The organism is Streptomyces sp. NPDC002306 (assembly GCF_053593435.1).
Window position 1 is genome coordinate 222,606 of the sequence record NZ_JBSFCK010000008.1, and the last position, 112,004, is coordinate 334,609.

Sequence of the window (112,004 nt, forward strand, 5' to 3'; positions counted from 1 at the left end):
ATTGTCCTGGTCATGCTGAAAATGGCTACGATCGTGGCCCTCGTCATGGCCCTCGTCGAGGCGCTCGCGTGGCGCGAGGCCATGTGTCCGCCGGTTCGGATGGTGTGAGCGGTGCAGGTGCTACAAGTGCAGCTGGAGGTCCGGCCCGACCCCGCCGAGGTCGGGCGCGCCCGCAGGTGGGCCCGTTCGCGGCTCGCCGGGTCCGGCATAGAGGCCGACGAACCGCTCGCCGAGACCCTCGTGCTCCTCGTCTCCGAGCTGGTCACCAACGCGGTGGTGCACACCGGCTGTCCGGCCGTGCTGCGCCTGTCGCTGGCCGCCGTGGCGGCTGAGGTGGCCACCGTCCGCCTGGAGGTGGCCGACGCCAGCGACCGGGCCCCGGTGCCGCGGTGCGCGGACGGCGACGCGACCGGCGGCCGGGGTCTGGCCCTCGTCGACGGGCTCGCCGACCGCTGGGGCTGGAGCCCCGAGGGCGCGGGCAAGCGCATCTGGTGCGAACTGGACCGGTGTGAGCGCCCCGAGGCGACCGCGTCGGGCCGCGACGGTACGGCGTCGGCGTACGAGGGACTGGTGTACGGGGCGTACGAAGCCGTGTGACCGCTCCTGTGACGCGTGCGGTGGACGGGCGCACGCGTGCCGGAACGTCGGCACCCCTGGTGCACGGGTGAGGAAAGCGCTGTCGTCCGGTGAGGGCCGGGACGTCGTGCGCCCGGACGTGCTTCCGTGCGCGCCCGTGGCACATCAGGGCATAAGTAATAAATCTCCGATCGGGTGTTGACGCGGCGTGTCCGTTTGATCACGCTTGTGGCAGCGATTCGCCGCGAGGGGACGGCGAGGGTCCCGGTGACGGGGGCCCTCGGCGAGTGTGGGTCGTGAATTCGGCGTCGTTCCTCTCGGGGGCCGAGGGGGACCGGGGCGGGTGCGCCGGAGTCGGATGGCGGCGCGCGGTGCCGTGCTCGGGGCGGGCAGCTGCGCGCCGCCAGCCGAACTCGTCCAGCGGACCCGGCCGGCCTACAGGATCGCCACCGGCGCCACCGGGGCCCCCGTCGCGCCGGTGAAGGGCTCGGGCGTCGCCGACAGCAGGAACGCGTAGCGCTTTTCTTCTCCACAGGCTGTGGACAACTTTTCGAGATTCCAGTTCTGGCCCTGGAGCATGCCCATCTCGACCAGGTCGAGCGCGTGCACGGGCAGCCACAGATCCTCGATCTCGGGCGGGAATATCTCGAAGGTGAGGGTGTCGTTCGCGACCGCCGCGACATCGCGCGCGTGGAACCACTCCGGCGTACGGACGGACAGCCCGGGCGACGGATGGGCGTACGCGTGCCGGTCGCCCGCGAGACACGCCTGGATCTGTCCGGTCCGCACGAGCACCACGTCACCGGCGCGCACGCGCGTGCCGGCCAGGTCCTCCGCGGCCTCCAGGTCCTCCGGGGTGACGGCGTGCCCGCCGTCGAGCCGGTCGACGCCCCGCGCCCGGGCCACGTCGAGCAGCACCCCGCGCGAGACCAGGTGGCGGGCCTTGTCGATGCCGCCGAACGCGGCGCCGCCGTGCGCGGTGACGGTGTCGGCGGGACGGCCGTTGTAGAGCCTGCCGGAGTGCGAGACGTGCGGCAGCGCGTCCCAGTGGGTGGCGGCCTGGAGGCCCATGGTCACGGCGTCGTCGCTGCACGCCACCGTCCCCGGCCCGAAGATCTCCTGGTTGATCTGCACCATCACGTGCAGCGGGTCGACGCGCCCCGGGATCATCCCGGTCTGCACGCCGTCCTGCCGGAGAGGGAGGGCGAGGGGGACGCGCCGGCCGGTACGCACGCACGCGGCGGCCTCCCGGACGACCTCGTCGGTGATCAGGTTGAGGGTGCCGATCTCGTCATCGGCTCCCCAGCGTCCCCAGTTGTTGACGCGCTTGGCGATCTCGTGGAACTCGTCCGGCAGCGACATGGGTCCTCCCCGGGGCTTGTCTCCAGGTATCCGGCGGGACATAAAATCTAACGGTCCGTCAGATAACGCGGGAAGGGGCCGGGCGTGGGGAACTTCTTGGCAGGCAAGGTCGTCGCCGTGACGGGTGCCGGACGCGGGATCGGCCGGGCGGTGGCGCTGGCGGCGGCGGCCGAGGGCGCGCGGGTCGTCGTCAACGACCATGGTGTCTCCGTCGACGGCGCCTCACCCACCAGCGAGGTCGCCGAGGCGGTGGTCAAGGAGATCGAGGCCGCCGGCGCGGAGGCGGTCGCGGTGGCCGACGACATCTCCACCATGGCGGGCGGGCAGCGCCTGGTGGACACGGCCGTGTCGGCGTACGGCCGGCTGGACGGCGTGGTCTGCGTGGCCGGCATCCTGCGCGAGCGGATGCTGTTCAACATGTCCGAGCAGGAGTGGGACCCGGTGGTGGCCACCCATCTCAAGGGCACGTTCACGGTGTTCCGGGCGGCCGCCGCGGTGATGCGCGCACAGCGCTCCGGCACCCTGATCGGCTTCACCAGCGGCAATCACCAGGGCTCCGTCTCGCAGGCCAACTACAGCGCCGCGAAGGGCGGTGTCATCTCGCTGGTGCGCAGCGCCGCGCTGGGCCTGCACAAGTACGGGGTGACCGCCAACGCGGTGGCCCCGGTGGCCCGTACGAGGATGTCGGCGAACGTCCCGACGGAGCTGACGGAGATCGGCGAACCGGAGGACGTGGCCGCGCTCGTGGTCTATCTGCTGTCCGACCGGGCGAAGGAACAGCGGATCACCGGCCAGGTGTACACGATCGCCGGACCCAAGATCGCGGTCTGGGCCCAGCCGAGGGAACTGCGGGCCGCGTACGCCGACGGCTCCTGGACCCCGGAGCGGATCGCGGACTTCCTGCCGGGGACGGTGGGCACCGATCCGATGCCGCTGCTGGAGCGGCTGGAGGCGATGGAACGGGCGGCGCGGGACGGCGCCCGGCCGAACGCCTGACGCGGCCCGCCCCCGAGCCCCGCCCGGACCCTGCCCGCGTCCCGCCCGGAGTCCGCCCAGGTCCCGTCCGCGCCCTGTCCCCACCCCTTCCGATCCCCTTCCGATCCCCCTCCGATCTCCCTCCGATCTCCTTCCGATTTCTGTCCGAGTCCCTTCCGAGTCGCTTCCGATTCCCTTCCGAGGAGGTCACCGTGGAGTTCGGGTTCACGCCGCAGGACGAGGCGTTCCGCGCGGAGGCGCGCGGCTGGCTCGCCGCGCACGCCGCCGACGCCCAGGACCGCCGCACCTGGGAGCGCGCCCTCGGCAAGGCGGGCTGGATCGGCCTCGGCTGGCACGAGGACGGTTACGGCAACCGCACCGCCACCCTGACCCAACAGGTCGCCTGGGCCGAGGAGTACGCCCGCTCGGCCGCACCCCCGCGCTCCGGGCACATCGGCGAGAACCTCCTCGCCCCCACCCTCCTCGCCCACGGCACCGACGAGCAGCGGTCGCGCTTCCTGCCCCCGATCGCCGCCGGCGACGAACTCTGGTGCCAGGGCTACAGCGAACCCGGTGCCGGCTCCGACCTGGCCGCCGTGCGCACCACGGCCGAGCGCGAGCCGACGGGGACGTACTACCGGGTCACGGGCCAGAAGATCTGGACGTCGCTCGCGCACGAGGCGGACTGGTGCTTCGTGCTGGCCCGTACCGAGCCCGGCTCGCGCCGCCACCACGGCCTGAGCTTCCTGCTCGTGCCCATGGACCAGCCTGGCCGCGTCGAGGTCCGCCCGATCCGCCAGCTGACCGGCACGAGCGAGTTCAACGAGGTGTTCTTCGACGGGGCACACGCGCGCGTGGAGCACGTCGTCGGCGGCGCGGGCCGGGGCTGGCGGGTCGCCATGAGCCTGCTCGGCTTCGAGCGGGGCGTGTCGACGCTCGCCCAGCAGATCGGCTTCGCGGCGGAGCTGGAGCGCGTGCTGCGCACGGCCGTGGAGACGGGCGCGGTGACCGATCCCGTCGTACGGGACCGGCTGGTGCGCCAGTGGGCCGAGCTGCGCACCATGCGCTGGAACGCCCTGCGCACGCTGGGACGTTCGGGCGACGCGGGGGCGCCGAGCGTGGCCAAGCTGCTGTGGGCGGGCTGGCACCAGCGGCTCGGGGAGCTGGCGATGCTGGTGCGCGGCCCGGCGGCGGCCGTCGGCCCGGCCGACTGGTCGCCCGCGCGTCCGTACGAACTCGACGCCCTCCAGCATCTGTTCCTGTTCTCCCGGGCCGACACGATCTACGGCGGCTCGGACCAGATCCAGCGCACGATCATCGCCGAGCGCGTGCTCGGCCTGCCCAGGGAGCCCAAGGGAGCCGCGTGATGCGAGGCGTGATCTTCGACGGGAATCAGGTCCGGGTCGTGGACGACCTGGCGGTACGGGATCCGGGCCCCGGTGAGGTGCTGGTGGCCGTCTCCGCGGCGGGCCTGTGCCACAGCGACCTGTCCGTGGTGGACGGGACCATCCCGTTCCCCGTGCCGGTGGTGCTGGGGCACGAGGGCGCGGGCGTCGTGGAGGCGGTGGGCGCGGGCGTCACCCATGTCGTGCCCGGCGACCACGTGGCCCTCTCGACGCTCGCGAACTGCGGTACGTGCGCGGAGTGCGACCGGGGCCGGCCGACGATGTGCCGGCAGGCGATCGGCCGGCCCGGGCGGCCGTTCTCCGAGGACGGCCGCCCGGTGTACCAGTTCGCCGCCAACTCGGCGTTCGCCGAACGGACCGTGGTGAAGGCCGTGCAGGCCGTGCGTATCCCGAAGGACATCCCGATGCCGTCCGCCGCGCTGATCGGGTGCGGGGTGCTGACCGGACTGGGCGCGGTCCTCAACCGCGCGCGGGTGGACCGCGGGGACAGCGTGCTGGTGATCGGCACGGGCGGGATCGGTCTCAACGTCATCCAGGGCGCCCGGATCGCGGGCGCGCTGCGGATCGTGGCGGTGGACGCGAACCCCGGCAAGGAGTCCGTGGCCCGGCAGTTCGGCGCGACCGACTTCCTGACCTCCACGAAGGGCGTGAAGGACGTGCTGCCGACCGGCGCGGACCACGCCTTCGAGTGCGTCGGCCGGGTCGAGCTGATCCGGGAGGCGATCGACCTGCTGGACCGGCACGGCCAGGCGGTCCTGCTCGGCGTGCCCCCGGCGACGGCGGAGGTGTCCTTCCGGGTGTCCACCCTCTTCCTGGACAAGGCGATCCTCGGCTGCCGCTACGGCTCCTCCCGCCCCCAGCGCGACATCGCGCTCTACGCCGAGCTGTACCGGCAGGGCCGCCTGCTGCTGGACGAACTGGTGACGGCGACCTACCCGGTCGAGGACTTCGAGAAGGCACGCGCGGACGCCGCGGCGGGACGAGTGGCACGGGCCGTGCTGACCTTCTGACCCACATGCGCCCGCCGGGCCGGGTCGGGCACCGCCGCTGACCGGGCCCGGGGGCGGGACGAGCCGCGGCGCGCGTCGGTCAGCGCCGGGCGCCGCCGACGCCGTGGCGTGCGCCGGCACCGGCCGGGCGGTTCCCGACCCGGAACGTGCGCCGGTACGCCGTGGGGGTGACCCCGAGCGCCGCCTGGAGGTGCTGCCGCATCGACTGGGCCGTGCCGAAGCCCGCGTCCCGGGCCACCTGGTCGACCGAGAGGTCGGTGGACTCCAGCAGGTGCCGGGCCCGTTCGACGCGCTGCTGGGTGAGCCACTGGCCCGGGCTGACGCCGACCTCCTCGCGGAAACGCCGGGTGAAGGTGCGTACCGACAGGGACTCCTGGGCGGCCATGTCGCGCAGCTGGAGCGGCTCGTGGAGCCGGCCGAGGGCCCAGGCGCGGGCCGCGGTCGTGCCGGCCACCTGCGGGTCGGGCACGGGCCGGTCGATGTACTGGGCCTGCCCGCCGTCCCGGTGCGGGGGGACGACGGTGCGGCGGGCCACCTCGTTGGCGACCGCGGTGCCGTGGTCGCGGCGGACCATGTGCAGGCACAGGTCGATCCCGGCCGCGACGCCCGCCGAGGTCAGCACGTCGCCGTTGTCGATGAACAGCACGCCCGCGTCGACCCTGATCCGGGGGAAGAGGCGCTGGAAGTGCTCGGCGTCGGCCCAGTGCGTGGTCGCCGGGCGGCCGTCGAGGTGGCCGGCCGCGGCCAGCACGTACACGCCGGTACAGATGGAGGCGAGCCGGGTGCCGGGCCGGATGTGCGCGAGCGCGGCGGCCAGTTCGTCGGTCAGGACGCCCCTCTCGAAGACCGGACCGAGCTCGTACGACGCCGGGACGACGACCGTGTCGGCGGTGGCCAGGGCCTCCGGGCCGTGGGCGATCTGGACGGCGAAGTCGGCGTCGGTCCGCACCGGGCCCGGCGGCCGGACGGAGCAGGTGACGACCTCGTACAGATGGCGTCCCTCGGCGTCCTTCGGGCGGCCGAAGATCCGGTGCGGGATGCCCAGTTCGAAGGGCAGGATCCCGTCGAGGGCCAGCACGACGACACGGTGGGGGCGGAACGCGCTCTCACGGGTCATGGCCCGATCCTAACGAATACTGTCCTTCGGGCCACTCGTTCCGGATCCTCGGGTATCGGAAGCTCTATGTCGTGACCCAGACAACCGAAGCCGCAGCCGTAGGGGCGCAGGCCCCGTCCGCCCGCGGGCCCCGTATCCACCGCGCGTGGTTCGTCGCCGCGGTCGCCTTCGTCACGATCATCGGCGCGGCGGCCTTCCGCTCCCTGCCCGGACTGCTCATCGACCCGCTGCATCAGGAGTTCGGCTGGTCGCGCGGCACGGTCGGCGCCGCCGTCTCCGTCAACCTCGCCCTGTACGGGCTCACCGCGCCCTTCGCCGCCGCGCTGATGGACCGCTTCGGCATCCGGCGGGTGGTCGCGGTCGCCCTGACGGTGATAGCGATCGGCTCCGGACTCACGGTGTGGATGACCGCGGCCTGGCAACTGCTGCTGTGCTGGGGCCTGCTGGTGGGCCTCGGGTCGGGTTCGATGGCGCTGGCGTTCGCGGCGACGGTCACCAACCGCTGGTTCACCACGCGCAAGGGTCTGGTGACCGGCATCCTCACCGCGGCCTCGGCCTCCGGCCAGCTGATCTTCCTGCCGCTGCTGTCCTGGATCGTGGAGCGGCACGACTGGCGTCCGGCGGCCGTCACGGTGGCCCTCGCGGCGCTCGCGGTCGTCCCCTTCGTCTGGCTGCTGCTGCGGGACCATCCGGCGGACGTGGGCCAGAAGCCGTACGGGTCGACGGAGTTCGTGCCGAAGCCCGAGCCGGTGCCCGGTGCCGCCCGCCGGGCCGTGACCGTCCTGTTCTCGGCGGTCCGTACCGGCCCCTTCTGGCTGCTGGCCGGCACCTTCGCGATCTGCGGCGCCTCGACCAACGGCCTGATCCAGACCCACTTCGTGCCCGCCGCGCACGACCACGGCATGCCCATCACGGCGGCGGCCTCGCTGCTGGCGGTCATCGGCGTGTTCGACGTGGTCGGCACGGTCGCCTCGGGCTGGTTCACCGACCGCTTCGAACCGCGCCGCCTGCTGGCCGTGTACTACGCGCTGCGGGGCGTCTCGCTGCTCTTCCTGCCGATGCTGCTGGCGTCCAGCGTGCACCCCCCGATGATCTTCTTCATCGTCTTCTACGGCCTCGACTGGGTCGCCACCGTGCCGCCCACCCTGGCGCTGTGCCGGGAGCGGTACGGCGACGACAGCGCCATCGTCTTCGGCTGGGTCCTCGCCTCCCACCAGGTCGGCGCCGCGCTCGTCGCCTTCCTGGGCGGGGCCGTCCGGGACGCCTTCGGCTCGTACGACATGGTCTGGTACGGGTCGGGCGCGCTGTGCGCGGCGGCGGCGCTGATGGCGCTGGTGATCAGGCGGCGGCCGGTGACGGCGACGATCGCGCCGGTGCTGCCTGCCTGACCGTCAGCGGTCCTCGCGCAGCCGCGCGAAGCGCCCCCGGTGGAAGAGGAGCGGGGCGCCGTCGCCCTCGTCGGTGCCGAGGGCGTCCACCCGTCCCACCACGATGAGGTGGTCGCCGCCGGTGTGCACGGCGTGGACGGTGCAGTCGATCCAGGCGAGGGCCCCGGTCAGGCGTGGCGCCCCGGAGACCGGGGCCGGTTCGTGCCCGACCCCCGCGAACTTGTCCGCGCCGCTGACCGCGAAGGCGCGGCACAGCTCGCCCTGGCGTTCGGCCAGGACGTTGACGCAGAAGACGCCGGCCCGTGCGATGCGCGGCCAGGTCGTGGACGTACGGCCGACCATGAACGCGACGAGGGGCGGGTCCAGGGAGAGCGAGGAGAAGGACTGGCAGGCGAAGCCGGCGGGGGCGGGTTCGCCGTCGGCGGGCGGTGCCGTCACGACGGTGACGCCGGTGGCGAAGGTCCCCAGCACCCGCCGGAACTCGCCCTGGTCCAGCGGCGCCCGCTCGTCCTCGCCGACGCACCGCAGTTCGGGGCGCGGCAGCGCCTCGACGGGCACCGGCGACGGCGCTCCGGCCGATCTGAGGTAACGGACGGCGGCCGCCGCCATCCCTGCGTGTCCCATCACGTTCCCCATTGAAGCTGACGGGTCGTCAGATAGGAAGGGGTGGACGCGTCGGACGCGGGGCCGTCCGGGCGTCAGCGGCCCCTGAACTCGGGCGCGCGCCGCTCGACGAAGCTCCGCACGCCCTCCCGCGCGTCCGCCGTCCCCATGTTGATCTCCTGTGCGGCGGCCTCCGCGGCGAAGGCGGTGGCGCGGTCGGAGTCGAGCGAGGCGTCGACGAGCTGCTTGGTGAGGGCGAGGGCGCGGGTCGGTCCGGCGGCGAGGCGCTCCGCCCACGCGCGGGCGGTCCGGTCCAACTCGGCGTCCGGGACGACCCGGTTGACCAGGCCCAGGCGCTCGGCGTCCGACGCGGCGAGGGCGTCGCCGAAGAACATCAGCTCCTTGGCCCGCCGGGGGCCGACCAGCCGGGGCAGCAGATAGGCCCCGCCGCCGTCGGGGACCAGCCCGCGCCGCACGAACACCTCGATGAACCGGGCGGACTCCGCGGCCAGCACGAGGTCGCAGGCGAGGGCGAGATGGGCACCGAGGCCGGCCGCGATGCCGTTCACGGCGGCGATCACCGGTTTCTCGCAGTCGAGTACGGCGGCGATCAGCCGCTGGGCGCCGAGGCGCAGCGTGCGGGCGACGTCGCCGGCGACCCGCTCCCCGGCCGGCGGACCGGCCCGCAGGTCCGCGCCCGAGCAGAAGCCGCGGCCCGTCCCCGCGATGACCACCGCCCGCACGTCCGGGTCGCCGGAGGCCTCGTAGAGCAGCCGGATGACGCGTTCGCGCTGGTCAGGGGTGAGGGCGTTGAGGGCTTCGGGGCGGTTGAGGGTGATGCGGGAGACCTGGTGGTCGGTGGTGTGCAGGACCCAGGACTCCGCCGACTCGGCCGTGTCCATCTCAGCGACACACCGCCAACGCGTCCAGTGCCACGGCGCCTTGCCCTCTGGGCAGCACCATCAGCGGATTGATGTCGAGTTCGGCGAGCTCGTCCCCGAGTTCCAGGGCCAGGCGCTGCACCCGCAGGACGACCTCGACGAGGGCGTCGACATCGGCCGGCGGCCGGCCGCGCACCCCGTCGAGCAGGGCCCGGCCGCGGAGTTCGGTGAGCATGGTCCTGGCCTGGTCCTCGCCGAAGGGCGGCACACGCACCGCCGCGTCCCGCAGCACCTCGACGAGGACACCGCCGAGGCCGACGGTCACGGTCGGCCCGAACAGGTCGTCGTGGGTGACCCCGACGACCATCTCGACGCCCCGCTCGACCATCTGGCACACCAGGACGCCGTCCAGCGAGACGTCCTCGTAGCGGGCGATCTCCGTCAGCTCGCGGTAGGCGTCACGGACCTGGCTGGCCGAGGTCAGGCCGATCTTCACCAGGCCCAGTTCGGTCTTGTGGGCGATCTGCGCGCCGGACGCCTTCATCACCACGGGGTAGCCGACGAGCCCCGCCGCGCGCACCGCCGCCGCCGCGCTGGTCACCAGCTGCTCGCGCGGCACGCGGATGCCGTAGGCGCGCAGCAGTTGTTTCGCCGCGTGCTCGCTCAGCTGCCGGCCCGGCCGCATCAGGGCCTGTGCCTTGCGGAAGGAGGGGGAGGTGGCGCGGGGGGCCTCGTCGAAGGGGGAGCGGTAGCCGCCGACGAAGCGGTGGTGGTCGAGGTGGGCGCGGACGGCCGCGAGGCAGTTGCCGACGGTGCGGAAGGTGGCCACGCGGGAGGAGCCGAGCAGCACCTCGCGGTAGGCCGGCTCGGTGCCCACCGGCGACCCCCACACCACGCACACCAGCTTGTCCGTCCGCTCGGCCGCGTCCACCAGGTCCCGGACGAGCCGGTCGCTCAGGGGCGGGAAGGGGCCGGTGATCGGGCAGATCAGGACGCCGACCTCCGGGTCGTCGAGCAGCGCGTCGATGATCTTCCGGCCGCGCTCGTCGCCGACCGGGTGGCCGCCGTTGTCCACCGGGTTGGCCACGCTCAGGTACTCGGGTATCCACTGGTGCAGTTCGGCCTGTTTGGCGTCCGAGAGCACGGGCAGCCGCAGGCCCGCCCCGGCCGCCAGGTCGGCCACGTGCGCGCCCGTGCCGCCCGAGATCGAACAGATGACGACCCCGTCGGCGAGCGGGGCGCGGGCGCGGGCCAGCAGGGCCGCGGTGTCCTGGAGCTGGTCCAGGCCGTCCACCCGGATCACGCCGAACTGCCGCATCGCGGCGTCCACCACCGCGTCCGCGCCGGTCAGCTTGCCGGTGTGGGAGGCGGCGGTGCGGGCGCCGGTCTCGGTGCGGCCCACCTTGACCGCGACGACCGGTACGCCGCGCCGGGCGGCCCGGTCGGCGGCCAGCAGGAAGGAGCGGCCGTCCTTCAGCCCCTCGACGTAGCAGGCGATGGCGCCGACCTCGGGCAGCTCGGCGAAGTAGGAGAGGAAGTCGGCGGTCTCCAGGTCGGCCTCGTTCCCGGTGGGCGCCCAGTGGGAGAGCCGGATGCCGAGCTCCTGGAGGGCGAAGACCGGACGGCCCTGGTGGCCGGACTGGGTGATGAGGGCGATCGCCGGTCCGTCGAGGTCGTCGCGGAACCGCTCGAAGGCGTTGAGGTTGGTGTTCGGCCCGAGCAGCCGTATCCCGGAGCGGGCGACGGCGGCCGACAGCCGGGCCTGGGCGAGCGCGCCGCGCGCACCGGTCTCCGCGAACCCGGAGGCGAACGCCACCGCGAACCGCGCCTTGGCCTCGCCGAGTTCCTCGATCACGGGCAGCGGATCGGCGACCAGCAGGACGGCGAGGTCGACCTGCTCGGGCAGGTCGGCGACGGACGGCAGGCAGGGGATGCCGAAGACCGAGGCGCGGGTCGGGTGGACGGGGCGGAACCGGGCTCCCACCCGCTCCGCCCAGCCGAGCAGTTGCCGGGTGATACCGGTCTGGGGCCGCCCCTCGGCGTCCGAGGCGCCGATCACGGCGACGGACTCGGGCCGGAAGAGCCGGTCCAGGTCGGGGACTTCGGCGTACAGCGGACGGCCGCTGACGTCGAGGTCGTCCACGTCGGCCGGACGGCCGTGGACGGCCGGCGCCGGGGGCTCGCCGCAGGCGAGGACGCGGGCCCGGCGGGAGTCGGTGGTGAGGGTGCCGTGGGTTGATCCAAGCATCGGTCCGCCCGCTCCTGTGTGACAGCTCCAATAACTGACGCACTGTCAGATTACTGAACTGACGTTCCGTCAGGAACGGGTCTGCACGCAAAGAACCCACGAAGGCCCCGGAGCCGGCCGCTGGGGTGGCTACGGGGGTGGGTCGGCGGGGGACCGGCTGCGAGGGGTGGGGTGGGGCGGGTCAGGCCGGGAGGCGGGACGGCTGGTTCGCCCCGTCGGACGCCACGGCCTTCGCGATCTTCTCCGCGTCGATCGCCAGCTCGCGGAACATGCCGCTGATCGGGTTGGTGAAGCCGGTGAAGTACAGGCCGGGCGCGTTGCGCGGGGTGCGGGCGCCGTGGACGACCGGTCTGCCACGGGCGTCGAGCACGTCGAGGTGGCCGACCAGGCCTTCGAGGGCGCGGACGTAACCCGTGGCCGCGACGACGGTGTCCGGCGAGATCCGGCTGCCGTCGGCGAGGAGGACCTTGTCGTCCTCGAAGCCCTCGACGGCCGCCACGACCTCGACCTGCCCCTTGCGCACGGCGTCGATGAGGCCGACGTCCTGGACCGGGATCGCCCCCGCGGTGACCCTGCTGTAGAGGCCGGTGTCGGGGCGGGGCAGTCCGTGGGCCGACAGATCCGGCACGCTCAGCTTCGCCATCGGCCGGGCCAGCCGGTCGACGAGCCGGACCGGCAGGCGCCGTACCAGCACGCCCGTGTACTGCGCGGCCCAGCCGGCCGTCGAGCGGCGCACGATGTGCGGGGCCGTACGGACGGAGAGCCGCACCCGCGACGCCCCGCCGTCCGCCAGGTCCACGGCGATCTCCGCGCCGGTGTTGCCGACCCCGACGACGAGGACGTCACGGCCGGCGTAGGGCCGCGCGTTGCGGTAGTCGCCGGCGTGCAGCAGTTCGCCGGTGTACGTCTCGCGGCCCGGCCACTCGGGCAGGCGGGGCGTGTGGTTGAAGCCGGTGGCGACGACCACCGCGGTGCCGGTCAGTTCCCGGCCGCCGGTGGCGTGCAGCAGCCAGCCGGTGCCGTCGGGCGAGCGCTCGACGCGGGAGACCTCGACTCCGGTGACGATCTCCAGCGCATGGCGCTCGGCGTACTTCTCCAGATAGCGCACCACGTTGTCGCGGGACACCCAGCGTCCGAACCGGCGCGGCATCGGCAGGCCCGGCAGTGCGGACAGGCGGCGGGTGGTGTGCAGGTGGAGCCGGTCGTAGTGGCGCCGCCAGGACGCCCCGACGCGGTCGGACTTCTCCAGGACCACGGCGCGGATGCCGCGGGCGCGCAGCGCGTACGCCACGGCCAGACCGCCCGGGCCGCCGCCGATGACGTACACGGGACGGTCGGTGGGGACCGCCGTGGTGGGCGCGGGCGGGGTGGAGTCGGTGGAGTCGCTGGAGTCGGCCATGTGCGCGAGCGTAATCACGCAGGGGGTTGATGGGTCTCGGTCAAGACCGGAATTGATTGCGGATTGATTACGCCTGGAGGAACGGCGAGTGGGACGGGTGACGTAGACCACTCAACGCGCGGGAGCGGTGAACGAAGTGGACGAGTCGGGGGCCGAGCGGGGGCGGCGGGGAGCGGCGACCGGCGAGCGGGAAGCGGGGAGCCGGAAGAGCTCGCCGGGGTCGGAGTTCGAGCCGCGGCCTGGACCGCCCGTCGATCCGCGGGACGCCGACGTCTTGCGAAAGCACCGGCCGTCCGCTGAACTGACATACCGTCAGATCGGGCGGGAGCGGCTCGGCGGGAGGGTGGGTCCGGGGACATGGACACGATCTGGCTCAGCGGGGCGGAGTGGCTGGCGGTGCTGCGGATCGGGCTCGGCCTGTGGTGGCTGGAGAGTTGGCGGCACAAGGACCGCGAGGACTGGTTCGAGCACGGCACCGGGATCGCGTGGGCGGTGGGCGTCGCGGCCAAGCACCGGTGGGGCGTGGTGCGTTCCGGTTTCGAGACCGTGGTCGCCGCCAGGCCGCGCACGATGGCGTACGTCGTCGTCTACGCGGAACTCGCCCTGGGCCTGGGCCTGATCGCGGGTTTCCTGACCCCCGTGGCCCTGGTCGGCGGACTGGTGCTCAACACCCTCTACTTCGTCCTCATGATCCACGACTGGGCCGAGCAGGGGCAGAACTCGATGATGGGACTCATCTCGGTGGTGGGCCTGTTCGGGATGTCCTGGCAGACATGGTCGCTGGACGACGCGCTCGGCTGGTTCCGGTGAGCGGCGGCGCCCCGCGGTACGACCTCCCCGAGCCGGACGGCTTCACCCGCGTCTACTGGGACGCGGCCGCGCGACGGCGTCTGCTGCTGCGCCGCTGCGGGGCGTGCGGGCGGGCCCACCACTACCCCCGCGAGTTCTGTCCGCACTGCTGGAGCGACGACGTGACCTGGCAGGAGGCGAGCGGCCGGGCCGCGCTCTACACCTGGTCGGTCGTCCACCGTAACGACCTGCCGCCGTTCGGCGGCCGCACCCCGTACGTCGCCGCCGTCGTCGACCTGGCCGAGGGTCCGCGGATGATGACCGAGGTGGTGGAGTGCGCGCCGGCCGACCTTCGGGCGGGGACGGAGCTGGAGGTCACGTTCCGGTCCGGGGTGCCGGTGTTCCGGCCCGGCGGTCCGAAGCCCTCGTGAACCCTGGCGGTCTAGGGGCCCTGGGGTGTCCCGGCGGTCCGAGGCCCTGGTGAACCACGGCGGTCAGAAGCCCTGCTGAACCCCGGCGGCCCAGGAATCCGCGCGGCCGCTCGGGAGGACCCGATGCGCCGGCGGCCATCGATGCCCCGCGCTCCCGGGCGCCGTAAAGGAACTGCCGACATCGCGTCCCACGGGCTTCAATGGCCCCATGGCCCCCAGCAGCGAGCACCCCCTCGGCACCCCCTTCCCCGAACTCGACGGCCACGGACTGCGGTTGAGCCGCTGGCGCGCGGACTCCGACGCCGACGCGGCGGCCTGGCTGCGCGGCGTCCGCGACCCGGAGTTCCGGCGCTGGAACACCCCGCTCAGGCCCGTCACGGACCTCGACAGCGCCCGGGCCTCGCTGCGGGCCAGGGAGGAGTACACGGCCGACGGCACCGGCGCGTCCTTCCGCATCGCGGACGCGGCGAGCGGTACGACACTGGGGCACCTCGGCGTCAACGTGATCAACCCGGCCCTCCGCTCCGCCCGGGTCGGCTACTGGGTCCTGCCCGAGGCCCGCGGCCGGGGCGTGGCCACCCGCGCCCTCGCCCTGGCCGCCCACTGGGCCCACACCGACCGCGGCCTGCACCGGCTGGAGCTCGGCCACGCCCTGGGCCACGACGCCTCCTGCCGGGTCGCCGAGCGGTGCGGCTTCCGCTACGAGGGCACGCTGCGGGGCGAGATGTTCGAGGCGGGCCGCCGCGACGCGTTCCGCGACGCGCACCTGCACGCCCGACTGTCGACCGACCCGCCGGCGGACCTGCCGTGAGGGGTCCCACCTCGCGGTACGCCGACGGCGTGGACGCCTCGGCCGACCGGCCGAGCGAGTGCCCCTACCGGCGGCTCGGCTACGAACCGGTGCGCGATTTCTCCGCGTACGGCTTCGAGGAACGCCGTGGCCTCAGGGCCACAGCAGTTCCCTGACCCAGCCCGAGCCCTCCCGCCGGTAGCGCAGCCTTACATGCCGTCGCCGTTCGTCGCCCTGGAAGAACTCCACCTCCGTCGGCCGCAGCCGGTAGAGCGTCCAGGTCGCGGCCTCGGTGTCCGGTTCACGGCGGGCCAGCTCCCAGGCGTCCTCCGAGGCCCGCCGCAACTCCTCGGTGGACCCGAGGACCTCGCTCTGCCGTCCGGTCAGCGCGGCGGCCAGCGCGCCGGTGGAGCGGGCGTGCAGATCGACCCGTGCCTCCTCGGGCGGGGCCACGGTGACCGGGCCGCGTACGCGCACCTGACGCCCCTGGACGGGCCAGTAGAAGCCGAGCGCGGCGTACGGGCGGGCGGCGAGCTGGCGGCCCTTGCGGCTGTCCGCGTGCGTCGCGAACGCCCAGCCGGCCGCGTCGGCGCCGTGCAGCATCACGGTCCGTACGTCCGGGAGGCCCTCCGGATCCGAGGTCGCCAGCGACATCGTGTGCGGTTCGGCCTGTCCGGCCGCCACCACCTGCGCGAACCACGCCGTGAACAGCGCGAGGGGCTCGGCGGGCGTGGCGTCCGGGTCGAGGGGCGGCAGGTCGGTGGCCGCCGGGTCCCACACCCGCAGGGACCTGAGCAGCTCGTGAAGATCCGTTCCCATGTCCCGAGTATCACCTGTCCCGAGTATCACCGACGGTCCGCACGACGCCGTGACAGTCCGGCAGCCCGCCCGCCCCATGGCCGCCCGACCGCCCGGCCAGGCGAGCGTGCCCCCGTCTCAGCCCCGGCCCAGCACCACCGTCCCCGAGGAGCAGAACCAGCCGCCCGTGCCGGAGGCGACCGCCAGCTCGGGCAGGGTTCCGTCCCGTCGCCGCACCTGGCGCGCCCCCGTCTCGCCGCGCAGCTGCCGCACCGCCTCCACCAGCAGGAACAGCCCTCGCATCCCCGGGTGCTGGGCCGAGAGGCCACCCCCGTCCGTGTTCACCGGCAGCTCCCCGCCCGTCACCTTCAGCCGCCCCCGCTCCACGAACGCCCCGCCCTCGCCCTTGGCGCAGAAGCCGAGGTCCTCCAGTGTCACCAGCGTCATGTAGGTGAAGGCGTCGTAGATCTCCGCGAGGTCGATCTCCCGCGGCCGCACGCCCGCCCGCTCGAAGGCGAGCCGTCCGCTCACCGCGGCCGGGGACACCGTGAAGTCGGGCCACTGCGACATGGCGGCGTGGGAGACGTGCTCCCCGGTGCCGAGGATCCACACCGGGGCCGTCCGGCAGTCGCGTACGTACTCCTCGGCGGCGAGCAGCACCGCCGCCCCGCCGTCGGAGCGCAGGCAGCAGTGCAGCTTGGTGAACGGGTCGGCGATCATCGGGCCGGACAGGACGTCGTCCACGGTGATCGGGTCGCGGAACAGCGCCTCCGGGTTCAGGGCGGCGTTCGCCCGGGCCTGGACCGCGACCTGGGCCAGCTGCTCGATCGTCGTGCCGTGCTCGATCATGTGGCGGCGGGCGGCCATGGCGTACTTGGCGACGAGTGTGTGGCCGTAGGGCGCCTCGAACTGGAGCGGGCCGCGGGCGCCGAAGGAGAGGTCGCCGGTGCGGCGGCCGGCCTTGATGTCGGCGCGGGCGGTCGAGCCGTAGACCAGCAGGACGGCCTCGGCGTGGCCCGCGGCGATCGCGTCGGCCGCGTGGGCCGCCATGACCTCCCAGGTGGAGCCGCCCACGGAGGTGGAGTCGACCCAGGTGGGGCGCAGGCCCAGGTACTCGGCGACCTCCACGGGGGCCAGGGTGCCCGTGCCCGCGGACGCGAAGCCGTCGACGAGCGAGCGGTCCAGTCCGGCGTCGGCGAGGGCGCGGCGGGCCGCCTGGGCGTGCAGGGAGTACGGGGTCGCGTCGTCCACGCGGCCGCAGGAGGAGAGCGCCACCCCGACGACGGCGGCCTTCCGGGACCCTGGTGAGGACATGGATCTGACGGTATATCAGATTCGGTGCGCGCGGCAGTCGTTGTGACCCTGGGCATTCACGTGCGGGAGTCCTAGCATGACGGGCCGTCAGATCTGGAAGGGGTGCCCCATGGACGCCGGTCTCACCGCGGAACAGGACGACATCCGCCGCACCCTCCGGGAGCTGTTGCGCAGACGCTGCGGACCGCAGGAGGCGCGGGCCGCGACCGACGGCCCCGCCGGGCACGACCCGCTCCTGTGGTCGGCCCTCGCCGCCCGGCTCGGCCTGCCCGGCCTCGCCCTCCCGGAGCGCTACGGCGGGGTCGGCTGCCCGGTCACCGACCTCGCGCTCGCCTGCGAGGAGACGGGGCGCTGCCTGGCTCCCTCCCCGCTGCTGGCCACCGCGGGCCTCGCCGCCCCCCTTCTGCTCGCCCTCGGCACCGAGGCCCAGCGCGCCGCGCTGCTGCCCCGGATCGCCGCGGGCGCCCTGACCGCCGCCCTCGCCGTGCCGGGCGGCTGCCTGGCCACCGCCCTGGGACTGACCGGGCCGAACGGCGGCGACTGGGCCGGGGGCGGCCGGGCGGGCGGGGTGCAGGCCCGGCGCGCGGACGGGCGCTGGCGGCTGTACGGGCAGGCCGACCAGGTCCTCGACGGCCACAGCGCCGGACTCCTCGTCGTCGCCGCGCACACCGGCGGGTTCGCCCGCTCGCGCACGCGGCTGTTCCTCGTGACCGGTGACGCGTCCGGGCTGGTACGGGTGCGGCAGACCGCGCTGGATGCCACCCGTCCCCTCGCGCGGATCCAACTGCGCGATGTGGATGCCGAGTTGATGGGCGAGGGTGACGAGGGCGCGGCCCCTCTCGCGGCCCTCGTGGCCGTCGGCGACAGTGTGGCCGCCGTACTCGCCTGCGAGGCCGTCGGTGCCGCCGACCGGGCGCTGGAACGCACCGTGGAGTACGTCGGCCGGCGCGAGCAGTTCGGGCGGCCGATCGGCTCCTTCCAGGCGGTGCAGCACCGGCTGGCCGACGTGTACGTCCAGGTGCAGGCGGCGCGCTCGGCCGCGTACTACGCGGCCTGGGCGACCGCCCGCGAGCCGGCGGGGGGCGCCCCTTCGGGCGGGGGGTCGCAGGAGACGGGGGAGCGGGCCGGCGGGCTCGCCCTCGCGCAGGCCCTGGAGGCGCTGCGGACCGCCGCGGCCGAGGGCATCCAGCTGCACGGCGGCATCGGCTTCACCTGGGAGCACGACGCCCATCTGTACTTCAAGCGGGCCACCGGGGACGAACTCCTGTTCGGCCCGGTGCACCGGCTGCGGGCGCGGGCCGCCGAGACCGCGCGACTCTTCGAGCGACGGGAGGTGGCGGTGTGACCGGCGTCGGGGTGCGCGTGGTGCGCGGGATCTCCTCCACCCGGGGCTTCGCGAAGCTCGCCCCGCACGTCGTCCCCGCGCTGGACCGCGCGGTGCACCGCCTCACGCGCGGCAGGGTGCTGCTCAGCGCGCGCATGCTGCCGGGCGTGGTGCTGACCTCGACCGGGGCGCGCAGCGGGCTGCCCCGGCGTACCCCGCTCGCGTGCGTGCCGGAGGATGGCGGTCGCGGCTGGCTGCTGATCGGCTCCAACTTCGGCCGGCCCGGCCACCCCGCGTGGACCCACAACCTGCTCGCCCATCCCGACGCCGAGGTCAGCTGGCGGGGCGAGGACGTCCCGGTCACGGCACGGCTGCTGGCGGGGGAGGAGCGGGCGGCGGCCTGGCGGGCGGCGCTGGCGCTCTGGCCGCCGTACGCGACGTACCAGGCGCGGGTGGAGCGGGAGATACGGCTGTTCAGGATCGTGCGCAGGTAGTGCGGCAGGCGATGGCCCACCCGGGTGAACCATCGTCTGCCTGACAGGACTTGGGACCGGTAAGAGAGTTCGGGGCTACTTCGTCGGCTTCTTCCCGGTCACGCCCAGGTGGACCAACAGCGCGAGGTTCGGCTTGAGTTCGGCCTGCTTGACGCCCCAGGACTGGAAGCCCTTCTGGTGGGACGCCACCGCGGCGAGCATCGCGACCAGCGAACCGGCGATCGCGGCCGGGTTCACGTCCTTGTCGACCTTGCCCTTGGACTGCAGCTCGGCGACCGCGTCCGAGAGCGAGTTGTTCACCGAATTGAGGATCTTCATACGGAGTTTGTAGAACCGCTTGTCGCCCTCGGCGGCGCCGAGGTCGACGACCCTGAGGATCGCGTCGTTGCGGCGCCAGAACTCCAGGAACCCGTCCACGAGTTCCTGGGCGGTCTGCCATCCGGCCTTGCCGGCCCAGGAGCGTCCGGCGACCAGGGCCGTCAACTCGGCTCCCTCGGTCGCCATTTGCTCGGCGATCTCCAGGACGGCGCCCTCGACGTCCGGGAAGTACTGGTAGAAGGTGGCGGGCGAAGTGCCCGCCTTCCGGGCGACATCGATGACTTTGACGTCCCGGTACGGGGAGGAGCTGAGCATCTCGCTGAGGCAGTCGAGCAGCTTCTGCCGGGTCGCCTGCCCACGCCGGCCGGCCACGCGGCCGTCGACGGTACGCACTTGTCCTGTCATGCCGTCAGCTTACCGAGGGGTGATCGGAGCGCGATTCGGCCGACTGCAAATGGGGTGCGCGGGGGTGCGGGGGCTGGTGTGCCTGGTCTGCGGGGTGCGGGCGGCACGGCTACTTTGGCGGTATGGCCGAAAACAGGGCATCGGGGTACGGAGAGGACGTCCGTGAGGGCGCCCCCTGCTGGGTGGACGCGCAGCTTCCCGACGTGGAGGCGGGCAAGCGGTTCTACGGCGAGCTCTTCGGGTGGACGTACGACGACGCGTCCGGCTCCTCCGTATGGGCCCGTGAGGGCGGTGAGCTCGTCGCCGGGCTCGAGCACAAGGCGGACGGCCGGATGCCCACCGTCTGGACGGTCTACTTCGCGACCCCGGACGTCGAGGCGCTGGTCGGGCGGCTCCGGCAGGCGGGCGGGCAGGTCGTGACGGAGCCCGTGCGGGTCGGCGGCCCGGGCCCCGCGGCCCTGGGCGTCGCCGCCCTGGTGGCCGACCCCGAGGGCGCGGTCTTCGGCCTCTGGCAGCCCGGCTCCCACCCGGGCTTCGGCACCCACCGCGCACCGGGCACCTTCGCCTGGGCCCAGCTCTACGCCCGCGACACGGCCGCCGTCAACGCGTTCTACGGCGACCTCTTCTACGACGCCTTGTTCGGCCCCGACTCCGAGCCCGAGTTCGGCCGGACCCCGGTGGCCGACCTCTTCCCGGCCGAGATGCCGCCGCACTTCCTGGTGCACTTCCGGGTGGCGGACTGCGCGGCGGCGCTCGATACGGTGAACCGGCTCGGCGGACGCGTCCAGGCGGGTCCCTTCGCCGCCTCGTACGGCACGGTGGCCGTCGTCACCGACAATCAGGGGGCGTCGTTCGCGCTGCTGGAGCGCTGATCACCACGGTTTTGCCCCCATAACATGGGAGACACCCCGATTGTCACCGGGTTCGCAACCTGCGGCCCGGCCAGGAAGAATCAGGGTGCGTGCCGCCACGGCGGTGCGGTGGTGAGACGCTGCACGGGGTCGCGTACACACAGGGGTCGACGCGGCCCGTACGGGGAGGTGGCAGGGCAAGTGGTGGATCAGCTGACGCAGCACGATCCGCGGCGTATCGGGCCGTTCGAGGTGCTGGGACGGCTGGGTGCCGGCGGCATGGGGCTGGTCTATCTCGCGCGCTCGGCGTCCGGCCGGCGCGTGGCGATCAAGACGGTCCGTACGGAGCTCGCCGAGGACCAGCTCTTCCGGGTCCGCTTCACCCGCGAGGTGGAGGCGGCCCGCGCGGTCTCCGGCTTCTACACGGCCGCGGTCGTCGACGCCGACCCGCGCGCCGCGGTGCCGTGGCTGGCCACCGCGTACGTCCCCGCGCCCTCGCTCGAGGAGATAGTGAACGACTGCGGGCCGCTCCCGGCCCAGGCGGTGCGCTGGCTGGCGGCGGGCGTCGCGGAGGCGTTGCAGTCCATCCACGGCGCCGGGCTCGTCCACCGTGACCTCAAGCCCTCGAACGTCCTCGTGGTCGAGGACGGCCCCCGGGTGATCGACTTCGGGATCGCCTCCGGCGTTTCGAACACGCGTTTGACGATGACGAACGTGGCTGTAGGCACGCCCGCCTACATGTCCCCCGAGCAGGCGAAGGACTCCCGCAGCGTCACCGGCGCGAGCGACGTGTTCTCGCTCGGCTCGATGCTGGTCTTCGCCGCCACCGGACACCCGCCCTTCCACGGCGCCAATCCGGTCGAGACCGTCTTCATGCTGCTGCGCGAGGGCCCCGACCTGGAAGGCCTCCCGGACGAGCTGCGCCCGCTCATCGAGTCCTGCATGCAGATGGAGGCGACGGGCCGCCCGAACCCCGCCGACCTCCAGGCCCAGCTGGCCCCCCATCTCTTCGGCTCCGGCTCCGACGACAGCGGTACCGCGTCCGCGTGGCTGCCCGAGAAGGCGGTGGGGCTCATCGAGTCGCGCCGCGGTGGCCGCCCGCCGGTGAAGGCGCCCGCGCCCGGTCCGCGCAGCGCGGGCCGGCCCCCCGTGCCGCCCCCGCCCTCGCGCGACCCCGTCATCCCGGCGCCGCCGGTGCCGGCCCCCGTGGGCGCCCCCGACACCGGACCCGTCCGGCTGGCCGGGGCCGCGGTGCCGATCGGACCCGGTCCGCGCGTCGCCGACGCCCGCGCCGCCGCCGTCAAGGCGCCCCCGCCGGAGGCCGGTCTGGTCGCCTCCTGGGCCAGGCCGCGCCCCGGTGTCAACGGCATCGAACCCGCCGTGACCGTGCCGCCTCCCGTGCCCCCGGTGCCGCCGGAGACGGCGGCCGGCTGGCGCCCCTGGCGGTTCCGCATGTCCAACGACGTGTGGGGCACCCCGGCGGTCGCCGGTGACCTCGTCTACGTCACCTCCTTCGAGGTGCACGCCCTGGACGTGGCGACCGGCCGGCGCCGCTTCAAGACCCGGGACGTGGCCTGGTCGATGGCGGTCGCCGACGGCCGTATCCACGCCTCCGACGGCCCCACCCTGTTCGCGCTGGACGCCCGTGAGGGCGGTGACCTGTGGCGGCTGTCCACGGACGCCTGGGTGTACTCCCTGAAGGCCGACCGCGGCACGGTCGTCACCGGCACGCGCGGCGGCGGCGTCCAGGCCTGGGAGGCCTCCAACGGGCAGCGGCTGTGGGAGATCGCCGGCTGCCAGAGCGACTTCGAGTCCCCCGAGGCGGGCCCCGCCGTCCACGACGGCACGGTGTACGTCTGGCAGGACGCCCGGCTGCGCGCCCTCGACGCCCGTACGGGCGAGGAGCGCTGGTCGTACCCGATCGGCGACGCGGCCTCCTGCGGCGGGGTGCCGGTCCGTGTCACCCGCGCCCAGGACGGCCATGTGTACGTCAGCGCGGGCACCCGGGTCCTGGCCGTCGAGGTGTCCACCGGCAGGGTGCGCTGGCACTTCGAGGCCCCGGCCGCGTTCCTGTCCCCGCCCACCTTCGTGCCGGGTCCCGCGGTGACGGGCGGCGGGGTCTACCTGGCCGACTACCTCGGCACGGTGTACGCGCTCGACGCAGCCGACGGTCGCGACCGCTGGCGCATCGCCACCGAGGCCCGGTCGTCGACCGATCCGGTGCTGGTGGCCGCGGGCCATGTCCACGTCGGCAGCGGCAAGGGCCTGTACACGCTGGACGCCGTCACCGGCACGCCCAAGTGGCGCTTCCAGGCGGGCGGCGACATCGTGGGCGCGCCCGCGGTGGCCGAGGGCCGTATCCACTTCGGCTCCACCGACCACCTGCTCTACACCCTGAAGGCCGACGACGGCCGACTGCGGTGGAAGCTGGCGACGGGCGGCGAGATCACCGGATCGCCGGTGGTGAAGGACGGCGTGGTGTACGCGTGCAGCAAGGACCGCTGTGTGTACGCGCTCGACGCGGAGAAGGGCACGGGCACGGCGCGCGGGGCCTGACCCCGGCGGCGGCTCCGCCCCGGACGGCACATCGGGACGAGCCGGACGCCCAGCGGTGACATGCTCGTGACAGGCGGTGACTAGTGTGCCGTGCATGGATCGACGGGGGCACAGACTCAGGTTCACCGCGGTGTCGGTACTGGTCGTACTGGCACTGACCGGCTTCTCCACCGGCCGGGGACATCGCAGTCACGGCGACGACGGGGGCGGCGGGTGCAGCAGCTCCGGCCAGGACCACGACGGCTCGTCATCGGGCGGCGGTACGTCCGGTTCGCGCTACGACGACGACGATGACGGCGACCTCACCACCGGCGGGGGCGGTTCCACCGCGCGGACCGCCACACCGAGCCCCACGACGTCGGACGTCGCCGACGTCCGGCTGGAGCGGTGCGCGACGGCGGAGGAGCCCAAGGCCCGGCTCGGCGTCAGCAACTACAACGCCACGAAAGGCGTCTTCTCCGTGCACATCGCCTTCCAGGACGCGAGCGGTGTCACCCTCGAGGAGCGCACCATGGACGTGACGGTGGCCGCCCGGGACAGTGTGCTGCTGGAGGTGGTCCTGGACCGGGCCGTCGCGGCGAGGGTGGCCCACTGCGAAGCGGAGCCGGTGGCCCCGTCGGCGTGACCCCGGTGGCGCGCGGGCGACGGAGCCGCGCTAGCGGATCCGGGGTGCGGCCGTCGGACGCCCGGCGAACAGCCGGGCCTGTTCCTCCGCGGGCAGGTTCCCCAGCGAGATGAGCTGCGGCGCCTGCGCGAACGCCGCCGCGCGCGCCGCCTCCTGCGCCGCCCACAGGGCCCGTACGGTCCCCTGCACGCCCCGCGTCGGGTATCCGGCGATGACCGTGGCGCACCGCACGGCGGCCGGCAACGCCTCGCCGGGCGCGGTGAGTTCGCAGACGAGCCCGAGCTCGTACGCGCGCTGGGCCCCGATCCGTTCCGCGCTGCCCATCAGCATCATCCGGGCGACCTCGCCGTACGGCATCCGGTGCGCCATGAGGACGGACTCGTAGGCGCTGACCATGCCGAAGGTGGTGTGCGGGTCGAAGAAGGCGGCGGTCGTGTCGGCGACCACGAAGTCGCTCTCCCCGAGCAGGTAGAAGGCCCCTCCGCAGGCCATCCCGGCCACCGCGGCGATCACCGGCTTCCACAGGTCGTTGGCCTTCGGCCCGACCCGCAGCAGCGGATCGTCCTGCATGTACGGCGACGCGGGCTGCGGCACGACCGCGTCCCGGTCGAGCCCGGTGCAGAACGCCCGCTCGCCCGCCCCGGTGAGCACCACGGCCCGTACGGTGTCGTCGAACCGGAACTCCCGCCAGAGGGCGACCAGTTCGTCGACGGTCTTCAGGTCGATCGCGTTGAGCCGCGCGGGCCGGTCGAGGGTGACGACGGCGACGCCGGTGTCCTGGTCGGTGCTGACCCGCACGCCGTTCACGGCCGCTCCGCGACCCACTGCGGAAGGCCGCCGTCGGAGAAGACGACCTGCACCCTGGCACCGATGCGGAGGTGACCGGGCGGGACGGAGTTCAGCGGTGCCCCGGCCCGGGTGACGAGGTTGCCGACCAGCCGTATCCGGGGGGCGTCGGCGAGTTCGACGACGATCACGTTGTACGGGGCCTGTTCCGCGTAGTCGGGCAGCAGCGGCGGATGCGGGACGACGTAGGACCAGATGCGCCCCCGGCCGTCGACCTTGCGCCAGGCCGTGCCGAAGGACTGGCAGTGCGGGCAGCAGGGGCGGGGCGGGAAGCGGAGCTCGCCGCAGTCGGCGCAGGCCTGGATCCGCAGCTCGCCCTGCGCGGCGTACTGCCAGAACGGGGCGCCGTCGGCGTCGGTGACGGGGGTGAGCATGGCGTGGGTCGACTCCTCGGCTCGTCAGGTGCGCAGCAGCAGGGCGGAGGTGGGCACACCCTCTCCGGCGGTGACCAGGCAGGTGGCGGCGCCCGGGACCTGCGCGGTACTGGTCCCGCGCAGTTGCCGCACGCCCTCGTTGATGAGGTTGAAGCCGTGCACGTAGGCCTCGCTGAGCCCGCCGCCGGCGGTGTTCAGGGGCAGCCGTCCGCCGATCTCCAGCGCGCCCCCTTCGGTGAACGCGCCGCCCTCGCCGCGCCCGCAGAAGCCGTACCCCTCCAGGGAGAGCGGGATCAGCGGGGTGAACGCGTCGTAGATCTGGGCGACGTCCACGTCCTGCGGGGTGAGGTCGGCGTGCTTCCACAGATGCCGGGCGGCGGTCCAGGCGGGCCCGGTGAGCGGGTCGTCGTTCCAGTAGTTGACCATGCCGTGGTGCTGGGCGGGCAGGCCCTGGGCGGCGGAGTGGATGTACACGGGCGGCCGGCGGCAGTCGCGCGCCCGTTCCCGCGACACGACCACACAGGCCAACGCCCCGTCCGTCTCCAGGCAGTTGTCGAAGAGGCAGAGGGGCTCACTGATCCACCGGGAGGTCATGTACATCTCGCGGGTGAGCGGCCGTTCGTACATGACGGCCGCCGGGTTCTGGTTCGCGCGGTTGCGGCAGGCGAGGGCGACGTTGAAGAGGTGGTCCCGGCCGGCTCCGTACTCGTGCAGATAGCGGCGGGTCAGCATGGCTATCTCGTCGGCCGGCCTCAGCAGCCCGAAGGGCCGGGTCCACTGGGCCGGGGTGGGGAGTTGGGCGGTCGTGTTCCGCCAGGGCCGGGGCCCCGAGCCACGCTTGCGCGAGCGCCAGGCCACCCCGACCGTCGCCTGTCCGCAGGCGATGGCGGCGGCGAGGTGGGCGACGGTGGCGCACGATCCGCCGCCGCCGTAGCCGACCTTGCCGAAGAAGGTGAGGTCGCCGAAGCCGACCGCCTTGGCCAGCTCCACCTCGTCGGTCTCCTCCATGGTGTAGGAGGCGAGCGCGTCGACCTCGCCCGGGGCGATCCCGGCGTCGTCCAGGGCGGCCAGGACGGCCCGGCAGGCGAGCGTCCGCTCGTCCTCCGGGAGATGCCGGGCGAAGGCCGTCTGGCCGATCCCGACGATCGCGGTGGCGTCCTTGAGGCCGGTTCCGGCACGGGATCCCGCCATGCTGCACACACCTCCGCGCGAGGAGCCGACTGCTGACAGGTCGTCAGGTTACAACTAATCTGACGGGTAGTCAGCTACTAGATGGGGAGGCCGGTTGTGATGCCCGGTGACGTGGAGTGGGACAGCGTTCCGGCCCTGGTCCGCGCGGCGGCCGAGCGGTACGCGGACACCGAGGCGGTGGTGGAGGGCCGTACCCGGGTCTCGTACGCCGAACTGGGCGCCCGTGTGGAGCGCGCGGCGGCGGCGTGCCTGGCGAACGGCGTCGGCCTCGGCGACCGCGTCGCCGTCTGGGCCCCCAACACCCTGGACTGGATCGTCTCGGCGCTGGGCGCGGTGTCCGCGGGCGCGGTGCTGGTCCCGCTGAACACCCGCTTCAAGGGCGCGGAGGCCGCGGACGTGCTGCGGCGCAGCGGGGCCCGGCTGCTGTTCGTGACGGGGACGTTCCTGGGCACCTCGTACGTGGCGGCACTGCGCAGGGCGGCGGGGGAGGGGGCCGGCGCGATGCCGCTGCCGGGGCTGCCGGCGCTGCGGGACGTGGTGGTCCTCTCGGACGACGCCCCGGCCGACTTCCGCAGCTGGAAGGACTTCCTGGCGAGCGGGGAGGGGGTGGGGGAGGCGGAGGTGCGCGAGCGGGCGGACCGCGTGACCGCGTCCATGCCGTCGGACATCATCTTCACGTCCGGCACCACCGGCCGCCCGAAGGGCGTGGTGATCACCCACGCGCAGACGGTACGGGGCTACGAGATCTGGGCCGACCTGGCGGGACTGCGCCGCGACGACCGCTACCTCATCGTGAACCCCTTCTTCCACACCTTCGGCTACAAGGCGGGCGTGATCGCCTGTCTCACCCGCGGCGCGACGATGGTCCCCCAGCCGGTGTTCGACGTGGACACGGTGCTGGCGAACATCGCGGCGGAGCGGATCTCGGTCCTGCCCGGCCCCCCGACCCTGCACCAGTCCCTGCTGGACCACGCCTGTCGGGACGCCCACGACCTGTCGGCGCTGCGGCTCGTGGTGACCGGCGCGGCGGTGGTACCGCTGCGCCTGGTGGAACGCCTGCGCGGCGAACTCGGGGTGGACACGGTCCTGACGGCGTACGGGCTGTCGGAGGCCGCCGGCATCGTCACGATGTGCCGCCGCGGCGACGAGCCGTCGGTGATCGCCTCGACCTCGGGCCGGGCGATACCCGGCACGGAGGTGCGGGTGGCGGCCGCGGCCCCGGGCACCCCGGGCGAGGTGCTGGTCCGCGGCTTCAACGTCATGCGCGGCTACTACGAGGACGAGGCCGCGACCGGGGAGGTCCTCACCCCGGACGGCTGGCTGCGCACCGGGGACGTGGGCGTCCTGGACGCGGCGGGCAACCTGCGGATCACCGACCGGCTCAAGGACATGTTCATCGTCGGCGGCTTCAACGCCTATCCGGCGGAGATCGAACAGCTTCTGGGCCTGCACCCCGATGTCCTGGACGTCGCGGTGATCGGCGTGCCGGACACCCGGCTGGGCGAGGTCGGCAGGGCCTTCGTGGTCCGGCGCGCGGACGCGGTGCTCACGGCCGACGACCTGATCGCCTGGGCCCGCCGGGAGATGGCGAACTACAAGGTGCCCAGGGCGGTGGAGTTCGTGGCGCGGCTGCCGCGCAACGCGAGCGGGAAGGTGGTGAAGGGCGAGTTGCGCGGGCGGTCCTGAGACCGGTCGGGGCGGGTCCGTCGCGGACCGGCCCCGGCGCACACGTCGGCCGCGGTGGCTCCCCCTCGGTGCCGCCGCGGCCGACGTCCCCCGTCAGCGGGTGTTCAGGCCTTCTCGTCCGAGGCGTGGTTGTCCAGGAGCTTGGCCTCTTCACCCGAGGCGTGGTTGTCGAGCGTGGTCACCTCGTCCTCGGCCGCCGTCTCCTTCACGGTGGCGAGGACGCCCTCCTCCACGGCGGAGGCGTGGTTGTCCAGCGGCTTGATGACATCGTCGTTCTTCTCGGCCTGCGCCATGATCCTCAACTCCAGCAAGTCGGTGCTTCGTACGGCGGCGGCGCCCGCCCGACCGCTCCCCCGTGAGCTGTCGGGCAGGCGCCCCAGGGCCGTTCACCCTAGTGGTGCGGCCACCGCGCGATCCGTCTGCCCCCCGACGCGACGGATCGACGCGGGCAATCCTGCCGAGCGGCGATAAACGAACGATGAACGCCCGCGACGGGCGCTACGCGGCGGCGGCCGGCGCGAGCAGCCCGCGCACCTCGTCCGCCTCGGGCGAGTCCAGCTGCTCGTAGATGGAGAGGGCCTCCAGCCAGCAGGCCTTGGCGCGGTCCGACTGGCCGATGGCGGCGAGGGCCCGGCCCAGCACGGTGAGCACCGTGCCGCGCCGCCACTCCCCGCCGATGCCGCGCAGCGCGATGGCCTGTTCCGCGTGGCTCGCGGCGAGCGTGGGGCGCTGGGCGGCGAGGTGGACCTCGGCGATCCGGAAGTGGGTGACGCCCTCCCAGAGCGGCTGGCGGTTGTCGTGGAACAGGGACAGCGCCTCGGTGAGCTGGTCGAGCGCCTCCGGCAGCTGCCGGGCCCGGGTCAGCGCGATGCCCAGGGCGTACCGGCCGTTGGCGAGCCGCAGGGTCAGGCCCATGCGGTCGTAGATGTCGATGCCCTGCTGCGCGAGTTCGATCGCGCTGGGGGTGCGCCCCATCGCCACGTGGATCCGGGAGAGGTTGCACAGCGCGCTGGCCTCGCCGACGTCGTTGCCGTCGGCCCGGAAGTTGTCGATCGCCTGCTGGAGATAGCGCTCGCCGTCGGCGTGCCGGTTCTCGTAGATGGCGATGATGCCCCGGTCGTTGGGGGCCCAGCAGCTCGGCAGCGGGTCCCGCGCCTCGGCCGCCAGCGCCATGGCCTGCCGGGCCTCCTCGTCGGCCTCCCGGAACCGGCCGGCGACGAGATGGACGTTGGTCAGGGCGGTCCGGGCCCGGCCCTCGGCGCGGGCGTCCCGGGCCTTGCGCGCGGCCTGCCGCACGGCCAGCGCCGCCACCTCGTACCCGCGCGCGTTGGCGCCCGACTCCGCCAGGTCCTTGGTCGCCCACAGGAGGTCCACGGCCCGGCGCAGGGTCGCGGTGCCGACGGACTGGCGCACACAGGCCATCAGGCAGTTCGCCTCGGCGTAGAGCCAGTCCTGCGCGGTGTGCGGCGAGCTGAACGCGAGGCCCGGATACCGGGTCCGCTCCAGGTGGTCCACCAGCCGGTCCCCGGGCCGCTCGATCGCGTACACCCCGGCGGCCGTGGCCAGATAGAAGTCCAGCAGCCGCGACATGGCGGCCTCCCGCTCGCCCGGCGGCTGCTCGTCCCGCTCCGCGCAGGCACGCGCGTAGAGCCGCACCAGGTCGTGGTACCGGTACCGGCCCGGCGCCGCCGACTCCAGCAGCGACGTGTCGACGAGGGACTCCAGCAGGTCCTCCGTGTCCTCCACGGGCAGGTCCAGCACCGCGGCCGCCGCGGCGAGCGAGAGGTCCGGGCCGTCCGCCAGGCCCAGCAGCCGGAACGCGCGGGCCTGCGCCGGTTCCAGGGCCCCGTAGCCCAGTTCGAAGGTGGCCTTGACCGCCAGGTCCCCGGCCTGGAGCTCGTCCAGCCGGCGCCGCTCGTCCGCCAGCTTCGCCGCCAGCACGGAGACCGTCCAGGTGCGCCGGGCCGCCAGCCGGGAGGCGGCGATGCGGATGGCGAGCGGCAGGAAGCCGCAGGCCGCCACCACGTCCAGAGCGGCCTCCCGCTCGGCCGCCACCCGCTCCTCGCCCACGATCCGGGTGAACAGGGCCAGCGCCTCGTCGGGGGACATGACGTCCAGGTCGACCAGGTGGGCGCCGGCCAGGTCCACCATCCGGACCCGGGACGTGATCAGCGCGGCGCAGCCCGCGGTGCCCGGCAGCAGCGGCCGTACCTGGGCCGCGTCGCGGGCGTTGTCCAGCAGGACCAGGATCCGGCGGCCGTCCAGCACCGAGCGGTACAGGGCCGAGCGCTCCTCCAGCGAGTCCGGGATCGCGGAGTCCGCGGTGCCCAGCGCCCGCAGGAAGGAACCGAGCACCGCCTCCGGCTCCGACGCCCGCGCCCCCGCGCCCTGGAGGTCGACGTACAACTGCCCGTCCGGGAACGACGAGCGGGCCTGGTGGGCCACGTGCACCGCCAGCGTGGTCTTGCCGACGCCGCCGATCCCCGCCAGCGCGGACACCGCCATCACCCGGCCGTCCGCCGAGGCCAGTACCTCGCCGAGCTCCGTCACGAAGGCCGTCCGCCCGGTGAAGTCGGTGACGGTCGCCGGGAGCTGGGCCGGGCGGACCGGCGCCGAGGCGGGCTCCGCCACCGGCGCCGACGGTTCGGCGAGGGTCGGGTCGGCCTGGAGGATCCGCTGCTGGAGGTCGCGCAGGCCGGAGCGCGGGTCGACGCCGAGTTCCTCGGCGAGCAGACGACGGGTGTCCGCGTACACCGCGAGCGCCTCCGCCTGCCGCCCGCTGCGGTACAGCGCCAGCATCAGCAGCTCGCGCAGCCGCTCCCGCAGGGGATGCGCCGCCGTGAGGGCGGTCAGTTCCGAGACCGTCTCCGCGTGACAGCCCTGCTCCAGATCCATGTAGAGCCGGGATTCAAGGAGTTGCAGGCGCCATTCCTCCAACCGGACCCGCTGCGCCTCCGCGTACGGCCCCGGCACCCCCGCCAGCGCCTCCCCGTCCCACAGGGTCAGCGCGCGGCCCAGCAGGGCCCGCGCCTGGCACAGGTCCCCGGTGTGGCGCGCCTTCTCCGCCTCCGCCGCCAGGTCCTGCGCCACCGCCAGATCCAGCGCGCCCTCGCCGGTCGACCGGATCGCGTAGCCGCCCGACTCGCTCACCAGGACGCCGGAGTCGAGCGCCTTGCGCAGCCGGGAGGCGTACGTACGCACCGCCGCGAGCGCCTGCGACGGGGGGTCCTCGCCCCACAGCGCGTCGATCAGCTCGCCCGCCGTCGCCGTACGGCCCTCGCGCAGCAGCAGGGCGGCGAGCAGCGCGCGCTGCTGCGGGGAGCCCGTGGTGAGCGGCTCCTCGCCGCGCCAGGCGCGCACCGGACCGAGCAGGCTGAAGCGCAGCGCTCCCGGTTCCTCGGAGGAGCCGGGACGCCTCTGCTCCGGCACGCGCGGTACACCGTCGTCCATGGGGGTCCCCCTAGGCATCCTCAACAACTCCGCCAGTTTGCCTTGTTCATGGCGGATGCGTCAGCCGGGGGAGACGGCCGTCACAGGCACGCGCGGCCGGGTGCCCGGGGCGTCACAAGGCCCTCACATTCTCTTCTCCCGTCCGCGCGCCCGCGTCCGCCCCCGGGGAGGTGCGATCCACCTAGCTGACGGGTCGTCAGATCAGCGCTACCGTGGGCGCCATGGACACCCACGACACCGCGTTTCCGCAGATCATCTCTGTCGACGACCACACCGTGGAGCCCGCCGACGTCTGGCAGGACCGGCTGCCGAAGAAGTTCCTGGACACCGGCCCGCGGATCGTCCGGGCGCCGCTGAAGGAGATGTCCTTCCTCGGCGGCCGCTTCAAGCCCGTGATGGGCGCCCCGGGGGACGACGGCCCGCTCGGCGACTGGTGGATCTACGAGGACCTGCACCGCCCCCTCACCCGCCTCGACACGGCCGTCGGCTACAGCAGGGACGAGATCAAGCTGGAGGTGATCACCTACGAGCAGATGCGGCCCGGCTCGTACGACGTCCCCCGGCGCCTCGCCGACATGGACGTCAACCACGTCCAGTCCGCGCTCTGCTTCCCGACCTTCCCGCGCTTCTGCGGCCAGACCTTCACCGAGGCCCGCGACCACGAGCTGGGCCTGCTGTGCGTGCGCGCCTACAACGACTGGATGGTGGAGGAGTGGTGCGGGCCGTCGGCGCGCGGACGGCTCATCCCCCTCACCCTCGTCCCGCTCTGGGACGCCGGGCTGGCCGCCGCCGAAGTGCGGCGCAACGCCGCCCGCGGGGTCCGCGCCGTCGCCTTCTCCGAGATACCCCCGCACCTCGGCCTGCCCTCCGTGCACACAGACGACTGGGACCCCTTCCTCGCCGCCTGCGACGAGACCGGCACCGTCGTCGCCATGCACATCGGCTCGTCGAGCCGTATGCCGTCCACCTCCGCCGACGCCCCGCCCGCCGTCGGCTCCACCATCACCTTCGCCAACTGCTGCTTCTCGATGGTCGACTGGCTGATGAGCGGCAAGTTCGAACGCTTCCCCGGCCTCAAGGTCATGTACGCCGAGGGGCAGATCGGGTGGATCCCCTACATCCTGGAGCGCGCGGACGTGGTGTGGGAGGAGAACCGCGGCTGGGGCGGCGTCGCCGACAAGGTGCACCGCCCGCCGTCCGAGCTGTTCGCCGACCACGTCTACGGCTGCTTCTTCGACGACGCCTTCGGACTGCGGAACCTGGACGCGATCGGGGTCGGCAACGTCCTCTACGAGACCGACTACCCGCACTCCGACTCCACCTGGCCGAAGTCGCGCGAGGTGGGCGAGGCGCAGATGGGGCACCTGGCGGCGGACGTCGTCGAGCGGATCGTACGGCGCAACGCGATCGAGCTGCTGGGGCTCACGGACGACGGGCTGTGGCCGGGGCCCGGCGGTGCCGCGTGACGCTCCCGTACGGCATCCAGCTGCCGATCCAGTCCCAGAGCACCCTCTACGCCGAACGCTGGGAGGCCGCCGCCGGCCCCGACGACCTCCTCGCGATCGCCCGCGCCGCCGACCAGGCCGGCTTCGCCTACCTCGCGAGCTGCGACCACGTCGGCGTGCCCCGCCGCCTGGCCCCGGCCATGAGCACGATCTGGTACGACCCGGTCGCCACCCTCGCCTTCCTGGCCGCCGCCACCACACGCGTCCGGCTGCTCAGCCATGTCGCGATCGTCGGCCTGCGCCATCCGCTGCTGACCGCCAAGCAGTACGCGACCCTCGACCACCTCTCGGGCGGACGGCTCGTGCTCGGGGTGGGAGCCGGACACGTACGGGAGGAGTTCGAGGCGCTCGGGGTCGACTTCGGCCGCCGCGGGGTCGTACTGGACGAGGTCGTGGACGCGCTGCGGGCCGCCCTGGGGCCGGACGAGTTCCCCGTCCACCACGGGAAGCTGTACGACTTCGAGGGGCTCGGCCAGCGGCCCCGGCCCGCCCAGGAGCGGGTGCCCGTCTGGGTCGGCGGGTCGTCGGACGCCGCCGTGCGCCGGGCCGCCCTCAAGGGCGACGGCTGGCTGCCGCAGGGCGATCCGCGGGACCGGCTGCCCGGCCGGATCGAGCGGATCGAACGGCTGCGGGCGGAGGCGGGCATCGAGGAGCCCTTCGTCGTCGGCGCCATCACCGAGCCGCTGTACGTGGGCGAGCCCGCCTGGGACGTCGGCCGCCGCACCCTCACCGGCCGCCCGGACGCGCTCGCCGAGTCCCTGCGGGCCTACCGGGAGATGGGCGTGGACCAGATCCAGGTGCGCTTCCGCTGCCGCGACCGCGGCGAACTCGTCGACCAGATCACGGCGTTCGGCGCGGAGGTGGCGCCTCACATCTGACGCCGGACAGCGCGCGCCGCACGTCCGGTGTCACACATCTGACGGATCGTCAGACAGGGCGCTACGATGCCCGGCATCCACCGATGCGCAATCGATCCCGAGGGGGCCCGCATGGGCAAGCTCGACGGACGTGTCGTCCTCGTCACCGGCGCCGCACGCGGTCAGGGGGAACAGGAGGCCCGGCTGTTCCGGGCGGAGGGCGCCGAGGTCGTGGTCGCCGACGTCCTCGACGACCAGGGCGCGGCACTCGCCGAGGAGATCGGCGCGTTGTACGTGCACCTGGACGTGGGCCAGGAGGACGCCTGGCAGGCGGCCGTACGCACCGCGCAGGAGACGTACGGCCGCCTGGACGGCCTGGTGAACAACGCCGGCATCCTGCGCTTCAACGCCCTCGTGGACACCCCGCTCGACGAGTTCATGCGGGTCGTGCGGGTCAACCAGGTCGGCTGCTTCCTCGGGACGAAGACGGCCGCCCCGGTGCTGTCGGACGGCGGCACGATCGTCAACACGGCCTCGTACACCGCCATGACCGGCATGGCGGCGGTGGGCGCCTACGCCGCGTCCAAGCACGCGATCCTCGGGCTCACCCGGGTCGCGGCCCTGGAGCTCGCGCCGCGCGGGATCCGGGTCAACGCCGTGTGCCCGGGCGCCGTCGACACCGCGATGTCCAACCCCTCCCTGCTGGACCCGGACGCGGACACCGAGGAGACCTCGAAGGCCCTCGACGGGCTGTACCGCAAGCTCGTCCCGCTGGGCCGGATCGGGCGGCCCGAGGAGGTGGCGCGGCTCGCGCTCTTCCTCACCTCGGACGACTCCTCGTACATCACCGGGCAGCCGTTCGTGATCGACGGCGGGTGGCTGGCCGGGGTGTCCCCGTTCTGAGCCGGACCGCCGTTGCCTGACTGGCCGTCAGCTATTGACGGTGCATGCGGCCGGTGCCACAGTCGGCGGCAGCTGAACCTGACGATGCGTCAGAAACTATGACCCAGGACGGTGAACCCCCTTGGAATTCGGGCTCTTTGTACAGGGATACGTGGGCAAGCGCGCCGAGACCGACCCGCTCGCCGAGCACAAGGCGCTGATGGAGGAGACCGAGTACGTCATCCAGGCGGACAGGTCGGGGTTCAAGTACGCCTGGGCCTCGGAACACCACTTCCTGGAGGAGTACTCGCACCTGTCCGCCAACGACGTCTTCCTCGGCTACCTCGCGCACGCCACCGACCGCATCCACCTCGGCTCGGGCATCTTCAACCCGCTCGCCCAGGTCAACCACCCGGTGAAGGTGGCCGAGAAGGTCGCCATGCTCGACCACCTCAGCGGCAACCGCTTCGAGTTCGGCAGCGGACGCGGCGCCGGCTCGCACGAGATCCTCGGCTTCCTCCCCGGCATCACCGACATGAACCACACGAAGGAGATCTGGGAGGAGACCATCGCCGAGTTCCCGAAGATGTGGCTCCAGGACGAGTACGAGGGGTTCCACGGCAAACACTGGCAGCTGCCGCCGCGCAAGGTCCTGCCCAAGCCGTACGGCAAGGCGCACCCGGCGATGTGGTACGCGGCCGGGTCGCCGCCGTCGTACGCGATGGCCGCCCGCAAGGGGCTCGGCGTCCTCGGCTTCAGCATCCAGAAGGTCTCCGACATGGAGTGGGTGCTGGAGCAGTACAAGACGGCGGTCGTGAACGCCGAGCCGGTCGGCGCCTTCGTCAACGACAACGTGATGGTGACGACCACCGCCATCTGCGCCCCCACCCACGACGAGGCGATCCGCATCGCCACCGGCGGGGGCCTGCACTACCTTCCCTCCCTCGTCTTCCGCTACCACGACACCTTCCCGCGCCCCGAGGGCTTCCCCGTCTGGCCGGAGACCCTGCCCGAGTACACCCCCGAGTTCGTCGAACTCCTCATCGAGGAGGAGTTGCTGATCTGCGGCGACCCGGACGAGGTGCTGCGCCAGTGCAAGCGGTGGGAGCAGGCGGGCGCCGACCAGCTCAGCTTCGGGCTGCCGGTCGGGGTGCCGAAGGAGGAGACCCTCCAGACGATCCGGCTGATCGGGGAGCACGTGATCCCGAAGATCGACACGGACCCGGTGCACCGGACCACCCGGTTCCGGCAGTCCGCGTAGAGGGGAACCGGCCATGCTCGACCACGTCATCAAAGGCGCGACCCTCGTCGACGGCACGGGTGCGCCGGCCCGTACCGCCGACGTGGGGATACGGGACGGACGGATCGCGGCGATCGGCTCGGTCACCGAGGCGGCCCGGACGACGGAGGACGCGACCGGCCTCGTCCTCGCCCCCGGCTTCGTCGACCCGCACACCCACTACGACGCCCAGCTGTTCTGGGACCCGTACGCGACCCCGTCCCTCAACCACGGGGTGACCACCGTCGCGGCCGGCAACTGCGGCTTCACCCTCGCCCCGCTGAACCCCGCACGCCCGCAGGACGCCGACTACACCCGCCGCATGATGTCCAAGGTCGAGGGCATGTCCCTGGTCGCCCTGGAGGAGGGCGCGCCCTGGAGCTGGCACACCTTCGGCGACTACCTGGACGCCCTGGAGGGCCGGATCGCCGTCAACGCGGGCTTCATGGTGGGGCACTGCGCGCTGCGCCGGTACGTGATGGGGCCCGACGCGGTCGGCGGGCAGCCGAGCGAGGAACAACTGGCTGCCATGCTCCGCCTCTTCCACGCGGCGATGGACGCGGGCGCCTGGGGCTTCTCCACCACCCAGTCCTCGACCCACTCCGACGGCGACGGACAGCCGGTGGCCTCCCGGCACGCGCGCCCCGACGAGCTGCTGGCCCTGTCCCGGGCCGTCGGCGAGCACGAGGGCACCCAGATCGAGGCGATCGTCGCGGGCTGCCTGGACCAGTTCAGCGACGCCGAGATCGATCTGTTCGTGGAGATGAGCGCGGCGGCCGGACGCCCCCTGAACTGGAACGTCCTCACGGTCGACGCGGCCGTGCCGGAGCGGGTGCCGAGGCAGTTGACGGCGAGCGAGCGGGCCCGCAAGGCGGGCGGCCGGGTGGTGGCCCTGACCATGCCGATCCTCACGCCGATGAACATGTCGCTGGGCACGTTCTGCGCGCTGAACCTGATTCCCGGCTGGGGCCCGGTCCTGGGCCTGCCCGTGCCCGAGCGGATCGCCCGGCTGCGGGACGCGGAGGTACGCGCCGAACTGCTGCGGCACGCGAACTCCAAGGAGGCGGGCGTCTTCCGGCGGCTGGTGAACTTCGGCCGGTACGTCATCGGCGACACCTACAGCGCGGCGAACGAGGGCCTGACCGGCCGGGTGGTCCGGGACATCGCGGCGGAACGCGGCCAGGACCCCTTCACCTGCCTGGTGGAGATCTGCGCCGCCGACGACCTGCGTACGATCCTGTGGCCGATGCCCACCGACAACGACCCGGCGTCCTGGGCGCTGCGCGCCGAGACCTGGCAGCACGAGGACGTCCTGCTCGGCGGCTCCGACGCGGGCGCGCACCTGGACCGGATGTGCGGTGCCCCGTACACCACCCGCTTCCTCGGCGACTGTCTGCGCGGGCGCCGGCTGGTCGGTCTGGAGCAGGCGGTGAAGATGCTGACCGACGACCCGGCCCGGCTGTTCGGCCTGCGCGAACGCGGCCGGGTGCGCGAGGGCTGGCACGCGGACCTGGTCCTCTTCGATCCGGAGCGGATCGAGGCGGGCAAGGCCACCCTGGTGCACGACCTGCCGGGGGACAGCCCGCGGCTGGACTCCCGGGCGATCGGCGTCCGGGCGGTCTGGGTCAACGGGGCGGTGGCGATCCGGGACGACGTGGTGACGGGCGCCGTACCGGGGAAGGTGCTGCGTTCCGGCCGGGACACGAGGACGGTGAGCACCAGGTGACCGAGGTGAGCGCCGGCGAGAAGCTGTTCGTCGGCGGTGCGTGGGTGGAGCCGGACGGCGGTCACTACGAGGTGACCGACCCGGCGACCGAGGGCACCGTCGGCTGGGCGCCGGAGGCCTCGCGGGACCAGGTGCGGGCGGCCTGCGCGGCGGCCCGCGAGGCCTTCGGTCCGTGGTCGCGCACGGCGCCGCAGGAGCGGGCGGAGATCCTCGCCCGGACGGCGGAGGTCATCCGGGGCCGTCTCGTCCCGTACGCCGAACTGGCCCGCGCGGAGACCGGCGCGACGACCGGGACGGCCCGTGCGATGCAGGTCGGGGTGGCCGCGGCCCGCTTCCGCCGGTACGCGCGCGTGGAGCCCGCGGAGTGGCCGGTCCCGCCGCAGATCAACGAGGCCGGGCCGATGGGCCGGGCGGGCGTGATGGGCGCCCTCGCCGTCCGCCAGCCCGTCGGGGTCGTCGCCTGCGTCACCTCGTACAACAACCCCTGGGCGAACCCGGCCGGGAAGATCGCGCCCGCGCTGGCGATGGGCAACACGGTGGTGGTGAAGCCGGCCCCGCAGGACCCCCTGTCCGTCTACCGGATGGCGGCGGCGCTGGAGGCGGCGGGGGCACCGCCCGGCGTGGTGAACGTCGTCTCGGGACGCGCGGTCGAGGTCGGTGAGGCGGCCGTGGAGTCCCCGGACGTCGACATGGTGAGCTTCACCGGCTCCACTGCGGTCGGGCAGCGCATCGCCGAGGTGTGCGGACGGCACATGAAACGCCAGCTGATGGAGCTGGGCGGCAAAGGCGCCGCGGTCGTCCTCGACGACGCCGACCTCGGCTCGGCGGTGGCCGGGATCGGCACCACTTTCTCGTTCTACAGCGGCCAGATCTGTACGGCCCCGACCCGGGTGCTGGCACAGCGGGGGGTGTACGACCGGCTGGTGGAACAACTGGCCGCCTACGCGCGCCGTCTGAAGGTCGGGGACCCCGCGGATCCGGACACGGTCGTCGGCCCGCTGATCTCGGCGGCGCACCGCGAGCGCGTCGAGTCGTACGTGGAACTGGGCCGCAAGGAGGGCGCGGTGGTGGTGACGGGCGGTGAACGGCCGCCCTTGGAGCGCGGTTTCTACGTGGCGCCCACCCTGCTCGCCGACGCCACCAACGACATGCGTGTCGCCCGCGAGGAGATCTTCGGCCCGGTCGTCGTCGTCATCCCCTTCGACGAGGAGGACGAGGGCGTGGCCCTCGCCAACGAGTCCGACTACGGCCTGATCGACTACGTCTGGTCGGCGGACGTGGCACGGGCGTTCCGCGTCGCCCGCCGGCTGCGGGCCGGCGGGGTCGGCATCAACACCGTGGGCCGCAACATGGAGGCCCCGTTCGGCGGGTTCAAGCGCAGCGGGGTGGGCCGCGACGTCGGCTCGTACGCGCTGCACGCGTACAGCGAGGTACAGGCGATCGTCTGGCCGGGGTGATGGTCAACTCGCCTATGTGGCACAGGAGTTGTGAATGTGAATCCCGTGGCGGAAGCCTAAATAAGGCTCAAGTCCGCGGCTGAGCCTCGACCCGGGCTGATCGTATGTCCCCGGCGGTCGCCGAGACCGCTTTCAACGGGGACATGAAACGGGGAGAAAATGATCACACGGATGACCTCTGCCGCCCTCGTCACGGGAATCACCGCCGCGCTGCTCGTCGGCGTGCCCGTGACCACGGCGAGTGCGGCCGACCCGATCTGCAACCGCGGAACGACCAAGCTCACCTGGACGAACGTCTCGAAGACCTGGGTCGTCACGCACCGGGACATCCTGGAGAACCACACCGGCGGCACGGCCACCCAGACCTTCACCGTCAAGAAGATCGCCGAGGTGGCCGCGTCGGTCAAGGCGACGGTCGGCGGGAAGGTCGGCGCGAACGTGGCCATCGCCAGCATCGAGGAGCACGTGGACCTCGAACTCCAGGGCAGTGGCAAGCACACGACGGAGACCTCGCGGACGGTGACCTTCAAGCTGACGAAGGACGGCGACTACGTCTTCTACTCCGGTACGAAGAAGGTCGTGGGGTACTACACCAACTGGCGGTGCGACCGCGGCATCAAGTGGATCAAGACCGGTCAGTACGGCAAGGTCCAGAGCTGGACCATAGAGGTCAAGGGTGGTCTGCGCTGCTCGGCCAAGCCCCCGAAGGCCTCGCTCGCCTACCGGGTGAAGAAGACGTACTGCTGATCTCCGCTCGGTCGTCCGTCCGGCCCGCCGCGCCGAGGTGCGGCGGGCCGGCGGCCATCAGGCGCCCGTCAGGTCCACCCGGACCGTCAGCAGTCCCGTGCCGAGCAGCCGTACCGCCGTGCTGTTCCCGCGCGGCAGGGTGCGCAGCCGGGCGACCGGGTCGTCGTCCGGGAGGAGCCGGGCCGTTCCCTCGTGCCATCGGCCCCGGATCCGCACCCGCACCCTCGGGTCCGCCGTGATGTTGCGGACGTACTGGGACCGTTCCCCGAACTCCGAGACCAGCCAGAAGGAGTCGCCGACGCGCCGCCCGCCGACCGGGGTCCGGCGGGGCAGGCCCGAGACGCGGCCGGTGGTCTCCAGGAGGGTCTGTGCGGGGAGGCGGCGCAGGAGCGGGTTGCCGACGCGGCGCTGGAAGGCGGTCGCGGCGCGGAATCTGAGGTCGTCGAGGCGGGACATCGTCCGTGGGGCTCCTGTCTGGTGTGGGGCGCGGGGGAGTTGCTTCAATGGTCCCCGATGTCGCGCGACGAGAGCAGGTGGCTGCGGATGCGGGTCGTGACCTGGAACCTGTGGTGGCGCTTCGGGCCCTGGGAGGCGCGGCAGAAGGCGATCCTGGGCATGCTGCGGGAGTTGCGGCCCGATGTCGTCGGCCTCCAGGAGGTGTGGGAGAGCGGCGGGGAGAACCTCGCGGGCTGGCTGGCGGCCGAACTCGGGATGGACTGGACGTGGGCCGGATCCCACGCGTCGGATCGCTGGCAGCGGCGGATCGGGGACCCGACGGTCGACATCGGCAACGCCGTGCTGAGCCGCTGGCCGATCGTGGAGCAGGACGTGCTGCGGCTGGCCGCCCCCGAGGAACTGGACGACGGCCGGCTCGCCCTCTACACCCGGCTGGCCGCCCCCGGCCACGACATCCCCTTCTTCACCACGCACCTCACCTCGGCCGTGCACGCCTCGGCCGTGCGCTGCCGGCAGGTCACCGACCTCGCGGAGTTCGTCGCCGCGCACCAGGACGGGACGGAGTTCCCGGCGGTCGTCACGGGGGACTTCAACGCCTGGCCCGACTCCGACGAGATCCGGCTGTTCGGGGGGTACAGGACGGCCCCCGTCGTGCCCGGACGCGTCCTGTTCGACGCCTGGGAGTACGCCGACCCGGCGGCGCCCTCCGCCACCTGGGACCCGGCGAACCCCTATGTCGGCCCGTACGACCCGCCCGCCCGTATCGACTACATCCACGTGGGCCCGCCCGGCCCCGGCGGTCTCGGACACGTACGAGCCGTGCGCCGGGCCGGCGACGGCCCGGTCGACGGCACCTGGCCCTCCGACCACATCGCAGTGATCGCCGACCTGGCCACAGACCCGGCCGCCCTGACCGACCCGACGGCCTCACCCGATCAGGCCGACCAGGCCACCCCGCCCGATCCGGGCGGCCCCGCCTGACCTGCCCGACCAGACGGCCCCGGCTGATCCGGGCGGACCGGCGTGACGTGGAGGACTCGTGTGGCCCGGCTTACCCGCGCGGCCCCGCCTGACCCGCCGGTCCGCTGGACCGGACCGGCCCGCGTGATCCCGCCGATCCGGCGCACCGGCGTGACCTGGCCGACCAGGCCACCCCGCCCGATCCGGGCGGACCCGCGTGACCCGGCCGACCCGCGTGCCCCACCTGGGCCGTCCGGTCCACCGGGCCCGTCCGGTCCATCGGGCCCGCCCCATCCACCGCGCCCGGTTCCGTCAGCGATTCAGTCGTGGCCGAGGAAGATCGGGTTCGTGAATGCCGCCAGGGCACCAGGCAGGGGTCCCGCCGCCGTCTCGTGGCGCAACTCCGCCCGGACGTAGGCGGCGTACGACGGTGTCGTGGACCATTCGACCGTGCCCTCGCCGGACACGGGGGTCGGGGCGCTGGTGAACAGCACCCCCTGGTCGGTGACGAACCGGACCGTGCAGCGCGGGGCGCCCGTCACCTCCAGCCGTACGGTGACCGGGGCCTCGCGCGAGACCTTCAGCCGCCCGCCGATCCCGGCGTGTTCGCCGCGCGGCCCGGTCGCCGTGAACGCCAGGGAGACCCTGCTCGACTCGGCGACGTAGGAGCGGCCCGCGCGAAGGCCCTCCTGGACGGCCTCGCGGGTGAGGTCGTCGGCCAGGACCACCGTCTGCGGTGTGCCCACCGGGTCGGGGTCCCGGTGGGCGTCGCTGTTGCCCATCGCCGGGATCCAGTCCCGCCCGCCCGCCCGCACCGACGCGACCAGCATCCCGTCCCAGTCGGCGAGGGCCACCTCGTCGTCCGGGGTGTACGGACCGTTCCACACCTCGACCGCGTCCGCCTCGCCGAAGCCGAACTTCCAGTTGCAGCCGATGCAGGTGGCGTGCGGATGGGCGGGCACGACCAGGCCGCCGGAGTGGCGGATCTGGCGGGCGAACCGGCCGAAGCGGTTGTCACGGGCCCGGTAGCGCCAGTCGACGAAGGTGCCGGGTTCCGTGCCGAGGGCCAGCACATGGCCGTTGCGCGTCGTGATCTCCTCGCCCAGCATGACCAGCAGATCGTCACCGGCCGCGTCCGCCCAGTGCGCGTGCGACGTGTGCGTGTTGTGGTCGGAGGAGTTGATGAAGTCCAGGCCCGCCGCCCGCGCCAGCGCCGCGATCTCCGCCGGGGTGCGACGGCCGTCGGAGTGCCAGGAGTGCAGATGGCAGTCGCCCCGGTACCAGGCCCGGCCCCGCCCCTTGGCACGGGCGGGCGGATACACCGGCTTCGGCGTGCTGCCCGGCGCCCCGTACGTCAGCGTGATCGTGACCTCGTACGACAGCCCCTGCGGCGCCACCGTGTAGGGCCCGAGGGCGATGTGCCAGGTGCCCTTGCGCACCGGTCCGGGCAGGTAGCCCGGCGTCGCGTCGTCCGCCCGGATGAAGAACTCCGTGCGCGCCCCGCCCGACCAGCCCCTGAAGCCCCGGCCGCCGAGGTCGGTGCCGTGCTCGTCGAAGATGCCGATGTCGAGGGCGTTGCCCGCGGTCCCGGCCGGGACCGACGGCCGTTCGTAGGTGTACGCGACCTTCAGTTCCCGTACTCCGGAGGGGACTTCGACGGGGAGGTACACGAAGTCCGGGGAGCCGGTGGGCAGCGTGCCGCGCACCGTCCTCGTCTCCTGCTGCTGGCCTTCCGCGGCGGCGAAGCTCACGCTCCCCAACGTAAGGGCCGCGGCCGCTCCCGTCACGAACAGTGCGCGTCTTCCGATTCCGGCGTGTTCCTCGCACATGCGGCTGCTCCCAAGTGTCGGCAGTGACATGACATGGCTGGTGCGGGGGTGGCGCGTGCAACTGTCGTATTCAGCCGTGAACTCCCGTGCAAGGGAAGGGGGGTTACAGCTTTCGGGACGGAACAGGTCGAGCGGCGGACGGCCGATCCCGACCGGTCGGTATGGACAGACGGGCCGGGGCCCGGTACAGATGGGACATGCGCCTCTCCGCCACGATCTTCCTCACCGACGAGACCATCACCCCCACCCGGCTCGCCCGTGAGCTGGAGCAGCGCGGGTTCGCGGGGCTCTATCTGCCCGAGCACACGCACATCCCGGTCGAGCGGACCACCGCGTACCCGGCGGGCGGCGAACTGCCCCGCGAGTACGGCCGTACGCTCGACCCCTTCGTCGCGCTCGGCCAGGCCGCCGCCGTCACCGAGCGGCTCGGCCTGGGCACCGGCATCACGCTGGTCGCCCAGCACGACCCGATCGATCTCGCCAAGCAGATCGCGACCGTCGACCACCTCTCCGGCGGACGCCTCACCCTCGGCCTCGGCTACGGCTGGAACGTCGAGGAGGCCGCCGACCACGGCGTCGACTGGCGCACCCGACGCGAGCTCGTACGCGACCGGATGGCGCTGATGCGGGCGCTGTGGGCGGAGGAACCGACCGCCCATGAGGGCCCGTTCGGGAGTGTGCGGGCCAGCCACGCCCACCCCAAGCCGGTGCGCAAGCCGCGCGGACCGGTCGTCGGCCCCCGCACGCTCGTCGGCGGGGCGGCCGGGCCGAAACTGTTCGCGCACATCAGCGAGTTCGCCGACGGCTGGCTGCCCATCGGCGGCCGCGGCCTGACCGAGTCCCTGCCGCTGCTGCGCGCCGTCTGGGCCGACGCGGGCCGCGACCCGGCCGCGCTCGAGGTCGTGCCGTACGCCGTCCAGCCCAGCCCGGGCAAGCTCGCGCACTACGCCGAACTCGGCGTCGAGGAGGTCGTGGTGCAGCTGCCGCCGGCCGGCGAGCAGGAGGTGCTGCGGCTGCTCGACGCGTACGCGGAGCACCTGGCCGCGACCCCCGCCTCCGGTGCCGTCGGGTAGCGGCCGGCGGACGGGGACGATTCGGCCATCGCTTGTCGGGCCTGATCAGCGCGATCGTATCCTCGAAGGATGACGACTCCCGCGACCTCCGGAACCGGCCCCACCGGCCCCACCGAGAACTCCATGCGTCGCGCCCTCAAACGCGCCCGGGACGGCGTCGCCCTCGACGCCGGCGAGGCCGCGGTCCTGCTCCAGGCCCGCGGCGAGGCCCTCGACGACCTCGCCGCGTCCGCCGCCCGGGTGCGGGACGCGGGCCTGGAGGCGGCCGGCCGGGCCGGCGTCATCACCTACTCGAAGAGCGTCTTCATCCCCCTCACCCGGCTGTGCCGGGACACGTGCCACTACTGCACCTTCGTCACCGTCCCCGGCAAGCTGCGCCGCGCGGGCCACGGAATGTTCATGTCGCCCGACGAGGTGCTCGACGTGGCCCGGCGCGGCGCCGCGCTCGGCTGCAAGGAAGCCCTCATCACCCTCGGCGACAAGCCCGAGGACCGCTGGCCCGAGGCGCGCGAGTGGCTCGACGCGCACGGCTACGACGACACCATCGCCTACGTCCGGGCGATCTCGATCCGCATCCTGGAGGAGACGGGCCTGCTCCCGCACCTCAACCCGGGTGTCATGACGTGGACGGACTTCCAGCGCCTCAAGCCGGTCGCGCCCAGCATGGGCATGATGCTGGAGACGACCGCCACCCGCCTGTGGTCCGAGCCCGGCGGCCCGCACCACGGCTCCCCGGACAAGGAACCGGCCGTCCGGCTGCGCGTCCTGGAGGACGCGGGCCGCTCCTCCGTCCCCTTCACGTCCGGCATCCTGCTCGGCATCGGCGAGACGTACGAGGAGCGCGCGGACTCGCTGTTCGCGCTGCGCAGGGTCGCGCGGTCCTACCACGGCGTCCAGGAGCTGATCATCCAGAACTTCCGCGCCAAGCCGGACACGGCGATGCGCGGTATGCCGGACGCCGAACTGGACGAACTGGTCGCCGCGGTGGCCGTCGCCCGGCACATCATGGGCCCGTCCGCCTGCCTCCAGGCCCCGCCGAACCTGGTGGACTCGGAGTACGAGCGGCTCATCGGCGCGGGCATCGACGACTGGGGCGGGGTCTCCCCGCTCACCATCGACCACGTCAACCCCGAGCGCCCCTGGCCCAGGATCGAGGAACTCGCGGCGCGCTCCGCGGCGGCCGGCTTCGAACTGCGGGAACGCCTCTGTGTGTACCCGGAGTTCGTCCGGCGTGGCGAGCCCTGGCTGGACCCGCGGCTGCTGCCGCACGTCCGGGCGCTCGCGGATCCGGAGACCGGCCTGGCCCTCCCGGACGCGGTGGTCGAGGGCCGGCCGTGGCAGGAGCCGGAGGAGGCGTTCACCGACACCGGCCGCACCGACCTGCACCGCACCATCGACACCGACGGCCGTACGTCCGACCGGCGCGACGACTTCGACGAGGTGTACGGCGACTGGGGCGCCCTGCGCGAGGCGGCCGCGCCCGGTATGGCACCGCAGCGCATCGACACGGACGTCCGCGCGGCCCTGGCGACGGCGGCCGACGACCCGACGAGGCTGACGGACGACGAGGCGCTGGCCCTGCTGCACGCGGACGGCACGGCGCTGGACGCGCTGTGCCGGGTCGCGGACGACGTCCGCAGGTCGGCGGTCGGCGACGACGTCACGTACATCGTCACCCGCAACATCAACTTCACCAACGTCTGCTACACCGGCTGCCGCTTCTGCGCCTTCGCCCAGCGCCGCACGGACGCGGACGCCTACACGCTCTCCCTGGACCAGGTCGCCGACCGCGCGCAGCAGGCGTGGGAGGTGGGCGCGGTGGAGGTCTGCATGCAGGGCGGCATCCACCCGGACCTGCCCGGCACGGCGTACTTCGACATCGCGAAGGCGGTCAAGGAGCGCGTGCCGGGCATGCACGTGCACGCCTTCTCGCCGATGGAGGTGGTCAACGGCGCCACCCGCACCGGTCTGTCGATCCGCGAGTGGCTGGCCGCGGCGCGGGAGGCGGGGCTCGACTCGATCCCCGGCACGGCGGCGGAGATCCTCGACGACGAGGTCCGCTGGGTCCTGACCAAGGGCAAGCTGCCGGCGGCGACCTGGATCGAGGTGGTGTCCACGGCGCACGAACTGGGCATCCGCTCGTCCTCGACGATGATGTACGGCCATGTGGACCAGCCCCGCCACTGGCTGGGCCACCTGCGCACGCTGGCCGGGATCCAGCAGCGCACGGGCGGTTTCACGGAGTTCGTGACGCTGCCGTTCATCCACACGAACGCGCCGGTGTACCTGGCGGGCATCGCGCGCCCCGGCCCCTCGATGCGGGACAACCGCGCGGTCACGGCGATGGCGCGGCTGCTGCTGCACCCGCACATCCCGAACATCCAGACCAGCTGGGTCAAGCTGGGCGCGGAGGGCGCGGCGGAGATGCTCCGCTCCGGGGCGAACGACCTCGGCGGGACCCTCATGGAGGAGACGATCTCGCGCATGGCGGGCTCGTCCTACGGCTCCTACAAGTCGGTCAAGGACCTGATCGCGGTGGCGGAGGCGGCCGGCCGCCCGGCGAAGCCGCGCACGACCCTGTACGGCGAGGTGCCGGAGGAACGGCAGCGGGCGGCGCTGGCCTCGGACGGACATCTCCCGGAGCTGCTGCCGGTACTGGACTGAGGCGGTACGGGGGCGGCTGGGCGGAGGGGTCGGGGGCTCGCAGTACGATGATCCGACCCCCTGTTCGAAGGGGCCCGGAGCTGAGGAGATGCGTGCCCGTGCCTGCCCGATGGCTTCCCTCGTGGGCCTGGGTCACCGGCCTGACGGCCGGGGCGATCGCCGTGGTCACCGTCCTGGCCGTGCAGGCGGACCAGGGGACGCGACCCACCGCCTCGGCCTCGCCCCACCCGAGCGTGTCGGCGAGCGCGCACCCCACACCCAAACCGACGAAGACCGTCGCCGCGGTGCCCGACGGCTCGGGCGCCGGGCGCCGGATCGTCTACTCCCTCGGGCAGCGGCGCGTCTGGCTGGTCGACGCGAGCGACGCCACGCGCCGCACCTTCACGGTCTGGCCGGGCACGGTGAGCCCGGCCGCGGGCACCTACACCGTCTCGAACCGCAAGGACGCCACCACCGGCTCCGACGGCGTCCAGATCGAGCACATCATGTACTTCGCCGCCGCGTCCGGGGTCAACATCGCCTTCTCCAACGCGCGGGACGGCTCCTCGCCCCCGCCCGCCGCGGGCGCGCGGACCGGCGGTATCCGTATGCCGAAGGCGGACGGCACGGCGCTGTGGACGTTCGGCGCGACGGGCACGAAGGTGACCGTCGTCAAGTAGCGCCCGGCTCTCCCGGCCGCGCTCACCGCTGGGCGGTGCCTGAGCCGTGGCGTCCCGTCGTCATCGAGCCAGAGGCGCGGCGCCCGCGCGGGGCCGCCGGAGCACCCGTTCTCGTCGAAATCTGACCACAAAGGACCACTCGGGTCACTTATCGCATACCGATCTGTGCCCTGAACAGTCGGTTCCAAGTCGAATACAGTGCTGAGCTGTCGTACATGCGGACGGTGCCACGGGAGGTCTTGGTGGGTGCGACGACCGGCGCTGTCTGGGGCCGTGCCGAGCAGCAGGACTTCCGCGGGCGGGTGCGCGGCACCCTGCTCGGCGCGGCCCTCGGGGACGCCCTGGGGGCGCCGGTCGACGGGCTCGGCATCGACGCGATCCGGGAGGCCCACGGCGCGGAGGGCGTCGTCGACCTGGCCCCCGCCTACGGGCGGCGCGGTGCCGTCACGCACCTCACCCAGCTCACGCTGTTCACGGTGGACGGGCTGATCCGGGCGCAGGTGCGGCGTGACACCGGGGCCTGGCATCCGCCGACCGATCTGCACCGCGCGTATCTGCGCTGGGCCGCGACCCAGCGTGACTGGGGGCCCGACGAGCGCCGCAAGGACGACGGGTGGCTCGCGCGCGAGGAGTGGCTGTACGCGCGCCGGGACCCCGCCCAGTCCCTGCTGCTGGGCCTCGGCGACGAGACCATGGGCACGCTGGAGGCCCCCAAGAACCCCGGCGAGCCCGGTCCGGAGGCGGCAGCCCGTTCGGCGCCCTTCGGGCTGCTGGTGGGCTGGGAGCCGCAGCTGGTCGTGCAGCTCGCCGTGGAGTGCGCGGCGCAGACCCACGGGCACCCCGCCGCCTGTCTCGCGGCCGGCGCGTACGCGGTGATCGTGCACGGGCTCGCCCGGGGCGAGAGCCTCGACGGGTCCGTGCAGCACGCGCTCGCGCTGCTCGCCGTGCGCCCCGGACACCAGCCGGTCTCCGAGGCCCTGCAGTACGCGCTGGGCGCGGTCCGGCAGGGGATCCCGACGCCGGAACGGGTGACGGAACTGGCGGCCGGCGGCACGGCGGAAGGCCTGCTGGCGGTCGCCGTCTACTGCGCGCTGGTCGGGGAGGACGTGCGGCACGGGCTGCGTCTCGCCGTGAACCACGGCGCACCGTCCGGAGCGGCCGGCGCCCTGACCGGCGGGCTCCTCGGCGCCCTGCACGGCGAAACGGCCCTCCCGCCGGCCTGGCTGGCCGAGCTGGAGGGCCGTCCCACCATCCTGGAACTGGCCGACGACTTCGCGATGGAGATGACCCAGGGGCCCGCGCTGCACGGTCCGGCGGGGGCGGCCCCGGGCTGGCTCGCGCGGTATCCGCGGGGAGCCTGAGCCCCCGCGGATACCGCGCCCCCCGTCCACCGTGGTCACCCCGCGGATACCGCGTCCCCCGTCCACGGTGGTCAGCCTGCGGATACGCGCGCCCCTCCGCGGTGGTCACCCACGGATACCGCGTTCCCGTCCGCGGTGGTCACAGACCGGCGTCGTCCTTCACCGCCGTACCGACCCCGCCGGCCGCCGGAGCGGGTATGTCCGCCGTGGCCGCCGCGCCGTCCCCGTCGGAGTTGATCCGCTCGATGACGGCCAGCCGCTCCGGGGTGTCCTCCGGCTTCACGAAGCCGATCAGGATGTAGAGCACCAGGGACACCGCCAGCGGGACCGACACCTGATACTGGAGCGGCACTCCGCCGTCGACGTTCCAGTTGATCGGGTAGTTGACCAGCCAGAAGGCGAGCAGGCCCATCGCCCAGCTGGTGAGCGCGGCCGTCGGGCCGGAGCGGCGGAACGGGCGCAGCAGACCGAGCATCATCGGGATCGCGATCGGCCCCATCAGACCGGCCACCCACTTGATGACGACCGTGATGATGTCCTTGAAGGTGGGGGAGTTGACCTGGGTGGCCACCGCCATCGACAGGCCGAGGAACACCACCGTCGTGACCCGCGCGGCGATCAGTCCGGAGCGATCGCCCCACTCGCGCGCCCTCGACGACACCACCGGCGCCACGTCCCGGGTGAACACGGCCGCGATCGCGTTGGCGTCGGAGGAGCACATGGCCATCGTGTGCGAGAAGAAGCCGACGATGACCAGACCCAGCAACCCGTGCGGCAGCAGCTGTTCGGTCATCAGCCCGTAGGAGTCGGAGCCGTCCGGCTTCTGCGCGGTGACCAGCAGCGGTGACATCCACATGGGGAAGAAGAGGACGACCGGCCACACCAGCCACAGGGCCGCCGACAGCCGGGCCGAGCGCTCGGCCTCCCGGGGGGTCGCCGTCGCCATGTAGCGCTGGGCCTGGTTGAGCATGCCGCCGTTGTACTCGAAGAGCTTGATGAAGAGGAACGCGAGCAGGAAGACCGTGCCGTACGGGCCGACCAGGGGCTTGCCGTGCCCCTGCAACGCCGGCTCGTCCCAGGCGCCGAAGAACCCGATCCCCTTGTCGTTCAGCTTCAGCACCACCGCGACGAACATCGAGACGCCGGCCAGCAACTGGATGATGAACTGCCCCAGTTCGGTCAGCGCGTCCGCCCACAGACCGCCGATCGTGCAGTACACGGCGGTGATCGCGCCGGTGATCAGGATGCCCTGGTTGAGCGAGACCCCGGTGAAGACGGAGAGCAGGGTGGCGATCGCCGCCCACTTGGCGCCCACGTCCACGATCTTCAGCAGCATGCCGGACCAGGCGAGGGCCTGCTGGGTCTTGAGGTTGTAGCGGTTCTTCAGATACTCCAGCGGGGACGCCACGTGCAGCCGGGAGCGCAGCCGGTTGACGCGCGGCGCGAACAGCTTCGATCCGATGGCGATGCCCAGGGCGATGGGGAACGACCAGGTGATGAAGGACGTCACGCCGTAGGTGTAGGCGATGCCCGCGTACCCGGTGAACATCACCGCGCTGTAGCCCGACATGTGGTGCGAGATGCCGGAGAGCCACCACGGCATCTTCCCGCCGGCGGTGAAGAAGTCGCTGACGCTGTCCACGCGCTTGTGCGACCAGACACCGATCGCGACCATCACGCCGAAGTAACCGACGAGCACGGCCCAGTCGAGACTGTTCATGAGCCCCCTTCCAGGGTCCGCCTTGTGAACTCCGCTCAGCTGGTCGGCACTTCGCCTGAGCGGGGGAGGGGCGCCGGAAGCCGCGAAGTGCCCGCTCATCGTGGGTGCGGTTGCGTGGGCACGACAAGCGAGCGTAAGGTCAAGGGCAGGCAAAATAGTTCTGCTAGCTGACCTTGGTTCACCTATATGAACACCTGGAAGGGTGTGGAAGGGGTCCGCGAAGAGGCTCAGCGCATCAGCTCCCCCGCGTTGACCAGCAGCGACTGCCCCGTGATCGCCCGCGCCCGGTCGGACGCCAGGAACACCGTCGCGTCCGCCACGTCCCCGTCCGTCGCCAGCTCCGGCAGCGCCATCCGGTCGGTCAGCCGGGCCAGCACCTCGCCCTCCGGCACCCCCTCCGTCTGCGCGGTGAACCGCACGTACGCCTGCACCGGCGGACCCCACATCCAGCCCGGCAGCACGGTGTTGACCCGGATCCGGTACGGCCCCAGCTCCCGCGCCAGCGAGTACATCGCGCTCGTCAGCGCCCCCTTGGACGCGGCGTACGCCGCCTGCCGCACCTGCGAGGGAGCCGCCACCGCCGACTGCGTGCCGACGAGGACGACCGAACCCCCGCGCGCCTTCAGCCCCGGCAGACAGGCCCGGGTCATCCGCAGCGAGCCCAGCAGGTTCACGTCGAGCACCGACTGCCAGGTCGCGAAGTCCGCGTCCTCCAGACCGCCGAAGTAGGAGTCCCAGGCGGCCACCTGCACCATGGCGTCGATCCCGCCGAACCGCTCCGACGCCAGCCCCGCCAGCGCCGCGCACTGCCCCTCGTCCCTGATGTCGGTCGCCCGGTACGCCGTGTGCGCCCCGTCCGGATCGATCTCGGCGGCGCTCTTGGCGAGGTTCGCCTCCGTCCGCGCCCCCAGGACGGCGTTCCCCCCGTCCCGTACGACCGCCGCCGCCACCTGATGGCCGAGCCCGGCCCCCACTCCCGAGACGACGACGGTCTTGCCGGTGAGCAGTGACATCGGGACCTCCCGGGTCTGGCGCATTGTCTGACGGCCCGTCAGAGTATGGGCGTCCGAAGGAGGAAGGAAGAGGGAAGCAGAGGAAGGAAGGGGAACGTCATGAGCGAGGAGACCCGCGGCGACGGGTACGCCGAACTGGCCGCCACCGGCCCCTACGGCGTCCGCCCCGGCCACGCCCTGATCACCATGGTCGAGCCGCATCCGGGCCACGAGTACGCCTACAACCGCTGGTACGAGGACGACCACTACTACGCGGGCGCGATGGCCATGCCCTGGATGTACGCCGGCCGCCGCTGGGTGGCCACCCGGGACCTGCAACTCCTGCGCTACCCCGAGAAGTCGGCGATCGCCCAGCCGGTGACCGCCGGCTGCTACCTCTCGACGTACTGGATCACCGCCGGGCGCTACGACGAGCACATGAAGTGGACCGTCGCGATCAACAAGCGGCTCAACCGGGACGCCCGCGTCTACCACGACCGCACCCATGTCTTCACGGCGTTCCAGGACCACGAGGCCACGGTCTACCGCGACGGAGCGGCCGGTCCGAGGGACCAGCACGCCCTCGACCACCCCTACGCGGGTTTGGTGCTGCAGGTGATCGACGCGGAGTCGGCCGAGCGGCGCGCCGAACTGCTCGACTGGCTGCGCTCCCGCCATCTGCCCAGGCGCCTCGCGGGCTCCCCGGCCGCCATGGTGACCGTCTTCCGCCCGACCCCCCTGCCCGGCGACCGGATGACCTACGTCAGGCAGGTCGAGGGTGTCGACACCCGGCTGACCCTGCTGTGGTTCCTGGAGACGGACCCCCGGGAATGCTGGCAGGACCACTTCACCGGCCTGGACGCGGCGGTCGCCGAACCGGGACTGGGACAGGTGGAGCTGGTGGCGCCGTTCATCCCCACGGTGCCGGGCACGGACCGGTACGCCGACCGGTTGCGGTGACCTCGCCGGCCCGCGCCCACGCTCACTTCAGCTCGTCGGGACACGGCGTGCCCCGCGGCAGCTGGTACGGCGCCGCCAGCCGGTACGTGCCCGCCTTCGGCGCCATCAGCGCCGTCCACCGGTCGCCGTGCGCGTCCTCGGCCGTCTCCACCAGACAGCCGTTGACGTTGTCGTACGTCTTCGGGGTGTCCTCGTCGTCCCGGTGCTTGGACGCCTGGGTCTCCTGCGGCGGCTCGAGCTTCTCGCCCTCGGCGTCGACGACGCTCAGCCACGGCGAGTACGGGATCCGGATGAGGATGCGGCCCGCCTTCTTCACGTCGATCGTCAGCTCGACCTGCTCGGCCCGCTCGACGACGGCGTTCGGCTCGGCGAGCGGCGCCGGATCCGTCACCTGGAACAGCTGCCAGTTGGCGTCGCCCCAGATCTGCTTCAGATACGGCAGCCCGCGCTGCACCAGCTGCCGTTCGCGCTGCCCGCCGTCGCCGTCGGGTTCGTCCTTGGGCAGCACGACGAAGTGCACGGCCCAGCGCTGGAGCCACTCGTGGTAGTTCGCGGAGTTGAGCGTGTCGTCGTAGAAGAGCGGGTTGCGCTCCATGTCGGCCTGCCGGTTCCAGCCGCGGGCCAGGTTGACGTACGGGGCGAGGGCGGAGGCCTCGCGGTGCGAGCGGGCCGGGACGACCTCCACCCGGCCCTTCTCCGCGCCGACCTGCTGGAGCTGGTTGACCAGCGGCGCGAGCTCGCGCGCCCAGGACGCCGCCGGAGTCGTGTGGATGATGTCGTCGACCGACTTGAAGCCGATCCAGCCCGTGAAGCCGACCAGGGCCAGCACGATCGCGTACCACTTGCGCGAGCGCGGGACCGCGAAGGGCAGGGCCGCCACCAGGGCCACGCCCTCGAACAGCATCGCCAGCCGGGTGATGTTGGAGCCGATCTGCGAGCTGATCAGCCAGACCAGCAGCACGGCCAGCCCGTACACCGCGGCCGTGATCCGCATGGTCTTCCACTCGCGCGGCACGACGGCGAAGACGATCACCGCGGAGAGCAGGGGCAGGCTCGCCGACGCGAAGGACATCGGCTGGGTACCGGAGAAGGGGAACAGCCAGGCGGACACCGCGACCACGGCGGTCGGGCCGAGCCCCAGCGCCCAGGCGCCCGGACGCCGCTTCTGGAGGAACAGCGCGGCGGCCACGAGGCCCACGAACAGACCCGCGACCGGGGACGACATGGTGGCGAGCGCGGCCAGCGGAGCCGCGCAGCAGGCCTTCGCCCACCGCTTGTGGCGCCAGCGGTACGGCCAGCAGAACACGCAGGCGACCGCGGCCAGCCCGAACATCGTGCCGAGCCCGAAGGTCACGCGGCCCGAGATGGCGTTGCATATGAGGGCGAAGACGCCCGCCAGCGAGGCCCACAGGGGATTGCGGACCGACCGGCTGCGCAGCAGGACCAGGGTCAGCAGCCCGGCCGACACCGTCCCGGCGATCATCATCGTCGTACGGACGCCGAGCACCGACATCAGATACGGCGACACCACGCTGTAGGACACCGCGTGCATCCCGCCGTACCAGGCGAGGTTGTACGCCGAGTCGGGGTGGCGGCCGACGAACTCGGCCCACGCGTCCTGTGCCGCGAGGTCACCGCCGCTGTTCGCGAACGTGAAGAACCAGGCTATGTGCAGGAGGCCGGCGAGGACGGTGACGGAGAGGACGGGGTGCCGCAGCAGGCGCTGCCGGAGATCGTGGAAGGCGGGGGCGACGGCCCGCAGCCGGGCGGCGCCCGGTCCGGCGTGACGCGTCCCGGGAGTGCCCGTCCCGGTCTCCCGCGTCCCGGGAGCGCCGGTGCCGGCGTCACGCGTTCCGGGAGTGCTCGTTCCGGGCTCGGGCGGCCGTATTCGAGGGTCGGTGTCCGTCCCGGGAGCGGTGTCCGTCCCCGGGGCTGTGTCCGTTCCTGGACCGGTCTCGTCGGCGCGTGTCGGCTCCGTTGTGGCCACCTGAAGGCACTCCCCGTGTCCTGTCTTCTGTTCTCCGCAGCGAGCCGTTCTCCTCGACTTCACGGCGGCGTTTCCGCGACAGGCGACCTGTCCTGTTTCGTGACGCTAGCACGCACCCCGCCGACGGGCTCCCGGATGGGGCCAGGCGACGGGGCGCGGTGATGCGGAACGGACGGGCGGGACGGGCGCGATCAGCCGAGACGTGTCACCTTGTCCGTGAAGCCCGGCTCGACCAGGTCCGTCTGGAGCGCCACGGGCACCTCGACCGCGTCGCCCGAGCCGTCGCCGACGGTGAGCGTGCCGACCTGGGTGCCGGCCTTCGCCGTGTGCGGCACGTCACCGGAGTCGAAGGTCAGCTTCACCTTCAGCCCGGCCCAGCCGACCGCCGCGACGTCCTTGGTGACGACCACCGGCGTGTGGTGGCCGAGCCGGTCGTCGACGAAGCCGACGACATCGCCCTTCTTCAGGATCTTCGCCGAGGTCATCGCGTCGCGCGCGGCGAGCATCGCGGTCTTGCTGACCGCGTTGACCGTGTCGATGATCGGCGCCGTGTGCTGACCGAGGATCGCGCCGACCACGGTGACCGTCGTGCCGCCGACCTCCTTGGTGGCGGCGAACAGCAGGTTGCCGCCGGCCTTGGTGGTGGTGCCGGTCTTGATGCCGAGGGCGCCGTCGTAGGGGACGAGCGCGTTGTAGTTGCGCCACTTCTGCCCCGACGGGTCGATCCAGTTCGGCTGCTTGGTGATGTCCATCAGCGCCGGGATCTTCACCAGCTCGTGACCCAGCTTCACCTGGTCCTCGGCGCTGGAGACGGTGGTCTCCTTCAGACCGGAGGCGTCGGTGTACGTCGTGTTCGTCATCCCGAGCTCCTTGGCGGTGGCGTTCATCTTCTTGATGAACGCCGCCTCGCTGCCCGCGTCCCAACGGGCCAGCAGCCGCGCGATGTTGTTCGCCGACGGGATCATGACAGCCGACAGGGCCTGCTTCTGGGTGAGCTTGTCGCCCTCCTTGACGGTGTTGAGCGTGGACTCGCCGTCCTTGTCGTAGCCGCCCTCCTTCTCGGCGGTGGCGTCGACGGGGATGCTCGCGCCCTCCTCGCCCGACTTCATCGGGTGGTCCTTGAGCACGATGTACGCCGTCATCGCCTTGGCGACCGAGCCGATGGCGACCGGCTTCTGCTCGCCGAAGTCGCCCATCGAACCGATGCCGTTGACGTCCATCCAGCCCTGGCCCTCCTTCGGCCACGGCAGGTCGACCTTGTCGCCGTCGAAGGTGTAGGAGTCCTCGGCGGTGAGCGTCAGCGCGGTCGCCGGCAGCGGGCGCACGGCCTGCACGATCGCAAACACGATCGCCAGCAGGATGACCAGCGGCGTCCAGATCTTCAGCCGGCGGTAGGCGGTCCGCAGCCCCGTCTCCGGGGGCGGCGGCGTGTTCGTCAGCTCCGCCAGCAGGTCCAGCGGCGGCTTGGGCGGCAGCGGTTGCTGCGTGGTCCGCTCCGGCCCGATCTGCGGCACGACCGCGGTCTGGTCCGCGGGCTTGGGCCTACGGGTCTCCGGCGCGTCCAGGTGCTTGAGGGCGACGAACTTGCTGGTGCGCTCGGCCTCGGACTCGGGAGCCTTCTCGGGGGCCTTGTTCGCGGCCTTCTCCGGGGCGGCAGCGGGCTCGGGGGTCTTGGTGGCGCCGCCCAGCTTCAGCGTGGTCGTGGGCTGGTCGACGGCGGGCCTGTCGGGGCGTACGAGCTTGAAGACGGCGGTGGGCTGATCCACGGGGGGCGCGGCGTCGGGCTCGGGCTCGGCTTCCGCCTCGTCCTCGTCCTCGTCCTCGTTCTCGTCCTCGGCCCCGGAGTCGGCCTCCGCGTCCGGCTCCGGCTCCGCGTCCGGCTCCGGCTCGGAGTCGGCCTGCGGGGCGTCTTCGGCGGTGTCGTCCTCGGCGTCCTCGGCGGCGTCCTGGGCGGCGTTCTCGGCGTCGTCGCCGTCGGTGGTCGCCCCGGCACCCTCGGAGGCGTCCCGCGGGGCGTCCGCGCGGCTCTCAGGGCTCTCGGCGGCGCCGTCCACGGTCTCGGCGGCCTCGGCGCTCTCCGCGTCGGCCTCGGCGTCCGTGTCGGCCTTCCCGTCGGCGGAGCCGACCCACGCGGCCACGGCGGCCCGCAGCCGCGCGTCACCGTCCGGGGCGTCGCCCTCGGCGCCCCCGCCCGTTCCGGCACCCTCGGCCTCTTCGCGGCTTTCGCCGCCGTCACGGCTTTCGTCGTCTTCGGGGTCCTCGACCTCCGCCGGCTCCTCGGCCGCGCTGCCGTCGACCTCGTCGTCCGTCGCGTCGTCGTCTGTCGCGTCGTCAGCCGCCGCGTCCTCGCCCGCCGCGTCCTCGGCCCGGTCGCCGGTCTCCGCGTCGCCCGGCTCCTCGGTGTCCGCCGTCGCGTCCGCCGTGTCCGTCGGCGCCGCGTCCGGCTCGTCGGCGTCCGGCTTCCCGGCGTCCGGCCCTTCCGCGTCCACGGCCGGCTCCCGTACGGAGAAGACCTTCGTCGCGGTGTCGACCCCGCCCCGGGACGACGACTCCCGGGCCACCGAGAGCCGGGGATCGGGCACCCCGCCCCGGGCCTCGGGAACCGCGCCCGCGCTGCCCGACGTCGTTCCTGCCGACGACTCGCGCTGCTTCGACCTGTCGGGGGACTCGCCCGCCACCGATGCCTCCTCCATGCGCCGCACGCCCACCGTGCGTCTTCCGAACCGTGTGAACCGCCCGCCCGCGACACCGCTTCCGCGCTGTCCGAACCATGTACCAGTGTCCTGTGTGAGGGCTTGGCTGCCGCGGTAGACGAGAACGACATACCTACTGGTTCCCTCACGAACCGGTCAGGCACTCTCGACAGACCAATGTGAGAGGGGTCACCCTGTCATTCATCCACGCGGGGAGGCATGGATGGGCAGGAGCCGCAGAACAATTCCGGAGGAGCTTCTGCTGCTGGCGCTGGACCCGACCACGGGTACCACCGCACAGCCGCAGTCGCTCGACCTCGGTCTGGCCGGAGCACAGCTAGTGGAGCTGGCGCTGGCCGGACGGATAGCCCCAGACGGGGATCGTATCGCCGTGGTGGTACCACGGCCGACTGGAGATCCAACTTTGGACTGTGCGTTGGAGTTGCTGCGCAGGCGCGGTGCTCCCGTACGGGCGGTCAACTGGATTGGCGGGCCACGACTGGGGCTCCGTCAGACCTACCTCTCGCATCTGGAGCGGTGCGGCATGGTGCATGCCGTGGCCGGTCAGATGTGCGGGGTGCTGCCGACGACTCGCTACCAGGCGACGGACACCGAGATCAGCCGGGAGATCAGAGCCCGGCTGGACTCCGCGATCCGCACCGGCGTACCGCCGGACCCGCGGACCGCGGCGCTCGCCGCCCTGGCGCACGCGGTCGGCCTCGGCAAGCACCTGTATCCGGGGAACGAGGGACGGTCGTCCCGCTCCCGGCTGCGGGACCTGATCAGGCACGACCCCATGGGCGGTCTCGTGGCGCACGCCGTGATGGACGTCCAGAACGGCGTGGGCGCACAACCACGCCGCAACCCCGCCCCGGCCGGCCGCCAGGCCGGAGCGGGAGCCAGGTCCGCGCCGGAACCCGCTCGTGGCGTTCCGTCGCAACCGCGCCATGAGGCGATGGCGCGCGCCGTGGCTCACTGAGCCGCAGTACCACGGCACTCAGTCCCGGTACGGGAGCCGCTGATGGAGCGGGGTGGCGAGACCCTGGGGTCCCGCCACCCCGCTCCATCGCGTCCGGAACGGTTGCGTAACTGGCGCGTACCTGCCGCATATCCACCGTTTGCCAGCGGTAAGAAGCATCTTGGTGGCAATCTGCTCAACAGCAGATACGCAAAGTGGCAAGTAGAGGCACGCAGCCGGAGGTGCACGTCCCGTGGCGTCCAATGTCAATCCCACTGTCAGGCGACGCCGGCTGGGCCAGGAGCTTCGCCGGCTCCGTGAGCTCAAGGGCATGACGGCCGAAGAGGTGGCCGAGCGACTGCTGGTGTCGCAGTCGAAGATCAGCCGGCTGGAGAACGGCCGGCGCAGCATCAGCCAGCGTGACGTCCGCGATCTGTGCGGGGTCTACGAGGTGGAGGACGTCCGTATCGTCGACTCGCTGATGCAGATGGCCAAGGACTCGCGCCAGCAGGGCTGGTGGCACTCCTTCGGCGACATCCCGTACAGCGTCTACATCGGACTGGAGACGGACGCGGCGAGCCTGCGGGTGTACGACCCCCAGGTCGTCCCGGGCCTGCTCCAGACCCGGCAGTACGCCGAGGCGCTGATCGCGGGCGCGCTGCCGGAGACGGCGGCGGCGGACATCGAGAAGCGGGTGCAGGTGCGGATGCGCCGCCAGGAACGCATCTCCACCCCCGAGGCCCCGCTGCGCCTGTGGACCGTCCTCGACGAGGCGGCCCTGAAGCGGGTGGTCGGCAACAGGTCCCTGATGCGGGACCAGTTGGAGCACCTGGTCGAGCAGTCCCAGCTCCCGCACGTCACCGTGCAGGTCATCCCCTTCGACATGGGCGCGCACCCGGGTCTGAACGGCCAGTACGCGATCCTGGAGTTCCCCGACGCGGCGGACTCCAGCGTGGTCTACATCGAGGGCGTCACCAGCGACCTCTACCTGGAGAAGGCGAACGACGTCCAGAAGTACAGCGTGATGTACGAACACCTGCGGGCGCAGGCCCTGAACGTGGAGCAGTCGCGGCAGTTCATCGCGGACATCGCGAAGGAGTACGCACGCTAGGGGCAAAAGTGCCGCACGGTACACCTTCCACCGCCTCGGATGGAAGACCCCAATGGAATATGCCATCCGGTCGAGTGAATAGTCGCTTCGCAAGCCGATGTTGGCGAGTAGCGTCGATCACGCCATCAAGCAACAAGGTTGGCGCAAACCGCGCTGTGGGTCCGGAGTCGGACGCGTCGTGCGGTGACAGCAACTCAACAACTGGCAATCCGGAGCAGAAATGGCAATTCGTCAGGGCGTCACGGACACGTGGACCAAGTCCTCCTACTCCACGGGGAACGGCGCATGCGTCGAGGTCAAGTCACCGGTCGTCGCGGCCATGTCCGTACGTGACTCGAAGGTTCTCGAGGGTCCCGTACTGGCCTTCCCCGCACAGTCGTGGAACGCCTTCGTCACCGAGGTCGGCAAGGGAGCGTTCGACCTCCACTGAGCATCACCGGCACCACCCACAACTCCATAAGCATCAGCAGAGCCCTCTCGACCGGCCCGCCGTCCTTGCCGAGAGGGCTCCGCCTTTGTCCGCACGCGGGCGGGGTCAGCCGGCGAGCTCGGCCTCCACGGCCGCCACGACCTCCGCCGCCTCCGGCTCGGTCTGCGGCGCGAACCGGGCGACGATCTTGCCGTCCCGCCCGATCAGGAACTTCTCGAAGTTCCAGCGGATGTCCCCGGTGTGGCCCTCGGCATCGGCGAAGCCGACCAGCCGCTCGTACAGCGGGTGCCGGGCCTCCCCGTTCACCTCGACCTTCTCGGTCAGCGGGAAGGTCACGCCGTACGTCGCCGAGCAGAACTCGGCGATCTCCTCGGCGGTGCCGGGCTCCTGCCCGAGGAACTGGTTGCAGGGCACACCGAGCACGGTGAAGCCCTGCTCGGCGTAGCGCGCGTGCAGTCGCTCAAGGCCGGTGTACTGCGGGGTCAGCCCGCACTTCGAGGCCACGTTCACCACCAGTACCGCCTGGCCGGCGTACTGCGCGAGGTCCGCGGAGCCGCCCTGGAGGGCACCGATCTCGACGTCGGTGAGGATTGCGGAAGAGTCAGAAGAGTCAGCAGTCATGTCTGCGATGCTAACCAGCGCCGGGCGGCACCCGACGAGGGCCACCCGCGGCGGGCCGGCCGCGTCAGCCGCGCCGGGCGGCCCTCACCAGCACCTCCCCGGCCGCGGAGCGCGAGTACAGCACCGACCGCCCCGCCCGCCGCCGCTCCACCAGCCCCGCGTCCAGCAGCACCCGCAGATGCCGCCCCACCGAGCCGAGCGCCTGCCCGGTCACGGCGACCAGCTGGGTCGTACTCATCGGCCCGCCGAGCAGGACGAGCACCGCCGCCCGGCCGGTCCCCAGCAGCGTGCCGAGGCTCGCGGGCACGGGCGGGCGGCCGCGGTCGTCGGCGAGGACGCCCGCGCACGGGTAGACCACCGCGTACCGGTCCGCCTCCTCCCAGGCCACCCAGCCGGTCTGCGGAGTGACCGGCACGAACACCAGCTCGGACCCGGAGATCTCCCGGGGCGGGTACTCGTGCGCGTTGACCTGGAGCCGGTTCTCGCCGAGCCACCGGGTCCCGGGCCGCAGCGCGTCCAGTACGGCCGCCCAGCCACCCCGGCTGACCTGCGCCGTCCGCGCGACGACATCCGCCTCCAGGATCCGTCGGCGCCGCGCCCAGGACGGCCGTACGGTCTCCTCCCAGACCCACTCCAGCAGCGCCGCCGCCCGCTCGGGCAGCTCGTCACCGCGCTCCAGCGCGGCGGGCAGCGGGCCCGCCAGCGAGACCCGCAACTGCGCGCGGGCCGCGTCGGCCGGTACCGCCCGCACCCGCGCGACCCCCTCCGCGAAGCTCTCCCCGTCGCGCGGGGTGGGCGTGAGGAAGTCGGCGATCCAGTCCCGCCCGAGCCCGGCGCGCACCAGCAGCGCGGTGACCGGGTCGGCGGCGAGCAGCTGCCGGTAGGCGGGCAGGTGCGCACGGAGCCAGGCCTGCTCCCCGGGGTGCCGGCCCGTGCCCGCGTGCAGCAGCTTCAGGCTCGCGAAGGTCTCGGCGAGCGGGGAGAGCACGAACCGGCTGCGGGCCAGCGTGTCCGCGTTGACCTGCCACCAGCCCATGGCCCACCCCCGCCTCTCGCCCCACCTTTCGCACCCACGCGAAACAATATCGACCGCCTCCGGGCCGCCCGAGACTCCGCCCATGACAGCGGACGGCAGTTACAGGTCCCTTTTCCGCACGCCGGAATTCACCCCTCTCTTCCTCTCCACCTCGGCCGGCATCGCCGCCCAGACGGTGAGCGGTCTGGCGCTCGCCACGCTGGTGTACCGGGCGACGGGCTCCCCGCTCCTGTCCGCCCTGAGCATGTTCGGACCGACCCTGGCCCAGGTGGTGGGGGCGACCTTCCTGCTCTCGGGCTCCGACCGGCTGCCCCCGCGCACGACCCTGGCGGGCATCGCGCTCTCCTTCGCGGTGGCGACGGCGGTCCTGGCCGTGCCGGGCCTGCCGATGGGCGCGGTCCTCGTCGTCGTCCTCGTCGAGGGCCTGATCGCCTCGCTGGGCGGCGGGGTCCGCTGGGGCCTGCTGAACGAGATCCTGCCCAAGGGCGGCTATCTGCTGGGCCGCTCGGTGTTCAACATGATGGTCGGGATCATGCAGATCGCCGGCTTCGGCGCGGGCGGCATCCTGCTCACCGTCCTCTCCCCGCGCCCCGCGCTCCTCCTCGCGGCGGCGCTGTACGCGGCCTCGGCCGCCGGCCTGCGGCTCGGTCTGACCCACCGCCGCCCCCGCACCGCGGGACGCCCCTCGATCGCCGCGACCTGGCACACCAACGCCCTGCTGTGGTCCTCCCGCCCCCGCCGCCTGGTCTACCTCGGCCTGTGGCTGCCCAACGGCCTGGTCGTCGGCTGCGAGTCCCTCTACGTCCCCTACGCCCCCGACGCGGCCGGCCCGCTGTTCGCCTGCGGGGCGCTCGGCATGCTGGCGGGCGACGTGACGGCGGGCCGTCTCCTACCGCCCACCGTCCGACCCCGTCTGATCACCCCGCTGCTCCTGCTGCTGGCGACCCCGTACGTGTTCTTCGCCCTGCGCCCGTCCGTACCCGTGGCCGCGCTCCTGGTGACCGTGGCCTCCACGGGCTTCGGCGCGAGCCTGCTCCAGCAGGAGCGCCTGATGGCCCTGACCCCGGACGAACTGAGCGGTCACGCACTGGGACTGCACTCCGCGGGGATGCTCACGATGCAGGGCGTGAGCGCGGTCCTGGCGGGCACACTCGCCCAACTCACCTCGCCGCCACTGGCGATGACCCTGATGGCCACCGCGTCCCTCACGGTGACCGCGACCCTGGCTAGCGCCGGACGAGCGGAAGAAACGCGGCCCAGCAGCCGGGTGTGACGGCGAGGGCGGGTCCGGTGCCGGGGGATTGCTTGGAGTCACGGATGTGGATGGCGAGGGGGGTGGGGGCGACTTCGAGGCACTGGCCGCCTTGATCGCTGCTGTAGCTCGACTTGAACCACTGAAGTGTGGTGCTCATGCCTCTCCAACCAGACGGTCCAACAAGCCCTTGGTTTCACGGGGGTTCAGTGCCTGCGTCCGCAGCATCGCATACCTCCGCTCCAGATGGGACACGTCATCCGGGTCAGCGATCAGCCAGCCACGGCGTGGGGCCTCCACGTAGCAGATGCGCTGATGGTCGGGGGTCTCGATGATGGTGAAGGGGCCCACGAGCCCGGCATGGAAGTCCCGGCCGACCGGCATCACCTGAAGCGTCACCCCCGGCACATGGGACCACTCACGCAGGCTCCGCAGCTGCTCGAAGTACACCTCGTCCCCGCCCAGCCGGTCGCGCACGGTCACCTCGGAGATGACGAAGCTGACACTCGGCGGCACCCTGCGTTGCAGGATCTCCTGCCGCTCGACACGTGCCTCGACCCGCCGGTCGATCTCCTCCTCCGTGAGCGGTGGGACATCGTTGAGGAAGACGGCCCGCGCGTACGCCGGTGTCTGGAGCAGCCCCGGAAGCACCTGGTTGTCGTACCAGGACAACGTCAGCGCCTCCCGCTCCAGATCGATGTACTCCTCCGCCCACCGAGGGAACAGATCCACCTCCGGCATGTTGGCCACCGCGATCGCCAGCGCCCCCTTCGTGTCGAGGAGGTCGTCGAGGGCCGACGCCAGGTCCTCCTTCAGCATCCTCCGGCCCTGCTCGATCGACGCGATCGTCTCCTCGTCGACGAGCAGCCGCTCGGCGAGGGTCCGTTGGGTGAGGCCGGCCGTGCGCCGGAAGACGCCGACGAGCGAGCCGACCATCTTCATCGCGGACGCGTTCTTCCTGCGGCGCATGCCACCACTGCCGTTACTCATGACGCCATCATGACCACGGAGCGTCACTTTCACCTCGTGAACGCCAAAACCCCGGCAGCTCCCCGAGAATGGTCCGCGGACGTTTCGTCGTGGAGTGGGGGACACGATTCAGTCGGTGCTGGTGAACATAGTGATCGGGCTGGTCACCAGCCTGCTCGGCGGCGGTTTCGTGTGGCTGGGGGAGCGGGCCAAGCGGGCCCGGGAGGTGAACAGGCGGGCCGCGTTCTTCGGTGTACGGCCCGGCGAGACGTGTCTCGTCGTCCTGGGCGGCAAGCACGACTCTCCCGGAAGCGCCCACTATCAGGACGTCCGCGCCGTGGTGGAACTCTCGCTTCTCGCGGGCGAGTTGGGGTGCGACGCACTATTGGAGTCCGGGGAGTTCCGGGGCGGCAACGGTGATCGGACGGAGTTCTGCGTCGGTGGCCCGCTCGGCTCCAACGTCCGTACGGCAGGCCATCTCGCCGCGCACCTTCCGGGAGTGACCGTCCACCCTTACGACAGCGCGCGTCCGGACTCGGTGGCCATCGAGGCCGGCGGGGAGAGCTTCCTGTACGACCGCCGCAACCAGGAGTACGCGCTCGTCGCGAAGTTCACGCCGAGGGAGTCCGGCAGGCCGGTGTTCCTGGTGTGCGGGCAGTCCGCCGTGGGCAACCTGGCCGCCGTCCACTTCCTCCGGCGTGAGTTCGGGCAGGTGGCCAGGGAGCTGGCGTCGGTCGAGCGCTTCTGTCTCGTGATCAAGGTCTCCGGCATCGGCACGTACGAATTCCACCGCGCGGAGCTGGAGCGGGATGTCTCCGAGGTCGCCTTCGGCTGACCGGGAGGCCCGATGTACTGGTCCATCGGGGCGAATGTCACCTCAGCAGGCAACCCGGACACTCCCTTTGCCGCTCTCACAGGATGCTCACAGTTCCGGCATCACAGACGAGGATCCGATGACCAGTCAGGAACAACGCCACCGTCTGAAGCGCTCGACACTCGCGTTAGGCGCCGCACTCACCGTCGTGGTCACCGCGGCCGGGGCCGCCCCCGGAGCCGCCTCGGCCCCGGTCCCGGGGAAGCCGCAGCTCAGACTGATCGCCGCGGCGAACTCCGTGACGCTCGACCGCTGGGAGGGCCAGCCCGGGGTCTACCTGGACCTCGGCACGTACGTCACGGTCGACAACGCGCCCCTGGAACTCAAGGTGACGCGCAAGTCGTACAAGGACCCCGTGGTCGCGCAGCAGATCCTGCGCGACGGCACCCGTACGCAGACCAAGACCCTCCCCGCCGGCCTGGTGAAGGACTTCTCCGGCCTGCCGGGCTTCCTGGAGGTGTCGGTCCGGAACGCGGCGGGTCAGGAGGTCTCCAGGAACACCGGGACCTTCTGTCCGAACAACGCCTCGGGCCGGTTGCGTCCGGACGCCCCGGCGACCTCGCACTACCCGGAGAGCTGCTCCACCAACCCGTTCACGCTCGGCTCGGTCTGGGGCGTGGAGAAGGGGTGGGCGTCCAACTCCAGCACGGTCGACTACGACAAGCCGGTGGACCTGCCCGCGGGCGAGTACACGGCCAAGGTCTCGGTCGCCAAGAAGTACCGCGACCTGTTCGGCATCCCCGACGACCAGCCGACGATCAAGGTGACGGTCCGGCAGAACAGCGACGGCGGCGGTCAGGGGCTGACGGCAGGCCGTGACGCGCACGCGGGGCACGCGGCGCACTCCGGGCACGCGGCTCCCGCCGCCGGCACGGCCCATCAGCACGGTCCCCGTGGCGCCGACGAGCCCACCCCTCCCGCCCTCTCCCACGCCCTCGAGGACCGCGGCCTGGCCCACCACCTCGGTGACGGCCCCGGTCACACCGACGGTTCGCGTATCGCGCCCGCGCTGACGGCCAATGCCAAGCGGCCCTTTGGCCCGGCGGGCGTCCCGGCCAACGTGCCCAAGCCCGACCTGCGTTCGCTCCCGGCCTGGGACATCGCCATCACGGACGGCGAGGACGGGGACGTACCGGGCAAGGACTACCTCGCCTTCAGCGCGAACGTCTGGAACGCGGGCCCGGCCCCCCTCGTCGTGGACGGCTTCCGCAGCCCCGGCAAGGACCTGATGGACGCGTACCAGTACTTCTACGACGCGAACGGCAAGCAGGTCGGCTACACCCCCACCGGCACCATGGAGTGGGACCCCCGCATCGGCCACGAGCACTGGCACTTCACGGACTTCGCGAGCTACCGCCTGCTGAGCGCGGACAAGACCGAGGAGGTGCGCAGCGGCAAGGAGGCGTTCTGCCTGGCCAACACCGACGCCATCGACTACACGGTCAAGAACGCCAACTGGCACCCGTACAACACCGACCTGTCGACCGCCTGCGGCCAGCAGAACTCGATCTCCGTACGTGAGGTCCTGGACGTCGGTTCCGGCGACACGTACACCCAGTACCGTCCCGGGCAGTCCTTCGACATCACCGGCCTGCCCAACGGCACGTACTACATCGAGGTCATCGCCAACCCGGAGAAGCGCCTCCAGGAGACGAACCTCGACAACAACGTCGCTCTGCGCAAGGTCGTCCTGGGCGGCACGCCGGACGCCCGCACGGTGACCGTACCGCCGCACGACCTGATCGACGCCAAGTAGGAACCCGGGAAAGCCACGGCCGGCCCCCGGCACGCCCGGGGGTCAGCCGACCGGCGCTTCTTCCCCCACCCCGCTCCCCACGACCGACGGTCAGGGACCAGCGGACGTCGCGAGCATGCCAGTGCGGGGGTGCGGGGGTGCGGGGGTGCGGAAGGTCGGCTTCCGTGGGTTTTCTGAGCAAGATGTGAGGTATGCGGTCCGGCTCAGGCGACGACGGTGAACAGGTGGCTCTGCTCGCCGAGTTTGCCGAGGGAGACCTTGCCGGGGATGCCGTTGGCGTCGGTGCCGGTGTAGCCGAGGTGGCGCTGCCACTTGGCGTAGGCCGCGACGGTCGTGGACCCGAAGGAGCCGTCGCCCGCGAAGGCCTGGGCGAGGTACCCCAGCTTGACCAGCGCCGCTTCGGTGAGGTTCGTACCGGCCATGTAGGTGACATGCCCCTGCTTGGCCCCGGGGTCGGTCTTCGCTGCCGTGACCAGGCGGGACAGGTCGACGCGCGGCTTGGACGCCGTGCCCGTGCCGGGCTTGGTCGGGGTGGGCTTGACCGGCCCGGGCTTCGTGGACACCGCCGCGAGCCGCTTGCGCACGTCGGCCCGGAAGTCGTCCATGTCGAAACTCGGGTCGATCTTCCCGGGCTGGACCTCCTTGTGCCCGGCGACGGACTTCTCGGACCAGCCGTGCGCCCGGCACAGGGCAGCGGCCCAGAGCACGGCCTGCTGGTACTGCGCGTCCGGGTAGGGGTCCTTGCCGTTGCCGAGGTTCTCGATCTCCAGCCCGTACAGGCAGTCGTTGCCGTCGGCGTTGGCCTGGTCGTCGTGCGGAAGCCGGGTCTCCGCCCGCAGCGCGTCGAGCACGTCGAGGTCGACGGATCCGGCGTGGTTGGCGCGGCCGTGGCCGATCATCCACAGTCCGTCGGTCTTGCCGAGCCAGCTGTGGCAGAGCGGCCCGGGGAGATCCGGTCTGCCCCGGTAGCAGAGTTCCTTGTCGCCGTGCCCGGCGGTGTGGTGGATCAGTACGCCGATCACGGGCCCGAAGGCCTTGCCCGTCGCCGAGTCACGGTTGTGGCCCGTCCAGCCGGCGTGCTGGTGCACGGTGAGGCCTTCGGTCTTCAGCGCGGCGAGTGTCTTCGCGGCGGACAGCGGTGCGGCCATGACAGCGGTCCTTTCGTCGGCCCAGCGCGGTAAGCAGACGTGTGGCAAGGGGAGGTGGGGTGTCCACGTCGTCCCGGAAAAAGGGACGGTGTCCGTGTCGCTCAGCATCCCGGAAGCCGCATACCGCGCGGGCAGAAACCGCTTCATTGACGGCGCTCGCGGCCACCGTCAGTACCACCGGCGCCGCCGGAACCACCGGCCGCGCCCACTCGCCGACCCGGTCAGGAAGGCTCGGCGGACGTCACCGCGGTGGCCGTCACCTTGTTCTCGCACTCGGCGAACTGGCCGTCGTCGAGGGCGACCTGGTGCGCACCCGAGCCCGGCAGGCCGATCACGAGCGTGGGGTACACCACGGGGTCCGAGCCGGACGCGCAGTAGCCGTCGGCCTCGCCCTGGACCTGCACGAAGGTCAGCTTCACCCAGGCGCTGCCGCCCGGGGCCACATGCACGGAGGAAGCCGATCCGGTCCGCGCCACGGCCAGCGGGGAGTTCTTCTGCGGAGAACCGTTGGCCGCTCCGGCCACCGTCGGATGACCCGTGAGGTCGCACGACCGGTCGGAGGTGTTGGTGAACTGGATGACCGCCGCTCCGGTTCCCGTGCCCTTGGGGCGTTCGGCGGCCTGGCGCGCGGCCACCTTCAGGTCGGCTGCCGCGCAGGCCGTCGCCGCGCTGCCGGCCGGTCCTGATCCGGCGGAGAGGCTCGCCGCCGGTGCCCCCGACGCGCCGTCCGCGGCCGACGAGGCCGAAGCGGCCGAGTCCGGCGAACCGGAACGCGACGCGGAGGCGCTCGGGGTACGGGTCGGCGAGGACGCGACCGCGTCCGCTTCGCCGTCGCCGGACTGGCACCCGGCCAGCATGAGTGCCGCCGAGGCCGCGACCAGTGCCATCGTGGTGCCGCGTGTGCCATTGCTGAACTGCATGTTGTCCCCCGAAGTCGTCAACGCACCGGGCGCCGACCGAAGTCGGCGCCGCCGATGCAGACAGAGACAGAGTGGGTGGGTGTGGGGTTCTCCAGGTCGAACACCTGTGACACGGCGGTGACGGGACCGGCTGGGTCCGGTCTGTCGCGTACGACGTCCCGTGCGCCCGACCTGGCCCCCTCACCCTGCCCCGACGCCGCCCGGACGGTCGGCAGACACGCCGGATTCTCGCTCCGAGGGGTGCTTCGCCTCCGGACCCGTGCGACCGGCCGCCGGACGTGGCCGGAGCGTGCTAGCCGTTGGACACGGCCGGGGCCTGTCGGCAGGCCTCGAACGCGGTCGTGGTGGCCACGCCGACGTCGGACAGCCGGTCGACGCAGCCGCTGCGGTCTCCCACCAGCCCGACGTAACAGGCCATGCGTACGGCGTCGGTGACCTCGCCGCCGTTTTCCTGGACGTGGGACTGACAGGACTCGATGTCGGCGTGGGCCGCCGGAGCGCCCAGGGCGACACCGCCCAGGGCGAGGGCCAGACCGGCGAGAACGCTGGGGATACGAGCTGACGGACGCATAGGAACGCACCTGCTCTCTCATGCTTCGCGGTTCGTATGACGCGCGGTGCGCGCGGGGGGCGACAGCGCGCCACAGGTCGATCATTTCGACGCTAGAACACATCCCCCAACCACGCATTTCTGCAGGTGAGCGCCCTCGGGGTGCACGAATGGCCCAATGCGTCCACGATGGAGGACGAGAGTGATCGAAGACAGGTGCACGGCGTGGGGCGGGGGAGAAAGGGCCGTGGGGGAGGGCGCTCTGTCGAAAGCATCCCTGCCGGACGACGAAGAGGATGTCATGCTCATGAGAACACGTCGCATTCGCCAGATCACCGTAGCCGCCTGCGCGACTCCCTTGCTGGCGTTCGGCGGTGCAGCAACCGCCGGCGCCGCCACCGTGACCGTTCCCTCGGTCCCCTCTGTCGTACAACAGTCCTCCGCGGGCGAAATCCTGTCCCTGGTCAACGCGGAGCGCGAGAAGGCCGGTTGTTCGGCCCTGAAGTCGAACCCCGAACTCAACAAGATCGCTCAGGAGCACGCCGAGGACATGGCGAAGAACAACCTGACCGGTCACACCGGCTCCGACGGCTCCGGCGTGCAGCAACGCATCGACAAGGTCGGCTACAAGTGGAGCGCCTGGGGCGAGAACGTCTCCGGTCCGGGCTACGACTCCTCCAAGGCCCACGTCGACGGCTGGCTGAACAGCCCCGCACACAAGTCGGACATGCTGAAGTGCTCCTTCACCGACACCGGTGTCGGAGTGTCCGGCGACCGCGCGGTCCAGGTCTTCGCTACTCCCGGCTAGACGGGGAACCCACCTCCCCTGAAGGGGCACTCCCGCCGAGGGAGTGCCCCTTCGCCCCTTCGCCGCCGCCCCGTTCATCCGCCAGGGGGCTGCGGCGAAGTGGCGGCGGACAAGGGCGAGATGCCGTGAGACAAAGGGGGCGATAAAATCGATAAGGAGTAAATACGGGAGATCGTAAGGAATATGGGGGAACCCGATATCTCAAGGCAGGTGGAACGATGCATCGGACTCGTCGCCTCGCAGCACTCGCGCTCCTGGTGACCCCCGCGTCGGCGGTGGGCCCCGCGATGGCCGCACACGCCACGACCGCCACCGTGCCCGACGCCACGACCCGCGCCGCGTGTCATGTGGAGGCGGAGTCGGACGGCAGGTACCACCTGTGGGGCGAGGGGCTTCCCGGCGGTAAGCAGGTGGCCTACTCGGGGACCACCTCGGGCACCGTCTACACCGACAAGTCGGGCAGGTTCGACCTGGGCGGCCTCAGCGGAGGCAAGTTCACCGTGAAGACGTCCGACGGCAAGAAACTGACGTGCGCGATGGTCCGCCACTGAGAACCCCGGTTCACGGTGGCCCCGCCATCCGAGGAGGCCGACATGACGACCAGTGGCGCCCACCCGCATCCGTGGCATGGACCCGCATCCGGTACCACCGTCTTCGCGTCCGCGATGATGATTTTCGGCGGCGCGATGGCGATCTTCGAGGGAATCGCCGCCATCGCCCGGGACAGCGTGTTCGTCAGGACGCGTCACTACGCGTTCGAGTTCAGCCTGGCGGGCTGGGGCTGGATCCACCTCATCCTGGGCATCGTCCTGGTCCTGGCCGGTGCCGCGGTCCTCAACGGCGCTTTCTGGGCACGCTACTTCGGCGTGATGGTGGCCGGCCTGGGCGCGCTCGCCAACTTCCTGTGGCTGCCGTACTACCCCCTGTGGGCCCTGACGCTGGTGGTCATCAACGTCCTCGTCGTCTGGGCCCTGTGCACGGGAATGCACAGAGAGGCCGACATGGACCACGCCCACTGACACCGTCATCCACCGAGGCCGGCACCGACGAGGGAAGTCGGGGCCGGCCTCGGTGCATGGGGTCGCGGGGCCACAGTACGGGGATGGCCGGGCCGTGAACCTCGGTGAGCCGGGGTGGGGCGTTCACGCTTCGGGCCGTGCTGTCGAGATGCCTTCCGGCCAGGCTTGATCACAATCCCGTGACGAACCTTCATTGAACCTCTCACCATCTACACGCCCTCTTCCCCACCTGCCATGCTGCTCCGGCTGAGATCAGTCCCCGCAAATGGAGCACATCAATGGACGACATCAAGTCCACCGTCGAGCCCGGTCAGACCGTCCCGGCCCCGGCCGCAGGCGTTGAGCCCACCGACGCCGGCGCCCCCGCCGCCGTCCGTCTGACCGGTCTGGCCATGAAGCGCCGCGGGTCCATCGCGGTGTGGCTCGGCCTGCCGCTCATCACCCTGGGGATCTACTCCTTCGTCTGGTACTACAAGATCCACAGGGAGCTGGGGGAGTTCGACCGCCGTCGGCCGCTCAGCCCCGCGGGCAGCACGCTGGTCCTGATCTTCCTGGGCTGGACCCTGATCGCCCCGCTGATCTCGTACCGCAACACCGGACGGGCCATAGCGAACGCCCAGCGCGCGGCCGGTCTGCCGGTGACGTGCAGCCCCGTCGCGAGCGTGCTGTTCGCGTTCGTCTTCGGCCTCCACACCTGGTACATGCAGCGCGAGCTCAACCGGGTCGTCGACGCCTACGCGGGTATCGCGCCGGGCACCGAGGTGTCCCTCGCCGCCTGAACGCGGTAGCTGGAACCGGTCGGCCCTTTCTCTTACCGGAGAGACAGAACAACAGGCCCACGGCTCCGACCGACTCGGACGCCGTGGGCCTCTGTCGTAGCCGCCCTTCCCGTCGGCCAGCCTTGACCGCCGGAAGCCGACACCGGGGTTTAGGGGCCAGGGGTCAGGGATCAGGCAGGCCGAGGCGCGATGCTCACCGCGCGGTAGTCGTAGCCGTCCTGCTTGAAGCCAGGGGCTTCCCACGTGAGGTCCACCAGTTGTCCGGGCTCCAGGGTGCGGAACCCGGCCATCTGGATGTCGGAGTAGTGGCCGAAGCAGCCGCCGGGAGTCTCGGGGGAGTCGAGCACACCCCACCCCTCCTCATCGCGCCACTCACGGACCGTCGCAGTCACCATGCACCGCAGCTTACGGGCGGACTCAACCGACTTGGCCAGGAGCCCAGTTCGAGGCCGTACGAGGGAGTCGCGGCTTGCTGTCCGCCGTCCGGAGCCTCGGTCCGCACCCCTCGCACCCCTCGCACCCTTCATGCCCTTCGCGCCCCGGGGAGGCGCTCGATCGGGGCCCTGCGAGGCCGGCCGACGAGTCGTCATGTGGGGGTCGCCGGCGGCCTGCTCAAGGTGGGTCGGGGTAGGGCCGCGGTCTGCTGCATTGGTGTCACCGAGGTCACCGGGTCGGGGGTATGCGCCGTCGACCGGCGAGCCGGACATGCCGGATAAGTGTAACTATCGCACCACGGTGACAAGGCGACTCCCGGCCGTCACCGCATCCGGCAGGAGGACCCATCGATGAACTTCACCCTCAAGCGTCTGCTCGGCGCCACCGCCGCGGTGGTCACGGGCGCCACGGCCCTGCTCGGCACCGGTGCCGGCACCGCCCAGGCCGCCGGCCGAGCCCACTGCGACCGCGTCGTACGGCCCGTGTGGATCAACGACCCCAGCCGCAACATGACCGGCCATAGCTGCGACCTGCCGGACAACAAGCGCCCCTGGTACATCGTCCGGATCGACACCCTCGTACAGCCCTATTACAAGACGTCGTATCTGGACGGAGGCATCAGCCGGACCGAGACCCTGCACGACAGGACCGTCAGGTGCATGGGCTACACGTCCGAGCACGGCACGGTGAACTGGTTCGGCTGCCTGCCCCACTGACCCATCCGCCGAGGTTCCCGAGCCGACGCGCTCCTGACCCTCGCTCCGGTCGGCTTTCCAGAAGCCGTCGTACGCGCCGGCCGGCGGTCACCTGGTTGTGGTCACCGCCGGCGGGGCGGCCCGGAAGCGCCGGCCTCGGCGCTGGCTCTACCCGGCCACCTCGTACCGCCCGACTTCCAGGAAGTACCGCAGTTCCTCCGGGGTACCGTCGACGACCTTCTCGGCGGCCGCGCGGAGGCCGTCGCTGATGGTCGGGTCGGCCAGGATGCGGAACACCGCGACACGGTCGTCCTCGGCCCGCGCGAGCCGGAAACCGGTCGCGAGGAAAGCGCGCAACGCTTCCGGGGTATCGGCGTCGAGGGCCTTGGTGGCCTCCCGGATCACCGCCCTGCCGGAGTTCTCGTCCCCCAGGATGCGGAAGACCGCGACACGGAGGTCGTCGTCCGACATCTCGTCCACGGGAGTCTCGTCGACGGGAGTCTCGGACGTGGCCGTCACGGTCGTCGACGTGGCCGGTGAGGCGGTGGCGAACGCCGGGGCGGTGAACAGCAGGGCCGGCGTCAGAGCGGTGGCCACGACAAGCAGGGCGGCGCGCGTCGGTCTCATGGGTGGGTGCCTCCGTGATCGAGTTGCCGGTACGGAGAGGGTGGCCGCTGTGGGCCGCCGAGGTCACTGCCGGGCATCGGCAGTCTTCGCCGACGGCCGTTGCCGCCGGAGTGGCCGTCGACCATGACCGGTTGCAGGAGCCGCTGCACGGTCGCCCCGCCCACGGTGCCGCGATGGCCCGCCGGTGCCGTTTGCCGACCGGCCCGGCCGACCGTGTCCTTCAGGAGGGGGCCGAGCGTCGCCCGCTCGGTCGCGTGCGCTCACCCCGGTGTTCCGACGCTCACGGCCGAAACTGTTGCCGCCTACCCCTATGGGCGGGATCCCGACAGGAGGCGCTATCTCTTCCGGCGCACTCGCTCGGTTCCCGCGACGGCCAGGAGGACCAGCATCGAGAAGCAGCACATGGTGATCACTGTGTTCCAGGATTCGCCGGCCCACCACCGGCCCGCCGCGGTCGCGAGCCCAAGTATCAACGCGATCCCGCCGAAGGCGATCAGCCCCCGTGTTCCTCGTGACATGCCATCTGTCTACACGCCCTCGCACTCCTCGGGCGAGCGAACAACGAAACCGCTTCCGCGACATCACCCGCATCGGCCCCGAGCGGGTCGGCACCGCGTACGACAACCGGGTGGCGGTCGAGGAGCGCCCTCGTCCGGCCGGCCGGACAGCCGTGGCGACTCCCGCCGTTCGAGTGCCGTACGGCCTCCCGGCCGTGTGCGGGCCTCGGGTGTGTCTGCCTCAATGCCCGCCGGCGCCGGGCGAATTCCCGGAGGCGTCTGGTGCGAGTTGCCCGGCCTGGCCTCTGGCGACGCACACCATTACGTGCCCGGTCCGCAGAAAATCAAGGAGGAAGCCGAAGCTCAACCACCAAAGGAGGGTCGAGAGCAACTGGGCGGAGAGCGCCCAGGATATAAAGATCGCGGTAAGAAGGCCGGACATGGAGAGATTGAGCGCCAGCAGCGGCCAGCCGGAGTCCGTTTTGGCTCTGTTGAGTTTCTGCCAGGCCGTTCGTGGCATGTCAGTGGGATGCGGGCTGAGCCGTCGCCTGAGCCCGCCTAGGAAAGATCGCTGCGCCATGGGGATCATGGAACAGCCGAGGACAACGTCCGGGCAAGCCCATGGCGTCTTCCTTGGGTCAGCTGCCCGCGTCGGGCGCAAGTAGACTCCGGCCGACGTCGAACCTGGCCGAATTGGCTGCGAGTTCTCCGAGGGGGACACATGGTCTGGTCACGACTGCGCCGCGGGCGGCCGAGGCCCAGGCTTCCGCTGCCCGGAGTATGCGGGCATCGGCGACATACCCTGCGCACTGAGCGTCTCCTGCTCTACACCCCGGAGACCACGCAGGACGTCACGGCGGCTTTGGCCGCCGCCTCGGACCCTGAGGCCCAGCGTTGGCTCGGGTGGGACGAAGGCATCATGAGCGCGCACGTCCGCGAGGCCGTGCTCCAACTGCGTCCCGGTGACCCCGACTCCCGTCTTCCGTCCCCGGTGGCCCGGCGCCTGGTGGCCGGCGCTTTCGAACCACGTTCGGACCAGGGGGAGTTGCTGATCGCTGTGAGCGTGGACGACGGCAGATACGCCGGGGCCGCGAGTCTGGACGCCGGCACCGGGCAGATCGGCGGATGGCTGGCGCCCCACGCTCGTGGTCGGGGGCTCGGATCGGAGCTGTTCGGAGCCGCCGTACTCCTTGGCCATGCCCACCTGGGGCTTCAGACGGTGCGGGCAGGACACGAGTCGGCGAACACCGCGAGTGCGCGGACGCTGGCGAACGTCGGCTTTGTCGCGGACGACGGGCCGCCACGCCACACCCTGCCGAACGGCCGTGAAACCGAGGCCCGCTGGCTGCGGCACACGGCCACGGCTCCACCCTCCCGCTGCCGCGGCGCCAGGCCGACAACGCCGAGCGAGCATCCGCAGGCTTCGCCTGTCGAGGGACGTTAGGAACGGACGGACATCGACGCCCTCCTGTCACAAGCCACCCTGCGACCGCCACAGAAGACGCAACGGTCCGCAAGCGCGCTCACGAGGGGACGACAAAGCTTCAAGACGCCGACCGGGGCCGCGTCGGCGGGCTGCCGTAGACCATCCGGCACTCGGAGTGAGTCCGCCGCGGGCAACCGTCGCATGACTCCCCGCCCATGCGCGGGCGGCTCGCCCAGGGCGGGGATGTGGGCGTAGCGGCACGCCTGTGGCACGATCCCTGGCTCACGCCGCCCTGTGCCGGGCCGTCCGTTCACACATGGCTCACGCGCTGTCGGCTGCCGGGTAGCGCCTGGTCAGACCTGCCCGAGGTTGATCTCCACCGGGAACGGGGCCAGTACCTTGAGGACGTCGGTGAACACGTCTCCGTCCCGGTAGGCCTTCGTCGCGGGGTCGAGAACGTACGTGTACACGAGAGGAACGCCTGTCGCGGCCTGCTCGATCCGCCAGTAGAAGCCGATGCCTGCCTTGGCGTACTGATCGACCTTCACGATCCGGTCGGTGGTCTCCGAACCGGGCGACACCACCTCCGCGACCAACAGCACGTGCTCAGGGCGGGTGGGGGTGATGTCGATCGTGTCCGCGCGGTACACGACGACGTCCGGGCGGCGACTGGTGAGCGGGACGTCCTGAAGCCGGACTCACTCACGCCCCTCCCTCTCGGCCGGCATCCGACCGCCGAGCCCACGACAAGTGAGGAACCGGCGGAAGGGCGACGGCTCGCGAGCCCAGCCAGGGGCGTTGTCGTACTGGAGCTGGCGCACTCGCGCATTGTTCGCCAGCCACTGACTGAGGGGGGAGACTTCCCCGGCGTTGCCCAAGGTCATGCGCTTTGCGCTGCCTACGCGGCGCAGCTCCAGCCCCAGCAGGCGGCCAAGGGTGAGGCGAAGCCGCGTTGCCGCGGTAGTGATGCCGCACGCGATTCCGCAGATTCTGCCTACGGGCTGCGAGAAGGCCCTCGCCCTCGCACTCAGGCTGGTGAACGCCTTACCCAACCGCTCTGCTGGAGTTCGTCGTCGTCCAGGAAGACCAGCATCGGCTGGCCGCGATCCATCAGCCAACCTCGCCGTCGTGGCCCTCGACCGACTCGAAACCCTGGTCCGCAACCGCCTCAAACGCCTTCAATACCGGCCCCACACCCTCGACGGCTTCATAGCCGGCACCGGCCTCACCCTCGACACCCCAGCCTCACCTTGAAGCGCCGAAGTCAGTATCGAGACCCCGAGACCGGGCAACTCCGCCCGGCCGAGAAGACGTACCCGACGAAGACCGAAGCCCAGATCGCCCTCGCCCAGATCGAAGCCGACATCACGCGGGGCCGGTGGTCGGATCCGGACGCCGGGACGGTCAACTTCGCCGACTACGCCACCGCATGGCTGCGGGATCGGAAGATCGCCGACCGCACCCGCGAGCGGTCCGAGTCCGTCATGCGGCTACACATCCTGCCCAGCTTCGGCGCCGGAACCATCGCCGATGTCTCGACTGCCCGCGTGCGGGGCTGGCGCGGCAAGCTCCTCGCCGCCGATGTCGGTGAGCCGACGGTGGTCAAGGCGTATCAACTGCTGCGGGCGCTGATGAACACGGCTGTGGACGACGAGCTGATCCGGCGCAACCCATGCCGCATCAAGGGCGCCGACCGCTACGACGTGCCCGAACGGCCCGTTCTCACGGTCGCCGAGGTCTTCGCCGTTGCCGACTCCATCGCGTCGCGCTACCGGCTGCTCGTCCTCCTGGCCGCGTTCACCACTCTGCGGTTTGGTGAACTCGCCGCCCTCCGCCGTCGGGACGTTGACTTGGAAGCGTTGACCGTCAGCGTCCACCGGTCTCAGGCCGAGTTGCAGGATGGTCGGCTCTTCGACAAGGCACCGAAGTCCGCCGCTGGGGTACGTGCCATCTCGTTCCCTGCCGAGCTGCGCGGTGACGTGACACACCACCTGGAACAGTTCGCCGCACCTGGCCGCGACGGACACGTCTTCGTCGGCCCGCGGGGCGGTCGGCTTCGGCGGAGCAACTTCCGCGACGACTGGGTGATGGCAAGGAAGGCGGCAGGTATCACAGCAGAGCTGCACTTCCACGATCTCCGCCACACCGGCAACACCCTGGCCTCGACCGCTGGCGCCAGCACCCGTGAGTTGATGACCCGCATGGGCCACAGCAGATCTCGCGCCGCGCTGATCTATCAGCACATGACCAGCGACCGTGACCGGGCGATCGCCGATCGGCTCGGAGCCATGATCCGTGGTGGGGGAGCAGCCGTCGGCTCGGCGAGGGCGAGACCCGAACAGCGGTAGCAGCGCTTGAACTGTGAAGGGCATCGAGTTCGCGGCGCGCATGGGCAGTACCACTGCTGGCGAGGTTGTTGCTCGGCTCGTGAGGAGCGCAAGCGTGCCTCCCTCTGCGAGCAAGGGGGACGCGGAGAAGGAGCGGAAGGTCGGCGTGTACGTCGACTATGAAGGCCATCGGACTCGCGGCAGCTATGACCGGGACACGAAGCGGATCGACATCACATCGGGGCCGCTTGCCGGGCAAAGCTTCAAGACGCCGACTGGGGCCGCGCGAGCGGTGGTGGCCTACTACAAGCTGGACGTGAACCCGAACCGTAATGGCTGGTCATTTTGGCTGCTCGATGATGGGTCCGGCGGCCTGCTGCAGAGCATCCGGCACTCGGAGTGAGTCGCGGCGGGCAACCTGTTGTCCGACTGCCTGCCCGTGCGTGGGCGGGGTGCCCAGAGCAGGGATGTGGGCGTAGTGGCACGCCTGTGGCACGACCCCTGAAACGCTGAAGGGCCAGCCTGGGAGGTAAACCCTCCTGAGCTGGCCCTTCGGCCTGTGCCCCCGGCAGGATTCGAACCTGCGACACCCGCTTTAGGAGAGCGGTGCTCTATCCCCTGAGCTACGAAGGCGTGCGTGGCCGGGTAAGGCCACAGGCGTCAGCGTACCGGATCTGGTCCCTGGGGTGTGGGGGTCAGGTCGGGGGGACGTGGGTGAAGCGGCCCGGTTCGATCAGCTGGTCGTCCAGGGACCAGCCGGCCGCGCGGGCCCGGGCGGCGCGCCGCTCGAAGTCGTCGGGGGAGGAGGGGACGGGACGGTGTGGTGGTACGGCCGCGAAGGCGCGGTTCTCCGGGTCCGACTCCCGGCGTTCGCGCCAGTGCCACCAGTCCGCCGCGCTCCACTCCGTCGCGAACAGCGCGCCCGGCGCGGCGCGTTCGGCCGGGAGCAGGTCGCCGATGCGGAAGCTCAGGGACATCGCGCGGCGGCGGGTGGCCTGGTGGATGAAGCGGATGCCGTCGCGGTCGGCCACCGCCAGCGAGACGGACTCGTCCAGGACGTCGGCCAGGGCGTCGGCGCGGGCGTCGAGGAGGGCGGGCAGACGCGACGCGGCCAGGTAGGCGTTGCCGAGTTCCATCACGCGGGGGCGAGGACCGCGTTCCGGTCGTCGAGGCGCACGTACCCCATGCGCGCGAGCGTGGCCGTGATCCGGTCGATCGTGGCGCGCGCGAGGCCCGTGCGCGTTCCAGGTCGCTCGGGCTCAGCGTTCCGTCCGCCGCTTCCGTCAGCCGCCTCAGCACCGCGATCCCGCGCAGCAGGGGGGCCACGGCCTCACCGGGCACGGTGGGCGAAGGGGCCTCGGGCCTGAGGTTCGCGGGCAGGGGCATGGGTTCTCCGGTACGGCGGTCGCGGCAGGCCCACGGTGGCCCCGGGCCGTTCACGGTGCGGGAGCACGGGAGAGAGCGAGAGAGAGCGGGAGAGCGGGAACGGGAGTGAGCGAGCGCAGCTCGGTACGGTTCCGCCGCACGTCTACTGCCGGGTCACCCGTACCCGGTAGTTCCCCGACAGGTCCGCGCTCGCCACGTCGACCCTGATGCCCTGCTTGGGGTCCTTGAAGACCTCGCCGGGGATGAAGGGGGCGTCGGAGAGTTCCGCGTGGACGTTCGGGCTGCGGGTGCAGCCGCCGGTGTCCTGCCGGGAGTCGTAGACCCTGACCGGTCCCATGCCGGTGTCGACCCCCGCGTCGACCTTGTAGATCAGCACCCCCGGCCGGCAGACCGTCTCGTCGTTGCCCTCGCGGGTGCGCAGTTCGAGGGCGTAGCCGCTACGTCCGCTGAGCGGGACGAAGACGAGCTTCGAGCCGCCGGTGCGGGCCAGCGGGGTCAGCACGTACTCGCTCGTGCCCTTGCGCTCGGCGCAGCTGACCTGCGAGGCGTCGAGCCAGCCCAGCTTCCACTTGTGCCAGCCGAGCAGGTCGTTGTTGGCCCCCCAGTCCTCGCTCATGATGTCCCAGTGGCCGACCGCGCCCCCGCCCTCCTGGGTGTAGAGGTCGGGCAGGCCGAAGACATGGCCGTTCTCGTGGGGCAGGACGCGATAGCCGGTGCGGTCGTAGGAGCCGGAGCCGTCGTCCTGGCGGGAGTAGACGAAGGAGGTGTTGGCCACCGGGACGCCGTCCGCGATGGGCGCCTCCTTGTTGCCGGCGAAGGTCACGGACAGCACGGTGTCCAGGGCGGAGGGGCCGGCGTTCGGGGTGACCAGCACGTTCAGGAGGTCGTACGAGCGGAAGTCGACCTTGGGGTCGGCGGCGGCGACGATGTCCTGGACCAGGTCGCGATAGCCGGGGTCGAAGGGCGCGCCGCGCTCTATGCCGTACGCCTTGAACGGTTTGGGCATGCGCAGCCAGTGGGTGATGGGCGTCTCGGGGTGGTAGTCGAGGCGGCCGTAGGAACTGGCGTGGAACCATTCCTGGGTCTGCGGGAAGAACTCGTGGAAGCGGTCCAGTGCGCTGCCGCGGCCCGGCGCGTCGGAGAAGTCGACCATCAGGGTCAGGGCGTGGACGGTGCCGGTGGAGCGGGAGTAGCCGGCGGTGGTGGGCACGCCCTCCGACATCTGGATGGCCTTGTCGCCGCTGATCATGCAGGGGCTGAGGGCGGCGGAGACGCGGGCCGGGGCGATCGGGCCCGCTCCCGCCGTTGCGGACGGGATGAGGTGCCCGGTGCCGGCCGAGGTGCTGACCGCGAAGGTCAGGACGGACACGGACGCGAGGGCGGCCACACGGCGCGGGCGTATCCGACGGCAGGTCGGCTGCGGCTCCATGCACGGGCCTTTCGCTCCAGGCAGCCGCCGGATCCAGGCTGCACCCCTGCGATCACCCTGTGTCGGAGGTCGGTCGGGCGCGCGCTGGAGGGGCCGTTCGTGGGTTTCCCGCCAGTAGGTGGGGCATAGAGGTGTGACTCCGGTCACATCGGGCGGGAGGAAGGGGTGAGGGGTCGGGTATATGTGACTCAGGTCACATGAGAAGTTCCCGGGGGTGGGAAATAACCGGGGATCGTTTCCCCGTTTAGCCTGGTGTCCGAGCGAAACGGGGAGAGGATCCCCGGATCGCAATCCCCCCTACTCGTGGAGTACGCCGTGCAGACCGCGACCGCGCCCCCCGTGCAGCGCAAGCCGACCCGGCCCCGCGCCGACGCCCTGCGTAACCGGGAGCGGATCGTCACGGCCGCCCGGGAGATGTTCGTCGAGTTCGGCCCGGATGTGCCGCTCGACGAGATCGCCCGCCGGGCGGGAGTCGGCAACGCCACGCTGTACCGCAACTTCCCGGACCGTGACGCCCTCGCCCGCGAGGTCGTCTGCTCGGTCATGGAGCGCACGGTGCGGGCCGGTGAGGTGGCGCTCGCCGAGACCGGCGACGCGTTCGCGGCGCTGGAGCACTTCGTGCACGCGGCCGCCGACGAACGGATCAGCGCGCTGTGCCCGATGTTCTCCAGCACCTTCGACGAGCACCATCCCGACCTGGAGGCCGTACGCGGGCGCGCCGAGGGGGTCATCGGGGAGGTCATGGACCGCGCCAAGGCGGCCGGACAGCTTCGCCCCGACGTGGGTGTCGGTGACCTGATGGTCGCCGTGGCCCAGCTCAGCCGGCCCCCGGCCGGTACGGGGTGCCTCAGCATCGACCGCTTCGTACACCGCCATCTGCAACTGTTCCTGGACGGCCTGAGGGCTCCGGCCCGATCCGTCCTGCCCGGTTCCCCCGTGACCATGGAGGACCTGCGTCAGGTCTGAGCGATTCCGATGTCCCACCACCGATGTCCCATCACCTCCATCACACCGATTCCGCTCGAGCCGAGATGACTCGAGTCGGCACGACGTGAGTCGCGGCGACGTGAGTCGACGCGACGTGCGTGTCGACATGACGTGAGTAGAGACGACTTGAGTCGACACGGCTCGAGCCGAGATGGCTTGAGCCGAGGGTGAGCCGAGTCGAGTCAAGGACGATTCGATTCGGGCGCGGGCGGCGATGAGTTCCGCGCGCCCCACCCGTCTCCAGAGTGTTCATCCGAAGACCGTCTGAACAGCAGTGCGGGCGGCCCGTCCCTTTTTGCTGCTTTTTTAGCGGCTTATATTGCCTTTTCCGTCACAAAGTCCCGAAGTGGGTACATCCATGTCTGAAACAGCCCGGCGCGTCCCTGACGCGACCGACGCACACGCCAACCGCTGGAAAGCGCTGGTCTTCATCGCGCTCGCCCAGCTGATGGTCGTCCTCGACGCGACCATCGTGAACATCGCGCTGCCCTCCGCCCAGCAGGACCTGGGCATATCCGACGGCAACCGCCAGTGGGTCATCACCGCCTACGCGCTCGCCTTCGGCGGTCTGCTGCTCTTCGGCGGCCGTATCGCCGACATCTGGGGCCGTAAGCGCACCTTCGTGACCGGCCTGATCGGCTTCGCCGCCGCGTCCGCCGTCGGCGGTGCCGCCCAGGGCGAGGCCATGCTGCTCGGCGCCCGCGCCCTGCAGGGTGCCTTCGGCGCGCTGCTCGCCCCGGCCGCCCTCTCGCTCCTCGCCGTGACGTTCACGGACGCCAAGGAGCGTGCCAAGGCGTTCGGCATCTACGGCGCGATCGCCGGTGGCGGCGGCGCCGTCGGCCTGATCCTCGGCGGCTTCCTCACCGAGTACCTGGACTGGCGCTGGACGTTCTTCGTGAACATCCCGTTCGCGGTGGTCGCCGCCGCCGGCGCGTACTTCGTCATCCGTGAGCCGGCCGGCGGCCGCAACCGCTCGCCGCTCGACATCCCGGGTGTCGTCCTGTCCACCCTGGGCCTGGTCTCCCTCGTCTACGGCTTCACCCGCGCCGAGTCGAACGGCTGGAGCGACGCGACGACGATCGGCCTGTTCGTCGCCTCGGTGGTGCTGCTCGCGTCCTTCGTGTTCGTCGAGTCCAAGGTCAAGGCTCCGCTGCTGCCCCTGCGCGTGATCACCGACCGCAACCGCGGTGGCGTGTACCTCTCGCTCGGCCTCGCGATCATCGCGATGTTCGGCCTGTTCCTCTTCCTGACCTACTACCTCCAGGTCGTGAAGGGCTTCTCGCCGGTCAAGACCGGCTTCGCCTTCCTGCCGATGATCGTCGGCATGATCACGGGCTCCACGCAGATCGGCGCCCGTCTGATGACCCGCGTCGCGCCGCGGCTGCTCATGGGCCCCGGCTTCCTGACCGCCGCGGTCGGCATGCTGCTGCTGACCCAGATGGAGGTCGGCTCCTCGTACGCGGGCCTGCTGCTGCCGGCGCAGCTGCTGCTCGGCCTCGGCATGGGTTCGGCGTTCATGCCGGCCATGTCCCTCGCCACCCAGGGTGTCGAGCCGCGTGACGCGGGTGTCGCCTCGGCGATGGTCAACACCTCCCAGCAGGTCGGCGGCGCGATCGGTACGGCGCTGCTGAACACGATCGCCGCCTCGGCCACCGCGTCCTACGTCAAGGACCACATCGGTTCCGCCGCCGGCAAGCCGCAGCAGCAGCTGGTCCAGCTGGAGTCGCTGGTCCACGGCTACACCAGTGCCATATGGTTCGCCGTCGCCATCCTGGTCGTGGCCTCGGCCATCGCCTTCACGCTGGTCAACGCCGGCCGCCCGGACATGGGCGCGGTGCGCGGCTCGGGCTCCGGCAAGGGCGCCGAGGACGAGGTGCCGGTGCCGGTGATCGCCCACTGAGGCGGTCCGGTCCACGGAGACGGTCCGTCGGCTCGGTCCGCCGGGCCGGTCCGTCGAGACGGTCCACCGGGACGGGTGGTCACCCGCTGACACGGGTGATCGTCCACTGACGGCGGTGGGCGCCGGCCGAAGGCGCCCGTCCCGTCGCACCACCCCTTCGGGCTCCGCGTCCGTACGAGGAAGGGGACGCCTCGTACGGACGATGTCCCGGAGGCCGCCTTCGGGCGGCCTCCGGGAGGCCTTTCGGCCTCGCCCGGCCGCGTGAGCCGTGGGTTCAGCGCAGCCAGGGCAGGTCCGCACCCGCTTCGTTCGGCTGAAGTCCCTCGGCGATGATCTGCATGATCTCGCCGAGGGACTTCTGCTGTTCCGGGGTCAGCCGGTCGAAGAGCGCCTGCCGTACGGCCGCCACATGGCCCGGCGCGTTGCGCCGCAGCACCTCGAAGCCGTTGTCCGTGAGCACCGCGAACTGGCCCCGCTTGTCGGAGGCGCAGTCCTCGCGGCGGACCCAGCCGTTCTTCTCCAGGCGGGCGATCGCGTGGGACAGGCGGGAGCGGGTGATCTTCGCCTTCATGGCCAGCTCGGTCATCCGCAGCCGGTGCCGCGGGGCCTCGGCGAGCGCGACGATCAGGCCGTAGTAGATGTGCGGCATGCCCGCGTCCCGCTGGAGCTGGCGGTCGAGATGGTCCTCCAGCAGCGTGGTGGCGTGGAGGTAGGAGCGCCAGACGCGCTGCTCCTCGGAGGTGAGCCAGTGCGGTTCTTCAGCGGGCGACGAGGATGCCGGGTTCATGGGGCCACTGTACGAGCACTCTTCTTGAAGGTTAAACAAACGGGGCGTAGGGTGTGCGTCATTAGCTTTAGAGTTCAAGCATTTGGTCGCCCATCGCCGCACCGTTTGCTACCGCCCGCACTGCGAACCGCCCAGTCCGCCGCCCGGCCCACCCGAGGGAGCCGCCGCCATGTCAGCCGCCGCCCAGGAGCGCATGCCCACCCTCTATCTCAGCCACGGTGCCCCGCCGCTCGCGGACGACCCGGTCTGGCCCGGGCAGCTCGCCGCCTGGTCCGCGGACCTGCCGCGCCCCCGGGCGATCCTGATGGTCTCCGCCCACTGGGAGGAGGCCCCGCTCGCCCTCGGTGCCACCAGGACCGTGCCGCTCGTCTACGACTTCTGGGGCTTCCCGGAGCACTACTACCAGGTGACGTACGAGGCGCCCGGCGCACCCGAACTCGCCGAGTCCGTACGCAAACTGCTGCGCGCCCCCGGCACCCCCGTGCAGGACATCCCGGACCGGGGTCTGGACCACGGCGCCTACGTCCCCCTCGTCGAGATGTTCCCGGACGCCGACGTCCCGGTCCTCCAGGTCTCCCTGCCGACCCTCGACCCGGTGCGGCTCATGGAGATCGGGCGCAGGCTGGCCCCGCTGCGCGACGAGGGCGTACTGATCGTCGGCTCCGGCTTCTTCACCCACAACCTCGCCGCGCTGCGGCACACCGGCGGGGGAGTGCCCACCTGGTCGTCCGAGTTCGACGACTGGGGCCGCGACGCCCTGGAGGCCCGCGACTGGGACGCCCTGCTGGACTTCCTGCACAAGGCCCCGGCGGGCCGGTACGCACATCCGCGCACCGAGCACTTCGCCCCGCTGTTCGTGACCATGGGCGCGGCGGAGGTGGCCGGTGAGCTGGACACCCAGCGGTCGGTGATCGACGGGTTCTGGCTGGGGATGGCGAAGCGGTCGGTGCAGTTCGGCTGACCCGGCCGGAACCGACCCGACCCCGGCCCGAGCTGCCGGCTCCTACAGGTCCTTCTCGTACCAGGCCACATCCCAGTACCGGCCGAACTTGCGGCCCACCTCCCGGTAGGTGCCGAGGTGCCGGAACCCGAAGCGTTCGTGCAGCCGCGCGGACGCTTCGTTGGGCTGGGTGATGCCGGCGTAGGCGCGATGCAGGTCCTCGCCGGCCAGGACCTCGAAGAGGGCCTCATAGAGGAGAGTGCCGACACCGCGGCCGACGGCGTGCGGGGCGACGTAGACCGTGACCTCGACGGACGTCGAGTAGGCGGCCTTGGGGCGCAGGGGGCTGGATGTGGCGTACCCCAGGATCTTCCGCGCGCTCGCTGAACCCTGTGCACCCTGTGAGCTCTGCGAGAAACCCTGTGAGCCCTGTGAACCCTGTGAGATCGCACCGAGGTCCGGCTCCGTGGCAACCATCAGCCGGTGCGGTCCGTCTTCAGGGTGGGAGAGCAGCCAAGGACGGCGCTCCTCCGGAGTGAAGACGGCGGTGTCGAAGGTGATGGGCGTCTCGCGTACGTAGTGGTTGTAGAGCTCGGTGAGAGCGGCGAGATCAGCTGCGACTCCCGGCCTGACCTGGGGTTCTGTACGTTCGGACAGCATCCGTCTCCCTCCGTGGCGGCACAGGGTACTGCATGATCAGAAAAATAGGGGGACGCGGTGGGAATTCTGTCCTGATTCCAGTCGTTGTTTCCTTCAGATGCCGGGCACCCGAGCAGAGTCCGGATTGAGCCGCGAGAGTCCTGGGCGCGGTGTCAGGCGTCCGATGGACCACCCGCTGACCCACCATCGCAAGGGAGCACGCATGGCAACCCGTGCCGTCGCCCGTCGCAAGTCCGCCACCGGCGAGACGGCCGACGCGGCAGGCAGTGTTCGCACCCATGGCGGCGAGATCGCCGACCGCGACCTGGTCGGCATGTACCTCGACGAGATCGCCCGCACACCGCTGCTCGACGCCGCCAAGGAAGTCGAGCTGTCCCAGACCATCGAAGCGGGCGTGTTCGCCCAGCAGGTTCTGGACGGTGAGGTGGAGTCCGGCACGGACGCCACCCGCGAGGAGCTCGAGGTGCTGGTCGCCGCCGGGGAGCGGGCCAAGGACGTCTTCATCCGATCCAACCTCCGGCTGGTCGTCGCCGTGGCGCGCCGCTACCCCCGCAGCGGTCTTCCCCTGCTCGATCTGATCCAGGAGGGGAACGCCGGTCTGGTGCGCGCGGTCGAGAAGTTCGACTACCGCAAGGGCTTCAAGTTCTCGACGTACGCGACCTGGTGGATCCGCCAGGCGATCACGCGCTCGATAGCCGACCAGTCCCGCACCATCCGCCTGCCCGTCCACCTGGTGGAGGAGCTGGGCCGGATCCGGCGCGTGCAGCGCGAGTTCAACCGTGAGCACGGCCGTGAGCCGGAGCCCGCGGAGATCGCCGTCGAGCTCGGCTCGACGCCGGCGCGCGTCATCGACGTGCTCGACTGGGCCCGTGACCCGGTCTCGCTGAACATGTCGGTGGACGAGGACGGCGACACCCAGTTCGGCGACCTCCTGGAGGACACCTCGGCCGTGTCGCCGGAGCAGTCCGTCCTCACGCTGCTGCGCAGCGAGGAGCTCGACGACCTGATCGGCCGCCTCGACCAGCGCACGGCCTCCATCATCAAGATGCGTTACGGCATCGAGGACGGCCGGGAGCGCACGCTGACCGAGGTCGGCAAGGAGCACGGCCTGACCCGCGAGCGCATCCGCCAGATCGAGAAGCACGCGCTGCTGGAGCTGAAGAAGCTGGCTCGCTCGACCGGCTTCGACGCCGCGGCCTGACGAGGTGCGGGCTTCAGCCGTCCGGCGCACCATCCGGCGCACTCTGCCGGGGGGTGCGTGCGCCGGGTGGCCAAAGCCCGCGCAAACATGGCGATGTAACGCCGCTTCAACTCACCGAGCTCCGGGAACAAAACCTCGGGGCACAGGAGTTCGGGTTCCGTGAGACACGGGTGACCCGTCCTTGAGCCAAGTCCCGACGCACACCCCCCCGGCGCCGGGACTTTCCCAGAGTCGGGCTTCGGCACCCACCCCCCCCGGGTGCCGGAGCCCGGCTCTCTCTCGTCGAGGCGGGGCTTCCGGGCCCGCCCGGGCGGAGGCCTCGGGGGCGGACACGCCGAGAAGGCGGGGCACCCCGTACCTGAACCCCGGGGTGGCCCGCCGAATGGCAGATTGTGCCACATGGGCATAGCCTGCCGAGCGTGAGTACCACCCCCACCCCCACACCAGCTTCTCTCGGCTCTTCCGCTCCTTCCGTTTCCCCCTCTTCGCCCGGCTCCGCGTCTCCTGTGCGCCCCGCTTCCCCCACTTCCCCCGCCTCGTCGCTGACCGAGCGGCGCAAGGCGGCGACCCGGATGGAGATCGCCCGGGCGGCGGCCGGCCTCTTCGTGACCCACGGTCTGCGGGCCACCCGGGCGGAGGACATCGCCCAGGCCGCCGGGATCGCCCCGCGCACCTTCTACCGCTATTTCGCCACCAAGGAGGAGGCCGTCGCCCCGCTCTACGCCGCGGGCGCCCAGCGCTGGGCGGAGGCCGTGCGCGACGCCCCGGCCGAACTGTCGCTGCCGCAGGCCCTCGAACACGCGGTGCGGGACACGCTGACGCCCGGTGCCGGGGTGTCGGCGGTCGCCTGGGAGTGGGTCCGCACGCTGATCCGGCTGGCCGAGGCGAGCCCCGCGCTGCGGAAGGTCTGGGCCGAGGTGTGCCACGACGCCGAGGGCTCGCTGACGGAGATTTTGGCGCGACGGCTGGCCGCGGGCGACGGCGTGGTCGCCGCGCGCCTGACCACGTCCCCCCGCCTCCGCTTCGCCGCGGCCACCGCGAGCGCGGCGGTCCGGGTGGCCGTCGAGGTCTGGGCGGCGGGGAACACGGCGCCCACCTCCGGAGAGGGCCCGGCGGCACTGGCCCTGGGCAACCTGACCGTGCTGCGCGGCTTTTCGTGGGAGGACGTCAAGTAGTCGGCGGCCGCCACCCGGTGCGGTCCACCGGCCCGCGGTCCAGGTTCACCCTCCCGCGGCCCTGCTCAGCCTCCCGCCCAACTCCCTCACGTACGTGACGAGTTCCTCGGGTTCGCGGACCGTGAACTCGCACCCCACCCCCGCCAGCCGCACCGCCAGCCACTCCACCGGATCGCCGGTCGTGCCCCGTACCCGGCATCCGCCCGCCGCCGACGGCTCCGGCGCGCCGAGCCGGCCCGGCAGCCGGGCCGCCACGACCTCGGGCGGCGCGGCGAAGGTGACCTCGAACGCGTACGTCTCCTGCCGCCGATGGATCGACTGCCGCAGAAACTCCGCCGCACTCCCCGCCGGCAGCTCGCGCGGAGTGAACCGCGCCCCGGTCGGGAACGGCTCGCGCACCCGGTCGACCCGGAACGTCCGCCAGTCCTCGCGGTCGAGGTCGTACGCGACGAGGTACCAGCGGCGCCCGGTCGACACCAGCCGGTACGGCTCCGTGACGCGTCGCGACTCGGTGCCGTCGGCGGCCTGGTAGGCGAACCGCAGCCGCTCGTGTCCGGCCACCGTCGAAGCCATGACGGTCAGCGTCTCGGGCGCGATGGTCGCCCCGTCCCCGCTGGTCAGTGGTGTGGTCGCGGCCTGTAGGGTGGCCACGCGGTGGCGCAGCCGGGACGGCAGCACCTGCTCCAGCTTGGCCAGCGCCCGCACCGACGCCTCGTCCACGCCCTCCAGCGCGTGCCCGGCGCCCGCCCGCAGCCCCACCGCGATCGCCACCGCCTCCTCGTCGTCGAGCACGAGCGGCGGCATCGCCTTGCCCGCGACCAGCCGGTAGCCGCCGTCGGTGCCCTTGCTCGCCTGCACCGGATAGCCGAGCTCGCGCAGCCGGTCGATGTCCCGCCGGACCGTGCGACGGGAGACCCCGAGCCGGTCCGCGAGCTCGCCGCCGGGCCATTCACGGGGTGTCTGGAGGAGGGACAGGAGCTGGAGGAGCCGGGCCGGGGTGTCCGTCGTCATACGGTCGAGGATGCCGTAGAACTAGGACACGATCTGACCTAATGGGGGCCTAGCTTCTTTCCATGACCTCCACCGAGACCCCTTTGCGTGCTCAGCCCGACATAGGTGACCGGCGTCGCTGGTTCGCGCTCGCGATCGTGATGACCGCGGCCTTCATGGACCTTGTCGACGTCACGATCGTCAACATCGCCATCCCGTCCATCCAGCAGGACGCGGGCGCGTCCTTCAGCCAGATCCAGTGGATCACCGCGGGGTACGCGCTGGCGTTCGCCGCCGGGCTCATCACCGGCGGGCGGCTCGGTGACATTCACGGCCGCAAGCGGCTGTTCCTCGTCGGCATCGGCGGATTCACCCTCGCGTCCGCGCTGTGCGGCTTCGCCGCGAACCCGGAGATGCTGGTCGCCTCCCGCATCCTCCAGGGCGGTATGGCGGCGATGATGGTGCCGCAGGTCCTGTCGATCGTGCACGCCACCTTCCCGGCCCACGAGCGGGGCAAGGTGTTCGGGCTGTTCGGCGCGGTCGTCGGACTGGGCGCGGTCTCCGGCCCGCTGCTCGGCGCGCTGCTGACCGAGTGGAACCTCTTCGGTCTGGAATGGCGCCCGATCTTCCTCATCAACCTGCCCGTCGGCATCGCGGGTCTGCTCCTCGGCCGGCGCTTCATCACCGAGTCCAAGGCTCCGCGGGCCCTCAAGCTGGACCTGGTCGGCGTCGCGCTCGTCACACTGGGCCTGCTGATGCTGCTCTACCCGCTCACCCGCGGCCGTGAGCTGGGCTGGCCGGTGTGGGGGTATGTCTCGATGGCGGGCGCGCTCGTCGTCTTCGCCGCGCTGGTGGCGTACGAGCGGAGGAAGGGCGCGCGGGACGGCTCCCCGCTGGTCGAGCTGTCGCTGTTCCGGGTGAAGAGCTTCGCGGCCGGTATCGCGGTGCAGACCGTGTTCGGGATCGCGCTCGGTGTCTTCTTCCTGGTCTGGACGCTGTACATGCAGATAGGGCTGGGCTGGAGCCCGCTGCGGGCGGGGCTGACCGGCGTGCCCTTCTCGATCGCCGTGTCGGCGGCGGCCGGTCTGTCGGTGCAGCAGCTGGTGCCGCGCTTCGGGCGCCGGGTGCTTCAGGCGGGCGCGCTGCTGATGGCGGCGGGTGTGGTGCTCTACATCGCGGAGTCCGAGCGGTACGGGCTCGGTATCGCCTCCTGGCAGATGGCTCTGCCGCTGGTCGTGATGGGCGTGGGCATGGGCCTGATCGTCGCCCCGCTGACGGACGCGGTGCTCTCGGACGTGCCGCGCGAGCACGCCGGTTCGGCCTCCGGGCTGATCAACACCGTGCAGCAGATGGGCAACGCGCTGGGACTCGGACTGGTGTCGGTGGTGTTCTTCGGCGAGATCGGCGACCGGCTGACCGCGGCGCAGGTGGGCCCGGCCTTCGTGAACGCCTTCCAGCACGCCCTGGTGTGGGTGGCCCTGGTGATGGCCGTCATCTTCCTGCTGATGTTCGCCCTGCCGAAGCGGCCGACGCAGCACGTGGAGGGCGGGTCGGACGCGGACGCCGCGGTGGAAGGGAACGCCGCGGTGGAAGGGGACGCCGCCGCGGTGGAAGGGGACGCGGGAGGCGACGCGACCGGGCGCAAGTCGGAACTGGTGTCCTGACCTGCGGGTTCTCGCTCCGGTCAGGTGGTGGGGGCGACGGCGGTTTCAACGGCGGTGACAACGGCGGTGCCCTCGGGCACCGCCGTTTCGGCTTTCGCGCCGTCGCCCGCCCGTGCCCGAAGCCCGTTGACGTCCGCCCGCGTCCGAAGGAAGCCGGGCAGGTCCGCCTCACGCCCGGAAGCCCGTTCATGTCCGCCCGATGCCCGAACCTGTTTACTTTCTGGAAATCCGGGCGTAGCCTCCAGGCGAAACCACAAGTTCGGGCATGAGTCGGAGGCGAACGGACATGTACGCACCGGAGCGGCAGCAGGAGATCCTCCGGCTCGCCCGTGACGGCGGCCGGGTCGACGTGCTGTCGCTGGCCGAGGAGTTCCAGGTCACGGCGGAGACGATCCGCCGCGACCTGAAGGCCCTCGACCGGGCCGGCCTCGTCCGACGGGTCCACGGCGGTGCCATACCGGCCGGACGCCTCGACTTCGAGCCGGACCTCACCGAACGCGAGTCCACCTCGGCGGACGAGAAGGACCGCATCGCCAAGGCGGCCCTCACGGAACTGCCGGGCGAGGGCACGATGATCCTCGACGCGGGCACCACGGTCGCCCGGCTCGCCGCGGCCCTCCCGCTGGAGGCTTCGCTCACCGTCGTCACGCACAGCCTCCCGATCGCGGCCCGCCTCGCGGACCACCCCGGGATGCAGCTCCACCTCATCGGGGGGCGCGTACGGCACCGTACGCGCGCCGCCGTCGACGCCTGGGCGCTGCGGGCGTACGGCGAGATCCGGGCGGACGTCCTCTTCCTGGCCGCCAACGGGTTCTCCGCCGAGCACGGTCTGACCACTCCCGACCTCGCCGAGGCCGCGGTCAAGCGGGCGGCGATCGCGGCCGCCCGCCGCGTGGTGCTGCTCGCCGACTCCGCCAAGCACGGTCAGGAGCACTTCGCCCGCTTCGGCGACCTGAGCGACGTGGACCTGCTGATCACCGACAGCGGGCTGAGCCCCGAGGACACCGCCACCATCGAGCGCGGCGGCACGGAAGTGGTACGCGCATGATCGTCACCGTCACCCCCAACCCGTCCCTCGACCGTACGTACGAGGTTCCTTCGCTGGAGCGCGGCGAGGTCATCCGCGCGCGCGGCGAGCGCATGGACCCGGGCGGCAAGGGCGTGAACGTCTCGCGCGCCGTGGCCGCCGCGGGGCGGCGCACGGTCGCCGTCCTGCCCCTGGGTGGCGCGCCCGGCGCGCTCGTCGCCGAACTGCTCGACGCGCAGGGCATCGAGGTCGCCCCGGTCCCGGTCGCCGGGGCCACCCGCTCGAACATCGCGCTCGCGGAGGCGGACGGTGTCCTGACGAAGATCAACGCGCCGGGTCCCGAACTGTCCGCGGCCGAGCAGGAGCTGCTCCTGGAGACGGTGCGCACGCGGTCGCGCGGCGCCGACTGGATCGCCTGCTGCGGGAGCCTGCCGCGCGGGCTCGCGCCCTCCTGGTACGCCGACCTGGTCGCGCGGGCGCACGCCGCCGGTGCGCGGATCGCGCTGGACACCTCCGGGCCGGCCCTGGTCGAAGCGCTGAGGGAACGGCCCGACGTGGTCAAACCGAACGCCGAGGAACTCGCCGAGGCCGTCGGGCGACCCCTGGCCACCATCGGCGACGCGCTGAAGGCGGCCGAGGAACTGCGCGAGAGGGGCGCCCGCGCGGTCCTCGCGAGCCTCGGCGCCGACGGGCAGTTGCTCGTGGACGGCGCGGGTGCCTGGTTCGCCGGGGCGCGGGTCGAGGTCGTACGCAGCAACGTGGGTGCCGGTGACTCCTCACTCGCCGGCTTCCTGATCGCCGGGGGCAGCGGCCCGCAGGCGCTCGCCTCCGCCGTCGCCCACGGCGCGGCCGCCGTCCAGCTGCCCGGCAGCGTGATGCCGACGCCGGCCGACCTGGACCCGGCGGCGGTCACGCTCACGGCGGAGGTCCCCACGGACCGCGAACTGACGGAGCCCGTGGCATGAACGTCCGTACGACACCCACGAGCCCGAGCCCGACTTCGGCTTCGACGCCGACCTCGACTCCGGCGTGGCGAGACTCCCCGTCTCTCGCCGCGACCGACGGGAAGCGGGGCGCCCCCCGGCGCTCCGTCACCCGGGCAGGACAGGGCCCGACCGGCCCTGACCCCACCACCGCTTCCCCCCACAGCACCCCTGTCCCCTTTCTCGCCCACCCCACGCCCCGGGCGATACGCGTGCGAAGGAGCCCGCGATGAGCGACATGATCACCGCGGACCTGGTCGATCTCGACCTGTCCGCCGATACCAAGGAAGCGGCGGCTCGTGCCCTCGCCGAGCGCATGGTCGCCCTGGGCCGGGTGACCGACCTGGAGGGCTTCCTCGCCGACGTCGCCGCCCGTGAGGCACAGATGCCGACCGGGCTCGACGGCGGCATCGGCATCCCGCACTGCCGCAGCGCGCACGTCACCGAGCCGACGCTCGGCTTCGGGCGCAGTGCCGCCGGGGTCGACTTCGGCGCGCCGGACGGTCCAGCCGACCTGATCTTCCTGATCGCGGCGCCCGCGGGCGCCGACGACGCCCATCTGACGATCCTGTCGTCGCTGGCCCGGCAGCTGATGAACGCCGAGTTCACCGCCGCCCTGCGGTCGGTGGGCGACGCGGGCGCCGCGGCGGCGCTCATCCGGGGCGAGGAGGCGCCGGCGAGCGGCGGCGCGTCAGGGGCTGTCACCGGTGCCGAGTCCGGGTCCGAGTCCGGGCCCGGCTCCGAGAGCTCCGCTGCGGCGCCGGCGGCGGCCTCCGCCGGCGCCGCAGCGGTCGGTACCACCGTGGCGCCGGGTGCGAAGGACGGTTCCTCCGGCGCGAACGGTTCCCCGGGCACGGGCGAGCGCCCTTTCCGGATCGTCGCCGTCACCTCCTGCCCGACGGGCATCGCCCACACGTACATGGCGGCCGAGTCGCTGGAGAACGCGGGCCGCGCGGCGGGCGTCGAGATCGTCGTGGAGACACAGGGCTCGGCCGGCTTCACCCGGCTCGACCCGGCGGTCGTCGCGGCGGCGGACGGTGTGATCTTCGCGCACGACGTGCCCGTACGTGACAAGGACCGCTTCGCCGGCAAGCCGACCGTCGACGTCGGGGTGAAGGCGGGCATCAACCGCCCCGCCGAACTCATCGGCGAGGTCCGCGGCAAGGCGGAGCGCGGCGAGGTCACCGCGGTGGCCGGCGCGGGCGCCACGCCGGTGGAGCGTGCCGGTGACTCCACCGAGGGCTACGGCTCCAAGCTGCGCAAGTGGCTGATGAGCGGTGTCAGTTACATGGTCCCGTTCGTCGCCGCGGGCGGTCTGCTGATCGCCCTCGGGTTCGCGATCGGCGGCTACAAGGTCAACAAGGCGCCGTCGGTCATGGACCACTTCGTCTGGACCCAGACGGACAGCTGGGCCGCGCTGCTCTTCCAGATCGGCGTCGTCTCCTTCGGCTTCCTGGTCCCGGTCCTGGCGGGCTACATCGCCTACGGCATGGCGGACCGCCCCGGACTCGTCCCCGGCTTCGTCGGCGGCGCGATCTCGGTGACCATCAACGCGGGCTTCCTCGGGGGTCTCGCGGCCGGTCTGATCGCCGGTGGCGTGGTGCTGTCGATCCAGAAGGTGAGGATCCCGCCGGCGGTGCGCGGCATCATGCCGGTGGTGGTGATCCCGCTGATCTCCTCGGCGATCGTCGGATTCCTGATGTTCGTGGTGATCGGCAAGCCCATCGCCTCCGCGCAGAACGGCCTGACCGACTGGCTGAACGGCCTCACCGGCTCCAACGCCGTCCTGCTCGGCGCCCTGCTCGGCCTGATGATGTGCTTCGACCTCGGCGGTCCCGTCAACAAGGTCGCCTACACCTTCGCCACGGCCGGTATCGCGGTCGCCAGCCCGAGCGACTCGGCCATGAAGATCATGGCGGCCGTGATGGCGGCGGGCATGGTCCCGCCGCTGGCGATGGCGCTGGCCACGACCGTGCGCGGCAGGCTCTTCACCCAGACCGAGCGCGAGAACGGCAAGGCCGCCTGGGTGCTGGGCGCCTCCTTCATCTCGGAGGGCGCGATCCCGTTCGCGGCGGCGGACCCGCTGCGGGTCATCCCGTCCTCGATGGTGGGCGGCGCGCTCACCGGCGCGCTGTCGATGGCCTTCGGCGCCACCCTGCGCGCCCCGCACGGCGGCATCTTCGTGGTGCCGCTGATCGGAAACCCGCTGCTCTACCTGGTCGCCATCGCCGCGGGTGTGTGCGTCACGGCGGCCCTGGTCATCGTCCTCAAGGGCCTGCGCAGGCCGACGGGTGGCGATACGACGGCGGATCGGGCCGAGGGTCCGGCCGCGGTGGCGGGGCACAAGCAGCCGGTGGCGGCGTAAGCGACCGGCGGGGACCTGCACGGACGGCCGCGGCCCGGCGATGACAGGGCCGCGGCCGTCCGCGTGCCCTCACAGGCTGGCCCCGCCCCGCCCCGGTGGCCCGGCCCGGCCCGGCCGGCTCCCGGTCAGGAACGCCGGGCCGCGCGTCGCTCCATCGCGTCCCGTGCCGCGTCCTCGGTCGGGTACACCTCGCACATGTGACGCCCGTCGGGCGTCGCCGTGTGCTCGACCTCCCACAGGGCGATCTCCCGGCCGTCCCGCAGCAGGAACGCGTGCTCGTAGAGCGCGAAGCACAGACCGGCGCGGCCCGCGCGGCAGGGCCGCCCGAAGGCCTGGGTGATCTGGTGGGCGAACGCCGTCGCCAGCAGTTCGGCCGTGTCCGCGTCGGGCCGGTCCGGGTTCTCCGCCCGGCGCAGCAGCCGCCGCGCGTGGTCGGCCGAGTCGTCGGGGACGTAGGCGTGCCGTGGCTGGAGGACCGGCGACAGCTGCACCGTCACCGGCAGTTCGAAGTCCGGGGCGTCCGGCGGCAGTGGCAGCCGGGCCGTGGCCGCGCGCAGTTCCTCCTCGTCGACGTACACCTCGTGCTGCGGGTCGCTGCCCGGCGCGGTGTTGTGGACGAGCTCCCACAGCGTGAGCGCGGAACCGTCGGCGAGCAGCCAGGTGTGCCGGTACGTCTCGCGGTGCAGTCCCGCGCTGTGGTGCGCGGAGTGCAGCGAACTGTCGTGCGCCAGCGCGCAGTCCAGGCGCCGGATCGTCTCGTCGGGCAGCTCGAAGGAGTTCAGCGCACGGCCGAGGAGTCGCGCGAGGTGCTCCTCCGGAGACTCGGGCGACTCGTGTGGTTCGTACGCTGCCGTCTCGTACGGAACGCTCAAGGTTTCTCCTGGCGTTGCTGCATGTCACCTTGTGGGTGCATACCGTAGCCCCTAGGTCGGACATCATGTCCGGGAACCGAGAAAACGTACGCCGGGAAAACGCGCGGGCCGCGCGGATTGTTCCCGCGCGGCCCGTGAATCGGTCAAAAATCGCTGGTCACACGGAGCTTCTGGTCTGTTTCCGGTCCGCTCCGGTCCGCTGCCGGTCCCGTTGATCAGACCGCGCTGCCCGCGCTCCACTCGCTCCAGGACATGTTCCAGCCGTTGAGCCCGTTGTCCGGTGCCACGGTCTTGTCGGGGGAGTTCTTGACGGTCACGACGTCACCGATGAGCGAGTTGTCGTAGAACCACTTGGCGCTGCTGGCGGCCTGTGCGCCCTGCACGTCGCCGAGTCCCACGCAGCCGTGGCTCGTACCGGTGCGACCGAAGGGCGGATTGCCCTTGTCGTACCAGTAGTTGCCGTGGATGAAGGTGCCGGACGACGTCAGCCGCATGGCGTGCGGCACGTCCGGGATGTCGTACTCGCCGCCCAGCCCGACCGTCCGGCTGTTCATACGCGTCTGCGTGAACTTCTCGGAGATCACCATCTGCCCGTTGTACGTGGTGTGTTCCGGGCTGCCCGACGAGATCGGGATCGTCTTGACGGTCCCGCCGTCGCGCACCACCGTCATCGTCTGTGTGCCGACGTCGACCGTGGAGACCTGCGAGCGGCCGATGGTGAAGGTGACGGTCTTCTTCTGCACCCCGTAGACGCCGTCCGCGCCCTGCACGCCGTCCAGGTCGATCTTCATCGTGACCTTGGAGCCGGCCCGCCAGTACTCCTGCGGCCGGAAGTCGAGCCGCTGCGCGCCGAACCAGTGCCCGGCCACCCGCTGACCGCTGCTGGAGGTGACCGTGATGTGCGACTGCACGGCCTTGGTGTCGGTGATGGCCTTGTCGAAGGTGAACGACACCGGCATCCCGACACCGACCGTGGTGCCGTTGTCGGGTGTGTAGGTGCCGATGAAGCTGTTGGACGAGGAGACGGTGGTGAACACGGAGCCGGCGGCGACGGTACGGCCGCTCGCGTCCTTCGCGGTCGCCGATATCTCGTACTTCGTGCCCCGCTCCAGCTGCTCCTTCGGCTTCCAGGTCCTGCCGCCCCCCGACAGGGAGCCCTCAACGGCCTGACCCGTCCCCGCCACCGTCATCTTCACGTCGGTCAGCGTGCCGGCGCTGACCTGTACGCCGGTCGAGTTGATCGACGCGCCGGTCGAGCCGTCCTCGGCCGAGATGACGATCTTCGCCGTGGACGTCCTAACGGCGGTCCTGCCGCCCTTGTCGTGCTCGCTCTCGGCGTTGGCGCTGCCACCGCACGCGGTGAGGGTGAGGGCGCCGACCATCAGGGCGGCACAGGCCCCCAGGACGCGCCGCGCTGCCATGTCCGGCGTTTTCACGATCTGCTCCAGATTCATGTCATGTACGTGGTCCGTTCCCGTACGTGAGGAAGGAGGGACCGGGGAGCGGGCGAGGTTCCCCTCGTCTCGCCCTGCGCGCCATCACGTGACAGAACCCGGACAATCGGGCCGCCCCGCGCACCGTCCACCCCGGGGCGGCCCGAGACCGCGATCGCCCCCTCAGACGCCCGGACCCCGGCCGTCGGTCCCGTACAGCGCCTCGTACGACGGCCATCGGCCGCCCGGTGCGTCCACCGGCTCGGCGGCCCGTACGGCGCGCACGATCGCCCGTGTCACGAGGTCCGCGCCCGCCGCGAGGATCTCGTTCAGCGCGAGCGGGTTCGCACCGTCGAGCGGACGCGTCCCCGTCGCCAGCGCGAACACCGTGTCCCCGTCGTTGAGCAGGTGCACCGGCCGTACGGCACGCGCGATCCCGTCGTGCGCCGTGCCCGCCAGCTTCTGGGCCTGCGCCTTCGACAGGTCGGCGTCGGTGGCGACCACCGCGAGTGTGGTGTTCAGCGGCGGGGGCGTGTTGCGCGTGGCCGACTCGGCGAGACGCCGGCGCGCGGCCTCGTGCACCCGCGCCCGCGGAAGGTTCACGCGCCCCTGGAACAACTCCCCGTAGAGCACGCCCGTCTCCGGGTCGGTCACCGATCCCGCCGCGTTGGCCACCACCAGCGCGGCCACCGTGATCCCCGACTCCAGGACCGTGCTCGCGGTGCCGACCCCGCCCTTCAACGGGCCCGCCACGGCTCCGGTACCGGCACCCACGCAGCCTTCCGGCACGGGGGCGCCCGGTGCGCACGCCGCGGCCGCCTCGACCGCGGCCCGCCCGACGGCCGCGTCCGGCCTGGCCCGGAAGTCGCCGCCCCGCCCCAGGTCGAAGACACAGGCGGCGGGCACCACCGGCACGACCTGCGTCGGATCCGGACCGACGGACACCCCGCGTCCTCGTTCCTCCAGCCACGCCATCACCCCCGACGCGGCGTCCAGTCCGTAGGCGCTGCCGCCGGTCAGCACGATCGCGTCGATCCGCCGCACCAGGTTGCGCGGGTCGAGGGCGTCGGTCTCCTTCGTGCCGGGACCGCCGCCGCGCACGTCCACGGCGGCGACGGCGCCGCCCTCCGGGGCGAGCACGACCGTGGTCCCGGTGAGCCAACCGTCGCCGGTGCGCGTCGCGTGCCCCACCCGTACGCCGGCGATGTCCGTCAGAGCGTCAACTGTCATGGAGATCAGTGTCGCTCCGCGCGGGGCGGGCGCGCCCGAGGTGTCAGGCGGCCGGAGCGGTCGCCTTCGCGGTGGTCCCTCTCGGCTTCGCGCGCGCCGTCAGCAGTGAGCCGACGACCACCGACAGGGCCGAGACGATGCCTGTCGCGAGCACCGCCCCGTCACCGAGGAAGGTGCAGCCGATCACCAGCAACGCCGTGGTCGGCAGTACCAACTGCTGGGAGATGCCGACTTTGAAGTGGCGCGAGTGCAGGGCCCAGAGAGTGATCAGATAGAGCGCCGTCGGCAGGGTCACGGCGGCCGAGGCGGCCAGCGTGGAGATGTGCGCCGTGCCGACCGCCTGCTCGACCGCGACCTCCAGGCCCGCGCCGATCGCGGCCGCCGAGGCGAAGATCAGGTAGTGGCCGTAGCCCCACAGGAAGGAGTCCCGGCTGGTCCGCAGGTGTCCGTGGATCGGCACCACGAAGTAGATCCACCAGGCGCAGAACACGATCAGCAGACCGCCGGCCGCGATCGGCAGCAACTCGCCCAGCGCGCTGTGCTCGTCCACGGCCGACTTCACCGCGATCGTGGCCGCGGCGATCGACTCGCCGAGCACGATGATGGTGAACAGGCCGTACCGCTCGGCGATGTGGTGGGGATGCCAGGGCGTGGCGAAGTTCTTCTCCGCGTACAGCGGCACACACAGTTCCACGATCACCATCGCCAGGAACAGCCACGAGCGGCCGGACTCCGGCAGCAGGACCAGGCCCGTCCAGCCGATCTGACAGACCACCACCCCGCCCACGTACCGCAGCGCCGTGGCGCGCTCCGCGCCCTCGGCGTATCTCGCGGCCCGCAGCCATTGGGCGCCCATCGCCAGCCGCATGATCAGGTAACCGAGCCAGACGGCGACGAAGTCGTGCTCGTCGAAGGCCTTCGAGATCCCGGCGGCCAGCACCAGGACTCCCGCGATCTGGAGGAGCGTGACGACCCGGTAGAGGGCGTCGTCGTTGTCGTAGGCCGAGGCGAACCAGGTGAAGTTCATCCAGGCCCACCAGATGGCGAAGAACACCATCGCGTAGTTCAGGATGCCCTCGCCGACGTGCCCTTCGGCGAGGGCGTGCACCAGTTGGACGCCCGCCTGCGCGATGGCCACGACGAAGCACAGGTCGAAGAAGAGCTCCAGCGAGGAGGCGACCCGGTGCGCCTCGTCGCGGCGGCGCGCGGTGAGTCTGCGCAGCGGTGTGCGGTGTACGGGCTGCGGAGCCGAACTGGACGTCATGAGTCCAAGCACATCAGATGCGTCCCGAAAATTCTTGTGACCGGATTCACGGGAAGCGGGCGGTCCGGATCCCGGGGTTCCGGCGGGCGGTACCGGTCCCGGGGTTCCGGCGGGCGGTCCGAGCGGTCCGAGCCCCGGTGTCTCGGTGGGCGGCACGGGTCCCGGGGTTCCGGTGGGCGGCACGGGCCCCGGTGTCTCGCTGGGCGGTACGGGTCCCGGGCGTCCCGGTCCCGGACGACGCCGGCCGTCGGAGCCGTACCCTGGAGGCATGACCACCGCCTCCGCCCCCGAGCCGCGCGACCCGAAGGCCGCGCTGGTCTTCGACGACCCGCTGGACCGCCCGTCCGCGGACGACACGGACCGCGGGTGGGGCGAGCGGCCGGGCGGCGACGGCGACAGCGTGGCGGACCTGAAGCGCTTCCTCGACGAGAAGCCGCCGCACCACATCTGAGCCGGCGCCGAGCCGGCCGCCGCCGGCCCTACCGTGCGTCGTGGCCGGAACCCCGCTGCGCGATGAGGGTGTCGCGGATCTCCTTGAGGACCTCCAGCTCGGTCAGCTCGACGACCTCGCGCGTGCCCTCCTTCGCCTTCCTGCGGGCCTCCAGCCGGGCCAGGTACTTCGACATCGGCAGGACCATCAGGAAGTACACGACCGCCGCTGTGATCACGAAGGTCAGGGTGGCGCCGAGCACCGACCCCCACAGCAGCCGGATTCCCTCGTCGCCCTTGCAGGACTCGCTCAGACAGGAGCTGTAGGCGTCGAGGTTCTGTGTGCCGATCGTGCCGACCAGCGGGTTGATGATGCCCTTCACCAGCGAGTTGACGATGTTGGTGAAGGCGGTACCGATCACCACCGCCACTGCCAGGTCGACGACGTTTCCGCGCATCAGGAAGGCTTTGAAGCCCTGCCAGACGCTCGGTTCCTTCTTCTCGCTCACCTCTTGGCCTCTTCTCGCGTGCACAGGCTGTGGAACAAAACGCTCCGCAACCTACGTCAGGGCTGGGCCGTTGTGCCCAACGGGGTCGCTCCAACGAGGGACTTGAGGCGAATTCCCCCGGGATGCGGACCGTATGCCTCAGCACAACGTCACCGCCAACCGCGCCGACGTGCCGGCTCCCACCAGGCGCACCGCCGTGGCGCGCTGCACGGACAGCACCACCAGGGCGCCACCCTCGGCCGTGGTGTCGTCCCGCGCCGGAATCCTGGTCACCAGCGCGCCCCGGGCGACCACGCGGGCGTCACCGCCCGTCGCCGTCTGCGCGGCGGCGATGACGTCGACCCGGTCGCCGGGCCGCAGCAGCCGCACCGTGGCCGCGTCGGCGATCCGCACCGGAGCCGTCACCGTCTCGACGGCGTGGCGCCCGCGCGCCGGATCGTCGTCCGTCGACCGCGCGGCGGGCACCGAGGCCGGAGCCGGGGCGGTGGCGGCTCGTTGGGAGTGTCCGTCGGGGCGGTCGGTGTCCCGTGGGCCCGCCGCGACGAGCGCCGCGGCGGTGACGGCGAGACCCAGCGCGAGGGGGCGCCCTCGGTGCCGTACCAGCCGGTGCAGCCGGTATCGCGCGCCGCGCACTCGCACGGGAGCGAAGGGAGGCACTTCGCGGGTGGCGGGCGTGTCCGCGCCGGGCGGGCGAGCGGGGGAGGGGACGGAGGAAGAGGGAGAAGGGAGAGAGGGGAGAGGAAGGTGGGAAGGGGAAAAGGGGGGCGAAGGAGCGGGAGAAGCGGGGAGGGGAGTGTGCGGGACGGGAGCGTGCGGGAGGGGGATGGGACGAGGGAGGGTCATGGGGGTCACCGCCTGCGACGAGGGATCGGCCTGCGAACCCACGATGAGGCTTCGAGCCGCCGCCCGTCGGAGCCGGTGGACCACCGACGGGTTGTGGACAACTCCCTCACCCGAACGAGACGTTCACTACGGCAGCGTGAACCCCGGAGCCATTCCGCCGAGCGCCGTCGTGCACAGACAGTCCCGCTCCTCGGTGGAGGGCAACGCGGCCACGGCGTCGAACAGCACCCCGCGCAGCCGGTCCACGTTCGCGGCGAACACCCGCAGCACGTCGTCGTGCGAGACGCCCTCCCCGGACTCGGCGCCGGCGTCCAGGTCCGTGACCAGGGTCATGGTCGTGTAGCAGAGCTCCAGTTCACGGGCGAGCGCCGCCTCGGGGTGGCCGGTCATGCCCACCACCGACCAGCCCTGGGCCTGGTGCCACAGCGATTCGGCGCGGGTCGAGAAGCGCGGTCCCTCGACCACCACGAGGGTGCCGCCGTCCACCGGCTCCCAGTCCCGCCCGCGCGCGGCCTTCAGCGCGGTCGCGCGTCCGGCGGGGCAGTACGGGTCGGCCAGGGACACGTGCACCACGTTCGGCACCGTGCCGTCGGGCAGCGGCAGCCCGTCGAAGTACGTACCGACCCGGGACTTCGTGCGGTCGACCAGCTGGTCCGGCACGAGCAGCGTGCCCGGCCCGTACTCGGGGCGCAGCCCGCCCACGGCACACGGGCCGAGGACCTGGCGCACGCCGACCGAACGCAGCGCCCACAGGTTGGCCCGGTAGTTGATGCGGTGCGGCGGCAGATGGTGGCCGCGTCCGTGCCGGGGCAGGAAGGCCACGCGCCGGCCGGCGATCTCGCCGAGGAAGAGGGAGTCGCTGGGCGGCCCGTAGGGCGTGTCCACCGAGATCTCCGACACGTCCTCCAGGAACGAGTAGAAGCCGGAGCCGCCGATTACACCGATCTCTGCGTTCGCCATGACCAGCACAGTAGCGGGCGCCGCCCGGCACACGGCGGGCGGCACCGAAGACGCCGAAGACCCTGTCGTCCGCTGACGACAGGGTCCGGTGTGCGTGTCCTAGGCGGCGGAGCTGCCGGTCGAGGAGCTGGAGCTCGACGACGCGGAACTCGACGACTTCGTGTCCGAGGACGACGAGGTCGAGGACGACGACGAGTCCGAGGACGCCGACGACTTCGACGTGGCCGGCGAGCTGCTCGACGAGGAGCCGCGGCTGTCGTTCCGGTAGAAGCCGGAGCCCTTGAAGACAATGCCGACGGCCGAGAACACCTTCTTCAGGCGGCCGCCGCAGTTGGGGCACTCGGTCAGGGCGTTGTCGGTGAACTTCTGCACCGCCTCGAGGCCCTCGCCGCACTCGGTGCACTGGTACTGATAGGTGGGCACTGTCTTCCTCCTGGCACTCTCACTCAGTGAGTGCTAACGACGATCCATACTGACGTATTCCCGGGGATCAGTCCACCGTCACCGGCGCGCGGTGACCGACGCCACGTGCGACGGTACGGCTGCGCGGCCCGGTCGAGAGGTGTGACCGCAGGGCCAGCAGGGTGATCAGCGCGAGCAGGGTGCCGCCCGCCGGCACCAGGAATCCGGTGCCGTTCCCGACGCGGTCCTCCAGCTGTCCGGCGACCGTGACGGCGGCCGCCTGGCCGAGTGCCACCGCGCCGGTCAGCCAGGTGAAGGCCTCGGTGCGGGCCCCCGCCGGTACCAGCCCCTCGACCAGCGTGTAGCCGGTGATCAGGGCGGGCGCGATGCACATGCCGACCAGCAGTCCGAGTCCGGCGAGGACCAGGGTCGAATGCGCGGCCCAGAGGCCGGATGCGGTCAGCGCGAGCGCCGCGTACCCGACGACCAGGCGCCGCTGCGGGGCGACCCGCCAGGCGATCGCTCCGCAGACCAGGCCGGAGATCATGTTGCCGGCGGCGAACACCCCGTACAGGACACCGTTCAGACCGGGCTCGCCGATCGACTCGGTGAACGCGGCCAGCGAGACCTGCATCCCGCCGAAGACGGAGCCGATGCCCAGGAAGGTCACGATCAGCACGCGGACGCCGGGGACACGCAGGGCGGAGACGTGCTCCACGCGCGCGTGGCCCGCGCCGGTGACGGGCGGCTGGGTGCTCTTCTGCGCGGCGAACAGCAGACCGCCGACCAGGGTCAGCGAGGCCTCCGTGACCAGGCCGGCCGCCGGGGCCACCGTGGTGCACAGGGCGGTGGCGAGCAGGGGCCCGAGGACGAAGGTCAGCTCGTCCGTGACGGACTCGAAGGCCGCCGCGGTCGCCATCAGGGGGGAGTCCTGGAGCGTCACCCCCCAGCGGGCGCGCACCATGGGCCCGATCTGCGGCACCGAGGCGCCCGTGGGCACGGCCGCCACGAACAGCGCCCACAGGGGGGCGTGGGCCAGCGCGAGGGCCGTGAGGGCCAGCCCCGAGGCCGTGTGCACGAGGACGCCGGGAATCAGTACCGCGCGCTGCCCGTGGCGGTCGGCGAGGCGGCCGCTGTAGGGGGCGAACAGCGCCATGGAGACGCCGGTGACGGCCGCGGCGGCGCCCGCCGCGCCGTAGGAGCCGGTGGTGTGCTGCACGAGCAGGACGATGGAGATCGTGAGCATCGCGAACGGCTGGCGTGCGGCGAAGCCGGGCAGTAGGAACGTCAGGGCGCCGCGGGTGCGCAGCAACTGTCCGTATCCGGGGCGGGAGGAGGGGACCGGCGAGTTCTTCGACGGCTCCGAGGTGACCGTGGATGCCACGGCCCGTGCCTTTCTGCCACCTGGTAGCGCGCCCGTGCGGGGGCACCGAGAGCTGTCCTCTTGCGCGGAACTGCGGTAGATGCCGGTGCCCACTGCGAGGACGCTCCGACCGCCATACGGTCGCGCCAGCTCTGCGTCAGGCAGAGTTGGTTCGATCAAGGTGAGCCTTCATCGTACAGGGATCAATGTCCCGCACACCTGTGAAAACGAGCACCACGGCGGCCGTTCACCTGCGTTCGGCGGGAGTGTGAACCGTACGAAACGCGCCCGTAACGCGCGCCGCCGGTGTCCCGCCGTCACCCGCCCCGCCGCCACCCGCCCTGGCCCGTCACCCCCGCCCGTCACCCGCCCCGCCGCGTCTATCGCGGCCCGTGCCCCGGCCGCCCCCGGTGCGCCGACCGCCGCCCCGGCCGCTTCCCGAGCCCCGCCCGCTCCCCGTCCCACGCGCGCCGTTCGCGCCCAGCCACCCGGCCAGCTTGCCGCCCCGGCCCACCGCGCGCAGCCGGCGCTCCGCCGCGTCGCGGACCGGGTCCGTGGCCACCACGAGCAGTTCGTCGCCGCGCCGCAGCACGGTCGCCGGCAGGGGGACGAACGATTTCCCGTCGCGTACGACGAGGGTGACCGCGGCCCCGGCCGGCAGCCTCAGTTCGTCGACCTCGACGCCGTGCATCTTGGACCCGGCCGGGATCTCCATGGACAGCAGGTGTCCGCGCAGCCGCTCCAGGGGCGCCGACTCGATGCCGAGGTCGGCGGCCTCGGAGTCCTCGCCGAGCCGCAGCTTTCGGGCCAGCCACGGCAGTGTCGGCCCCTGGACCAGGGTGTAGACGACGACCAGGACGAAGACGATGTTGAAGATGCGGCGGCTGGCGTCGACGCCGTTCACCATGGGGATCGTGGCCAGGATGATGGGCACGGCGCCGCGCAGGCCGGCCCAGGACATCAGTGTCTGTTCCTGCCACGGCACCCGGAACGGCCCGAGGCAGAGCACGACGCTCAGCGGCCGCGCGACCATGGTCAGCACGAGGCCGATGACGAGGGCGGGCCAGACGTCGTCGCCCAGCTCGTGCGGGGTCACCAGGAGGCCGAGCAGGACGAACATGCCGATCTGGGCGATCCAGCCGAGCCCCTCGGCGAAGCCGCGCGTGGCGGGCCAGTGCGGCAGCTTGGCGTTGCCTATGATCATCGAGGCGAGGTAGACGCCCAGGAAGCCGCTGCCGTGCGCCAGGGAGCCCGCCGCGTACGCCATGACGGCGATGGCCATGACGGCGATCGGGTAGAGGCCGGAGGCCGGCAGGGCGACGTGCCGGAGGCCCCAGGCGCCCAGCCAGCCCACCGCGAGGCCGATGGCGGCGCCGATGGCCAGCTCCAGCGCGATCTCGCCCAGCAGGACGGACCAGTGCGTGAACGGGCCCGCGGTGGAGAACGAGACGACCAGGATGACCACCGGGGCGTCGTTGAAGCCGGACTCCGCCTCCAGGGTGCCCTTCACCCGCGAGGGGAGGGGGATCTTCCGCAGGACCGAGAACACCGCCGCCGCGTCCGTCGAGGACACCACCGCCCCGATGATGAGCGCCTGCCGCCACTCCAGCCCGATCAGGTAGTGCGCGCCCGTCGCCGTGACCCCGACGCTCACCGCGACCCCGGCCAGCGCCAGCGCGGAGGCGGCCGGCAGGACCGGCCTGATCTCCTTCCACTTCGTGCCGAGGCCGCCCTCGGCCAGGATCACGACCAGGGCCGCGTACCCGATGACCTGGGTCATCTCGGCGTTGTCGAAGTGGATGTCGCCGATGCCGTCCTGGCCCATGAGGACGCCGATGCCCAGGTACACGAGCAGGCTGGGGAGCCCGCTGCGCGAGGAGATCCGGACCGCTGCGACGGCGACGAGCAGGACGAGCGAGCAGAGCAGGAGGAGCTGGTTGAGGTGGTGGACAGTCAGCGGCCGGTCCTTTCCGTGGTTCACGCGCGGAACGCGAGGCGCGTACGCGGGGTGCGTTCGTACATCGGTACGGCGCTCGTGCGCCGCGCCCCCAAGTACTTCGTTACCTTACCTAACTCTTGACGATTTCTTGACGCTTGCCGAGGCAAGATCGAACGGCCGTCCGCGCTTGTTCCCGACTCCGCGTCCAGTCGCTCGGGGCCCTGCGCCTATGGTTGCTCCAGCACTCCAGGACCGCCTGCCGCTCGCGTTAGGACAGCAAGGACAGCGATGCCCCCCAACACCACCGCCACAACGGGTGACAAGCCTGGCAAGTCCGGCAGGAAGAAGGGGCGCAAAGGCCGCCTCCTCGTGCTCGTGCTGGTGCTGGCCCTCATCGGAGGCGTGGCCTACGGGGCGTACTGGTCCATCAGCACCGTCCGGGCCTCCTTCCCGCAGACCACGGGATCGATAACCCTCCAGGGCCTCGCGGGGCCCGTCGACGTGAAGCGGGACGGCTACGGCATCCCGCAGGTCTACGCCTCCTCCGACGAGGACCTGTTCATGGCGCAGGGCTACGTCCAGGCGCAGGACCGGTTCTACGAGATGGACGTGCGCCGGCACGTGACCTCCGGCCGTCTGTCGGAGATGTTCGGCAAGGACCAGGTCGAGAACGACGAGTTCCTGCGCACCCTGGGCTGGGACCGGGTCGCCAAGGAGGAGTACGACACGAAGCTGTCGCCCTCCACGAAGAAGTACCTCCAGGCGTACGCCAAGGGGGTCAACGCCTACCTCGCGGGCAAGGACGGCGAGGACCTCTCCCTGGAGTACGCGGCGCTGGGCTTCGCCAACGACTACAAGCCCGAGCAGTGGACCCCGGTCGACTCGGTGGCCTGGCTGAAGGCGATGGCCTGGGACCTGCGCGGCAACATGCAGGACGAGATCGACCGCGCGCTGATGACCAGCCGCCTCGACGCCCGGCAGATCGACGACCTGTACCCGGGATACCCGTACGACCGGAACCAGGCGATCGTGCAGGAGGGCCAGTACGACGAGCTGACCGGCACCTTCGGCAAGGGCGGCGCCACGAGCGGCTCAGGCGGCGCGGAGTCGGGCGGCACGGGTGATTCCGCCTCCACGGCCGGTTCGGCCCTGGAGGGCCAGCTCGCGGGCCTCTACGACGTCCTGGACGACCTGCCCACGGCCGTCGGCGTGAACGGCAACGGCATCGGCTCCAACTCCTGGGTCGTCTCCGGCGCCCACACCATCACCGGTATGCCGCTGCTGGCCAACGACCCGCACCTGTCGCCCTCGCTGCCGTCCGTCTGGTACCAGATGGGCCTGCACTGCCGCACGGTCTCCAAGACGTGCCAGTACGACGTCACCGGCTACACCTTCGCGGGGATGCCCGGCGTGGTCATCGGCCACAACGGGAACATCGCCTGGGGCATGACCAACTCCGGGGTCGACGTCACCGACCTCTACCTGGAGAAGCTCACCGGCGACGGCTATCTGTACGACGGCAAGGAGAAGGCCTTCGAGACCCGCGAGGAGACCATCGAGGTCGCCGGCGGCGAGTCCAAGAAGATCGTCGTGCGGAAGACCAACAACGGACCTCTGCTGTCCGACCGCGACGACGAGCTCGTCACGGTCGGCAAGAAGGCCACCGTGACCACCGCGGCGCCCGACCGGGGCGACGGCTACGGCATCGCCCTGAAGTGGACCGCCCTGGACCCGGGCGCCACCATGGACGCCGTCTTCGCGATGGACAAGGCGGCCGACTGGAACGAGTTCCGCGCGGCGGCCCAGAAGTTCGACGTGCCCTCGCAGAACCTCGTCTACGCGGACACCAAGGGCAACATCGGCTACACGCTGCCCGGAAAGATCCCCACGCGCGCGAAGGGCGACGGCTCGCTCCCGTCTCCGGGCTGGAACTCCTCGTACCGCTGGACCGGCTACATCGACTTCGACAAGCTGCCCTACGAGTTCAACCCCAAGCGCGGCTACATCGTCACCGCCAACCAGGCCGTGATCGACAAGGACAAGTACCCCTTCACGCTCACCACGGACTGGGGCTACGGCACCCGCAGCCAGCGGATCACCAGCCTGATCAAGCAGAAGATCGCCGGCGGCGGCAAGATCTCCACCGACGACATGCGCCAGATGCAGATGGACAACTCCAGCGAGATCGCCAGCCGGCTCGTCCCGGCGCTGCTCAAGATCGACATCGACGACCCGGACGTTCGCCAGGCGCAGAAGCTGCTCGCGGGCTGGGACTACACCCAGGACGCCGACTCGGCGGCCGCCGCCTACTTCAACTCGGTCTGGCGCAACATCCTCAAGCTCGCCTTCGGCAACAAGCTGCCCAAGGAGCTGCGGGTCGAGGGCCAGTGCCTGTACGTGAAGCCGGCCGGCACCACCGGTCCCGCGGACGACACCACCAAGGTGCGCGAGTGCGGCCGGCGCGCCGCCGACCAGGCGCAGCCGGACGGCGGCGACCGCTGGTTCGAGGTCGTGCGCAAGCTGATGGACGACGAGAACAGCGACTGGTGGACGACGCCCGCGTCGGGCACGCGCCCCTCGGCCCACGACCGTGACGGGCTGTTCAAGCGCGCGATGATCGACGCCCGCTGGGAGCTGACCGCCAAGCTCGGCAAGGACATCGACACCTGGAACTGGGGCCGGCTGCACCGCCTGTTCCTGAAGAACCAGACCCTGGGCACCGCGGGTCCCGGCTTCCTCCAGTACGCGCTCAACCGCGGTCCCTGGGAGCTCGGCGGCGGCGAGGCGACGGTGGACGCGACCGGCTGGAACGCGGCTGGCGGCTACGGCGTCGTGTGGGTGCCGTCGATGCGGATGGTGGTCAACCTCGACGACCTCGACAAGTCGAAGTGGATCAACCTGACCGGCGCCTCCGGGCACGCCTACAGCGCGCACTACACCGACCAGACGGACAAGTGGGTCGGCGGCGAACTGCTGCCCTGGTCGTTCTCGGGCAAGGCGGTCGACGCCAGCACCAGCGACACCCTGGTGCTGAAACCGTGAGTCAGACGTTCCCGAAGCGGCGCACGGCCGACGGTGTCACCACCGCGTGGACCGGCCGGTCGTGCGCCTCTTCCGGAACGTGCGCGACCACCTCGCGGTCGTAGAGAAGCACCACGAGCGCGGGATGCGCGTCCGCGCGCTCCAGACGGGCGAGCACCCGGTCGTACGAGCCCCCGCCGCGCCCCAGGCGCATGCCGCGCGCGTCGACGGCGAGTCCCGGCAGGAGCACCACGTCGGCGCTCGCCACGGCGTCCGGCCCCAGCCGCTCGCCCGTGGGTTCCAGCAACGCCATCCGCCCGCCGTGCCGCACGCGTGCGAGGGACCGCGCGCCGGCGTACCCGCCCCAGTCCAGATCGTTGTCGGGCAGCAGCGCCGGGAGCAGCACCCGGACCCCCCGCGCGCGCAGCGCGTCCAGGAGCGCGGTTGTTGCGGGCTCGCTCCCCACCGAGACGTACGCGGCCACCGTGCCGGCCCGGGCCAGCTCGGGCAGCTCCAGCGCGCGGTCCGCGAGCGCGGCCCCCGCCGCCTGTACGGCACCCTCCGTCAACCTGTCCCTCACCTGGAGGAGCTCTCGCCGCAACATTCGCTTGTCAGACTCGGCCGCAGACCTGTCGTGGCTCATTCGAAGCTCCCGCAATCATCGCAATATGCTCATATGAGCATGAATTAACCGGAGCCTCAGATTCACTGCAAAGACACCGGATAAGGTGTCGGCCATGACCCAGTCGCACCCCAGGATCAGCAAGGCTGTCATCCCCGCGGCGGGCCTCGGTACCCGGTTCCTGCCGGCCACCAAGGCCACTCCCAAGGAGATGCTGCCGGTCGTCGACAAGCCGGCGATCCAGTACGTGGTCGAGGAGGCCGTCTCCGCCGGCCTGGACGACGTCCTCATGATCACGGGCCGCAACAAGCGCCCGCTCGAGGACCACTTCGACCGCAACTACGAGCTGGAGTCCGCCCTCCAGAAGAAGGGCGACGCCAGCCGCCTCGCCAAGGTCCAGGAGTCCAGCGACCTCGCGACCATGCACTACGTGCGGCAGGGCGACCCCAGGGGCCTCGGCCACGCGGTCCTGTGCGCGGCCCCGCACGTCGGCCACGAGCCCTTCGCGGTCCTGCTCGGCGACGACCTCATCGACCCCCGCGACCCGCTGCTCCAGCGCATGGTCGAGGTCCAGGAGCAGCGCGGCGGCAGCGTCATCGCGCTCATGGAGGTCGCCCCCGAGCAGATCCACCTCTACGGCTCCGCGGCCGTCGAGGCCACCGAGGACGGCGACGTCGTCCGGGTGACCGGCCTGGTCGAGAAGCCGGACCCGGTGGACGCCCCGTCGAACTACGCGGTCATCGGCCGCTACGTCCTCGACCCGCACATCTTCGACATCCTGCGCATGACCGAGCCCGGCCGCGGCGGCGAGATCCAGCTCACCGACGCCCTCCAGCAACTGGCCCAGGACGAGAAGGTCGGCGGCCCGGTGCACGGCGTGGTCTTCAAGGGCCGCCGCTATGACACCGGCGACCGCGGCGACTACCTGCGTGCCATTGTCCGACTCGCGTGCGAACGTGAAGACCTGGGCCCGGACTTCCGGACCTGGCTTCGCAGTTACGTCACCGAGGAGATGCAGCGACCTTGAGCAACGCCGCGCCCCGCACCACCGGCCAGAGCCTCCTCTGGTCGGTGGACGAGCACCTGGCGGACATCCTCGCCACCGTCCGCCCCCTGGAACCCATCGAGCTGCAACTCCTCGACGCCCAGGGCTGCGTCCTGGTCGAGGACGTCACGGTGCCGCTGTCGCTGCCGCCGTTCGACAACAGCTCCATGGACGGGTACGCGGTGCGGGTCGCGGATGTCGCGGGCGCGAGCGAGGAGTTCCCGGCCGTCCTGGACGTCGTCGGGGACGTCGCGGCCGGTCAGGCCGACCCGCCGCGTGTCGGCCCCGGCCAGGCCGCCCGCATCATGACGGGCGCCCCGCTGCCGCCCGGCGCCGAGACCGTCGTCCCCGTGGAGTGGACCGACGGCGGACTCGGCGCGGGGCCGGTCGACGCGATGCCCGCCCGCAGCCTCGCCCCCGAGGCCGCCTCCGGGCACGTGCGCGTGCACCGGCCCGCCGAGGCCCGCGCGCACGTGCGGGCCAAGGGCAGCGACGTCCGGGCGGGTGACCGCGCCCTGGACGCGGGCACCGTCCTGGGGCCGCCGCAGATCGCCCTGCTCGCCGCGATCGGCCGCGGCACGGTCCGGGTGCGCCCCCGCCCGCGCGTGGTCGTGATGTCCACCGGCAGCGAGCTCGTCCAGCCCGGCGAGGAACTGGGCCACGGCCAGATCCACGACTCCAACAGCTTCGCCCTCACCGCGGCCGCCCGCGACGCCGGCGCCATCGCCTACCGGGTGGGCGCCGTCGCCGACGACGCCGAGACCCTCCGCTCCACCATCGAGGACCAGCTCGTCCGCGCCGACCTCGTGGTCACCACGGGCGGTGTCAGCGTCGGCGCCTACGACGTCGTCAAGGAGGCGCTGTCGCACGTCGGGGACGAGGACGAGGAGGGCGGCGGCATCGAGTTCCGCACCCTCGCCATGCAGCCCGGCAAGCCGCAGGGCTTCGGCTCCATCGGCCCCGACCACACCCCGCTGCTGGCACTGCCGGGCAACCCGGTGTCGTCGTACGTCTCCTTCGAGCTGTTCGTCCGGCCGGCCATCCGCGCCCTCATGGGCCTGGAGGACGTCCACCGGCCCACCACGCGCGCGACGCTCACCGCCGACAAGGCGCTGACCTCGCCGCGGGGCCGCCGGCAGTTCCTGCGCGGCAGCTACGCCGACGGCGCCGTCCAGCCGGTCGGCGGTGCCGGATCCCACCTGGTCGCCGCCCTGGCGCACGCCGACGCGCTGATCGTCGTCCCCGAGGACGTGACCTCCGTCGAACCCGGCACCGAGGTCGAGGTCGTCCTGCTGGGCTGAGCCCGCGGGCGTACACGTTCGCGCG

The 112,004-nt window shown here is 71.9% G+C and carries 100 protein-coding genes, 1 tRNA gene and 4 pseudogenes (1 of these 105 only partly in view); 57 read left to right on the forward strand and 48 right to left on the reverse strand.

All coding sequences use genetic code 11. From position 1 onward, the window contains the following. Together ACWCQK_RS18630 and ACWCQK_RS18635 are read left to right on the forward strand one after the other, a co-directional pair. Positions 1-108, forward strand: partial view of a hypothetical protein gene (locus tag ACWCQK_RS18630; protein ID WP_451156240.1) — the 3' portion only. The gene continues 18 nt to the left of window position 1, outside the view; only the last 108 of its 126 coding nucleotides appear in the window; the start codon falls outside the window, past its left edge; the stop codon is at positions 106-108. A 3-nt stretch (positions 109-111) separates the two neighbouring features. Beyond that, positions 112-597, forward strand: coding sequence for an ATP-binding protein (locus tag ACWCQK_RS18635; protein WP_451156241.1), 486 nt, complete (start codon positions 112-114; stop codon positions 595-597). Between the two features lie 414 nt (positions 598-1,011). On the opposite strand, the gene ACWCQK_RS18640 is transcribed toward ACWCQK_RS18635, so the two are convergent. Further along, entirely contained in the window at positions 1,012-1,938 is a 927-nt protein-coding gene (locus ACWCQK_RS18640; protein WP_451156242.1) for a cyclase family protein, read from the reverse strand. Positions 1,939-2,022: 84 nt separating this feature from the next. On the opposite strand from ACWCQK_RS18640, the gene ACWCQK_RS18645 reads away from it, so the two are divergent. From ACWCQK_RS18645 to ACWCQK_RS18655, 3 genes are all read left to right on the forward strand, one after another. After that, entirely contained in the window at positions 2,023-2,934 is a 912-nt protein-coding gene (locus ACWCQK_RS18645) for an SDR family NAD(P)-dependent oxidoreductase (protein WP_451156243.1), read from the forward strand. Between the two features lie 191 nt (positions 2,935-3,125). Then, the gene (locus ACWCQK_RS18650) at positions 3,126-4,280 is read left to right on the forward strand and encodes an acyl-CoA dehydrogenase family protein (RefSeq protein WP_451156244.1); all 1,155 of its coding nucleotides are present in this window, start codon (positions 3,126-3,128) and stop codon (positions 4,278-4,280) included. Further along, positions 4,280-5,329 (forward strand): Zn-dependent alcohol dehydrogenase, encoded by a 1,050-nt coding sequence (locus tag ACWCQK_RS18655; RefSeq protein ID WP_451156245.1) that lies wholly within the window; start codon positions 4,280-4,282, stop codon positions 5,327-5,329. Before ACWCQK_RS18650 ends, ACWCQK_RS18655 begins: the two co-directional genes overlap by 1 nt. A 79-nt stretch (positions 5,330-5,408) precedes the next feature. Here the strand turns inward: ACWCQK_RS18655 and ACWCQK_RS18660 are convergent, their stop codons facing one another. Then, the gene (locus ACWCQK_RS18660) at positions 5,409-6,446 is read right to left on the reverse strand and encodes a GlxA family transcriptional regulator (protein ID WP_451156246.1); all 1,038 of its coding nucleotides are present in this window, start codon (positions 6,444-6,446) and stop codon (positions 5,409-5,411) included. A gap of 71 nt (positions 6,447-6,517) precedes the next feature. On the opposite strand from ACWCQK_RS18660, the gene ACWCQK_RS18665 reads away from it, so the two are divergent. After that, positions 6,518-7,834 carry an MFS transporter gene (locus ACWCQK_RS18665; RefSeq protein WP_451156247.1) on the forward strand — a complete coding sequence of 439 codons (1,317 nt, stop codon included), beginning with the start codon at positions 6,518-6,520 and terminating at the stop codon, positions 7,832-7,834. Between the two features lie 3 nt (positions 7,835-7,837). Here ACWCQK_RS18665 and ACWCQK_RS18670 read toward each other — a convergent pair whose 3' ends face one another. The 4 genes from ACWCQK_RS18670 to ACWCQK_RS18685 form a co-directional block, all read right to left on the reverse strand. Further along, positions 7,838-8,458, reverse strand: a complete 621-nt coding sequence (locus ACWCQK_RS18670) for a flavin reductase family protein (protein WP_451156248.1) — start codon at positions 8,456-8,458, stop codon at positions 7,838-7,840. A 74-nt stretch (positions 8,459-8,532) separates the two neighbouring features. Further along, positions 8,533-9,339: an enoyl-CoA hydratase/isomerase family protein gene (locus tag ACWCQK_RS18675; RefSeq protein WP_451156249.1), complete on the reverse strand. Its 807-nt coding sequence runs from the start codon at positions 9,337-9,339 to the stop codon at positions 8,533-8,535. 1 nt (position 9,340) lies between these two features. Further along, positions 9,341-11,566, reverse strand: a complete 2,226-nt coding sequence (locus ACWCQK_RS18680; RefSeq protein ID WP_451156250.1) for an acetate--CoA ligase family protein — start codon at positions 11,564-11,566, stop codon at positions 9,341-9,343. A gap of 181 nt (positions 11,567-11,747) precedes the next feature. Continuing rightward, the gene (locus ACWCQK_RS18685; protein ID WP_451156251.1) at positions 11,748-12,965 is read right to left on the reverse strand and encodes a flavin-containing monooxygenase; all 1,218 of its coding nucleotides are present in this window, start codon (positions 12,963-12,965) and stop codon (positions 11,748-11,750) included. Positions 12,966-13,322: 357 nt separating this feature from the next. Here ACWCQK_RS18685 and ACWCQK_RS18690 point away from each other — a divergent pair, with 357 nt between their 5' ends. The 4 genes from ACWCQK_RS18690 to ACWCQK_RS18705 all read left to right on the forward strand — a co-directional run bounded on the left by ACWCQK_RS18690 (position 13,323) and on the right by ACWCQK_RS18705 (position 15,151). Further along, positions 13,323-13,775 carry a DoxX family protein gene (locus ACWCQK_RS18690; RefSeq protein WP_451156252.1) on the forward strand — a complete coding sequence of 151 codons (453 nt, stop codon included), beginning with the start codon at positions 13,323-13,325 and terminating at the stop codon, positions 13,773-13,775. Then, positions 13,739-14,185 (forward strand): Zn-ribbon domain-containing OB-fold protein, encoded by a 447-nt coding sequence (locus ACWCQK_RS18695; protein WP_451156253.1) that lies wholly within the window; start codon positions 13,739-13,741, stop codon positions 14,183-14,185. Before ACWCQK_RS18690 ends, ACWCQK_RS18695 begins: the two co-directional genes overlap by 37 nt. Before the next feature lie 208 nt (positions 14,186-14,393). After that, positions 14,394-14,996, forward strand: coding sequence for a GNAT family N-acetyltransferase (locus ACWCQK_RS18700; protein ID WP_451156254.1), 603 nt, complete (start codon positions 14,394-14,396; stop codon positions 14,994-14,996). After that, on the forward strand, positions 14,993-15,151 hold the full coding sequence (locus ACWCQK_RS18705; protein WP_451156255.1) for a hypothetical protein: 159 nt from the start codon (positions 14,993-14,995) through the stop codon (positions 15,149-15,151). Before ACWCQK_RS18700 ends, ACWCQK_RS18705 begins: the two co-directional genes overlap by 4 nt. Here the strand turns inward: ACWCQK_RS18705 and ACWCQK_RS18710 are convergent. Then, positions 15,129-15,794 (reverse strand): pyridoxine/pyridoxamine 5'-phosphate oxidase, encoded by a 666-nt coding sequence (locus ACWCQK_RS18710; protein ID WP_451156256.1) that lies wholly within the window; start codon positions 15,792-15,794, stop codon positions 15,129-15,131. The two genes, ACWCQK_RS18705 and ACWCQK_RS18710, sit on opposite strands and share 23 nt — an antisense overlap. Before the next feature lie 117 nt (positions 15,795-15,911). Beyond that, positions 15,912-17,087 (reverse strand): thiolase C-terminal domain-containing protein, encoded by a 1,176-nt coding sequence (locus ACWCQK_RS18715; protein WP_451156257.1) that lies wholly within the window; start codon positions 17,085-17,087, stop codon positions 15,912-15,914. A 109-nt stretch (positions 17,088-17,196) separates the two neighbouring features. Here ACWCQK_RS18715 and ACWCQK_RS18720 point away from each other — a divergent pair, with 109 nt between their 5' ends. Next, positions 17,197-18,432 carry an acyl-CoA dehydrogenase family protein gene (locus tag ACWCQK_RS18720; RefSeq protein WP_451156258.1) on the forward strand — a complete coding sequence of 412 codons (1,236 nt, stop codon included), beginning with the start codon at positions 17,197-17,199 and terminating at the stop codon, positions 18,430-18,432. Then, a complete protein-coding gene (locus tag ACWCQK_RS18725) occupies positions 18,429-18,905 on the forward strand; it encodes a nitroreductase family deazaflavin-dependent oxidoreductase (protein ID WP_451156259.1) in 477 nt (158 codons plus the stop codon). Before ACWCQK_RS18720 ends, ACWCQK_RS18725 begins: the two co-directional genes overlap by 4 nt. A gap of 75 nt (positions 18,906-18,980) precedes the next feature. On the opposite strand, the gene ACWCQK_RS18730 is transcribed toward ACWCQK_RS18725, so the two are convergent. After that, the gene (locus ACWCQK_RS18730; RefSeq protein ID WP_451156369.1) at positions 18,981-19,616 is read right to left on the reverse strand and encodes a TetR family transcriptional regulator; all 636 of its coding nucleotides are present in this window, start codon (positions 19,614-19,616) and stop codon (positions 18,981-18,983) included. 134 nt (positions 19,617-19,750) lie between these two features. On the opposite strand from ACWCQK_RS18730, the gene ACWCQK_RS18735 reads away from it, so the two are divergent. The 3 genes from ACWCQK_RS18735 (at position 19,751) to ACWCQK_RS18745 (ending at position 23,660) form a co-directional block, all read left to right on the forward strand. Further along, positions 19,751-20,500 carry a VOC family protein gene (locus ACWCQK_RS18735; RefSeq protein ID WP_451156260.1) on the forward strand — a complete coding sequence of 250 codons (750 nt, stop codon included), beginning with the start codon at positions 19,751-19,753 and terminating at the stop codon, positions 20,498-20,500. Between the two features lie 180 nt (positions 20,501-20,680). Next, positions 20,681-23,035 carry an outer membrane protein assembly factor BamB family protein gene (locus tag ACWCQK_RS18740; RefSeq protein ID WP_451156261.1) on the forward strand — a complete coding sequence of 785 codons (2,355 nt, stop codon included), beginning with the start codon at positions 20,681-20,683 and terminating at the stop codon, positions 23,033-23,035. 94 nt (positions 23,036-23,129) lie between these two features. After that, positions 23,130-23,660: a hypothetical protein gene (locus ACWCQK_RS18745; protein WP_451156262.1), complete on the forward strand. Its 531-nt coding sequence runs from the start codon at positions 23,130-23,132 to the stop codon at positions 23,658-23,660. A 30-nt stretch (positions 23,661-23,690) separates the two neighbouring features. On the opposite strand, the gene ACWCQK_RS18750 is transcribed toward ACWCQK_RS18745, so the two are convergent. Genes ACWCQK_RS18750 through ACWCQK_RS18760 form a run of 3 tightly spaced genes read right to left on the reverse strand, consistent with a single transcriptional unit; the run spans position 23,691 to position 26,071 of the window. Further along, a complete protein-coding gene (locus ACWCQK_RS18750; RefSeq protein WP_451156263.1) occupies positions 23,691-24,467 on the reverse strand; it encodes an enoyl-CoA hydratase/isomerase family protein in 777 nt (258 codons plus the stop codon). Beyond that, complete coding sequence (locus tag ACWCQK_RS18755) at positions 24,464-24,880, reverse strand: Zn-ribbon domain-containing OB-fold protein (RefSeq protein WP_451156264.1); 417 nt, start codon at positions 24,878-24,880, stop codon at positions 24,464-24,466. Before ACWCQK_RS18755 ends, ACWCQK_RS18750 begins: the two co-directional genes overlap by 4 nt. A 24-nt stretch (positions 24,881-24,904) precedes the next feature. After that, complete coding sequence (locus tag ACWCQK_RS18760) at positions 24,905-26,071, reverse strand: lipid-transfer protein (RefSeq protein WP_451156265.1); 1,167 nt, start codon at positions 26,069-26,071, stop codon at positions 24,905-24,907. 99 nt (positions 26,072-26,170) lie between these two features. Between ACWCQK_RS18760 and ACWCQK_RS18765 the strand changes: the two genes are divergently transcribed. After that, positions 26,171-27,757, forward strand: a complete 1,587-nt coding sequence (locus tag ACWCQK_RS18765) for a FadD3 family acyl-CoA ligase (protein WP_451156266.1) — start codon at positions 26,171-26,173, stop codon at positions 27,755-27,757. Between the two features lie 104 nt (positions 27,758-27,861). On the opposite strand, the gene ACWCQK_RS18770 is transcribed toward ACWCQK_RS18765, so the two are convergent. Then, positions 27,862-28,050 carry a hypothetical protein gene (locus tag ACWCQK_RS18770; protein ID WP_451156267.1) on the reverse strand — a complete coding sequence of 63 codons (189 nt, stop codon included), beginning with the start codon at positions 28,048-28,050 and terminating at the stop codon, positions 27,862-27,864. A gap of 205 nt (positions 28,051-28,255) precedes the next feature. Further along, complete coding sequence (locus ACWCQK_RS18775; protein WP_451156268.1) at positions 28,256-31,207, reverse strand: BTAD domain-containing putative transcriptional regulator; 2,952 nt, start codon at positions 31,205-31,207, stop codon at positions 28,256-28,258. A gap of 221 nt (positions 31,208-31,428) precedes the next feature. Between ACWCQK_RS18775 and ACWCQK_RS18780 the strand changes: the two genes are divergently transcribed. The 7 genes from ACWCQK_RS18780 to ACWCQK_RS18810 all read left to right on the forward strand — a co-directional run bounded on the left by ACWCQK_RS18780 (position 31,429) and on the right by ACWCQK_RS18810 (position 39,660). Then, positions 31,429-32,673, forward strand: coding sequence for an amidohydrolase family protein (locus ACWCQK_RS18780; protein ID WP_451156269.1), 1,245 nt, complete (start codon positions 31,429-31,431; stop codon positions 32,671-32,673). Continuing rightward, a complete protein-coding gene (locus ACWCQK_RS18785) occupies positions 32,670-33,590 on the forward strand; it encodes a TIGR03619 family F420-dependent LLM class oxidoreductase (RefSeq protein WP_451156270.1) in 921 nt (306 codons plus the stop codon). Before ACWCQK_RS18780 ends, ACWCQK_RS18785 begins: the two co-directional genes overlap by 4 nt. 111 nt (positions 33,591-33,701) lie before the next feature. Further along, on the forward strand, positions 33,702-34,472 hold the full coding sequence (locus ACWCQK_RS18790) for an SDR family NAD(P)-dependent oxidoreductase (protein ID WP_451156271.1): 771 nt from the start codon (positions 33,702-33,704) through the stop codon (positions 34,470-34,472). A 121-nt stretch (positions 34,473-34,593) separates the two neighbouring features. Continuing rightward, positions 34,594-35,712, forward strand: coding sequence for an LLM class flavin-dependent oxidoreductase (locus ACWCQK_RS18795; RefSeq protein ID WP_451156272.1), 1,119 nt, complete (start codon positions 34,594-34,596; stop codon positions 35,710-35,712). A 13-nt stretch (positions 35,713-35,725) separates the two neighbouring features. Continuing rightward, positions 35,726-37,456, forward strand: coding sequence for an N-acyl-D-amino-acid deacylase family protein (locus tag ACWCQK_RS18800; RefSeq protein ID WP_451156273.1), 1,731 nt, complete (start codon positions 35,726-35,728; stop codon positions 37,454-37,456). Continuing rightward, positions 37,453-38,913, forward strand: coding sequence for an aldehyde dehydrogenase family protein (locus ACWCQK_RS18805; RefSeq protein ID WP_451156274.1), 1,461 nt, complete (start codon positions 37,453-37,455; stop codon positions 38,911-38,913). The genes ACWCQK_RS18800 and ACWCQK_RS18805 overlap by 4 nt, the downstream gene beginning before the upstream one ends. 171 nt (positions 38,914-39,084) lie before the next feature. Beyond that, entirely contained in the window at positions 39,085-39,660 is a 576-nt protein-coding gene (locus ACWCQK_RS18810; protein ID WP_451156275.1) for a hypothetical protein, read from the forward strand. A gap of 57 nt (positions 39,661-39,717) precedes the next feature. On the opposite strand, the gene ACWCQK_RS18815 is transcribed toward ACWCQK_RS18810, so the two are convergent. Beyond that, positions 39,718-40,116, reverse strand: a complete 399-nt coding sequence (locus ACWCQK_RS18815) for a nitroreductase/quinone reductase family protein (RefSeq protein WP_451156276.1) — start codon at positions 40,114-40,116, stop codon at positions 39,718-39,720. 87 nt (positions 40,117-40,203) lie between these two features. On the opposite strand from ACWCQK_RS18815, the gene ACWCQK_RS18820 reads away from it, so the two are divergent. Beyond that, entirely contained in the window at positions 40,204-41,097 is an 894-nt protein-coding gene (locus tag ACWCQK_RS18820) for an endonuclease/exonuclease/phosphatase family protein (protein ID WP_451156370.1), read from the forward strand. 299 nt (positions 41,098-41,396) lie between these two features. On the opposite strand, the gene ACWCQK_RS18825 is transcribed toward ACWCQK_RS18820, so the two are convergent. After that, positions 41,397-42,905, reverse strand: a complete 1,509-nt coding sequence (locus tag ACWCQK_RS18825) for a CehA/McbA family metallohydrolase (RefSeq protein ID WP_451156277.1) — start codon at positions 42,903-42,905, stop codon at positions 41,397-41,399. 197 nt (positions 42,906-43,102) lie between these two features. Here ACWCQK_RS18825 and ACWCQK_RS18830 point away from each other — a divergent pair, with 197 nt between their 5' ends. From ACWCQK_RS18830 to ACWCQK_RS18845, 4 genes are all read left to right on the forward strand, one after another. Next, a complete protein-coding gene (locus ACWCQK_RS18830; protein ID WP_451156278.1) occupies positions 43,103-43,978 on the forward strand; it encodes an LLM class F420-dependent oxidoreductase in 876 nt (291 codons plus the stop codon). 69 nt (positions 43,979-44,047) lie between these two features. After that, positions 44,048-46,642 carry a bifunctional FO biosynthesis protein CofGH gene (locus ACWCQK_RS18835; RefSeq protein WP_451156279.1) on the forward strand — a complete coding sequence of 865 codons (2,595 nt, stop codon included), beginning with the start codon at positions 44,048-44,050 and terminating at the stop codon, positions 46,640-46,642. Positions 46,643-46,734: 92 nt separating this feature from the next. Further along, positions 46,735-47,301 (forward strand): hypothetical protein, encoded by a 567-nt coding sequence (locus ACWCQK_RS18840; RefSeq protein ID WP_451156280.1) that lies wholly within the window; start codon positions 46,735-46,737, stop codon positions 47,299-47,301. A gap of 242 nt (positions 47,302-47,543) precedes the next feature. Then, positions 47,544-48,662: an ADP-ribosylglycohydrolase family protein gene (locus ACWCQK_RS18845; protein WP_451156281.1), complete on the forward strand. Its 1,119-nt coding sequence runs from the start codon at positions 47,544-47,546 to the stop codon at positions 48,660-48,662. A 139-nt stretch (positions 48,663-48,801) separates the two neighbouring features. Here the strand turns inward: ACWCQK_RS18845 and ACWCQK_RS18850 are convergent, their stop codons facing one another. Together ACWCQK_RS18850 and ACWCQK_RS18855 are read right to left on the reverse strand one after the other, a co-directional pair. Continuing rightward, a complete protein-coding gene (locus tag ACWCQK_RS18850) occupies positions 48,802-50,382 on the reverse strand; it encodes a sodium:solute symporter family protein (RefSeq protein ID WP_451156282.1) in 1,581 nt (526 codons plus the stop codon). A gap of 227 nt (positions 50,383-50,609) precedes the next feature. Further along, positions 50,610-51,395 carry an SDR family oxidoreductase gene (locus ACWCQK_RS18855; protein WP_451156283.1) on the reverse strand — a complete coding sequence of 262 codons (786 nt, stop codon included), beginning with the start codon at positions 51,393-51,395 and terminating at the stop codon, positions 50,610-50,612. Between the two features lie 99 nt (positions 51,396-51,494). Between ACWCQK_RS18855 and ACWCQK_RS18860 the strand changes: the two genes are divergently transcribed. Continuing rightward, positions 51,495-52,334, forward strand: a complete 840-nt coding sequence (locus ACWCQK_RS18860; RefSeq protein ID WP_451156284.1) for a hypothetical protein — start codon at positions 51,495-51,497, stop codon at positions 52,332-52,334. A 22-nt stretch (positions 52,335-52,356) separates the two neighbouring features. Here the strand turns inward: ACWCQK_RS18860 and ACWCQK_RS18865 are convergent, their stop codons facing one another. Both ACWCQK_RS18865 and ACWCQK_RS18870 read right to left on the reverse strand, forming a co-directional pair. Beyond that, positions 52,357-54,321 carry an MFS transporter gene (locus ACWCQK_RS18865; RefSeq protein WP_451156285.1) on the reverse strand — a complete coding sequence of 655 codons (1,965 nt, stop codon included), beginning with the start codon at positions 54,319-54,321 and terminating at the stop codon, positions 52,357-52,359. 191 nt (positions 54,322-54,512) lie between these two features. Continuing rightward, positions 54,513-57,014 carry a D-alanyl-D-alanine carboxypeptidase family protein gene (locus tag ACWCQK_RS18870; protein ID WP_451156286.1) on the reverse strand — a complete coding sequence of 834 codons (2,502 nt, stop codon included), beginning with the start codon at positions 57,012-57,014 and terminating at the stop codon, positions 54,513-54,515. A 223-nt stretch (positions 57,015-57,237) separates the two neighbouring features. On the opposite strand from ACWCQK_RS18870, the gene ACWCQK_RS18875 reads away from it, so the two are divergent. The 3 genes from ACWCQK_RS18875 (at position 57,238) to ACWCQK_RS18885 (ending at position 59,513) form a co-directional block, all read left to right on the forward strand. After that, entirely contained in the window at positions 57,238-57,993 is a 756-nt protein-coding gene (locus ACWCQK_RS18875; protein ID WP_451156287.1) for a GOLPH3/VPS74 family protein, read from the forward strand. 232 nt (positions 57,994-58,225) lie between these two features. Further along, positions 58,226-59,083 (forward strand): helix-turn-helix domain-containing protein, encoded by an 858-nt coding sequence (locus ACWCQK_RS18880; protein WP_451156288.1) that lies wholly within the window; start codon positions 58,226-58,228, stop codon positions 59,081-59,083. Positions 59,084-59,303: 220 nt separating this feature from the next. Then, the gene (locus tag ACWCQK_RS18885) at positions 59,304-59,513 is read left to right on the forward strand and encodes a DUF397 domain-containing protein (RefSeq protein ID WP_385778044.1); all 210 of its coding nucleotides are present in this window, start codon (positions 59,304-59,306) and stop codon (positions 59,511-59,513) included. 105 nt (positions 59,514-59,618) lie between these two features. Here ACWCQK_RS18885 and ACWCQK_RS18890 read toward each other — a convergent pair whose 3' ends face one another. Further along, positions 59,619-60,134, reverse strand: a complete 516-nt coding sequence (locus ACWCQK_RS18890) for a glutathione peroxidase (protein WP_451156289.1) — start codon at positions 60,132-60,134, stop codon at positions 59,619-59,621. A gap of 64 nt (positions 60,135-60,198) precedes the next feature. Continuing rightward, positions 60,199-61,170 (reverse strand): helix-turn-helix domain-containing protein, encoded by a 972-nt coding sequence (locus tag ACWCQK_RS18895; RefSeq protein ID WP_451156290.1) that lies wholly within the window; start codon positions 61,168-61,170, stop codon positions 60,199-60,201. A gap of 82 nt (positions 61,171-61,252) precedes the next feature. On the opposite strand from ACWCQK_RS18895, the gene ACWCQK_RS18900 reads away from it, so the two are divergent. Continuing rightward, positions 61,253-62,443 (forward strand): MFS transporter, encoded by a 1,191-nt coding sequence (locus tag ACWCQK_RS18900; RefSeq protein ID WP_451156291.1) that lies wholly within the window; start codon positions 61,253-61,255, stop codon positions 62,441-62,443. Here ACWCQK_RS18900 and ACWCQK_RS18905 read toward each other — a convergent pair. Both ACWCQK_RS18905 and ACWCQK_RS18910 read right to left on the reverse strand, forming a co-directional pair. After that, positions 62,397-62,582 (reverse strand): DUF397 domain-containing protein, encoded by a 186-nt coding sequence (locus ACWCQK_RS18905; RefSeq protein ID WP_451156292.1) that lies wholly within the window; start codon positions 62,580-62,582, stop codon positions 62,397-62,399. The genes ACWCQK_RS18900 and ACWCQK_RS18905 overlap by 47 nt on opposite strands. After that, positions 62,579-63,412: a helix-turn-helix domain-containing protein gene (locus ACWCQK_RS18910; RefSeq protein WP_451156293.1), complete on the reverse strand. Its 834-nt coding sequence runs from the start codon at positions 63,410-63,412 to the stop codon at positions 62,579-62,581. The genes ACWCQK_RS18905 and ACWCQK_RS18910 overlap by 4 nt, the downstream gene beginning before the upstream one ends. Before the next feature lie 115 nt (positions 63,413-63,527). Between ACWCQK_RS18910 and ACWCQK_RS18915 the strand changes: the two genes are divergently transcribed. Further along, positions 63,528-64,226 carry a hypothetical protein gene (locus ACWCQK_RS18915; RefSeq protein WP_451156294.1) on the forward strand — a complete coding sequence of 233 codons (699 nt, stop codon included), beginning with the start codon at positions 63,528-63,530 and terminating at the stop codon, positions 64,224-64,226. A 118-nt stretch (positions 64,227-64,344) separates the two neighbouring features. Further along, entirely contained in the window at positions 64,345-66,021 is a 1,677-nt protein-coding gene (locus tag ACWCQK_RS18920; RefSeq protein WP_451156295.1) for a lysyl oxidase family protein, read from the forward strand. A 203-nt stretch (positions 66,022-66,224) separates the two neighbouring features. Here the strand turns inward: ACWCQK_RS18920 and ACWCQK_RS18925 are convergent, their stop codons facing one another. The 3 genes from ACWCQK_RS18925 to ACWCQK_RS18935 form a co-directional block, all read right to left on the reverse strand. Next, on the reverse strand, positions 66,225-67,169 hold the full coding sequence (locus tag ACWCQK_RS18925) for an N-acetylmuramoyl-L-alanine amidase (protein ID WP_451156296.1): 945 nt from the start codon (positions 67,167-67,169) through the stop codon (positions 66,225-66,227). A 221-nt stretch (positions 67,170-67,390) separates the two neighbouring features. After that, complete coding sequence (locus ACWCQK_RS18930; protein ID WP_451156297.1) at positions 67,391-68,089, reverse strand: DUF4232 domain-containing protein; 699 nt, start codon at positions 68,087-68,089, stop codon at positions 67,391-67,393. A 292-nt stretch (positions 68,090-68,381) separates the two neighbouring features. Beyond that, entirely contained in the window at positions 68,382-68,660 is a 279-nt protein-coding gene (locus ACWCQK_RS18935; RefSeq protein ID WP_451156298.1) for a hypothetical protein, read from the reverse strand. Between the two features lie 286 nt (positions 68,661-68,946). On the opposite strand from ACWCQK_RS18935, the gene ACWCQK_RS18940 reads away from it, so the two are divergent. From ACWCQK_RS18940 to ACWCQK_RS18955, 4 genes are all read left to right on the forward strand, one after another. Beyond that, on the forward strand, positions 68,947-69,447 hold the full coding sequence (locus tag ACWCQK_RS18940; RefSeq protein WP_451156299.1) for a CAP domain-containing protein: 501 nt from the start codon (positions 68,947-68,949) through the stop codon (positions 69,445-69,447). Positions 69,448-69,665: 218 nt separating this feature from the next. Next, entirely contained in the window at positions 69,666-69,998 is a 333-nt protein-coding gene (locus ACWCQK_RS18945) for a hypothetical protein (RefSeq protein WP_451156300.1), read from the forward strand. A gap of 42 nt (positions 69,999-70,040) precedes the next feature. Next, positions 70,041-70,466, forward strand: coding sequence for a DUF7144 family membrane protein (locus ACWCQK_RS18950; RefSeq protein ID WP_451156301.1), 426 nt, complete (start codon positions 70,041-70,043; stop codon positions 70,464-70,466). A 278-nt stretch (positions 70,467-70,744) separates the two neighbouring features. Beyond that, entirely contained in the window at positions 70,745-71,245 is a 501-nt protein-coding gene (locus ACWCQK_RS18955; RefSeq protein WP_451156302.1) for a DUF4234 domain-containing protein, read from the forward strand. Between the two features lie 170 nt (positions 71,246-71,415). Here the strand turns inward: ACWCQK_RS18955 and ACWCQK_RS18960 are convergent, their stop codons facing one another. Further along, the gene (locus tag ACWCQK_RS18960) at positions 71,416-71,640 is read right to left on the reverse strand and encodes a cold-shock protein (RefSeq protein ID WP_451156303.1); all 225 of its coding nucleotides are present in this window, start codon (positions 71,638-71,640) and stop codon (positions 71,416-71,418) included. 390 nt (positions 71,641-72,030) lie between these two features. On the opposite strand from ACWCQK_RS18960, the gene ACWCQK_RS18965 reads away from it, so the two are divergent. Then, the gene (locus ACWCQK_RS18965; protein WP_451156304.1) at positions 72,031-72,396 is read left to right on the forward strand and encodes a hypothetical protein; all 366 of its coding nucleotides are present in this window, start codon (positions 72,031-72,033) and stop codon (positions 72,394-72,396) included. A gap of 147 nt (positions 72,397-72,543) precedes the next feature. On the opposite strand, the gene ACWCQK_RS18970 is transcribed toward ACWCQK_RS18965, so the two are convergent. Together ACWCQK_RS18970 and ACWCQK_RS18975 are read right to left on the reverse strand one after the other, a co-directional pair. Next, positions 72,544-73,002 (reverse strand): ALF repeat-containing protein, encoded by a 459-nt coding sequence (locus ACWCQK_RS18970; protein ID WP_451156305.1) that lies wholly within the window; start codon positions 73,000-73,002, stop codon positions 72,544-72,546. Positions 73,003-73,740: 738 nt separating this feature from the next. Continuing rightward, entirely contained in the window at positions 73,741-74,079 is a 339-nt protein-coding gene (locus ACWCQK_RS18975) for a hypothetical protein (protein ID WP_451156306.1), read from the reverse strand. A gap of 141 nt (positions 74,080-74,220) precedes the next feature. Here ACWCQK_RS18975 and ACWCQK_RS18980 point away from each other — a divergent pair, with 141 nt between their 5' ends. Continuing rightward, positions 74,221-74,943 carry a GNAT family N-acetyltransferase gene (locus ACWCQK_RS18980; RefSeq protein ID WP_451156307.1) on the forward strand — a complete coding sequence of 241 codons (723 nt, stop codon included), beginning with the start codon at positions 74,221-74,223 and terminating at the stop codon, positions 74,941-74,943. A 335-nt stretch (positions 74,944-75,278) separates the two neighbouring features. Here the strand turns inward: ACWCQK_RS18980 and ACWCQK_RS18985 are convergent. Continuing rightward, positions 75,279-75,623: pseudogene (locus tag ACWCQK_RS18985) on the reverse strand (Uma2 family endonuclease); the annotation flags it as partial. A gap of 415 nt (positions 75,624-76,038) precedes the next feature. Here ACWCQK_RS18985 and ACWCQK_RS18990 point away from each other — a divergent pair. The 3 genes and pseudogenes from ACWCQK_RS18990 to ACWCQK_RS19000 all read left to right on the forward strand — a co-directional run. Further along, positions 76,039-76,179, forward strand: a pseudogene (locus ACWCQK_RS18990) (IS630 family transposase); the annotation flags it as partial. Between the two features lie 11 nt (positions 76,180-76,190). Beyond that, a pseudogene (locus ACWCQK_RS18995) lies at positions 76,191-77,273 on the forward strand (tyrosine-type recombinase/integrase); the annotation flags it as partial. A gap of 13 nt (positions 77,274-77,286) precedes the next feature. Beyond that, positions 77,287-77,655 carry a hypothetical protein gene (locus ACWCQK_RS19000; RefSeq protein WP_451156308.1) on the forward strand — a complete coding sequence of 123 codons (369 nt, stop codon included), beginning with the start codon at positions 77,287-77,289 and terminating at the stop codon, positions 77,653-77,655. A gap of 157 nt (positions 77,656-77,812) precedes the next feature. Here the strand turns inward: ACWCQK_RS19000 and ACWCQK_RS19005 are convergent. The 3 genes and pseudogenes from ACWCQK_RS19005 to ACWCQK_RS19015 form a co-directional block, all read right to left on the reverse strand. After that, positions 77,813-77,885 (reverse strand) — tRNA-Arg (locus tag ACWCQK_RS19005). A gap of 89 nt (positions 77,886-77,974) precedes the next feature. Beyond that, positions 77,975-78,638, reverse strand: a pseudogene (locus ACWCQK_RS19010) (helix-turn-helix domain-containing protein); the annotation flags it as partial. 142 nt (positions 78,639-78,780) lie between these two features. Beyond that, the gene (locus tag ACWCQK_RS19015) at positions 78,781-80,067 is read right to left on the reverse strand and encodes a M6 family metalloprotease domain-containing protein (protein WP_451156309.1); all 1,287 of its coding nucleotides are present in this window, start codon (positions 80,065-80,067) and stop codon (positions 78,781-78,783) included. Positions 80,068-80,382: 315 nt separating this feature from the next. Between ACWCQK_RS19015 and ACWCQK_RS19020 the strand changes: the two genes are divergently transcribed. Continuing rightward, positions 80,383-81,033, forward strand: coding sequence for a TetR/AcrR family transcriptional regulator (locus ACWCQK_RS19020; protein ID WP_451156310.1), 651 nt, complete (start codon positions 80,383-80,385; stop codon positions 81,031-81,033). Between the two features lie 379 nt (positions 81,034-81,412). Continuing rightward, the gene (locus tag ACWCQK_RS19025) at positions 81,413-82,954 is read left to right on the forward strand and encodes an MFS transporter (protein WP_451156311.1); all 1,542 of its coding nucleotides are present in this window, start codon (positions 81,413-81,415) and stop codon (positions 82,952-82,954) included. 274 nt (positions 82,955-83,228) lie between these two features. Here the strand turns inward: ACWCQK_RS19025 and ACWCQK_RS19030 are convergent, their stop codons facing one another. After that, positions 83,229-83,741 carry a MarR family winged helix-turn-helix transcriptional regulator gene (locus tag ACWCQK_RS19030; RefSeq protein ID WP_451156312.1) on the reverse strand — a complete coding sequence of 171 codons (513 nt, stop codon included), beginning with the start codon at positions 83,739-83,741 and terminating at the stop codon, positions 83,229-83,231. A 169-nt stretch (positions 83,742-83,910) separates the two neighbouring features. On the opposite strand from ACWCQK_RS19030, the gene ACWCQK_RS19035 reads away from it, so the two are divergent. Next, positions 83,911-84,702, forward strand: coding sequence for a dioxygenase family protein (locus ACWCQK_RS19035; protein WP_451156313.1), 792 nt, complete (start codon positions 83,911-83,913; stop codon positions 84,700-84,702). A gap of 42 nt (positions 84,703-84,744) precedes the next feature. Here the strand turns inward: ACWCQK_RS19035 and ACWCQK_RS19040 are convergent, their stop codons facing one another. Next, a complete protein-coding gene (locus ACWCQK_RS19040) occupies positions 84,745-85,341 on the reverse strand; it encodes an N-acetyltransferase family protein (protein WP_451156314.1) in 597 nt (198 codons plus the stop codon). A gap of 202 nt (positions 85,342-85,543) precedes the next feature. On the opposite strand from ACWCQK_RS19040, the gene ACWCQK_RS19045 reads away from it, so the two are divergent. Both ACWCQK_RS19045 and ACWCQK_RS19050 read left to right on the forward strand, forming a co-directional pair. Then, positions 85,544-86,542: a sigma-70 family RNA polymerase sigma factor gene (locus tag ACWCQK_RS19045; protein WP_451156315.1), complete on the forward strand. Its 999-nt coding sequence runs from the start codon at positions 85,544-85,546 to the stop codon at positions 86,540-86,542. A 572-nt stretch (positions 86,543-87,114) separates the two neighbouring features. Beyond that, positions 87,115-87,717, forward strand: coding sequence for a TetR/AcrR family transcriptional regulator (locus ACWCQK_RS19050; RefSeq protein WP_451156371.1), 603 nt, complete (start codon positions 87,115-87,117; stop codon positions 87,715-87,717). Positions 87,718-87,762: 45 nt separating this feature from the next. Here ACWCQK_RS19050 and ACWCQK_RS19055 read toward each other — a convergent pair whose 3' ends face one another. Next, positions 87,763-88,728, reverse strand: coding sequence for a helix-turn-helix transcriptional regulator (locus ACWCQK_RS19055; RefSeq protein WP_451156316.1), 966 nt, complete (start codon positions 88,726-88,728; stop codon positions 87,763-87,765). A gap of 62 nt (positions 88,729-88,790) precedes the next feature. Between ACWCQK_RS19055 and ACWCQK_RS19060 the strand changes: the two genes are divergently transcribed. The 4 genes from ACWCQK_RS19060 to ACWCQK_RS19075 all read left to right on the forward strand — a co-directional run bounded on the left by ACWCQK_RS19060 (position 88,791) and on the right by ACWCQK_RS19075 (position 94,746). Next, complete coding sequence (locus tag ACWCQK_RS19060) at positions 88,791-90,371, forward strand: MFS transporter (protein ID WP_451156317.1); 1,581 nt, start codon at positions 88,791-88,793, stop codon at positions 90,369-90,371. A gap of 286 nt (positions 90,372-90,657) precedes the next feature. After that, on the forward strand, positions 90,658-91,419 hold the full coding sequence (locus ACWCQK_RS19065) for a DeoR/GlpR family DNA-binding transcription regulator (RefSeq protein ID WP_451156372.1): 762 nt from the start codon (positions 90,658-90,660) through the stop codon (positions 91,417-91,419). After that, a complete protein-coding gene (gene pfkB / locus ACWCQK_RS19070) occupies positions 91,416-92,363 on the forward strand; it encodes a 1-phosphofructokinase (RefSeq protein ID WP_451156318.1) in 948 nt (315 codons plus the stop codon). The genes ACWCQK_RS19065 and pfkB overlap by 4 nt, the downstream gene beginning before the upstream one ends. Positions 92,364-92,610: 247 nt before the next feature. Then, complete coding sequence (locus ACWCQK_RS19075) at positions 92,611-94,746, forward strand: PTS fructose transporter subunit IIABC (protein ID WP_451156319.1); 2,136 nt, start codon at positions 92,611-92,613, stop codon at positions 94,744-94,746. Positions 94,747-94,871: 125 nt separating this feature from the next. Here the strand turns inward: ACWCQK_RS19075 and ACWCQK_RS19080 are convergent, their stop codons facing one another. From ACWCQK_RS19080 to ACWCQK_RS19095, 4 genes are all read right to left on the reverse strand, one after another. Beyond that, positions 94,872-95,618, reverse strand: coding sequence for a DUF6227 family protein (locus ACWCQK_RS19080; protein ID WP_451156320.1), 747 nt, complete (start codon positions 95,616-95,618; stop codon positions 94,872-94,874). 215 nt (positions 95,619-95,833) lie between these two features. After that, positions 95,834-97,054 carry a L,D-transpeptidase gene (locus ACWCQK_RS19085; RefSeq protein WP_451156373.1) on the reverse strand — a complete coding sequence of 407 codons (1,221 nt, stop codon included), beginning with the start codon at positions 97,052-97,054 and terminating at the stop codon, positions 95,834-95,836. Positions 97,055-97,234: 180 nt separating this feature from the next. Next, a complete protein-coding gene (locus ACWCQK_RS19090) occupies positions 97,235-98,281 on the reverse strand; it encodes a P1 family peptidase (RefSeq protein WP_451156321.1) in 1,047 nt (348 codons plus the stop codon). A gap of 43 nt (positions 98,282-98,324) precedes the next feature. Beyond that, a complete protein-coding gene (locus ACWCQK_RS19095) occupies positions 98,325-99,545 on the reverse strand; it encodes a low temperature requirement protein A (protein WP_451156322.1) in 1,221 nt (406 codons plus the stop codon). Between the two features lie 268 nt (positions 99,546-99,813). Here ACWCQK_RS19095 and ACWCQK_RS19100 point away from each other — a divergent pair, with 268 nt between their 5' ends. Then, on the forward strand, positions 99,814-99,996 hold the full coding sequence (locus ACWCQK_RS19100; protein ID WP_451156323.1) for a hypothetical protein: 183 nt from the start codon (positions 99,814-99,816) through the stop codon (positions 99,994-99,996). Positions 99,997-100,024: 28 nt separating this feature from the next. Here the strand turns inward: ACWCQK_RS19100 and mscL are convergent, their stop codons facing one another. The 6 genes from mscL to ACWCQK_RS19130 form a co-directional block, all read right to left on the reverse strand. After that, entirely contained in the window at positions 100,025-100,483 is a 459-nt protein-coding gene (gene mscL / locus ACWCQK_RS19105) for a large conductance mechanosensitive channel protein MscL (RefSeq protein WP_451156324.1), read from the reverse strand. 138 nt (positions 100,484-100,621) lie between these two features. After that, positions 100,622-101,326 (reverse strand): hypothetical protein, encoded by a 705-nt coding sequence (locus ACWCQK_RS19110; RefSeq protein ID WP_451156325.1) that lies wholly within the window; start codon positions 101,324-101,326, stop codon positions 100,622-100,624. A 126-nt stretch (positions 101,327-101,452) separates the two neighbouring features. After that, positions 101,453-102,286, reverse strand: coding sequence for an S-methyl-5'-thioadenosine phosphorylase (locus ACWCQK_RS19115; protein WP_451156326.1), 834 nt, complete (start codon positions 102,284-102,286; stop codon positions 101,453-101,455). 99 nt (positions 102,287-102,385) lie between these two features. Next, the gene (locus ACWCQK_RS19120) at positions 102,386-102,709 is read right to left on the reverse strand and encodes an FmdB family zinc ribbon protein (protein WP_451156327.1); all 324 of its coding nucleotides are present in this window, start codon (positions 102,707-102,709) and stop codon (positions 102,386-102,388) included. Between the two features lie 67 nt (positions 102,710-102,776). Continuing rightward, positions 102,777-104,072, reverse strand: coding sequence for an MFS transporter (locus ACWCQK_RS19125; protein ID WP_451156328.1), 1,296 nt, complete (start codon positions 104,070-104,072; stop codon positions 102,777-102,779). A 328-nt stretch (positions 104,073-104,400) separates the two neighbouring features. Then, positions 104,401-106,032, reverse strand: a complete 1,632-nt coding sequence (locus tag ACWCQK_RS19130) for a potassium/proton antiporter (RefSeq protein WP_451156329.1) — start codon at positions 106,030-106,032, stop codon at positions 104,401-104,403. Positions 106,033-106,278: 246 nt separating this feature from the next. Between ACWCQK_RS19130 and ACWCQK_RS19135 the strand changes: the two genes are divergently transcribed. Beyond that, positions 106,279-109,032, forward strand: coding sequence for a penicillin acylase family protein (locus tag ACWCQK_RS19135; RefSeq protein WP_451156330.1), 2,754 nt, complete (start codon positions 106,279-106,281; stop codon positions 109,030-109,032). A gap of 1 nt (position 109,033) precedes the next feature. Here the strand turns inward: ACWCQK_RS19135 and ACWCQK_RS19140 are convergent, their stop codons facing one another. Then, positions 109,034-109,654 (reverse strand): 5-formyltetrahydrofolate cyclo-ligase, encoded by a 621-nt coding sequence (locus ACWCQK_RS19140; RefSeq protein ID WP_451156331.1) that lies wholly within the window; start codon positions 109,652-109,654, stop codon positions 109,034-109,036. A gap of 94 nt (positions 109,655-109,748) precedes the next feature. Here ACWCQK_RS19140 and galU point away from each other — a divergent pair, with 94 nt between their 5' ends. Then, positions 109,749-110,660 carry a UTP--glucose-1-phosphate uridylyltransferase GalU gene (galU, locus tag ACWCQK_RS19145; protein ID WP_451156332.1) on the forward strand — a complete coding sequence of 304 codons (912 nt, stop codon included), beginning with the start codon at positions 109,749-109,751 and terminating at the stop codon, positions 110,658-110,660. Further along, positions 110,657-111,979: a molybdotransferase-like divisome protein Glp gene (glp, locus tag ACWCQK_RS19150; protein WP_451156333.1), complete on the forward strand. Its 1,323-nt coding sequence runs from the start codon at positions 110,657-110,659 to the stop codon at positions 111,977-111,979. Before galU ends, glp begins: the two co-directional genes overlap by 4 nt. Positions 111,980-112,004: the final 25 nt, after the last annotated feature.

Bases quoted from the DNA above. Each gene is read 5' to 3' on its own strand.
- ACWCQK_RS19045 (WP_451156315.1), top strand. From the start codon at position 85,544: ATGGCAACCCGTGCCGTCGCCCGTCGCAAGTCCGCCACCGGCGAGACG.
- ACWCQK_RS19035 (WP_451156313.1), top strand. From the start codon at position 83,911: ATGTCAGCCGCCGCCCAGGAGCGCATGCCCACCCTCTATCTCAGCCAC.
- ACWCQK_RS18660 (WP_451156246.1), bottom strand. From the start codon at position 6,446: ATGACCCGTGAGAGCGCGTTCCGCCCCCACCGTGTCGTCGTGCTGGCC.
- ACWCQK_RS18930 (WP_451156297.1), bottom strand. From the start codon at position 68,089: ATGCAGTTCAGCAATGGCACACGCGGCACCACGATGGCACTGGTCGCG.
- ACWCQK_RS19025 (WP_451156311.1), top strand. From the start codon at position 81,413: ATGTCTGAAACAGCCCGGCGCGTCCCTGACGCGACCGACGCACACGCC.
- ACWCQK_RS18955 (WP_451156302.1), top strand. From the start codon at position 70,745: ATGGACGACATCAAGTCCACCGTCGAGCCCGGTCAGACCGTCCCGGCC.
- ACWCQK_RS18960 (WP_451156303.1), bottom strand. From the start codon at position 71,640: ATGGTGACTGCGACGGTCCGTGAGTGGCGCGATGAGGAGGGGTGGGGT.
- ACWCQK_RS18775 (WP_451156268.1), bottom strand. From the start codon at position 31,207: ATGGACGACGGTGTACCGCGCGTGCCGGAGCAGAGGCGTCCCGGCTCC.
- ACWCQK_RS19095 (WP_451156322.1), bottom strand. From the start codon at position 99,545: ATGACGTCCAGTTCGGCTCCGCAGCCCGTACACCGCACACCGCTGCGC.
- ACWCQK_RS18950 (WP_451156301.1), top strand. From the start codon at position 70,041: ATGACGACCAGTGGCGCCCACCCGCATCCGTGGCATGGACCCGCATCC.
- ACWCQK_RS18900 (WP_451156291.1), top strand. From the start codon at position 61,253: ATGACAGCGGACGGCAGTTACAGGTCCCTTTTCCGCACGCCGGAATTC.
- ACWCQK_RS18825 (WP_451156277.1), bottom strand. From the start codon at position 42,905: ATGTGCGAGGAACACGCCGGAATCGGAAGACGCGCACTGTTCGTGACG.
- ACWCQK_RS18890 (WP_451156289.1), bottom strand. From the start codon at position 60,134: ATGACTGCTGACTCTTCTGACTCTTCCGCAATCCTCACCGACGTCGAG.
- ACWCQK_RS19115 (WP_451156326.1), bottom strand. From the start codon at position 102,286: ATGGCGAACGCAGAGATCGGTGTAATCGGCGGCTCCGGCTTCTACTCG.
- ACWCQK_RS18655 (WP_451156245.1), top strand. From the start codon at position 4,280: ATGCGAGGCGTGATCTTCGACGGGAATCAGGTCCGGGTCGTGGACGAC.
- ACWCQK_RS18770 (WP_451156267.1), bottom strand. From the start codon at position 28,050: ATGGCGCAGGCCGAGAAGAACGACGATGTCATCAAGCCGCTGGACAAC.
- ACWCQK_RS19040 (WP_451156314.1), bottom strand. From the start codon at position 85,341: ATGCTGTCCGAACGTACAGAACCCCAGGTCAGGCCGGGAGTCGCAGCT.
- ACWCQK_RS18685 (WP_451156251.1), bottom strand. From the start codon at position 12,965: ATGGCCGACTCCAGCGACTCCACCGACTCCACCCCGCCCGCGCCCACC.
- ACWCQK_RS19055 (WP_451156316.1), bottom strand. From the start codon at position 88,728: ATGACGACGGACACCCCGGCCCGGCTCCTCCAGCTCCTGTCCCTCCTC.
- ACWCQK_RS19015 (WP_451156309.1), bottom strand. From the start codon at position 80,067: ATGGAGCCGCAGCCGACCTGCCGTCGGATACGCCCGCGCCGTGTGGCC.
- ACWCQK_RS19030 (WP_451156312.1), bottom strand. From the start codon at position 83,741: ATGAACCCGGCATCCTCGTCGCCCGCTGAAGAACCGCACTGGCTCACC.
- ACWCQK_RS18790 (WP_451156271.1), top strand. From the start codon at position 33,702: ATGGGCAAGCTCGACGGACGTGTCGTCCTCGTCACCGGCGCCGCACGC.
- ACWCQK_RS18745 (WP_451156262.1), top strand. From the start codon at position 23,130: ATGGATCGACGGGGGCACAGACTCAGGTTCACCGCGGTGTCGGTACTG.
- ACWCQK_RS18855 (WP_451156283.1), bottom strand. From the start codon at position 51,395: ATGTCACTGCTCACCGGCAAGACCGTCGTCGTCTCGGGAGTGGGGGCC.
- ACWCQK_RS19060 (WP_451156317.1), top strand. From the start codon at position 88,791: ATGACCTCCACCGAGACCCCTTTGCGTGCTCAGCCCGACATAGGTGAC.
- ACWCQK_RS18670 (WP_451156248.1), bottom strand. From the start codon at position 8,458: ATGGGACACGCAGGGATGGCGGCGGCCGCCGTCCGTTACCTCAGATCG.
- ACWCQK_RS18810 (WP_451156275.1), top strand. From the start codon at position 39,085: ATGACCTCTGCCGCCCTCGTCACGGGAATCACCGCCGCGCTGCTCGTC.
- ACWCQK_RS18895 (WP_451156290.1), bottom strand. From the start codon at position 61,170: ATGGGCTGGTGGCAGGTCAACGCGGACACGCTGGCCCGCAGCCGGTTC.
- ACWCQK_RS18940 (WP_451156299.1), top strand. From the start codon at position 68,947: ATGAGAACACGTCGCATTCGCCAGATCACCGTAGCCGCCTGCGCGACT.
- ACWCQK_RS18680 (WP_451156250.1), bottom strand. From the start codon at position 11,566: ATGCTTGGATCAACCCACGGCACCCTCACCACCGACTCCCGCCGGGCC.
- ACWCQK_RS18800 (WP_451156273.1), top strand. From the start codon at position 35,726: ATGCTCGACCACGTCATCAAAGGCGCGACCCTCGTCGACGGCACGGGT.
- ACWCQK_RS18815 (WP_451156276.1), bottom strand. From the start codon at position 40,116: ATGTCCCGCCTCGACGACCTCAGATTCCGCGCCGCGACCGCCTTCCAG.
- pfkB (WP_451156318.1), top strand. From the start codon at position 91,416: ATGATCGTCACCGTCACCCCCAACCCGTCCCTCGACCGTACGTACGAG.
- ACWCQK_RS18850 (WP_451156282.1), bottom strand. From the start codon at position 50,382: ATGAACAGTCTCGACTGGGCCGTGCTCGTCGGTTACTTCGGCGTGATG.
- ACWCQK_RS19140 (WP_451156331.1), bottom strand. From the start codon at position 109,654: ATGAGCCACGACAGGTCTGCGGCCGAGTCTGACAAGCGAATGTTGCGG.
- ACWCQK_RS18870 (WP_451156286.1), bottom strand. From the start codon at position 57,014: ATGGAGGAGGCATCGGTGGCGGGCGAGTCCCCCGACAGGTCGAAGCAG.
- ACWCQK_RS18695 (WP_451156253.1), top strand. From the start codon at position 13,739: ATGGTCGCTGGACGACGCGCTCGGCTGGTTCCGGTGAGCGGCGGCGCC.
- ACWCQK_RS18860 (WP_451156284.1), top strand. From the start codon at position 51,495: ATGAGCGAGGAGACCCGCGGCGACGGGTACGCCGAACTGGCCGCCACC.
- ACWCQK_RS18735 (WP_451156260.1), top strand. From the start codon at position 19,751: ATGGCCGAAAACAGGGCATCGGGGTACGGAGAGGACGTCCGTGAGGGC.
- ACWCQK_RS18975 (WP_451156306.1), bottom strand. From the start codon at position 74,079: ATGGCGCAGCGATCTTTCCTAGGCGGGCTCAGGCGACGGCTCAGCCCG.
- ACWCQK_RS19090 (WP_451156321.1), bottom strand. From the start codon at position 98,281: ATGACAGTTGACGCTCTGACGGACATCGCCGGCGTACGGGTGGGGCAC.
- ACWCQK_RS18640 (WP_451156242.1), bottom strand. From the start codon at position 1,938: ATGTCGCTGCCGGACGAGTTCCACGAGATCGCCAAGCGCGTCAACAAC.
- ACWCQK_RS18925 (WP_451156296.1), bottom strand. From the start codon at position 67,169: ATGGCCGCACCGCTGTCCGCCGCGAAGACACTCGCCGCGCTGAAGACC.
- ACWCQK_RS19065 (WP_451156372.1), top strand. From the start codon at position 90,658: ATGTACGCACCGGAGCGGCAGCAGGAGATCCTCCGGCTCGCCCGTGAC.
- ACWCQK_RS19100 (WP_451156323.1), top strand. From the start codon at position 99,814: ATGACCACCGCCTCCGCCCCCGAGCCGCGCGACCCGAAGGCCGCGCTG.
- ACWCQK_RS18765 (WP_451156266.1), top strand. From the start codon at position 26,171: ATGCCCGGTGACGTGGAGTGGGACAGCGTTCCGGCCCTGGTCCGCGCG.
- ACWCQK_RS18715 (WP_451156257.1), bottom strand. From the start codon at position 17,087: ATGTCCTCACCAGGGTCCCGGAAGGCCGCCGTCGTCGGGGTGGCGCTC.
- ACWCQK_RS18760 (WP_451156265.1), bottom strand. From the start codon at position 26,071: ATGGCGGGATCCCGTGCCGGAACCGGCCTCAAGGACGCCACCGCGATC.
- ACWCQK_RS19075 (WP_451156319.1), top strand. From the start codon at position 92,611: ATGAGCGACATGATCACCGCGGACCTGGTCGATCTCGACCTGTCCGCC.
- ACWCQK_RS18835 (WP_451156279.1), top strand. From the start codon at position 44,048: ATGACGACTCCCGCGACCTCCGGAACCGGCCCCACCGGCCCCACCGAG.
- ACWCQK_RS18935 (WP_451156298.1), bottom strand. From the start codon at position 68,660: ATGCGTCCGTCAGCTCGTATCCCCAGCGTTCTCGCCGGTCTGGCCCTC.
- ACWCQK_RS18920 (WP_451156295.1), top strand. From the start codon at position 64,345: ATGACCAGTCAGGAACAACGCCACCGTCTGAAGCGCTCGACACTCGCG.
- ACWCQK_RS18885 (WP_385778044.1), top strand. From the start codon at position 59,304: ATGGCAATTCGTCAGGGCGTCACGGACACGTGGACCAAGTCCTCCTAC.
- ACWCQK_RS18755 (WP_451156264.1), bottom strand. From the start codon at position 24,880: ATGCTCACCCCCGTCACCGACGCCGACGGCGCCCCGTTCTGGCAGTAC.
- ACWCQK_RS18830 (WP_451156278.1), top strand. From the start codon at position 43,103: ATGCGCCTCTCCGCCACGATCTTCCTCACCGACGAGACCATCACCCCC.
- ACWCQK_RS18875 (WP_451156287.1), top strand. From the start codon at position 57,238: ATGGGCAGGAGCCGCAGAACAATTCCGGAGGAGCTTCTGCTGCTGGCG.
- ACWCQK_RS19135 (WP_451156330.1), top strand. From the start codon at position 106,279: ATGCCCCCCAACACCACCGCCACAACGGGTGACAAGCCTGGCAAGTCC.
- ACWCQK_RS18675 (WP_451156249.1), bottom strand. From the start codon at position 9,339: ATGGACACGGCCGAGTCGGCGGAGTCCTGGGTCCTGCACACCACCGAC.
- ACWCQK_RS18910 (WP_451156293.1), bottom strand. From the start codon at position 63,412: ATGAGTAACGGCAGTGGTGGCATGCGCCGCAGGAAGAACGCGTCCGCG.
- ACWCQK_RS18820 (WP_451156370.1), top strand. From the start codon at position 40,204: ATGCGGGTCGTGACCTGGAACCTGTGGTGGCGCTTCGGGCCCTGGGAG.
- ACWCQK_RS18980 (WP_451156307.1), top strand. From the start codon at position 74,221: ATGGTCTGGTCACGACTGCGCCGCGGGCGGCCGAGGCCCAGGCTTCCG.
- ACWCQK_RS18945 (WP_451156300.1), top strand. From the start codon at position 69,666: ATGCATCGGACTCGTCGCCTCGCAGCACTCGCGCTCCTGGTGACCCCC.
- ACWCQK_RS19110 (WP_451156325.1), bottom strand. From the start codon at position 101,326: ATGACCCTCCCTCGTCCCATCCCCCTCCCGCACGCTCCCGTCCCGCAC.
- ACWCQK_RS18710 (WP_451156256.1), bottom strand. From the start codon at position 15,794: ATGGGAACGGATCTTCACGAGCTGCTCAGGTCCCTGCGGGTGTGGGAC.
- ACWCQK_RS18905 (WP_451156292.1), bottom strand. From the start codon at position 62,582: ATGAGCACCACACTTCAGTGGTTCAAGTCGAGCTACAGCAGCGATCAA.
- galU (WP_451156332.1), top strand. From the start codon at position 109,749: ATGACCCAGTCGCACCCCAGGATCAGCAAGGCTGTCATCCCCGCGGCG.
- ACWCQK_RS18970 (WP_451156305.1), bottom strand. From the start codon at position 73,002: ATGAGACCGACGCGCGCCGCCCTGCTTGTCGTGGCCACCGCTCTGACG.
- ACWCQK_RS18720 (WP_451156258.1), top strand. From the start codon at position 17,197: ATGGACGCCGGTCTCACCGCGGAACAGGACGACATCCGCCGCACCCTC.
- ACWCQK_RS19050 (WP_451156371.1), top strand. From the start codon at position 87,115: ATGGAGATCGCCCGGGCGGCGGCCGGCCTCTTCGTGACCCACGGTCTG.
- ACWCQK_RS18700 (WP_451156254.1), top strand. From the start codon at position 14,394: ATGGCCCCCAGCAGCGAGCACCCCCTCGGCACCCCCTTCCCCGAACTC.
- ACWCQK_RS18965 (WP_451156304.1), top strand. From the start codon at position 72,031: ATGAACTTCACCCTCAAGCGTCTGCTCGGCGCCACCGCCGCGGTGGTC.
- ACWCQK_RS18780 (WP_451156269.1), top strand. From the start codon at position 31,429: ATGGACACCCACGACACCGCGTTTCCGCAGATCATCTCTGTCGACGAC.
- ACWCQK_RS18690 (WP_451156252.1), top strand. From the start codon at position 13,323: ATGGACACGATCTGGCTCAGCGGGGCGGAGTGGCTGGCGGTGCTGCGG.